General features: G+C 70.1%; 106 protein-coding genes and 3 pseudogenes (1 of these 109 running past the window's edge). 60 read left to right on the forward strand and 49 right to left on the reverse strand.

Features of this window, described 5'->3' with window-relative positions:
* Window positions 1-387 carry the 3' portion of a COG1361 S-layer family protein gene (locus tag HUG12_RS08135; protein WP_179268282.1) on the forward strand. Its footprint begins 1,134 nt before the window's first position, so the window shows 387 of its 1,521 coding nt (coding positions 1,135-1,521); its start codon lies beyond the left edge, outside the window; its stop codon occupies window positions 385-387.
* A gap of 3 nt (window positions 388-390) precedes the next feature.
* On the forward strand, window positions 391-2,925 hold the full coding sequence (locus HUG12_RS08140) for an efflux RND transporter permease subunit (protein WP_179268283.1): 2,535 nt from the start codon (window positions 391-393) through the stop codon (window positions 2,923-2,925).
* Between the two features lie 87 nt (window positions 2,926-3,012).
* Here the strand turns inward: HUG12_RS08140 and HUG12_RS08145 are convergent, their stop codons facing one another.
* On the reverse strand, window positions 3,013-3,330 hold the full coding sequence (locus HUG12_RS08145; RefSeq protein WP_179268284.1) for an acylphosphatase: 318 nt from the start codon (window positions 3,328-3,330) through the stop codon (window positions 3,013-3,015).
* A 268-nt stretch (window positions 3,331-3,598) separates the two neighbouring features.
* On the opposite strand from HUG12_RS08145, the gene HUG12_RS08150 reads away from it, so the two are divergent.
* The 5 genes from HUG12_RS08150 to HUG12_RS08170 all read left to right on the forward strand — a co-directional run bounded on the left by HUG12_RS08150 (window position 3,599) and on the right by HUG12_RS08170 (window position 10,388).
* Window positions 3,599-4,960 (forward strand): phosphopentomutase/phosphoglucosamine mutase, encoded by a 1,362-nt coding sequence (locus HUG12_RS08150; protein ID WP_179268285.1) that lies wholly within the window; start codon window positions 3,599-3,601, stop codon window positions 4,958-4,960.
* A gap of 52 nt (window positions 4,961-5,012) precedes the next feature.
* Entirely contained in the window at window positions 5,013-6,179 is a 1,167-nt protein-coding gene (locus HUG12_RS08155) for a BMP family lipoprotein (RefSeq protein ID WP_179268286.1), read from the forward strand.
* 207 nt (window positions 6,180-6,386) lie between these two features.
* Entirely contained in the window at window positions 6,387-7,991 is a 1,605-nt protein-coding gene (locus HUG12_RS08160) for an ABC transporter ATP-binding protein (protein ID WP_179268287.1), read from the forward strand.
* Window positions 7,984-9,255: an ABC transporter permease gene (locus HUG12_RS08165; RefSeq protein WP_394354278.1), complete on the forward strand. Its 1,272-nt coding sequence runs from the start codon at window positions 7,984-7,986 to the stop codon at window positions 9,253-9,255. Before HUG12_RS08160 ends, HUG12_RS08165 begins: the two co-directional genes overlap by 8 nt.
* Entirely contained in the window at window positions 9,252-10,388 is a 1,137-nt protein-coding gene (locus HUG12_RS08170; RefSeq protein ID WP_179268288.1) for an ABC transporter permease, read from the forward strand. The genes HUG12_RS08165 and HUG12_RS08170 overlap by 4 nt, the downstream gene beginning before the upstream one ends.
* A 145-nt stretch (window positions 10,389-10,533) precedes the next feature.
* Here HUG12_RS08170 and HUG12_RS08175 read toward each other — a convergent pair whose 3' ends face one another.
* Window positions 10,534-10,989, reverse strand: coding sequence for a DoxX family protein (locus tag HUG12_RS08175; RefSeq protein ID WP_179268289.1), 456 nt, complete (start codon window positions 10,987-10,989; stop codon window positions 10,534-10,536).
* A 133-nt stretch (window positions 10,990-11,122) separates the two neighbouring features.
* On the opposite strand from HUG12_RS08175, the gene HUG12_RS08180 reads away from it, so the two are divergent.
* Window positions 11,123-12,493: a geranylgeranyl reductase family protein gene (locus HUG12_RS08180; RefSeq protein WP_179268290.1), complete on the forward strand. Its 1,371-nt coding sequence runs from the start codon at window positions 11,123-11,125 to the stop codon at window positions 12,491-12,493.
* A gap of 285 nt (window positions 12,494-12,778) precedes the next feature.
* Here HUG12_RS08180 and HUG12_RS08185 read toward each other — a convergent pair whose 3' ends face one another.
* From HUG12_RS08185 to HUG12_RS08200, 4 genes are all read right to left on the reverse strand, one after another.
* Window positions 12,779-12,937 (reverse strand): hypothetical protein, encoded by a 159-nt coding sequence (locus HUG12_RS08185; RefSeq protein WP_179268291.1) that lies wholly within the window; start codon window positions 12,935-12,937, stop codon window positions 12,779-12,781.
* Window positions 12,938-13,104: 167 nt separating this feature from the next.
* Window positions 13,105-14,382: an amidohydrolase gene (locus HUG12_RS08190; protein ID WP_179268292.1), complete on the reverse strand. Its 1,278-nt coding sequence runs from the start codon at window positions 14,380-14,382 to the stop codon at window positions 13,105-13,107.
* A 93-nt stretch (window positions 14,383-14,475) separates the two neighbouring features.
* Window positions 14,476-14,913, reverse strand: coding sequence for a universal stress protein (locus HUG12_RS08195; protein WP_179268293.1), 438 nt, complete (start codon window positions 14,911-14,913; stop codon window positions 14,476-14,478).
* Window positions 14,914-14,991: 78 nt separating this feature from the next.
* Window positions 14,992-15,357, reverse strand: a complete 366-nt coding sequence (locus tag HUG12_RS08200; RefSeq protein WP_246308160.1) for a hypothetical protein — start codon at window positions 15,355-15,357, stop codon at window positions 14,992-14,994.
* Between the two features lie 233 nt (window positions 15,358-15,590).
* Here HUG12_RS08200 and pyrB point away from each other — a divergent pair, with 233 nt between their 5' ends.
* The 4 genes from pyrB to HUG12_RS08220 all read left to right on the forward strand — a co-directional run bounded on the left by pyrB (window position 15,591) and on the right by HUG12_RS08220 (window position 19,658).
* Window positions 15,591-16,514, forward strand: a complete 924-nt coding sequence (pyrB, locus tag HUG12_RS08205) for an aspartate carbamoyltransferase (RefSeq protein ID WP_179268294.1) — start codon at window positions 15,591-15,593, stop codon at window positions 16,512-16,514.
* The gene (pyrI, locus tag HUG12_RS08210; RefSeq protein ID WP_179268295.1) at window positions 16,511-16,972 is read left to right on the forward strand and encodes an aspartate carbamoyltransferase regulatory subunit; all 462 of its coding nucleotides are present in this window, start codon (window positions 16,511-16,513) and stop codon (window positions 16,970-16,972) included. The genes pyrB and pyrI overlap by 4 nt, the downstream gene beginning before the upstream one ends.
* A 116-nt stretch (window positions 16,973-17,088) precedes the next feature.
* Window positions 17,089-18,531 carry a phosphomethylpyrimidine synthase ThiC gene (gene thiC, locus HUG12_RS08215; RefSeq protein WP_179268296.1) on the forward strand — a complete coding sequence of 481 codons (1,443 nt, stop codon included), beginning with the start codon at window positions 17,089-17,091 and terminating at the stop codon, window positions 18,529-18,531.
* A 275-nt stretch (window positions 18,532-18,806) separates the two neighbouring features.
* Complete coding sequence (locus HUG12_RS08220) at window positions 18,807-19,658, forward strand: glycoside hydrolase family 10 protein (RefSeq protein WP_179268297.1); 852 nt, start codon at window positions 18,807-18,809, stop codon at window positions 19,656-19,658.
* 201 nt (window positions 19,659-19,859) lie between these two features.
* On the opposite strand, the gene HUG12_RS08225 is transcribed toward HUG12_RS08220, so the two are convergent.
* Window positions 19,860-21,188 carry an aminotransferase family protein gene (locus tag HUG12_RS08225; protein ID WP_179268298.1) on the reverse strand — a complete coding sequence of 443 codons (1,329 nt, stop codon included), beginning with the start codon at window positions 21,186-21,188 and terminating at the stop codon, window positions 19,860-19,862.
* A 185-nt stretch (window positions 21,189-21,373) separates the two neighbouring features.
* Between HUG12_RS08225 and HUG12_RS08230 the strand changes: the two genes are divergently transcribed.
* Window positions 21,374-22,636, forward strand: coding sequence for an HAD family hydrolase (locus HUG12_RS08230; protein ID WP_179268299.1), 1,263 nt, complete (start codon window positions 21,374-21,376; stop codon window positions 22,634-22,636).
* Window positions 22,637-23,183: 547 nt separating this feature from the next.
* On the opposite strand, the gene HUG12_RS08235 is transcribed toward HUG12_RS08230, so the two are convergent.
* Window positions 23,184-23,447: a glutathione S-transferase N-terminal domain-containing protein gene (locus HUG12_RS08235; protein ID WP_179268300.1), complete on the reverse strand. Its 264-nt coding sequence runs from the start codon at window positions 23,445-23,447 to the stop codon at window positions 23,184-23,186.
* Window positions 23,448-23,645: 198 nt separating this feature from the next.
* Here HUG12_RS08235 and HUG12_RS08240 point away from each other — a divergent pair, with 198 nt between their 5' ends.
* Window positions 23,646-24,593 (forward strand): malate dehydrogenase, encoded by a 948-nt coding sequence (locus HUG12_RS08240; RefSeq protein ID WP_179268301.1) that lies wholly within the window; start codon window positions 23,646-23,648, stop codon window positions 24,591-24,593.
* 15 nt (window positions 24,594-24,608) lie between these two features.
* Here the strand turns inward: HUG12_RS08240 and HUG12_RS08245 are convergent, their stop codons facing one another.
* Window positions 24,609-25,133: a gamma carbonic anhydrase family protein gene (locus HUG12_RS08245; protein WP_179268302.1), complete on the reverse strand. Its 525-nt coding sequence runs from the start codon at window positions 25,131-25,133 to the stop codon at window positions 24,609-24,611.
* A gap of 218 nt (window positions 25,134-25,351) precedes the next feature.
* On the opposite strand from HUG12_RS08245, the gene eno reads away from it, so the two are divergent.
* Window positions 25,352-26,635 (forward strand): phosphopyruvate hydratase, encoded by a 1,284-nt coding sequence (eno, locus tag HUG12_RS08250; protein ID WP_179268303.1) that lies wholly within the window; start codon window positions 25,352-25,354, stop codon window positions 26,633-26,635.
* A 9-nt stretch (window positions 26,636-26,644) separates the two neighbouring features.
* A complete protein-coding gene (locus HUG12_RS08255) occupies window positions 26,645-27,997 on the forward strand; it encodes a glycerate kinase type-2 family protein (RefSeq protein ID WP_179268304.1) in 1,353 nt (450 codons plus the stop codon).
* Window positions 27,998-28,081: 84 nt separating this feature from the next.
* Here HUG12_RS08255 and HUG12_RS08260 read toward each other — a convergent pair whose 3' ends face one another.
* From HUG12_RS08260 to HUG12_RS08280, 5 genes are all read right to left on the reverse strand, one after another.
* The gene (locus HUG12_RS08260) at window positions 28,082-28,441 is read right to left on the reverse strand and encodes an AtuA-related protein (protein WP_218836423.1); all 360 of its coding nucleotides are present in this window, start codon (window positions 28,439-28,441) and stop codon (window positions 28,082-28,084) included.
* Window positions 28,431-29,816 (reverse strand): acyclic terpene utilization AtuA family protein, encoded by a 1,386-nt coding sequence (locus tag HUG12_RS08265; RefSeq protein WP_179268305.1) that lies wholly within the window; start codon window positions 29,814-29,816, stop codon window positions 28,431-28,433. The genes HUG12_RS08260 and HUG12_RS08265 overlap by 11 nt, the downstream gene beginning before the upstream one ends.
* Window positions 29,817-29,962: 146 nt before the next feature.
* Window positions 29,963-31,135: an MFS transporter gene (locus HUG12_RS08270; protein WP_179268306.1), complete on the reverse strand. Its 1,173-nt coding sequence runs from the start codon at window positions 31,133-31,135 to the stop codon at window positions 29,963-29,965.
* Window positions 31,136-31,320: 185 nt separating this feature from the next.
* Window positions 31,321-31,539, reverse strand: coding sequence for a hypothetical protein (locus HUG12_RS08275; RefSeq protein ID WP_179268307.1), 219 nt, complete (start codon window positions 31,537-31,539; stop codon window positions 31,321-31,323).
* Between the two features lie 87 nt (window positions 31,540-31,626).
* Window positions 31,627-32,058 (reverse strand): universal stress protein, encoded by a 432-nt coding sequence (locus HUG12_RS08280; protein ID WP_179268308.1) that lies wholly within the window; start codon window positions 32,056-32,058, stop codon window positions 31,627-31,629.
* 137 nt (window positions 32,059-32,195) lie between these two features.
* On the opposite strand from HUG12_RS08280, the gene HUG12_RS08285 reads away from it, so the two are divergent.
* Window positions 32,196-32,996, forward strand: coding sequence for a redoxin domain-containing protein (locus HUG12_RS08285; RefSeq protein WP_179268309.1), 801 nt, complete (start codon window positions 32,196-32,198; stop codon window positions 32,994-32,996).
* A gap of 37 nt (window positions 32,997-33,033) precedes the next feature.
* On the opposite strand, the gene HUG12_RS08290 is transcribed toward HUG12_RS08285, so the two are convergent.
* Window positions 33,034-33,921 (reverse strand): DMT family transporter, encoded by an 888-nt coding sequence (locus HUG12_RS08290; RefSeq protein ID WP_179268310.1) that lies wholly within the window; start codon window positions 33,919-33,921, stop codon window positions 33,034-33,036.
* Window positions 33,922-34,103: 182 nt separating this feature from the next.
* Here HUG12_RS08290 and HUG12_RS08295 point away from each other — a divergent pair, with 182 nt between their 5' ends.
* On the forward strand, window positions 34,104-34,325 hold the full coding sequence (locus HUG12_RS08295) for a hypothetical protein (RefSeq protein ID WP_179268311.1): 222 nt from the start codon (window positions 34,104-34,106) through the stop codon (window positions 34,323-34,325).
* Window positions 34,322-35,161, forward strand: coding sequence for a BKACE family enzyme (locus tag HUG12_RS08300; protein WP_179268312.1), 840 nt, complete (start codon window positions 34,322-34,324; stop codon window positions 35,159-35,161). The genes HUG12_RS08295 and HUG12_RS08300 overlap by 4 nt, the downstream gene beginning before the upstream one ends.
* Window positions 35,162-35,242: 81 nt before the next feature.
* Here the strand turns inward: HUG12_RS08300 and HUG12_RS08305 are convergent, their stop codons facing one another.
* Window positions 35,243-36,016 carry an HpcH/HpaI aldolase family protein gene (locus HUG12_RS08305; RefSeq protein ID WP_179268313.1) on the reverse strand — a complete coding sequence of 258 codons (774 nt, stop codon included), beginning with the start codon at window positions 36,014-36,016 and terminating at the stop codon, window positions 35,243-35,245.
* Between the two features lie 440 nt (window positions 36,017-36,456).
* On the opposite strand from HUG12_RS08305, the gene HUG12_RS08310 reads away from it, so the two are divergent.
* Window positions 36,457-37,635 (forward strand): enolase C-terminal domain-like protein, encoded by a 1,179-nt coding sequence (locus HUG12_RS08310; protein ID WP_179268314.1) that lies wholly within the window; start codon window positions 36,457-36,459, stop codon window positions 37,633-37,635.
* Between the two features lie 219 nt (window positions 37,636-37,854).
* Here HUG12_RS08310 and HUG12_RS08315 read toward each other — a convergent pair whose 3' ends face one another.
* From HUG12_RS08315 to HUG12_RS08325, 3 genes are all read right to left on the reverse strand, one after another.
* Window positions 37,855-38,901: a TAXI family TRAP transporter solute-binding subunit gene (locus HUG12_RS08315; protein ID WP_179268315.1), complete on the reverse strand. Its 1,047-nt coding sequence runs from the start codon at window positions 38,899-38,901 to the stop codon at window positions 37,855-37,857.
* 232 nt (window positions 38,902-39,133) lie between these two features.
* A complete protein-coding gene (locus HUG12_RS08320) occupies window positions 39,134-39,376 on the reverse strand; it encodes a hypothetical protein (RefSeq protein ID WP_179268316.1) in 243 nt (80 codons plus the stop codon).
* A 99-nt stretch (window positions 39,377-39,475) separates the two neighbouring features.
* Window positions 39,476-41,470: a TRAP transporter permease gene (locus tag HUG12_RS08325; protein WP_179268317.1), complete on the reverse strand. Its 1,995-nt coding sequence runs from the start codon at window positions 41,468-41,470 to the stop codon at window positions 39,476-39,478.
* Between the two features lie 126 nt (window positions 41,471-41,596).
* Here HUG12_RS08325 and HUG12_RS08330 point away from each other — a divergent pair, with 126 nt between their 5' ends.
* The gene (locus HUG12_RS08330) at window positions 41,597-42,592 is read left to right on the forward strand and encodes a 3-hydroxyacyl-CoA dehydrogenase family protein (protein ID WP_179268318.1); all 996 of its coding nucleotides are present in this window, start codon (window positions 41,597-41,599) and stop codon (window positions 42,590-42,592) included.
* An 18-nt stretch (window positions 42,593-42,610) separates the two neighbouring features.
* Here the strand turns inward: HUG12_RS08330 and HUG12_RS08335 are convergent, their stop codons facing one another.
* On the reverse strand, window positions 42,611-43,390 hold the full coding sequence (locus HUG12_RS08335) for an SDR family NAD(P)-dependent oxidoreductase (protein ID WP_179268319.1): 780 nt from the start codon (window positions 43,388-43,390) through the stop codon (window positions 42,611-42,613).
* Between the two features lie 163 nt (window positions 43,391-43,553).
* Here HUG12_RS08335 and HUG12_RS08340 point away from each other — a divergent pair, with 163 nt between their 5' ends.
* Window positions 43,554-44,345, forward strand: coding sequence for an SDR family oxidoreductase (locus HUG12_RS08340; protein WP_179268320.1), 792 nt, complete (start codon window positions 43,554-43,556; stop codon window positions 44,343-44,345).
* Between the two features lie 69 nt (window positions 44,346-44,414).
* Window positions 44,415-45,359: a D-2-hydroxyacid dehydrogenase gene (locus HUG12_RS08345; RefSeq protein ID WP_179268321.1), complete on the forward strand. Its 945-nt coding sequence runs from the start codon at window positions 44,415-44,417 to the stop codon at window positions 45,357-45,359.
* Between the two features lie 89 nt (window positions 45,360-45,448).
* Here the strand turns inward: HUG12_RS08345 and HUG12_RS08350 are convergent, their stop codons facing one another.
* Window positions 45,449-46,789 (reverse strand): DUF362 domain-containing protein, encoded by a 1,341-nt coding sequence (locus HUG12_RS08350; RefSeq protein WP_179268322.1) that lies wholly within the window; start codon window positions 46,787-46,789, stop codon window positions 45,449-45,451.
* A 219-nt stretch (window positions 46,790-47,008) separates the two neighbouring features.
* On the opposite strand from HUG12_RS08350, the gene HUG12_RS08355 reads away from it, so the two are divergent.
* Together HUG12_RS08355 and HUG12_RS08360 are read left to right on the forward strand one after the other, a co-directional pair.
* Window positions 47,009-47,788: an enoyl-CoA hydratase/isomerase family protein gene (locus HUG12_RS08355; protein WP_179268323.1), complete on the forward strand. Its 780-nt coding sequence runs from the start codon at window positions 47,009-47,011 to the stop codon at window positions 47,786-47,788.
* 56 nt (window positions 47,789-47,844) lie between these two features.
* Window positions 47,845-48,831, forward strand: coding sequence for a cyclase family protein (locus tag HUG12_RS08360; protein WP_179268324.1), 987 nt, complete (start codon window positions 47,845-47,847; stop codon window positions 48,829-48,831).
* A 57-nt stretch (window positions 48,832-48,888) separates the two neighbouring features.
* Here HUG12_RS08360 and HUG12_RS08365 read toward each other — a convergent pair whose 3' ends face one another.
* Together HUG12_RS08365 and HUG12_RS08370 are read right to left on the reverse strand one after the other, a co-directional pair.
* A complete protein-coding gene (locus HUG12_RS08365) occupies window positions 48,889-49,089 on the reverse strand; it encodes a hypothetical protein (RefSeq protein ID WP_179268325.1) in 201 nt (66 codons plus the stop codon).
* An 84-nt stretch (window positions 49,090-49,173) separates the two neighbouring features.
* Window positions 49,174-50,226 carry a mannonate dehydratase gene (locus HUG12_RS08370; protein WP_179268326.1) on the reverse strand — a complete coding sequence of 351 codons (1,053 nt, stop codon included), beginning with the start codon at window positions 50,224-50,226 and terminating at the stop codon, window positions 49,174-49,176.
* 210 nt (window positions 50,227-50,436) lie between these two features.
* Between HUG12_RS08370 and HUG12_RS08375 the strand changes: the two genes are divergently transcribed.
* The gene (locus HUG12_RS08375; protein ID WP_179268327.1) at window positions 50,437-51,669 is read left to right on the forward strand and encodes a mandelate racemase/muconate lactonizing enzyme family protein; all 1,233 of its coding nucleotides are present in this window, start codon (window positions 50,437-50,439) and stop codon (window positions 51,667-51,669) included.
* Window positions 51,670-51,796: 127 nt separating this feature from the next.
* Here HUG12_RS08375 and HUG12_RS08380 read toward each other — a convergent pair whose 3' ends face one another.
* Window positions 51,797-53,437, reverse strand: coding sequence for a thiamine pyrophosphate-binding protein (locus HUG12_RS08380; RefSeq protein ID WP_179268328.1), 1,641 nt, complete (start codon window positions 53,435-53,437; stop codon window positions 51,797-51,799).
* Between the two features lie 292 nt (window positions 53,438-53,729).
* On the opposite strand from HUG12_RS08380, the gene HUG12_RS08385 reads away from it, so the two are divergent.
* The 4 genes from HUG12_RS08385 (at window position 53,730) to HUG12_RS08400 (ending at window position 57,937) form a co-directional block, all read left to right on the forward strand.
* Entirely contained in the window at window positions 53,730-54,671 is a 942-nt protein-coding gene (locus HUG12_RS08385; RefSeq protein ID WP_179268329.1) for a 3-hydroxyacyl-CoA dehydrogenase family protein, read from the forward strand.
* Window positions 54,672-54,839: 168 nt separating this feature from the next.
* Window positions 54,840-56,009: an enolase C-terminal domain-like protein gene (locus HUG12_RS08390; RefSeq protein WP_179268330.1), complete on the forward strand. Its 1,170-nt coding sequence runs from the start codon at window positions 54,840-54,842 to the stop codon at window positions 56,007-56,009.
* A gap of 62 nt (window positions 56,010-56,071) precedes the next feature.
* Window positions 56,072-57,013, forward strand: coding sequence for a dihydrodipicolinate synthase family protein (locus HUG12_RS08395; RefSeq protein WP_179268331.1), 942 nt, complete (start codon window positions 56,072-56,074; stop codon window positions 57,011-57,013).
* Between the two features lie 150 nt (window positions 57,014-57,163).
* Window positions 57,164-57,937, forward strand: coding sequence for an IclR family transcriptional regulator (locus HUG12_RS08400; protein WP_179268332.1), 774 nt, complete (start codon window positions 57,164-57,166; stop codon window positions 57,935-57,937).
* A gap of 411 nt (window positions 57,938-58,348) precedes the next feature.
* On the opposite strand, the gene HUG12_RS08405 is transcribed toward HUG12_RS08400, so the two are convergent.
* The gene (locus tag HUG12_RS08405; RefSeq protein WP_179268333.1) at window positions 58,349-59,287 is read right to left on the reverse strand and encodes a dihydrodipicolinate synthase family protein; all 939 of its coding nucleotides are present in this window, start codon (window positions 59,285-59,287) and stop codon (window positions 58,349-58,351) included.
* Window positions 59,288-59,337: 50 nt separating this feature from the next.
* Window positions 59,338-60,783: a 2,5-dioxovalerate dehydrogenase gene (gene xacF / locus HUG12_RS08410; RefSeq protein ID WP_179268334.1), complete on the reverse strand. Its 1,446-nt coding sequence runs from the start codon at window positions 60,781-60,783 to the stop codon at window positions 59,338-59,340.
* A gap of 193 nt (window positions 60,784-60,976) precedes the next feature.
* Between xacF and HUG12_RS08415 the strand changes: the two genes are divergently transcribed.
* Complete coding sequence (locus HUG12_RS08415; protein WP_179268335.1) at window positions 60,977-61,360, forward strand: VOC family protein; 384 nt, start codon at window positions 60,977-60,979, stop codon at window positions 61,358-61,360.
* A gap of 137 nt (window positions 61,361-61,497) precedes the next feature.
* Here the strand turns inward: HUG12_RS08415 and HUG12_RS08420 are convergent, their stop codons facing one another.
* Window positions 61,498-62,637, reverse strand: coding sequence for an acyl-CoA dehydrogenase family protein (locus HUG12_RS08420; protein WP_179268336.1), 1,140 nt, complete (start codon window positions 62,635-62,637; stop codon window positions 61,498-61,500).
* A 172-nt stretch (window positions 62,638-62,809) separates the two neighbouring features.
* On the opposite strand from HUG12_RS08420, the gene HUG12_RS08425 reads away from it, so the two are divergent.
* The 5 genes from HUG12_RS08425 (at window position 62,810) to HUG12_RS08445 (ending at window position 67,842) form a co-directional block, all read left to right on the forward strand.
* Entirely contained in the window at window positions 62,810-64,054 is a 1,245-nt protein-coding gene (locus HUG12_RS08425) for a mandelate racemase/muconate lactonizing enzyme family protein (RefSeq protein WP_179268337.1), read from the forward strand.
* Between the two features lie 457 nt (window positions 64,055-64,511).
* On the forward strand, window positions 64,512-64,697 hold the full coding sequence (locus HUG12_RS08430; protein ID WP_179268338.1) for a hypothetical protein: 186 nt from the start codon (window positions 64,512-64,514) through the stop codon (window positions 64,695-64,697).
* 311 nt (window positions 64,698-65,008) lie between these two features.
* A complete protein-coding gene (locus HUG12_RS08435) occupies window positions 65,009-66,247 on the forward strand; it encodes a mandelate racemase/muconate lactonizing enzyme family protein (protein ID WP_179268339.1) in 1,239 nt (412 codons plus the stop codon).
* Window positions 66,248-66,415: 168 nt separating this feature from the next.
* Window positions 66,416-66,772, forward strand: a complete 357-nt coding sequence (locus tag HUG12_RS08440) for a nuclear transport factor 2 family protein (RefSeq protein WP_179268340.1) — start codon at window positions 66,416-66,418, stop codon at window positions 66,770-66,772.
* Between the two features lie 95 nt (window positions 66,773-66,867).
* Window positions 66,868-67,842, forward strand: a complete 975-nt coding sequence (locus HUG12_RS08445; protein WP_179268341.1) for an acetamidase/formamidase family protein — start codon at window positions 66,868-66,870, stop codon at window positions 67,840-67,842.
* 41 nt (window positions 67,843-67,883) lie between these two features.
* Here HUG12_RS08445 and HUG12_RS08450 read toward each other — a convergent pair whose 3' ends face one another.
* The 3 genes from HUG12_RS08450 to HUG12_RS08460 all read right to left on the reverse strand — a co-directional run bounded on the left by HUG12_RS08450 (window position 67,884) and on the right by HUG12_RS08460 (window position 70,171).
* A complete protein-coding gene (locus HUG12_RS08450; RefSeq protein WP_179268342.1) occupies window positions 67,884-68,414 on the reverse strand; it encodes an MOSC domain-containing protein in 531 nt (176 codons plus the stop codon).
* A 194-nt stretch (window positions 68,415-68,608) separates the two neighbouring features.
* Complete coding sequence (locus HUG12_RS08455) at window positions 68,609-68,764, reverse strand: hypothetical protein (protein ID WP_179268343.1); 156 nt, start codon at window positions 68,762-68,764, stop codon at window positions 68,609-68,611.
* Window positions 68,765-68,914: 150 nt separating this feature from the next.
* The gene (locus HUG12_RS08460) at window positions 68,915-70,171 is read right to left on the reverse strand and encodes a Glu/Leu/Phe/Val family dehydrogenase (protein ID WP_179268344.1); all 1,257 of its coding nucleotides are present in this window, start codon (window positions 70,169-70,171) and stop codon (window positions 68,915-68,917) included.
* Between the two features lie 264 nt (window positions 70,172-70,435).
* On the opposite strand from HUG12_RS08460, the gene gdhB reads away from it, so the two are divergent.
* The gene (gene gdhB / locus HUG12_RS08465) at window positions 70,436-71,740 is read left to right on the forward strand and encodes a glutamate dehydrogenase GdhB (RefSeq protein ID WP_179268345.1); all 1,305 of its coding nucleotides are present in this window, start codon (window positions 70,436-70,438) and stop codon (window positions 71,738-71,740) included.
* A 19-nt stretch (window positions 71,741-71,759) separates the two neighbouring features.
* On the opposite strand, the gene HUG12_RS08470 is transcribed toward gdhB, so the two are convergent.
* Window positions 71,760-72,626 (reverse strand): HpcH/HpaI aldolase/citrate lyase family protein, encoded by an 867-nt coding sequence (locus HUG12_RS08470; RefSeq protein WP_179268346.1) that lies wholly within the window; start codon window positions 72,624-72,626, stop codon window positions 71,760-71,762.
* Window positions 72,627-73,218: 592 nt separating this feature from the next.
* The gene (locus HUG12_RS08475) at window positions 73,219-73,578 is read right to left on the reverse strand and encodes a UxaA family hydrolase (RefSeq protein WP_246308161.1); all 360 of its coding nucleotides are present in this window, start codon (window positions 73,576-73,578) and stop codon (window positions 73,219-73,221) included.
* Window positions 73,579-74,964: 1,386 nt separating this feature from the next.
* On the opposite strand from HUG12_RS08475, the pseudogene HUG12_RS08480 reads away from it, so the two are divergent.
* Window positions 74,965-76,139, forward strand: a pseudogene (locus HUG12_RS08480) (enolase C-terminal domain-like protein).
* Between the two features lie 574 nt (window positions 76,140-76,713).
* On the opposite strand, the gene HUG12_RS08485 reads toward HUG12_RS08480, so the two are convergent.
* Window positions 76,714-76,887 (reverse strand): hypothetical protein, encoded by a 174-nt coding sequence (locus HUG12_RS08485; RefSeq protein WP_179268348.1) that lies wholly within the window; start codon window positions 76,885-76,887, stop codon window positions 76,714-76,716.
* Window positions 76,888-76,991: 104 nt separating this feature from the next.
* Here HUG12_RS08485 and HUG12_RS08490 point away from each other — a divergent pair, with 104 nt between their 5' ends.
* Window positions 76,992-77,501, forward strand: coding sequence for a hypothetical protein (locus tag HUG12_RS08490; protein ID WP_179268349.1), 510 nt, complete (start codon window positions 76,992-76,994; stop codon window positions 77,499-77,501).
* A gap of 63 nt (window positions 77,502-77,564) precedes the next feature.
* On the opposite strand, the gene HUG12_RS08495 is transcribed toward HUG12_RS08490, so the two are convergent.
* The 7 genes from HUG12_RS08495 to HUG12_RS08520 form a co-directional block, all read right to left on the reverse strand.
* Window positions 77,565-77,795, reverse strand: a complete 231-nt coding sequence (locus tag HUG12_RS08495; protein WP_179268350.1) for a hypothetical protein — start codon at window positions 77,793-77,795, stop codon at window positions 77,565-77,567.
* A 142-nt stretch (window positions 77,796-77,937) separates the two neighbouring features.
* Window positions 77,938-79,206, reverse strand: coding sequence for an MFS transporter (locus tag HUG12_RS08500; protein WP_246308162.1), 1,269 nt, complete (start codon window positions 79,204-79,206; stop codon window positions 77,938-77,940).
* Between the two features lie 177 nt (window positions 79,207-79,383).
* Window positions 79,384-79,716, reverse strand: a complete 333-nt coding sequence (locus HUG12_RS08505; protein ID WP_345777008.1) for an NAD(P)-dependent oxidoreductase — start codon at window positions 79,714-79,716, stop codon at window positions 79,384-79,386.
* 213 nt (window positions 79,717-79,929) lie between these two features.
* Window positions 79,930-81,393, reverse strand: coding sequence for an amidase (locus HUG12_RS08510; protein WP_179268352.1), 1,464 nt, complete (start codon window positions 81,391-81,393; stop codon window positions 79,930-79,932).
* Between the two features lie 44 nt (window positions 81,394-81,437).
* Window positions 81,438-82,604, reverse strand: a complete 1,167-nt coding sequence (locus HUG12_RS08515) for an enolase C-terminal domain-like protein (protein ID WP_179268353.1) — start codon at window positions 82,602-82,604, stop codon at window positions 81,438-81,440.
* Between the two features lie 38 nt (window positions 82,605-82,642).
* Complete coding sequence (locus tag HUG12_RS21855) at window positions 82,643-82,771, reverse strand: hypothetical protein (RefSeq protein ID WP_281362336.1); 129 nt, start codon at window positions 82,769-82,771, stop codon at window positions 82,643-82,645.
* A 31-nt stretch (window positions 82,772-82,802) separates the two neighbouring features.
* Window positions 82,803-83,936 carry a mandelate racemase/muconate lactonizing enzyme family protein gene (locus tag HUG12_RS08520; RefSeq protein WP_179268354.1) on the reverse strand — a complete coding sequence of 378 codons (1,134 nt, stop codon included), beginning with the start codon at window positions 83,934-83,936 and terminating at the stop codon, window positions 82,803-82,805.
* Window positions 83,937-84,182: 246 nt separating this feature from the next.
* Between HUG12_RS08520 and HUG12_RS08525 the strand changes: the two genes are divergently transcribed.
* The 4 genes from HUG12_RS08525 (at window position 84,183) to HUG12_RS22030 (ending at window position 87,101) form a co-directional block, all read left to right on the forward strand.
* The gene (locus tag HUG12_RS08525) at window positions 84,183-84,668 is read left to right on the forward strand and encodes an aminotransferase class III-fold pyridoxal phosphate-dependent enzyme (protein ID WP_218836426.1); all 486 of its coding nucleotides are present in this window, start codon (window positions 84,183-84,185) and stop codon (window positions 84,666-84,668) included.
* A 135-nt stretch (window positions 84,669-84,803) separates the two neighbouring features.
* Window positions 84,804-85,898, forward strand: coding sequence for a mandelate racemase/muconate lactonizing enzyme family protein (locus HUG12_RS08530; protein WP_179268355.1), 1,095 nt, complete (start codon window positions 84,804-84,806; stop codon window positions 85,896-85,898).
* Window positions 85,899-85,954: 56 nt separating this feature from the next.
* On the forward strand, window positions 85,955-86,950 hold the full coding sequence (gene ilvC, locus HUG12_RS08535; RefSeq protein WP_179268356.1) for a ketol-acid reductoisomerase: 996 nt from the start codon (window positions 85,955-85,957) through the stop codon (window positions 86,948-86,950).
* 58 nt (window positions 86,951-87,008) lie between these two features.
* A complete protein-coding gene (locus tag HUG12_RS22030) occupies window positions 87,009-87,101 on the forward strand; it encodes a hypothetical protein (protein ID WP_179268357.1) in 93 nt (30 codons plus the stop codon).
* On the opposite strand, the gene HUG12_RS08545 is transcribed toward HUG12_RS22030, so the two are convergent.
* Both HUG12_RS08545 and HUG12_RS08550 read right to left on the reverse strand, forming a co-directional pair.
* Window positions 87,102-87,479, reverse strand: coding sequence for a cupin domain-containing protein (locus HUG12_RS08545; RefSeq protein WP_179268358.1), 378 nt, complete (start codon window positions 87,477-87,479; stop codon window positions 87,102-87,104).
* Window positions 87,480-87,540: 61 nt separating this feature from the next.
* On the reverse strand, window positions 87,541-87,681 hold the full coding sequence (locus tag HUG12_RS08550) for a hypothetical protein (protein WP_179268359.1): 141 nt from the start codon (window positions 87,679-87,681) through the stop codon (window positions 87,541-87,543).
* Window positions 87,682-87,752: 71 nt separating this feature from the next.
* On the opposite strand from HUG12_RS08550, the gene HUG12_RS08555 reads away from it, so the two are divergent.
* Both HUG12_RS08555 and HUG12_RS08560 read left to right on the forward strand, forming a co-directional pair.
* Window positions 87,753-87,944: a hypothetical protein gene (locus HUG12_RS08555; RefSeq protein WP_179268360.1), complete on the forward strand. Its 192-nt coding sequence runs from the start codon at window positions 87,753-87,755 to the stop codon at window positions 87,942-87,944.
* Window positions 87,945-87,993: 49 nt separating this feature from the next.
* Window positions 87,994-89,685 carry a TCP-1/cpn60 chaperonin family protein gene (locus tag HUG12_RS08560; protein ID WP_179268361.1) on the forward strand — a complete coding sequence of 564 codons (1,692 nt, stop codon included), beginning with the start codon at window positions 87,994-87,996 and terminating at the stop codon, window positions 89,683-89,685.
* A 6-nt stretch (window positions 89,686-89,691) separates the two neighbouring features.
* Here the strand turns inward: HUG12_RS08560 and HUG12_RS08565 are convergent, their stop codons facing one another.
* On the reverse strand, window positions 89,692-91,263 hold the full coding sequence (locus HUG12_RS08565) for a TCP-1/cpn60 chaperonin family protein (protein ID WP_179268362.1): 1,572 nt from the start codon (window positions 91,261-91,263) through the stop codon (window positions 89,692-89,694).
* 108 nt (window positions 91,264-91,371) lie between these two features.
* On the opposite strand from HUG12_RS08565, the gene HUG12_RS08570 reads away from it, so the two are divergent.
* From HUG12_RS08570 to HUG12_RS08605, 8 genes are all read left to right on the forward strand, one after another.
* Entirely contained in the window at window positions 91,372-92,316 is a 945-nt protein-coding gene (locus HUG12_RS08570) for a C-terminal binding protein (RefSeq protein WP_179268363.1), read from the forward strand.
* Complete coding sequence (gene dgoD / locus HUG12_RS08575) at window positions 92,313-93,491, forward strand: galactonate dehydratase (protein WP_179268364.1); 1,179 nt, start codon at window positions 92,313-92,315, stop codon at window positions 93,489-93,491. The genes HUG12_RS08570 and dgoD overlap by 4 nt, the downstream gene beginning before the upstream one ends.
* 42 nt (window positions 93,492-93,533) lie before the next feature.
* Window positions 93,534-94,430, forward strand: a complete 897-nt coding sequence (locus HUG12_RS08580) for a dihydrodipicolinate synthase family protein (RefSeq protein WP_179268365.1) — start codon at window positions 93,534-93,536, stop codon at window positions 94,428-94,430.
* Between the two features lie 83 nt (window positions 94,431-94,513).
* Window positions 94,514-95,779: a mandelate racemase/muconate lactonizing enzyme family protein gene (locus HUG12_RS08585; protein WP_179268366.1), complete on the forward strand. Its 1,266-nt coding sequence runs from the start codon at window positions 94,514-94,516 to the stop codon at window positions 95,777-95,779.
* A gap of 245 nt (window positions 95,780-96,024) precedes the next feature.
* The gene (locus tag HUG12_RS08590; protein ID WP_246308163.1) at window positions 96,025-97,566 is read left to right on the forward strand and encodes an ABC transporter substrate-binding protein; all 1,542 of its coding nucleotides are present in this window, start codon (window positions 96,025-96,027) and stop codon (window positions 97,564-97,566) included.
* Window positions 97,567-97,703: 137 nt separating this feature from the next.
* The gene (locus HUG12_RS08595) at window positions 97,704-98,651 is read left to right on the forward strand and encodes a carbohydrate ABC transporter permease (protein ID WP_246308164.1); all 948 of its coding nucleotides are present in this window, start codon (window positions 97,704-97,706) and stop codon (window positions 98,649-98,651) included.
* Window positions 98,652-98,653: 2 nt separating this feature from the next.
* Window positions 98,654-99,499, forward strand: a complete 846-nt coding sequence (locus tag HUG12_RS08600; RefSeq protein WP_179268367.1) for a carbohydrate ABC transporter permease — start codon at window positions 98,654-98,656, stop codon at window positions 99,497-99,499.
* A 135-nt stretch (window positions 99,500-99,634) separates the two neighbouring features.
* Window positions 99,635-100,822, forward strand: coding sequence for an ABC transporter ATP-binding protein (locus HUG12_RS08605; RefSeq protein WP_179268368.1), 1,188 nt, complete (start codon window positions 99,635-99,637; stop codon window positions 100,820-100,822).
* A gap of 87 nt (window positions 100,823-100,909) precedes the next feature.
* Here the strand turns inward: HUG12_RS08605 and HUG12_RS21680 are convergent, their stop codons facing one another.
* Window positions 100,910-101,092: a hypothetical protein gene (locus HUG12_RS21680; protein ID WP_246308165.1), complete on the reverse strand. Its 183-nt coding sequence runs from the start codon at window positions 101,090-101,092 to the stop codon at window positions 100,910-100,912.
* 46 nt (window positions 101,093-101,138) lie between these two features.
* On the opposite strand from HUG12_RS21680, the gene HUG12_RS21685 reads away from it, so the two are divergent.
* The 4 genes and pseudogenes from HUG12_RS21685 to HUG12_RS22185 all read left to right on the forward strand — a co-directional run bounded on the left by HUG12_RS21685 (window position 101,139) and on the right by HUG12_RS22185 (window position 104,054).
* Window positions 101,139-101,495 carry an NAD(P)-dependent oxidoreductase gene (locus HUG12_RS21685; RefSeq protein ID WP_246308166.1) on the forward strand — a complete coding sequence of 119 codons (357 nt, stop codon included), beginning with the start codon at window positions 101,139-101,141 and terminating at the stop codon, window positions 101,493-101,495.
* Between the two features lie 33 nt (window positions 101,496-101,528).
* Window positions 101,529-101,819 carry a hypothetical protein gene (locus HUG12_RS08615; protein ID WP_179268369.1) on the forward strand — a complete coding sequence of 97 codons (291 nt, stop codon included), beginning with the start codon at window positions 101,529-101,531 and terminating at the stop codon, window positions 101,817-101,819.
* A complete protein-coding gene (locus HUG12_RS21450) occupies window positions 101,816-102,856 on the forward strand; it encodes a hypothetical protein (RefSeq protein ID WP_218836427.1) in 1,041 nt (346 codons plus the stop codon). Before HUG12_RS08615 ends, HUG12_RS21450 begins: the two co-directional genes overlap by 4 nt.
* Before the next feature lie 70 nt (window positions 102,857-102,926).
* Window positions 102,927-104,054, forward strand: a pseudogene (locus HUG12_RS22185) (mandelate racemase/muconate lactonizing enzyme family protein).
* Here HUG12_RS22185 and HUG12_RS21465 read toward each other — a convergent pair.
* The 4 genes and pseudogenes from HUG12_RS21465 to HUG12_RS08635 form a co-directional block, all read right to left on the reverse strand.
* Window positions 103,989-104,255, reverse strand: a pseudogene (locus HUG12_RS21465) (enolase C-terminal domain-like protein); the annotation flags it as partial. The pseudogenes HUG12_RS22185 and HUG12_RS21465 overlap by 66 nt on opposite strands.
* Window positions 104,256-104,267: 12 nt before the next feature.
* Complete coding sequence (locus HUG12_RS08625; protein ID WP_179268370.1) at window positions 104,268-105,440, reverse strand: enolase C-terminal domain-like protein; 1,173 nt, start codon at window positions 105,438-105,440, stop codon at window positions 104,268-104,270.
* Between the two features lie 44 nt (window positions 105,441-105,484).
* The gene (locus tag HUG12_RS08630; protein ID WP_179268371.1) at window positions 105,485-106,573 is read right to left on the reverse strand and encodes a mandelate racemase/muconate lactonizing enzyme family protein; all 1,089 of its coding nucleotides are present in this window, start codon (window positions 106,571-106,573) and stop codon (window positions 105,485-105,487) included.
* A gap of 202 nt (window positions 106,574-106,775) precedes the next feature.
* Window positions 106,776-107,798, reverse strand: a complete 1,023-nt coding sequence (locus HUG12_RS08635; RefSeq protein WP_321169769.1) for an HpcH/HpaI aldolase family protein — start codon at window positions 107,796-107,798, stop codon at window positions 106,776-106,778.
* A gap of 573 nt (window positions 107,799-108,371) precedes the next feature.
* Between HUG12_RS08635 and HUG12_RS08640 the strand changes: the two genes are divergently transcribed.
* Window positions 108,372-108,521 carry a hypothetical protein gene (locus HUG12_RS08640; RefSeq protein WP_179268372.1) on the forward strand — a complete coding sequence of 50 codons (150 nt, stop codon included), beginning with the start codon at window positions 108,372-108,374 and terminating at the stop codon, window positions 108,519-108,521.
* Here the strand turns inward: HUG12_RS08640 and HUG12_RS08645 are convergent.
* Complete coding sequence (locus HUG12_RS08645) at window positions 108,490-109,257, reverse strand: SDR family oxidoreductase (RefSeq protein ID WP_179268373.1); 768 nt, start codon at window positions 109,255-109,257, stop codon at window positions 108,490-108,492. The genes HUG12_RS08640 and HUG12_RS08645 overlap by 32 nt on opposite strands.
* A 117-nt stretch (window positions 109,258-109,374) precedes the next feature.
* Here HUG12_RS08645 and HUG12_RS08650 point away from each other — a divergent pair, with 117 nt between their 5' ends.
* Window positions 109,375-110,289: a dihydrodipicolinate synthase family protein gene (locus tag HUG12_RS08650; protein WP_179268374.1), complete on the forward strand. Its 915-nt coding sequence runs from the start codon at window positions 109,375-109,377 to the stop codon at window positions 110,287-110,289.
* A gap of 167 nt (window positions 110,290-110,456) precedes the next feature.
* On the forward strand, window positions 110,457-111,239 hold the full coding sequence (locus tag HUG12_RS08655) for an SDR family NAD(P)-dependent oxidoreductase (RefSeq protein ID WP_179268375.1): 783 nt from the start codon (window positions 110,457-110,459) through the stop codon (window positions 111,237-111,239).
* Window positions 111,240-111,577 lie beyond the last annotated feature (338 nt).

Below are 111,577 nucleotides of genomic sequence, written 5' to 3' on the forward strand. Positions count from 1 at the left end.
TTCGAGGCCGGTTCCGGCGGACAACTCCGCCTGGAGGTGACGAACAACCGCGAGGCGCCCGTCTCGGACGTCTCCGCGAAGCTGTTCCCGGACGCGCCGCTCTCCTCGGGGGACGACGAGGCGTTCCACCCGAACCTCGACCCCGGCGAGACGGTCACGCTGACGTTCGACCTGCGGGTCGACGACGCCGCGCTCGAGAAGTCGTACCCGCTGAGCGTCGACTTCCGGTACGAGACGGCCGACGGCGACACGCGGCTCTCCGACGCCTACCAGGTCCCCGTGACCGTCTCCGGAGGGAACGGCGGCGACCTCCCGCTGTCGGTTCTCGGCGGGACGGCGACGCTGTTCGCCCTCCTCGTCGGGGGCGTCTACTACGTCAGGCGGTGACGGATGGCGGGGTTCGACCACGAGCGACTCGTCGAGCGCGCCAGCACCCTCGTCACCGAGCGACCCGAGCGGGTGGTCCTCGCGTTCCTGCTCGTCACCGCGGCGTTCGCGGTGGGGCTCGGGAACGTCTCCACGGAGGCGGGGACCTCCCAGTTCGCCTCCGGCATCCCCGCCGAGGAGGCGCTCTCGGACGTCCAGCGGGAGTTCGGCCCCCCCTTCGGGGCCGACGCCGGGACCACACAGCTCATCCAGCGGAACCGGAACGTGCTCTCGAAGCCCGCGATGCTGCGGATGCTCCGGACCCAGGAGCGGGTCGAGGAGCGCGAGGACCTCCGGGTGACGGGTACCTCCAGCGCCGCGAGCGTCGTGGCCCGGACCGTCGACCCGTCCGCCACGACCACCGAGGCGCAGATCCGCGCGCTGGAGGGGGCGACCCCCACCGAGGTCCGGAGGGCGGTCCGGGAGAACGTCGACAACCCGGCGTTCACGGGGTCCGTCTCCTCGGATTTCAACCGCGAGTCGGTGTCGGCCTCCGCGACCATCGCCGTCGTCACCCACGAACTCCCCGGCGGGCTCTCGTCGGGCGCCGCGGCCGGCCAGGGCGGCACCAGCCCGCTGACGCCGATCCAGCAGCGCGTCGAGCGCGTCGTCGCGAACGGCGACGCCGACGTCACCGTCTTCGGCTCCGGCGTCCTCGCCGCCGAGTTCTCGCAGGTCATCACCGACTCGCTGCTCGTCGTCACCCCGGCGGCCGTCGTCCTCATCGTCTCCTTCCTCGTGGTCGCCTACCGGGACCTGCTCGACCTGCTGCTCGGGACGGTCACGCTCCTGATGGCGGTCGTCTGGACGTTCGGCTTCCTCGGACTCGCGGGCATCCCGTTCAGCCAGATGATGATCGCGGTTCCGCCGCTGTTGCTCGCGGTCGGCATCGACTTCGGCATCCACGTCGTCAACCGGTACCGCGAGGACAGGGACGACCTGGGCGTCGACGGCGCGATGAACGCGGCGACCCGACAGCTGCTCGTCGCCTTCTTCATCGTCACCGGCACCACCGTCATCGGCTTCCTCTCGAACTTCGCCTCGGATCTCGGACCGATCCGGGACTTCGGCCTCGTGGCCGCCGTCGGCATCCTCTTCACGTTCCTCCTGTTCGGCGTGTTCCTGCCCGCGGCGAAGGTGTGGCTCGACCGCCGCCGGAACCGGATTCCGGTTCCGACGTACAGCCAGCGACCGCTCGGCGCGGAGGGGACCAGGCTCGCGCGCGCGCTCCGCGGTGGGGTGTCGATCGCACGCGTCGCTCCGCTGGCGTTCCTCGTGCTCGTGCTCGCGAGCGCCGTCGGGGCCGGGGCGTACGCGACCGGCGTCGACACCAGCTTCTCGGACGAGGACTTCCTCCCGCCGGAGGAGTCCCCGGCGTACCTCGAGGCGCTGCCGGAGCCGTTCGCCCCAGCGGACTACTCGGTCGTGGGGACGCTGAACTTCCTCGAGGACAACTTCGAGAGCACGAACGACGGCGAGGTGACGGTGTACGTGGAGGGGCGACTACAGCGCGACACGGCGCTGGAGGAACTCCACCGGATGGGCGAGGACCCCCCGGACTCGTTCGTGAGCGACGGGCGGCGGGCCGAGTCGACCAGCATCGTCACCGTGGTCCTGGACCAGGCGGAGCGGGACCCCGAGTTCCGTCGGCTCGTGGCACGCAACGACCGGGACGGGAACGGCATCCCCGACCGGAATCTGGGGGAGGTGTACGATTACCTGCTCGCCTCGTCGGCGAGCGGCGAGGTGAGCCAGCACCTCGCCGAGGACCGCCGATCCACACGGGTCGTCTACACGACGAAGGCGGACGCATCACAGGGAGCGATCACGGCGGACGCCCGCACGGTCGCCGACCGCCACCGCGCCGACGCGACGGCGACCGGGAACACGGTCGTCTTCAAGGCCGTCTCCGACCTGATCTTCGAGTCGGCGGTGACGAGCCTCGCGGTGGCGCTCGCGCTGACCGGGGCGTTCCTCCTCGTCGTCTACCGGTTACTGGAGGGGTACGCGTCGCTGGGCGTGGCAAACACGGTCCCCATCCTCGTCTCGGTCGCGGCGGTCGCGGCGACGATGCGGCTCGCCGGCATCTCCTTCAACGCCTTCACGGCGACCATCCTCGCGATCACCATCGGGCTCGGCATCGACTACTCCGTCCACGTGACGCACCGATTCGTCGACGAGCGACGCGAACACGGGCTGTTCGACGCGCTCGACCGGACGGTCCGCGGCACCGGCGGCGCGCTGACGGGGAGCATGCTCACGACGACGACCGGCATCGGCGTGCTGGTGTTCGCGGTCCTCAGCGTGCTCGGCCAGTTCGGGGTGCTCACCGCGCTCTCGATCCTCTACTCCTTCCTGGCGTCGATGCTCGTGCTTCCCTCGACGCTCGTCGTCTGGAACCGAGCGCTCGGCCTCGACCCGGAGCGGCCGCTGGGTGAGGACGCCCGGTCGACGGAGGACGACCGGACGCCGTCCGGGACGCCCTCGGCCACCGACTGACGGCGACGTCGACCGCGCCCCGAGTCGGCGGTGTCACCCGACGAAGCCTCCGTCGGAACGGTCCGCGGAGTTCCCGAGCAGCGGCTCTCAGCGACGGACGACGAACCCCGTCTCCCCCTCGGGATCGCCGTACTCGACGTCCACGTCCTCGACGACGGCGGCGTCGCTCCCGGTGTGACACCACTCGACCATCCCCTCCACGGCGTCGCGCGGTCCCTCGAAGACGGCCTCCACGCGGCCGTCGTCGAGGTTCCGAACCCAGCCGTCGACGCCGCGCTCCCTCGCGGCCTCGCGGGTGCTGTCTCGGTAGTAGACGCCCTGGACCCTGCCGGTCACGAACACGTGTGCGCGGACTCGTTCGTCGGTCGCTTCGTGGTCGGTCCCCTCGTCGCTCGGTCCGCTCATGGCCGAGCCTCGTCGCCCGACGCCTAAAGTCGGACGGCGGTACGCCCGCGAAACGGGCGGCGCTCTCGCTCGGCTGACAGGCGGCACGCTCGGCTCCCGCGTCGGCGTGCCGCGGGCCCGCGCCGACCGCCGTTCCGGCGCGAGCACACACCCGCTCCCCGCCGCGGGGCGACTCGTCACGTCATGGGCCGTCTGGTCCCGGTCCCGTACTTGAACCCTCGGGGCCGATTTCGGGAGAGTCTTTTAGTGTGGCGGCCGAGGACCGGGTATGAACCTGTTCGGTACCGCCGGCATCCGCGGCAGCGCCGAGAGGCGCGTCACGCCGGAACTCGCGCTCGACGTGGCGCGCGCGGTCGGGACCGCAGCGCGCGAGGCGGGCGACCGGGAGTTCGTCGTCGCCCGCGACGGCCGCGTCACCGGGCCGTCGCTCGCCGCCGCCGTCGAGGCGGGGTTGACCTCCGCGGGCGCGGACGTCACTCGGCTCGGTCAGCTTCCGACGCCCGGACTGGCGTTCGCCTCGCGGGGACGCCACGGCGTGATGCTCACGGCCTCGCACAACCCCCCGGCCGACAACGGCATCAAGGTGTTCCGCGACGGCGTCGAGTACGCACAGACCGCCGAGACCGACGTCGAGGAACGGGTCGCGGCCGGCGCCGCCCCGGCACGGTGGGACGAGTGGGGCGAGGCCGCCGAGGCAGACGTGCTCGCTTCGTACCGCGAGGCGGTGGCGACGTACGCGGCCCGGTTCGGCGCGGACCCCGCCGGCGTCCGTGTCGCGGTCGACTGCGGGAACGGGATGGCGGCGCTCGTGACGCCCCACGTGCTCCGCGAACTCGGCGCCGACGTCGTGACGCTGAACGCGAACGTCGACGGGCACTTCCCGGGCCGGGAGTCGAAGCCGACGCCGGAGTCGCTCGCGGACCTCCGCGCGTTCGTGCGCGACGACGGGGCGGACTTCGGCATCGGTCATGACGGGGACGCCGACCGCATCGTCGTCGTCGACGCCGACGGGGAGGTCGTCCACGAGGACACGGTGCTCGCGGTCCTCGCGGAACGGTACGTCCGGGAGAGCGACGCGGCCGACCCGGTCGTGGTGACGACGCCGAACGCCTCGGGCCGGATCGACGAGCGGGTGCGCGCGGCGGGCGGGCGCGTCGAGCGCGTCGCGCTTGGCTACCTTCACGACGGCATCGCGGCCGCCCGCGAGGCCGGGAGCGACGTCGTGTTCGCGGCCGAGCCCTGGAAGCACGTTCACACCGGGTTCGGCGGGTGGATCGACGGCGTGGCGAGCGCGGCCGTGCTAACCCGACTCGTCGCCGCCGAGGGGCTCGCGGGCCTGCGCGACCCGGTGACCGAGCGACCGTACCGGAAGGTGAGCGTCGACTGCGGGGACGACGCGAAGGTCGCGGTCATGGAGCGACTCGCCGTCACGTTGCCGGAGGCGTTCCCGGAGGCGTCCGTCTCGACGGAGTACGGGGTGCGGCTCGCCTTCCCCGACGACGCGTGGGCGCTGGTGCGGCCGAGCGGGACCGAGCCGTACGTCCGCGTGTACGCCGAGAGCGACGACGTGGACGAGCTGGTCGCGTCGGTGACCGACGTCGTGGAGGACGCCGTCGCGGATATCGGGTAGCTCTCGGCCCGGATACGACGATTTTAACACCCTCTGTTCCACCACTCAGGGTATGCCCCGGAACATCGACAGGCGGACGTTCGTGAAAGGTGCCGGCGCCGGCGGAATCGCGGGACTCGCCGGTCTCGCCGGGTGCACCGGCGGCCCGGAGGACGACGGTTCCTCGGGCGAGGACGGCACCGACTCCCCGGACGACACCGGAACGCCGTCGGGCGAGGACGGCAATGGGTCGGCCGACGGATCGGCCGAACTGAACGTCGGCATGGTGTACGCGACGGGCGGGCTCGGCGACGGGTCGTTCAACGACCAGGCCCAGACGGGTCTCCAGCAGGCCGCCGAGGAGTTCGACGTCGGCTACGACGAGTCCCAGCCCGACGAGGTCTCCCAGTTCGCGAACTACCAACAGCAGTACGCCCAGTCGACCGACCCGGACTACGGGCTCGTCTCCTGCATCGGGTTCCTGCAGGCGGACGCGCTGGGGGAGACGTCGGCCGACTTCCCGGACCAGGACTTCATGATCGTCGACGAGGTCGTCGAGAACGACAACGTCGCCTCCTACACGTTCGCGGAACACGAGGGCTCGTTCCTCGTCGGCCAGCTGGCCGGCCTGCTGACGACCCAGGAGTTCTCCGCGGGCGCCGGCTCCACCGACCCCGACTCGACGAGCGTGGGCTTCGTCGGCGGCGTCGAGAGCGCGCTCATCCAGAAGTTCGAGGCCGGGTTCCTCGCGGGCGCGGCACACGCGAACGCGGACGTCGACATCCAGACCACGTACGTCGGCGACTTCAACGCCCCGGGCGCCGGGCAGGAGGCGGCGCTCGCGATGTACAACAACGGCGCGGACGTCGTCTACCACGCCGCGGGCAACACCGGCACGGGCGTGTTCCAGGCGGCCCAGGAGGCCGGCCGGTTCGCCATCGGCGTCGACCAGGACCAGTCGCTGACCCGCCCGAACTACTCGGACGTCATCCTCGCCTCGATGGTGAAGCGGGTGGACACGGCCGTCTACAACTCCATCGAGGCCAAGCTGAACGGGGAGCTCCCCACCGGCGACCTCGTCGCGCTCGGCCTCGAACAGGAGGGCGTCGCGGCCGTCTACGGCGACGAACTCGGGAGCGAACTCCCCGAGGAGGTCACGAGCGCGGTCGAGAGCTCGCGGGAGGCCATCATCGGCGGCGAGCTCGAGGTCCCGCAGAGCCCGAGCGACGTCTCCGAGTGAGTTCGCGCGGGTCGCCGGGCGAATTCGGGTGACTCCCCCGGTGAGTCCGGGAAACTTCCCCGATGATCCGGCGGGTGTCCCGGAGTAGGTTCGACGGCGACCGCCCGTGACGGGATCCGGGATCTCCCCGCCCCCGACGCGCATCGTTTCGGCCCGTCCGGACCGAAACGGGCCGTTTATGCCGCCACCGTCGAAAGGACCGACAGGATGACGGAGGCCGTCCGCCTCGACGGAATCACGAAACGTTTCCCCGGCGTCGTCGCCAACGACGACGTGACGCTCTCCGTCGAGCGGGGGACGGTTCACGCCCTGCTCGGCGAGAACGGCGCCGGCAAGACGACGCTGATGAACGTCCTCTACGGGCTATACGAGCCGACCGAGGGAGAGGTGTACGTCGACGGCGACGGCCTGGAGGTCGACGAGGACGGCGAGTACGCCGCGCCGCCGCGCAGGTTCGACGCGCCGCGCGACGCCATCGACGCCGGCGTCGGGATGATCCACCAGCACTTCATGCTCGTCGACCCGATGACGGTCGCCGAGAACATCACGCTCGGCAACGAGCCCCGCAAGTGGGGCGGGCTGGCGATCGACCGCGACCGCGCGCGCGAGTCGGTGCTCGACCTCTCCGAGCGGTACGGCTTCGACGTCGAACCGGACGCGACCGTCGCGGACGTGAGCGTCGGCGTCCAGCAGCGCGTCGAGATCCTCAAGGCGCTGTACCGCGGCGCCGACGTGTTGATCCTGGACGAGCCGACGGCCGTGCTCACCCCACAGGAGGTGGAGGACCTCTTCGAGGTGCTGGACGAACTGACGGCGCAGGGGAAGACGGTCATCTTCATCACGCACAAGCTGGGCGAGGCGCTGGAGGCCGCCGACGAGGTGACCGTGCTCCGGGACGGCCGCAACGTCGGCAGCGTCCGGACCGACGAGACCTCCCGCGAGGAGCTCGCGGAGCTGATGGTCGGCCGCGAGGTCGTGCTCGAGACGGAGTCGACGCCGGCCGACCCCGGCGCCCCCGTGCTCGACGTGGACGGCGTCACGGCCACCGACGACCGCGACGTGGTGGCGGTCGACGACGTCTCCTTCACCGTCCGCGAAGGGGAGGTGTTCGGCGTCGCCGGCGTTGACGGCAACGGCCAGTCGGAACTGGTGGAGGTGATCACGGGCTTGCGCGACCCCGACGAGGGTGCCGTCGCGCTCGACGGACGCGACGTGACCGACGCCCCGCGGCGCGAGCGGACCCGAGCGGGGATGGCGTACATCCCCGAGGACAGGCAGGAGCGCGGGCTCGTCATGGAGTTCGACCTGACCGAGAACGGCGTGCTCGGCTCCCAGCACGACGCGCCGTTCGCCGCGGGCGGGCGCCTCGACTGGGGCCGCGCCGGCGAGCACGCGGAGGGCGTCATCTCGAAGTACGACGTGCGCCCCCCGGACGCGCGTGCGACCGCGAAGTCGCTCTCGGGCGGCAACCAGCAGAAGTTCATCGTCGGCCGGGAGTTCGCCCGCGAGCCGACCTGTCTGGTCGCCTCCCACCCGACCCGCGGGGTCGACATCGGCTCGACGGAGTTCATCCACGACCGGCTGCTGGACCTCCGGGACGACGGCCGCGGGGTGCTGCTCGTCTCCTCGAAGCTCGACGAGGTTCGCGGGCTCTCGGATCGGCTCGCGGTGATGTACCGCGGTCGGACCGTCGCGGTCGTCGACCCCGACGAGGTGACCGAGGAACAGCTCGGGCTGCTGATGGCCGGCGAGACGCCCGACTCGGTGCCGCGCGCCCCGACGAGGGAGGTCACGGGGGCGGCCCATGAGTGAGGACGGCTCCTCGCCCGGCGGGTCCGGCGCGCCCGACGGGGGCCCCGAGTCGGCGTTCCGGAACCGGGCGATGCGGATGCTGATCGGGCTCTCCCGCGCCTCCGGGACCGAGCGCCTGCTCATCTCCGGCTCGGCGCTGCTGCTGTCGGTCGCCATCGGCTTCCTGCTCGTCCTCGCGGCCGGGCGGATGACCTCCTGCGGGTCGGCGTCCTTCTCGCTTCTCGGCGTCGGCTTCTGTTACGACCCGTTCGTCGTGTTCGACCGGCTGTTCCTCGGCGCGTTCGGGGACCTCGCGGCGAACCCCCTGAACGGCCAGTTCGCGACGACGCTCGCGGAGACGACGGTGCTGCTTTTCACCGGGCTCGCCGTCGCGGTGGCGTTCAAGGCGGGCATCTTCAACATCGGCGGGCAGGGCCAGCTCGTCGTCGGCGCGCTGGCGACGGCGCTCGCGGTGCTCCCCGCCTCCTCGTTCGTCTCGGGGGTCGCGGGGACGCTCGTGCTCGTCCCGTTCGGCCTGCTCGTCGGCGCCGCGGCGGGCGGGCTGTTCGGCGCCATCCCGGGCGCGCTGAAGGCGTACGCGGACGCGAACGAGGTGATCACGACGATCATGCTCAACTTCGTCGCCACCTCGGTCGCGCTCTACCTGGTGCAGAACCACTTCAAGGACCCCGACAGCTTCGCGACCCAGACCGTCGCGCTCCCGGGTCACGCGACGTTCCCCAGCCTCGTGTTCCCGGCGCGGGCGGACGTCTCGCTCGTCGCGCTCGCGTTCGCGCTGACGCTCGCGGCCGCGATGGCGTACCTGCTCGCGCGCACGGCGTTCGGCTACGACCTCCGGACGAGCGGGCTCCAGCCCGAGGCGGCCGAGTACGGCGGCGTCGACGCCCGTCGGACGGTCGTCGCGAGCATGACGCTCTCGGGCGCGCTGGCCGGCATCGGAGGCGCCGTGTACGTGCTGATGATCCTCGGGAACTTCCAGGTCGGCGTCCCCGACTACGGTTTCGACGGCATCACCGTCTCCATCCTCGCCGGAAACAACCCGCTGGGGGTCATCCCCGCCGCGCTGCTGTTCGGGGTGCTGAAGTCCGGGAGCATCGTCGTCGACGTCGGCACCGACGTCCCGCCGGAGCTCGTGGGCGTGCTCCGCGGGCTCATCGTCCTGTTCGTCGCCATGCCGGAGTTCTTCCGGATGGCCGGCAGGTACGCCGGGCTGGACGAACCCGACGAGGGGGCTGTGGCGACCGACGGGGGTGAGTCCGGATGAGCGACGACGCCGTCGAGGCGGGCGCGGGGACGCTGGACCGGCTCACCTCGGTCGGCCTCCGGACGGGGATCGGGCTCGTGGCGCTGGCCGCCTTCGCGGTCGTCGTCGTCGTCGGCGCCCTCACGCCGGGGACCCCGCTCGGGCGGTTCGTGCGCGTGCTGTTCGCGAACTCCACCGTGTCGGCGGCGCTCCGGCTCTCGGTGCCCATCGCGTTCGCGGCGCTGGGCGGCATCTTCGCCGAGAAGTCGGGCGTCATCAACATCGGGCTGGAGGGGCTGCTCATCATCGCCGCGTTCGGCGGCGTCTACGTGGCCGACGTCACGGGGAGCGTCTGGTTCGGGCTGCTCGGCGGCGTGGTCACCTCCGTCCTGCTCGCGCTGCTGTTCGCGGTCGTCTGCATCGAGTTCCGCGCGGACCAGATCATCGCGGGGCTCGCGGTGTGGCTCATCGCGCTCGGGCTGGCTCCGTTCCTCTCGCAGGTCGTCTACGGGAGCACGAACACCGAGGGCGTGGGGACGTTCCGGACCGTCCCCCGGATGCTCGCCGAGAGCAGCCTCCCGGTGCTCTCGACGATGGTCGTCGACGGGCTGGCGTGGGCGGCGGACCTGCCGACCGTCGGCGCGCTCTTCTCCGCCACGCCGGTGGTGTATCTCATGTTCGTCGCGGTCGCGGCCTCGTGGTGGACGATGAACCGGACCTCGTTCGGCCGGCACGTCCGCGCGTCCGGGGAGAACCCGAAGGCGCTCGACACGGCCGGCGTGAACGTCTCGCTGGTCCGGTACAAGGCGGTGCTCCTGTCGGGCGTGCTCTCGGGCATCGGCGGCGCGGCGCTCGCGCTCTCCATCGGCCAGTTCTCCGGGAGCGGGCCGACGATGGTGAACGGCAAGGGGTTCATCGCCATCGTCGCGTACCTGTTCGGCAACTACAACCCGATCGGGGCGCTGCTTTCGACGCTGCTGTTCGCGGGCCTGGACGCGCTCCAGCTCACCCTGCAGGCGCGGAGCCTGTTCGCCATCCCCTCTGAACTGGTGCGGACGGTCCCCTACGTGACCGTCATCGTCGTGCTCGCGCTGTTCGGTCGGACCCGCATCCCCGAGGCCGCCGGCGACCACTACGAGTCGGGCGAGGAGTAGCGGCGGGCCGTCGCCTCCATTCGTGGCGCGTTAGCCGGTCGCATCGGGAGTCTCGTCCCCGCTCCCCGGGAACTTCGTCCCCGCTCCCCGGGAACTTCGTTCCCGCTACCCGGGACGCGTGGTGTCGAGTCGATCGGTCGCGGCGTCACGTCTCGGGACCGTCCCCCGCTCCCCGGGCCGTATCGCCGTTCAGCGCGACGCCGAACGCCAGGAACGTCAACCCGACGTCCCTGACCAGCACGTCCACGTACGGCTCCCCGACGGCGACGCCGACACAGAGGTTCACGACGACGCCCAGGAGCGAGAGCGCCGTCACGGACGCCACCGTCGGCGTGTGCCAGTCGGCGAGCAACAGGAGCCCGAACAGCACCTCGCTGACCCCGAACAGGACGAACGTCGGGGAGAGCGGGAGGAGCCCGGTCGGCCAGAGGGCCGCGAACGGCGGCGCCAGGTACGCGTGCCAGGCCGCCGGCGCGACGAGCTTGTGACCGCCGGCCAGCAGGATGGTGACGCCGAGTCCGCCCCGAAGGAGGACCCCCGCGAGCCGGTCGTAACGCGTCACGACTGCGTCGAACTGATCGAGGGCGTCCGCCGAGGGCATGTCACACACTCCACCCGCGGTCACTTCAAGGAATCCCGTCCTGCGGGTGCCGGCCGGACGCGGCCGGGGCGGGCCGGAATCGGGTCCGCGCAGGGAATAAAGAGTTTAGGCCCGGCGGAAGGGAGTTCGACCAATGACCACGTACGAGCCGGACGTCGCGGTGGTCGGCGCGGGCACCGCGGGCTGTTACGCGGCCGCCACGGCGGCCGACGCGGGCCTCGACGTCGTCGTCGTCGAGCGCAAGGACGAGGAGGAGGCGGGCCACATCGCCTGCGGGGACGCGCTGAAGGGCGCCGACGCCTTCCCCGAGGCGATCCCGAAGGAGACCATCGAGCCGGCGTTCACGAACACCGGCGTCACGCACGGACGCTTCGAGATTCCGAGCCACGACACGGTGCTCGAGATCCCGGTCCCCGGCGAACTCGCGGTGCTCGACCGCTGGGAGTACGGCCGGCGCATCATCCGGGGCGCGGCGGGTCGGGGCGTCGAGTTCCACTACGACACGGTCGTCCAGGACGTGACCCAGGACGACGACGGCACCGTGACCGGCGTCCGCGCCAAGCGAAAGGGCGACGTCGTCGAGTACGACGCGGAGATCGTCATCGACGCCGCCGGCTCGCTCTCCATCCTCCAGGACAAGGGCGACTTCGCCGACGCCACCTTCGACACGAACGTCTCCTACTCGCAGTTCTGCTCCGCCTACCGCGAGGTCGTCGAGGTTCCCGAACCCGTCGAGTGGACCGACGCGCTCGTGTTCAAGCCGACCAAGACCGCCGCGGGCTACCTCTGGTACTTCCCGCGCACGAGCACCGAGATCAACGCCGGCCTCGGCTTCCAGATGAACGAGGAGCCGATGAAGCTCGTCGAGGTCCTCAAGGAGGACCTCCGAAACCGCGCGGAGTTCGCCGGCGCGACGGTGAAGGACAAGCTCGGCGCCGCGCTCCCCACCCGCCGCCCGTACGACTCCGCGGTCGCGCCGGGCTTCGTCGCCGTCGGGGACGCGGCGGGCCACGTCAACCCCACCACCGGCGGCGGCATCGCGGGCGCCGCCTACGCGGGGAAGTACGCCGCCGAGCAGGCCGTGAGAGCCATCTCGGAGGGCGACGTGAGCGAGTCGGCGCTGTGGCGCTACAACGAGCGCGTGATGGACCACTTCGGCGCACGCTACGCGGGGCTGGACGTGTACAACATCCTCTCGACCGCGGTGGACGTCGACGACCTGATGGGGCTGATGGCGTCGCTGCCGGGCGAGAAGCTGGCGGAGGCGCTCTACTCCGGGAAGACGTCGATGGGGCTGGGGCTGAAGCTCCGCACCGCCGTCGACAGCTTCGGCTACTGGCGACAGATCCGGGACTTCTACCGGGTGAAGGGCCACGCGGAGGGACTGATCGAGCACTACGAGCGCTACCCCTCGCGGCCGGGGGCGTTCGAGGGCTGGCGGGCCCAGCGGGACGACCTGATGGAGGGCGTCTACGAGGCCACCGGGGCCGAGCCGAAGTACTAGGACGAACCTCTTTTGCGGGGGCATGTCCTCGCGCGTCGGCTCCGCCGACGCGCTGCGGCCAGACCCCCGCAAAACCCGTTCATGCCAAAAGGCCGCTTGACTCGGTCGGCCTGGCTTCGCCGGGCCTCCCTCGCTCGCGGTGGGTGGCCCGGTGTCCCGCCGAAGGCCGGGCTGTCGCGGCACACCGGTTGATCTGCGATCGCGGAAAAGCCGGCTCCGGTGATTCGCGCGTCGTATGCGATTCGGGGCGTCTCGATTCGCGGCTCGGAGGGTCTGGTCTATGGCTCAGGCGGCCGCGGCGGCCATGGCCGAGAGTTTGAGCTGATCGCCGTTCGCGTCGGCCGCCCACCCGGTCGAGGGCTGCCGTCGGCTGTAGGCGGCGGTCGTCCGGAAGCGCTTGGCGAGCGTCGACATCGTCCGTCGGCTGAGTGCTTTACTCGTCATCGTGTTAACTCGGATTCCCGGCCCGTTAAGGGCTCCGCGATACGGAATCACAAATCGTACCGTTTCCCGTCGGCGGCTCGGCCCCGTCCGGCGGTCGACCCGAGCGGCCGGCCTCGAAACGAGTTTCGGCGGGGGCGGGAGTCGGACGGTCGGGATCGATCGCGGAGCTACGGCCGGCGCTTCGCGATCTCCAGCACCGTCCCCGAGAGCAGTTCGACGCCGACGTCGAGCGACGCCTCGTCCACGTCGAACGTGCTCGTGTGGTGGCCGCCCGGGTGGTCGGTGCCGACGCCCACGTACGTCGCGTAGCCGCCGTCGTCCTGGACCGCCCGCATGAGGAACGTCGCGTCCTCGCTGCCGCCGAGTTCGTCGCGCTCGAGCACCGAGTCCACGCCGGAAACGCCGCCGGCGACGTCGGCGACGACGTCCACGAGTTCCTGGTCCGAGGTGGCGGAGGGCGCGCGGCCGAGCCGTTCGGTCTCGACCTCGACCTCGTGCATCTCGGCGGCCGAGCGGAGCACCGTCTCGGCCTTGTCGTCCATGTACTCCATCAGGTCGGTCGTCTCGCCGCGGACCTCACCCTCGACGTACGACTCCTCGGGGATGATGTTCGTCGCGGTGCCGCCGCCGACGAGGCCGGCGTTCACGCGGGTCGCGCCGTCGGCGTGCCGGGGGATGCCGTAGAGGTTCTGGACCGCCGCCGCCATCGCCTGCACCGTGTTCTTCCCTTGCTCGGGGTGGCCGCCGGCGTGGCTCGGGACGCCCGAGAACTCCGCGAGGAAGTGCGAGACGGCGAGGAAGCCGTCGACGCCCGCGACGACCTCGCCCGTCGGGTGGTCGAGGCCGACGTGGACGGCGACGAGGTACTCCACGTCCCCGATCAACTCGGACTCGGCCATCGGCTTCCCGCCGACGATCTGCTCCTCGCCGGGCTGGAAGAACACCTTCAGCGTGCCCTCGAAGTCGGACGCGAGCACCTCGTCGATGGCGCCGAGGCCGAACGTGGCGTGGGCGTCGTGGCCGCAGGCGTGCATCCAGCCCTCGTTCTCCGAGCGGAACCCGCCGTCCGCGGGCGCGTGCTCGGCGTCGGCCTCCTCGATAGGGAGCGCGTCGATGTCCACGCGCAGGCCGACGACCGGCCCGTCTCCCCGTCGAATCACGGCCACCGCGCCGGTGTAACCCCCCTCGAGTTCGGCGAGGATATCCTCCCGCGCGCCGGCCGCCTTCGCGCGGTCGAACCACTCGGCCAGTTCGTCGTCGTCGGGGACGTTCATCCGCTCGGCGCCGAGGACGTCGGGGCCGTAGTGGATCTCGTCGACGTCGCGGGTCTCCAGTTCCTCGACGATGCGCGCGGTCGTGTAGAATTCGCACCACGCGGGCTCGGGGTGTCGGTGGAGGTCCCTGCGGAACTGGACGAGGTCGTCGTGTGCGACTGCCAGGCTCATGGCCCGACATTCGTTGGGACCGGCATAAAGTGCGTCCTCGCGGCGAGCCACACGCGCTCGCCGGTCGGGGCTCTCCCCGACGGGTTCGGCCGCCTACTGCTCCTCCTCGGGCAGTCGGACGGTGAGCACCGGTTGGTCGGCGGTCCGGACGACGCGCTCGGTGACGCTCCCGAGCAGGTAGCGGTCGATCCCCCGCCGGCCGTGGGTTCCCATCACGACGAGGTCGATGTCGTGCTCGTCGGCGTACTCGAGGATGGAGCGGTAGGCGGTCCCGGAGACGACCGACTCGACGACGGGAATGTCGGCCGCCGCCGCCGCCTCGGCGATGCGGTCGACGGCGGCGTCCCCCTCCTCCTCGAGCGCCTCGGCGACCATCTGGCTGCCGGCCTCCAGCGAGGAGTAGGCCGTCGCGTCGATGACGTACAGCGCGTGGAGCGTCGCGCCGAACCGCTCTGCGATCGTGATGGCGTGCTCGACCGCCGCGTCCGCCGCCGGACTCCCGTCCGTCGGCACGAGGATCCTGTCGTACATACGGGAGGGTGTTGCCCCGACTGACACCTAAAACCCTCCCCCGGTCGGACGCGTCCGCGGGCCGGGTGCGTCGCCGCGTCAGCCGTCGCCGTCCGGTCCCTGGGCCGCGTCCGCCCCGTCGCGTTCGGCGTCGTCCACGTCGCCGGTATCGTCGCCCCTACTGGCACCGTCAGCCCCCTCCCCGGCGGCCCGAACCGCGTCCTCACAGGCCCGGAGCGCGTCGTACCGGTCGGTCCCCTCGTCGACGGCGACGGTCTCGGTGACCTCCCAGGCGCCGCCGAGGAAGCGGAGCCCCTTCACCCAGTCGTCGGTGGCGAGCAGCAGCGCCTCGGTGGCTCCGGACTCGTCCACGGCGACCGCCAGTTCGACCGAGTCCGCGCGGTTGAGCGACGCGATCTCGGCGTCAGAGAGCGGCCGGCCGGGGAGCGAGGCGACGAGCGACATGGTCGGCCGGTCGTCGTCCGCCGGAATGAGGGTGTCGGACGCGCCCGACGGCGCCGACGCGTCGGACCGAACCGCCGGGGCGCCGTCGCCGGGGCTCGACTCGACCGTCGAAGCGACGCTTCGAATCTCGAAACGCGCCGCGCGAGGACAAGCACGTGGATGCAAAACCGCACGGAGGCGACGGGACGACCGGTCCGAGCGATTGAAGGCGACGCCCGCCGGTGACACGAGTGATGCGCCACGACCACCTCCTCTCGGCCGGCCAGCTCACCCGAGGGGACATCGAGGCGGTGCTGGACCGCGCCGCCGAGCTGGCGGCCGACCCGGCGAGCGTCGCCGAGCGCCACGCCGACCGGCTGCTCGCGCTGTGCTTCTTCGAGCCGAGCACGCGCACCAAGATGTCCTTCGACGCGGCGATGAAACGACTCGGGGGGGACACCGTCGACATGGGCACCGTCGAGTCCTCGTCGGTGAAGAAGGGCGAGTCGCTCGCGGACACCGTCCGCGTCATCGAGGGGTACGCCGACGGCATCGTCCTCCGGCACCCGAGCGAGGGGGCCGCGAAGCTCGCCGCCGAGTTCGTCGACGTGCCGATCGTCAACGCGGGCGACGGCGCGGGCCAGCACCCGAGCCAGACGCTGCTCGACCTGTACACGATGCGCGAGAACGCCGGGCTCGACGACCTGACGGTCGGCATCATGGGCGACCTGAAGTACGGGCGGACGGTCCACTCGCTCGCGGAGGCGCTCACGAACTTCGACGCCCGGATGCACTTCGTCAGCCCGGAGTCCCTGAAGCTCCCCCGCGGGGTACAGTTCGACCTCCACGAGGGCGGCGCGAAGCTCCGGGAACACACCGACCTCGGGGACGTCCTCCCCGAACTCGACGTGCTCTACGTCACGCGCATCCAGCGCGAGCGCTTCCCCGACGAGAACGAGTACCAGACGGTGGCCGGCCAGTACCAGATCGACGCCGAGACGCTCGAGGCGGCGCCCGACGACCTCACCGTGATGCACCCGCTCCCGCGCGTCGACGAGATCGCGCCGGACGTCGACGCCACCGAGCACGCGCGGTACTTCCAGCAGGCCCACAACGGCATCCCGGTGCGGATGGCGCTGCTGGACGAACTGCTCTCCGTCGAGGGGGGTGACCGATGACCGAGCGCGAACTCCGCGTCTCGAAGATCCGCGACGGCACCGTCATCGACCACGTCACGGCCGGCCAGGCGCTGAACGTCCTCGCGGTGCTCGGCATCGACGGCGACGAGGGGTTCGGCGTCTCCATCGGGATGAACGTCCCGTCGGACACGCTGGGGAAGAAGGACATCGTGAAGGTCGAGGGTCGGGAGCTCTCGCAGGGGGAGGTGGACATCATCTCGCTGCTCGCCCCCGAGGCGACCGTCAACATCGTCCGGGAGTACGAGGTGATCGAGAAGAACCGCGTGGAGCGGCCCGAGCGCGTGGTCGGCCTCCTTCGCTGCCCGAACCACAACTGCATCACGAACGCCGACGAACCGGTCTCGTCGTCGTTCCGGGTGGTCGACGACGGCGTCCGCTGTGAGTACTGCGGGGAGATCATCCGGACGGACATCGGCGATCACCTGGCGGTGAACTGACCGCAGCGACCGACCGACCGACCTTCCCCCCTCCGCGCTTCTCGCGCAGCCGATCCGACTCCACGTCGCATCGCCACGGCCTAGTTTTATAACTGAGTAATATAACTAGGTTATCGATGCCGACACAGCTCGAACGCGCCCGGGACGGCGTGGTGACTTCGGCGATGGGACGGGTGGCCGAACGGGAGCGCCGCGATCCCGAGTTCGTCCGCGAACGGGTCGCGGACGGTCGTGCCGTGATCCCGAACAACCACGGACACGAGGGGCTCGACCCGATGGTGATCGGCGAGGCGTTCGCGACGAAGGTGAACGCCAACATCGGCAACAGCGAGGACACGAGCGACCCCGAGGCGGAACTGGAGAAGCTTCACGCCGCCGTCCACTTCGGCGCCGACACGGTGATGGACCTCTCGACGGGCCCGGACCTCGACCGCATCCGCGAGGCGAACGTCGCCCACTCCCCGGTGCCGGTCGGCACCGTGCCCATCTACGAGGCGGTCAAGCGCGCCGGTTCGCCCGCGGACGTCACACGCGACCTCCTCCGCGACGTGATCGAGAAGCAGGCCCGCCAGGGCGTCGATTACATGACCGTCCACGCGGGCGTGCTGATGGAGCACCTCCCGCTCACCGACGGCCGCACCACGGGCATCGTCTCGCGGGGCGGCTCCATCCTCGCGCGTTGGATGGAGGAGCACGGCGAGCAGAACCCGCTGTACGTCGACTTCCCGGAGCTCTGCGAGACGTTCCGCGAACACGACGTGACCGTGAGCCTCGGCGACGGCCTGCGACCCGGAAGCCTCGCGGACGCCTCCGACGAGGCCCAGTTCGCGGAACTCGACACGCTGGGGGAGCTGACCGGGGTCGCCCAGGAGCGCGGCGTGCAGGTCATGGTCGAGGGGCCGGGGCACGTTCCGATGGACGAGATCCGCGACAACGTCGACCGCCAGCGCGAGGCGTGCGACGGCGCGCCGTTCTACGTGCTCGGCCCGCTCGTCACCGACGTCGCGCCCGGCTACGACCACGTCACCTCGGCCATCGGCGCGACCGAGGCCGCCCGAGCGGGCGCCGCGATGCTCTGTTACGTCACCCCGAAGGAGCACCTCGGCCTCCCCGAACGCGAGGACGTGCGGGAGGGGATGGCGGCCTACCGCATCGCCGCCCACGCCGCCGACGTGGCGAACGGCCTGCCCGGCGCGCGCGACTGGGACGACGCGCTCTCGGAGGCGCGGTACGACTTCGACTGGCGCCGACAGTTCGACCTGGCGCTCGACCCCGAACGGGCCCGGGAGTTCCACGACCGGACGCTGCCCGGCGACAACTACAAGGAGGCCCGATTCTGCTCCATGTGCGGCGCCGAGTTCTGCTCGATGCGCATCGACCGGGACGCCCGCGAGGCCGGCGAGGGGATGACGGACCTCGACGACGAAACCGACCTCGACGCGTCGCCCGCCGCGGCCGTGAACCTGCCGCCCGTCGGCACCCACGACGCCGAGAGGCTCCCGGCGTGGCCGCCGGAGAGGGAGGGGCCGAACGATGCGTCCGGCGAGGCGGACGACTGACGGGCGGCGGGCAGAACTGGCGACGGCCGGAAACGATTAGTCGATATACGTTAACCCCCGGACATGTCCCGAACAGCGAAGCTCGTCGCGTTGCTCGCAGCCGTCGTCGTCCTCTACGTCGTCCTCGATACCGGGGGCGACCCGATCGAGGTGAACGTCGAGGAGTAGCGGCCGAACGCCCCCGCGGCCGGACCGGCGTCGACCGGCCGACCGCGCGTCGCTCGGCCCGATTCCTTCCGAGACACTTACCCGCGTACCCGGCTTACCGTCCCGCAATGACCAGGTACGGGGTCGTCACCCGGAACGCCGAGGAGGTGGCGTGGCCGGAGTTCGACCGCGGCTTCTACGAGGTGAAGGACGTCACCGGCCGCTCGGCCGAGCCCCTAGAGAACGCCGTCAACATGGTCTCCTGCTTCGGCGACAACGCGGCCGCCGAGTCCAACCCCGACCTCGTCCCCGTGAACGACGCCGGCGAGCCGGCGACCCGCGACCGGACGTACTTCGACTGGGCGTACGTCTGCCCGACCCACGGGGACTACCGGCGCGGCCTGCTCGAGATCGTCGAGGACTGCGCCGACGTGAACGGCGACGTCCGCCTCGACGACGTCGGGTTCCCCCGCCAGGGCTACTGTCGGTGTGACCGATGTCGGGAGCAGTTCGCCGCGAGCGACCACGACGAGTGGGCCGACTGGCGCGCCGAGGTGATCACCGACTTCGTCGCGGAGGCGACCGACCGGATCCCGGGCCGGACGTACCTCACGCTCTACCCAGACCCCTACCCGGGCCACCTGCACGAGCGCGCGGGGCTGGACCTCGACGCGCTGGCCGACCACGTCGACGAGTTCGTCGTCCCGCTGTACGACACCCACTACGGGACGACCTACTGGCTCGAGACCATCGCGAAGGGGTTCGAGAGCCGGCTCGACGGGCTGGACGTCGCCTTCTCCGTGGAACTGTACGCGGTGAACGTCGAAATCGACGACCTCATTCACGCCACGGAGGTCGCGGAGGCGTACGCCAACGAGGTGTTCTTCGGGTACGACGCGAGCCAGGCCGCCGCCGCGCTCCGGCGGCGGCGCGCGGACTCGCGGGAGGGCGTCACGTTCGGGGGGAGCGAGGGCGAGTGAGCCGGAGGCGAACGAGGCCTCGGAGAACGGTGACGAGGGCCGCGGGCGAGCCGCCCGTAACGGGTGCGAGGGTGAACGAACGGAGTAAGCGGCCCCGGGTTCGGCGGCGAGGTATCTAGGCCGAACCCGCCATGACAGGAACGGGGCGAGTGAGTCGGAGGCGAACGAGCCCCGGGAACGGGAGCGAACTCCCCGGGGTGACTACCCGAACGTCGCCTCGACGCCCGCCGCGAGCGCGTCGACCGCCTCGTCGATCTCCGACTCCGTCACGCAGAGCGGCGGGCTGACGATGACCTGATCGTCGGGGCGGCCGCCGCCGAACAGCGCGCCGCGCTCCTGGGCCGCCGAGCGGACCGCCGCGACCGGGTTCTCGCCCTCGTCGCCGGCGAAGGAGTCGTGGAACGGCTCGCCGGTCACCGGGTCCGCGAAGACGACGCTCCACAGTAGGCCCCGCCCGCGAACCGTCCGCACCTCCTCGTACCGGTCCTCCAGTTCGCGCAGCCGCGATTCGAGGTGCGGCCCGACGGCGTTCGCGTTCCCGATCAGGCCGTCCTCGTACTCCCCGATGGCGGCCAGCCCCGCCGCGCAGGCGACCGGGTGGCCGGCGAACGTCTGCCCGAGGTCGAACTCCTCGGCGCGGATCGTCTCGCCGATCCGGTCGTCGAGGACGACGCCCGCCAGGGGGACGTACGCGCTCGTGACCCCCTTCGCGAAGGTGAGCAGGTCGGGCCGGATCCCCTCGGTGTCGACGCCGAACCACTCGCCGCAGCGGCCGAAGCCGGTGATGACCTCGTCGGCGACGAGGAGCACGTCGTGCTCGTCGCAGATCTCGCGGAGCCGCTCGAAGTAGCCCGGCGGCGCGGGGTAGGCGCCGCTCGTCCCGCCCACCGGCTCCATCAGGACGGCCGCCACCGAGTCGGGCCCCTCGTTCCGGATCACGAACTCGACGTGGTCGGCGGCCTGCTCGGCCAGTTCCTCGGGGGAGTCGGCGTCGAAGCACTCCGGGAGCGGCGGGAGGAACTTCCCGGCCCCCGTCGTCGCGGCGTGGCGCTCCAGCGTCGCGCGCGTGTTCGGGTCGCCCGTGAGGCTGCCCGCGCCGTAGGTGCCGCCGTGGTAGGACTGCCAGCGGGTGAGCACCTTCGGGGCGTCCTGGACCCGCCGGGCGATCCCGCAGGCGAGCTCGTTCGCCTCGCTCCCGGAGACCGCGAAGAGGACGTCCGAGAGCGACCCCGGGGCGATCTCGCCGAGGCGGCGCGCGAGCGCCGACCGGGCGTCGTTGTGCTTGGCCGACGAGACGTACGGGATGCGCTCGGCCTGGCCCGTCATCGCCTCGACGATCACGTCGTTGCTGTGGCCCGCGTTACAGCAGTACAGTTGCGCCTGGAAGTCGAGGTACGCGGTCCCCTCGTCGTCGTACACCGTCGCGTCCTCCCCCTCGACGATGGTCGGCACGTCGCCGTCCGGGTCGTACCAGTGCGGGATGGCGGTCGAACCGGTCGCGATCGCCCGCTGGCTGCCCTCGTTTGCCATGAGTATCCGTGGCGCTGCCTCACCCATAAGTCCGCGTGTCGGGCGGGAGGTGAGAGCCGGAACCGGCCCCGTCCGCGTCCCGTGTCGGACCGGTCCACGCCCCGCGCCGATTCCGTCCGCGTCGCCCGTCCGGCGACGTTCGCCCGCCGAGTTGGTTTTATTCCGCGTGCCGCCCAACCCCGCCCGTGGACCTCTACGACCGGGTGTACGAACTGTACGCCGAGTTCGACACCGAGACGCTGCGGGCCTACCGCGAGTTCGTGGACCTGTTCCCGCCGCTGGACTCCCGGGTCGCGCTGGAGCGGTGGGACGAGGCGAACGCCGCGCTCGCCGAGCGTCGGGCCGGCATCGAGGCGGCGTTCGCCGACGGCGAGACGCTCGCGTCCATCGCGGAGCGGGCAGACCGACAGGCCGCCTTCACCGCGCTGGACCTCCGGGGAAAGTACGGCCGGGCGGTGAACGCGTTCGTGCTGGACGTGGACGAGACGCTCCGCTCGGCCGGGGACACGGACAACGAGATCCCCCGTGACACGCTCCACCTCCTCACGGAGTTCGCCGAGCACGGCGTCCCGCTGGTCGTCTGTACCGGGCAGACGCTGGAGAACGTGAAGGGGTTCCTCGTCCAGGGGCTCGGGAGCGAACTCGTCCACTCGGGGGACGTCTCGGTCGTCTACGAGGCGGGTGCGGGCGTGTTCACCCCCGGCAGCGGCGCCGACACGAAGCGGCTGCTCTACGAGGAACTCGACGACGACGTGCGTGCGGTAGTGGACGACGTGCGGACCCGCGTGCTACGCGAGGCGCCGGAGCCGGTCCGGCGCGGCTGTCACCTCCAGGGGAACGAGTTCAACGTCACGCTGAAGCCGAACTACGAGACCGGGAGCGACCGCGCGGACGAGGTGATCGACGAGGCGATGGCCCACCTGCTCGAACTCGTCGGGAAGGCGGTGGCGGAGCGACTCGGCGGGGGGAGCGGCGGGAGCGGCGAGGGGGACGGGATCGACGGCCCGGCCGCCGCGCGCGCGTTCTACGCCGACGCCGACCCGGAGATCGAGGCGGCGCTGGAGCGGGCAGGTGCCGACGTTCCTCCCGATACCGACCCCGAGGCGGCGCGGCTGTTCGAGCGCCTCGACGTCGCGCTCTACCGGGCGGACGCGGCGGAACTCGCGGCGCGCGACCTCGACAAGGCCGCGGGGGTGCGGGCGGCGCTGGACGCGCTCGGCGTGGCCGACCCGTTCGTCTGCGTGATGGGCGACAGCAAGTCCGACCTGCGCGCGATGGAGTGGGCCGAACGGGCCGACGCCGGCATCGCGGCCGCGCCGGCACACTCCTCCGAGTCGGTCCTGGAGCACGTCCGATCGACGGACGACCTCGTGTTCGCGCCGGGCGGGGCCGACGAGATGCTCCGGACCGTGTACGCGCTGAACCGGCTCGTCGAACTGGACGGGTAGCCGGCCGGGGACGGTCGCGAGTGGAGGAGTCGCTCGACACTACTAGAAAGGAATACATCGTCGAATCCATACGGATACGGATACGTACTCCGGACGGTGCCTGTTCGCGTTCTCTCGGGGAAGGATCACGAGACGAGTCTCCCACTACGTAGAGAAGTACGCCCGGGGGAGTGCCTCGAAATCGGGTTGACGGCCGATCGAGTGACCGTTCGGTCCCGTTCGTGTGCGGCCCTCGCGACGTCCCGTAGAACACGGGCCGTCGACGTCGAACCACGCGGTGAACGCCCCAACGTACCGCGTTCTCCCGCTCCCCGTCGCTCCCCGCGTCGACGTTCCACGAGCACTGGTTGTCGACGATCGGAGCACGGCGAGGACCGTCACGCCGGTTCGGGCGGCGCGAACCATCAGATGCGCGTGTATAACAAGCGGCCATCGAATAGTTCCGCGGGGCAGCCGCTTCCGACGTCCTCGAACGATCCAGGAGCGGCGAGCGCGCCGCTCAGGGCCCGGGTCGGTCCGGTCGAGGACGGAACTCAGCCCGCCCGACTCACTCGTAGTGCTTCTCGAGGTACGCGACGATGTCGTCGCTCTCGTAGAGCGCTTCGTCGCGCGCGTTGTCGACGAGGTACGGGATCTGGTTCTCCCCGCCCATCTCGATCATCTCGTCGTACGTCCGCTGGTTCGTGACGTCGCCGCCGCTCTTCCCGCCGAGACGGGGGTTGTGGACGACGTAGGACACGCCCAGATCCGAGAGCTTCTCGCGCACCTTCCCGCAGTACGGGCACGTCTCCGACTGGTAGAGTTCGAGCATTCCGTTGGTGCATTGCGGAATCACGCTTAAAATGATGTGGTTTCGGCGTCACGTGAGCCGAACGGGCGGTCCGGGTCGACGCGGTCGTGCGTACGACCCGGGAGGACGTCGCGTGGGAACTCGACCGTCGACCCGGACGACGGCGGCGGACGCGTCCCGTATCCGCATCCTTAAGCGGACGTGATCGGATGTTCGCCCATGGAAGTAGCCGTCATCGGCGGGGCCGGTACCATCGGCTCTACGGCCGCGTACACCCTCGCGATCGACCGCCCCGACGTCGACCTGACGCTCGTCGACGTCGACGTGGACGCTGCGACGGGCCACGCGACGGACGCCCGCCACGCGCGGACCCTCGGGCAACTGCCGCAGTTCGGCGGGGACGGCACCACGGCCCCGGTCGAGGGCGCCCCGTCGAGGGGCGGTTCGCTCGAGACGGCGGACGTCGCCGTCATCGCCGCGAGCGTCCCGCGACCGGAGGGGTCCGCACAGCGCGGCGGGCGGGCCCACTTCCTCGAGCGGAACCGGGAGCTCGCGTCGACCATCGCGGGGGCGTTGACAGAACGGGACCCGCTCCCGGTCGTCGTCGTCAGCAACCCCGTCGACCACATCACCCACCACCTCTGGCGGGAGACCGGCTGGGACCGCCGTCGCTTCGTCGGCTACTCGCTCTCCGAGACGGCGCGCACGGCCGACAGGATCGCGACGCTCCGTGACGTCCCCAGGGGGAGCGTCTACTGCCCGACGGTGGGGGAACACGGCGAGCACGTCGTGCCCCTGTTCTCCCGGTTGACGATCGACGGGGAGCGCGTGACGCTCACCGAGGCGGAGCGGCGCGAGGTCCGGGAGTACGTCCGGGACGTCCCGTACGACGTCATCGACCTGCGCGGCGCCGGGGAGTCCTCCCGCTGGGTGACGGGTCGGGGCGTCGCGCGGCTCGCGGGCGCGGTCCTCGACGGCGGGTTCGACGGCGAGCCGGTCTCCCTGTCGGTGCCCCTCGACGGGGAGTACGGCTTCGAGGACGTCTGTCTCAGCGTGCCGGTCCGGCTGGGACGCGACGGGGTGGAGCGGATCCTCGAGTGGGACCTCGCCGACGACGAACGGGAGCGACTGGACGCGGCCTACGACTCGATCACGTCGGCCCGGTGAACCGTCCCGTCGGGGTCACTCGAACCGTTCTGCCGCCCTGTACGAACGGGAGAGTTCGACGTAGTGCTCGTGCACCCGTTCGATCTCCGCGCGCTGCGCCTCGGTGAGCGGCTTCGTCCGCGCCGGCGTCCCGTAGGCGAGGTGCCCCTCGGGGACCGTCTGGTCCTGCAGGACGACCGAGCCGGCGGCGACGAGGCTGCCCGACTCGACCGTCGCCCCCCGGAGCACCGCGCTCTGCATCCCGACGAGCGAGTCGTCCTCGACGGTCGCGTAGTCGACGACGACGTTGTGGCCGACGGTCACGCCGTCGCCGAGGTCGGCGCCGTGGAGCATCGTGAACTCCTGGACGTTCGACTCGGCGCCGACGGTCACGGCCGCGTCCTCGCCGCGGGCGCAGACGAACGGCCAGACGCTTGCGCGCGGCCCGACGGCGACGTCGCCGACGAGGTACGAACGGTTCGAGACGAACGCCGTGTCCGCGACGTCCGGGCTATTCCCGAACAGCGGTTCGCGGTTCCCGGCGGAGGCTGGATCGGCCATCGCGAGACCATGCGGTGGGTGTCGGTTCAAGTCTTTCTGATGGGACAACGCCGATCCCGGCCTTCGGCCCGGTCGGGGGCGACCGAATCGCGTTCACGACGAAACTGCCGGGACGACCGGGTCCCTCGGACGGCGAAACGTCCTCCGGGAGTCTCTCGCCCGTCGCGGAGATACTACTAAGGGAGGCTGCCACGAGTGGGGAGACGAGTGCCTCTGCCGTGAACGACGCAGTCATCACCGACGTCAGCGCGAGGGAGATCCTCGACAACCGACTGGAACCGACGCTCCGGGTGACCGTGGAGACGGGGGCGGGGACGGGGCGTGCCGACGTTCCGTGCGGCCGCTCGCGCGGCGCGAACGAGGCGGTCGACCTACGGGACGGCGGCGACCGGTACCGCGGGCTCGGCGTCCGGACGGCCGTCGGGAACGTGGAGGAGCGGATCGCCCCGGAGCTGATCGGAACCGACGTCACGGACCAGCGAGCGATAGACGACCGGCTGGTATCGCTCGACGGAACGCCAGACAGGTCGAACCTCGGCGGGAACGCGTTGACCGGTGTCTCCGTCGCCGTGCTCGTGGCCGGCGCGGCCACGCTGGACGCGCCGCTCTATCGGTACCTCGGCGGCGTCGACGCGTCCGCCCTCCCGGTCCCCCTGTTCGACCTCATCGAGGGCGGCGAACTGGGCGCCAGCGGGCTGGACTTCCAGGAGCACCAGGTGGTGCCGACTGGCGCCGACTCGTTCTCCGAGGCGGTTCGCCGCTGCAGCGAGGTGTACCACGAACTCGGCGGGCTCATCGAATCGGAGTTCGGGCCGGCGTCGCTCGACGTCGGCGACGAGGGCGGCTACACCCCGACCGGCCTGACCGACCCGCGGGACGCGTTCGACCTGGAGCTTCGAGCCGTCGAGGAGTGCGGGTACGGCGGCGAGTTCTCCCTCGCCGTGGACGTCGCGGCCTCGGAGCTGTACGACCCGGACACGGGGACGTACGACGTCATGGACGAGCGGATGACGCGGGGCGAGCTCGTCGACCTGTACGGGGACCTCGTCGACGGCTACCCGCTCGTCTCCATCGAGGACCCGCTCCACGAGGAGGATTTCGACGGGTTCGCGCAGTTGACCGACGCGCTTGACGTCCAGATCGTCGGCGACGACCTGTTCGTCACGAGCCCGGATCGGGTGCAAACCGGCATCGAACGCGGCGCCGCGAACGCCCTGCTCCTGAAGGTCAATCAGGTGGGCACCGTGTCGGAGGCCCTGGCGGCGGCGTCGCGGTCGCGCCGAAACGGGTACGCGGTTCAGGTCTCGGAACGCTCCGGACAGACCGCGGACACCTGGCTGGCCGACCTCGCGGTCGGCCTGAACGCTGGGCAGATCAAGACCGGCGTCAGTCGAAGCGAACGGACCGAACAGTACAACAGGCTGCTCGAGATCGAGGCGGAGCTCGGTTCGGCCGCGACGTACGGGGTCGACGCCGGCCCGTGTCTCACCGACCGGGCGTGAGTGGTTCCGATGATCGAACGGACCGAATCGCTGACCGACCACGGGAACGAACGGGCCCGTCGCGACCTGCTCGCGATCGCGGAGCGATCGCTGGAACGAGTCCATCCCAGCAACACCGTCGCGGCGCACGTTCGACGGGACGGGGACCGACTCGTCGTCGACGGCGAGGAGTACGACCTGACGTCGATCGACGGCGTCTCCGTCATCGGGGCCGGGAAGGGGTCGGTCGCCGTCGTCGAGGCGCTGCAAGCGGCGCTCGACCGCGACGTTTCGGCGGGGATCGTGGCGGAGAAGGCGGGCCAGGAGCGACCGCTTCCGGGCGTCGACGTGGTCGGCTCGGGACACCCGATCCCGGACGAGACGGGCCTCGAGGCGGGCCGTCGTGCACGCGAGATCGCGGACCGGGCGGGGAGCGACGACCTCGTGTTCGTGTGCATCACCGGCGGCGCGTCGGCCCAACTCGTCTCGCCGCCGCCGGCGGTACCGCTGGTCGCGCTCGCCGAGACGACCGACCGACTGCTGCGGGCCGGCCTCCCGATAGACGAGATAAACGCGGTCAGGAAGCACCTCTCGCGGATCAAGGGGGGGCGGCTGGCGGAGCGGCTCGCCCCGGCGACGGCCGTCACCCTCGTCGTCGTCGACGAGGTGGCCGGCGAGCCGTGGGGGCCGACGGTCGCCGACGGGTCCACGGCCGCCGACGCCGTCGACGCGTTGAAACGCCGCGGCCTCTGGGCGGAGATCCCCGACCCCGTCCGAACGTACCTGCGGCGTCCGGAGGGGTCCGCGTCCGTGGCCCCGCCGTCGCCGGACCGGATCGGGGCGCTCCCGGCGCAGTACGTCGTCCTCGCGAACGCCGCGACGCTGTGTGAGGCCGCGGCCGAGGAGGCGGCCGCGCTCGGCTACGACGACCTGATCCTCTCGACGGGAGTGGAGGGGGAGAGCCGGGACGTCGGGACCGCGCTCGCGAGCGTCGCCGTCGAGGCGGCGACGTACGATCGGCCGGCCCCCACGCCGTGCGTGCTCGTCTCCGGGGGCGAGACGACGGTGACCGTCCCCGACGACGCGGGCGAGGGCGGCCCGAACCAGGAGTTCGCGCTGAGCGTCGCGCTGGAACTCGCCGACCGGGAGTCGGTCACGGCGCTCGCGCTCGGAACGGACGGGACGGACGGACCGACCGACGTCGCCGGCGGGCTCGTCGACGGGACGACCGTCCCCCGCCTCCGCGAGCGGGGAGTCGACCCCTTCACGCACCTCCGGCGACACGACTCGTCGGTTCCGCTCCGGCGCGCGAACGACGCGGTCTACACCGGCGAAACCGGCACGAACCTGATGGACCTGCGGCTGTTCCTGGTTACGGAGTGAGCGGCCGCCCTTCGCCCGTGACGCGGGGCCTCCGCCGTGCCCCCCGTTCGGCCGCGAGGACCGGTCCAGGTCCAGGCCCGGCGCCTACTCGTCGAGCGGGAGGCGGAGCATGTACGTGCTCAGCGCCTTCCCGCTCCTGTCGATCCTGTTCGACTGGGTCCAGCCCCCGTCCAAGGCTCCGTGCAGCACGAAGTTCATGCTGGAGACGCTCGGGACGCAGTACCGCTCGACCCCGCCCGTGACGATGCCCGCGAAGTGGTCCTTCACCCGCTCGGGGGTCAGGACCGCCACCAGGTCGTCGTACGCGTCGTCGTCGTACGGGATCACCGAGACGTTGCTGATGTCCTGCTTGTTGCCTGCCCGCGCGTGGGCGACGTCGTACAGCGTCTCCGCGTCGGCGACCGACGACGGCTCCCACTCGGACCGTTCGGTCTCAGTCGGCACGCTCGATCACCTCCTCGGTCGTCAGTTCGGCGTAATCGACGTTCCCCGTGATCGGCTCGCGCGGCACGTAGATCGGAACGATCTCCGCCTTCTCCGTGATGCCGCCCGCGTCGTACGGGATGGCGACGCCGGAGCCGGCGGGTCCGGGCAGGGTGGTGGAGACGGTTCGGAGCGCCGGATCGAGGAGCTCCCGCTCGGGCGCGTTGCCCGCGACCCTGAGGATCACCTCCTCGTGTTCGTCGATCGCCTCGCTGTAGTCGGGGCGACCGTCGTGTGCGTCGCCGTACAGCCCGTCCACGCCGAGGATCTCCATCCGCAGGTCAAGCCTCGACCGGTCGACGTCGAACACGTGCTCCAGGCGGTCGTCGACGATCCCCTTCGTCACCTCGGCGCGACCGACCGCGTTCGGTCCGCCGATGGGGATGAACTTCTCGAACTCGTACCCCTCGATGCTCCCGAGCAGGACCTTCAGGTCCGCCGGGCGCTCGCGGCCGCCCCCGCCGCCGATCTCGACCCGGTCCGGCCCGACCTCCGTGAGCTCGACCGTCGAGAAGTCCGCGACGACGTCCGGGGTGACGTACTCCGAGGGGTCGTGGACCTCGTAGAACAGCTGCTCGCGCACCGTGTGCCGGTCGAGGCGCCCGCCGCTGTCGTCGGGCTTCGCCAGGACGGCCGACCCGTCCTCGGCCACCTCGGCGTACGGGTAGCCGATCCGGTGGAGGTCGGGCACCGGCTTTCGCGGCGGATCGCTGAAGTAGCCGCCGGTGACCTGCGCGGAGCACTCGAGGAGGTGCCCGACGACGGTCGCCCTCCCGAGCCGGTCCCAGTCGTCGAGCGCCCAGCCGTACTCGTGGACGAGCGGCCCGACGACCAGCGACGGGTCCGCGATCCGCCCGCCGATCACGACGTGGGCGTCGTAGGCGTCGTCGCGACGTTCCAGGGCCCCGACCACCTCCTCGGCCCCGATGTACGCGTTCGCCGAGATGAGCTCCGAGACGTCGACGTCGAACTCGTCGGCGCGCGCCTCGACGAGGTCCAGACAGCCGTCCCCGGTGATGGCGATGACCTGGACGGAGAGTCCCCGGTCCCGCGCGACCCGTCGCGCCAGCCTGGCGGCGCCGGTCGGGTCGACGACCCCGCCGTTCGTGACGATCGTCGTCCCGTGTTCCGTCGCGGGCCCCAGTATCAGTTCGAGCCTGTCCTCGAGGTAGGGATGGTAGCCGACCTCGCCCTGGTGGGCCCGTTTCGCCGCGCGGCAGGTCGCGACGGTGCCGATGGTCTCGAGGATGACGTAGTCGAGCCCCTCGTCCATCAGCCGGCGGGACGGTTCGAGCCAGTCGAGCGCGCTCCCACAGCCGCCTCCTATGGTGACCATGTGCTAGATGATATCACGCGTCACCAGCGATGATAAACGTTGCGTGCAGCCGCGGCGGAAGGGACGGTCGGCCACGGCGGAAGGGGCGGTCGGCCACGGCGGAAGGGGCGGTCGACGCGTCCACACGAACCCGCCGCGGACCGGGCTCAGTAGCCGAGCCCCAGCGCCTGGTTCACGACCAGCGAACAGACGATGAGCGCGAGCAGCGCGACGAGGACCCAGAACGACGTCGCCCACCCGTACGTGTCCGCCAGGAACCCGACCGCGACCGAGCCAAGCGAGCTGACGAGGAGATACACCGTCCGGACGAGCCCGAAGCCGATCCCCTGTTCGGGCTCGGAGAGTTCGTCCATGAACCGCGGTTCGACCGTCACCGCCATGCCGAGGCCCGTCCCGACCAGGAGGACGGCGGCGACGATGGAGACGACCCCCGCGCCGACGATGAACAGGACCATCCCGAGCGCGCTGGTGATCACGCTGACCGCGATGGCGAGGTCCCGGTCGTAGCGGTCCGAGAGCACCCCCAGCCCCGGCTTCACGATCGCCTGGACGACGAAGTACGAGGAGAAGACGACGCCGGCGGCCGTCGAGGAGAGGCCCCGATGCTCGATGAGGAACGTCGGGAGGAAGGAGGCGGTCCCCTGCCAGACGAACGCGCCGACCGAGGCGATGACGGCGGTGAACACGATGGACGGCCGGCCGAGGAGTTCGAGCATCGGCCCTACGTGGAGCCGCTCCCTGATCGGCTGGTCGGGCCGCCGCGGCTCGGCCGACCGGACGCGGAGCGCGAACAGGACGAACACGGGGGCGGCGATCGCCGAGCCGATGGCGACCGCGGGCCGCCACCCGTAGCGGACGCCGATCCAGGCGGCCGCGACGGGGGCGATCAGCCCGCCCGCGGGGGCCCCGATGGTGTGGACGCCGATCGCCGTCCCGATGTCGTCGTGCGTGCGGGTGAGGAGGTTCGTCGCGGTGCTGTAGTGGAGGCCGGCGACGGCGCCGAGGACGACCACGCAGACGAGGAAGACGGGGAACGCGGGGGCGACCGCGATGAGGAAGCTCATGACCGCCGTCCCCCCGATCGCGAGGAGGACGACGAGCCGCTCACCGTACCGATCGCCGAGGACGCCGCTGGGGAACTGCGCGAACGCGTACGACATCCACATCCCGGTCAGCGCGAACCCGATCACGGTGTTGGAGATGTCGAAGTCGGCCGTGATGGACGGGACGACCGGGCTGATCGCCAGCCGTGCGACCATCGTCGCGAAGAACGCGAACGTACAGAGGGCGAGGACGGTGTGTCGGTAGTGCCAACGCATGTCAGTCGGTTCCGCGTCGCGGGGGACCCGGTTGACCACGACTCCACGCGACTGACGAATCAGTGTGGAGATTCCGGCAACCCTGTGCCGGACCGAGCCCGGAAGGGGGACGGCGGGGAATCGTGACGGTCCATTGCCGGACCCACGGGGGCGGTCCCGGGGTCGCGGCGGGCGGGGCCGGCCCGTTACTGTGCAGGGACGTGCTCGTCGGGGATCGCGTACGGCTGGCTGCAGCCGTGGATCTCCAGCGTACAGCTCGGGCAGATCGAGTGTTTCTCCCGGCGGTGGGCCACGGACTGTCGCTGCCGCGACGGGTCCTCCTCCAGCGGCACGCGCCGCTCGGCGGGCAGGTCGGCGAACGCGATCAGTTCCGTGTCACAGATCGGGCAGTCCTCGAGTTCCATGCGGGCCGTTCACACGCCCGGGGCTTAAAACCGACCCCGGCGAGCGTCGCCGTGGTGGTCCCGCTCGCCGGTCGACGGGCGGGTCCGTCAGTCGGTGTGGACGAACGTGACCGGTCGGTCGGCCTCCAGCAGGATGGACTGGGCGGTGCTCCCGAACAGCGCCTTCCCGACGGGGCTCCGTTTCTTCCCGCCGATGACGATCACAGCGGCGTCGTTCGCCCTCGCCTCCGCGAGCACCTCGTCCGACGGTTCCCCGTGCCGGCGAACGACGGACGCCGCGACGCCACGGTCGGCGAGGTACCCTCGCACCGCTTCGGCGGATTCGGGGACGTCGGTCTCGTCGTAGAGGTCCTCCGAGTCGACGTCGCCGCCCTCCGCGTCGGTCACGTCGAACTCCTCGAAGACGTTGACCACCGTCACCTCGACGGCGTCGGCCGCCCGGGGGAGCGATGCGACCGCCTCCCCGAGACGCGTCGGTTCGGCCATGTCCGCGTCTACCGCGACCACTGCGTGGTACATGGTCCCCGTCGTCCGTCCTCCTACTTCAAACTGTGCGTGGATTCGGAGGTGTGGATGGCCGTGCCGCCCGCTCGGCGGGGATCGCCCGGCCCGCCGCGGCGGCGACGTTTTTACGGTGGCCGCCCGAACGGCCGACCATGTCCACGACCGCGTCCGACGACGGGGAGGGTACGACCGTGACGCTGTACCGGCTCCACGGCTGTCCGTACTGTGAGCACATCGTCGAACTGCTGGATCGACACGGCGTCGAGTACGCGTCCCGGTTCGTCGCGGGCGAGCACAGCCGCCGGGACGGCGTCGCGCGGGTCGCGGGGACGCGCTCGGTGCCGCTGTTGGTCGACCACGAACGGGGCGTGACCATGGCCGAGAGCGCCCGGATCGGCGAGTACCTGGAGCGGACGTACGGGGGCGGGGACGCGGGGGCTACCCCCGAGTTCCGGCCGGTCACGTTCCCGCCGTCGGACCACCCCGTCGCGGGTGAGCGGGCGCCGGAGTTCACCCGCCCGCTCGTCACGCGTGAGGGCTGGGAGGACGTCCCGCTGTCGGCGCTCGCTTCCGAGGCCGGCTCCGTCCTGCTCGTGTTCTCCCCGCTGAACTGGGGCGGCAAGTCGATGTACTGGTGGAAGGAGATCGAACGGCGGGGCTGGGGCGACGACGACGTCGCGGTGGTGGGGCTCGGCGTCTCCCAGCCGTTCGACCACCAGCGCTTCCTCGAGCGGCGCGACATGCCCTACCCGCTGTACTCGGACCCCGCCAACGGCGTCGCGGAGGCGTACGACGTCGTGCACGACCTCGACGGGATGGCCGGCGTCGCGGAGCCCCGGCCGGCCGCGTTCCTCCTCGACGACGGGCTGACGGTGAGTTACGAGTGGGTCGCGGACGAGTGGCCGGAGACGCCCCCGTACGACGACGTGGAGTCGGCGATGGCGTCCCCGTGAGCGGGTTCCCCGTCCGGTCCCGGCTCGCCCGACCGGGTCACCCGGTCAGCGTGACGACGACCGCGCCGGCGACGACGGTCAGCGCGCCGACGACGAGCCGCGGGGTGACCCGCTCGACGCCCTTCAACAGCACCGCGGACGCGAGGATGACGAGCAGCGGGCTCGTCTGCATGATGGGGACGACGATGCCGACGCGGGAGACGGCCAGCCCCGCGTAGTACGCGAGCAGGAACCCGGTGCTCATCGTCCCGGCGAGCACGTACCAGCCGAGTTCGCGCCTGGGAACGTCCCCCGGTCGCGGGATGGAGTCCCGCCACGCGAGGTAGGCGACGATGACGACGAACGCGGCGAGCGTCTTGACGGTGAGGCCGACGAAGGCGCTCGTCCCCTCCCGGAGCCCCACCGTCGCGAAGATCGGCTCGAGCGCGAAGAAGAAGGCGGCCGCGAGCGGGAGCGACGCCCCGAGCCCGGACGCCCCGTCGACGTCCGTGTTCGCGTCCCGCCCCTGCCGGGAGACGAAGGCGATGCCGGCGACGACGAGCACGACGCCGACGAACTGCCCGCCCGTGACGACCTCGTCGAGGAACAGGAACGCGAGGATCGTCGCGTGGAGCGGCATGGACGCCTTGATCGGCTCCGCGCGGCTGGCGCCGATGCGCTTGATGCCGGCGTAGAACAGGCTCCGACCGACGAGCGTTCCCGTGAGCCCCGCGAGCACGAACGCGCCCAGGGATCGCCACGTCACGACGGGGTCCGGAACGACGAGCGCCGTGAGCGGGACGAGCACGACGACGTTCACGGCGATCACGACGAGGAGGACGTCCGCGGGCTTGCCGTGGCGCGTGGCGAGCCGGATCGTGAGCGCCTGCCCGGCGAGACAGCAGGCGGCCACTGCGGCGAGGCCGACCCCCAGACTCGACACCATACACCGTCGGTGACTGCTCGGCACTTCACCCTGTTCATTCGGGCACGGTGTTGCCCACCCGGCCAGTCCGACGGGACGAGATCGGTCCGGACGCGATCGACGGGGCCGCGTTCGGTCCGGACGTCCGGCGCGACCGCCCGTGTGACCCGAATGTACATATACGGAACGCGCAACGTTCCGGCATGGGCAACCAGTGTCGGTACCTCGAATACCGGGCGGAGGGGGACGGGAAGGAGTTCGACGTCGAGCGGGCCTACTGCACCGCAGCCCAGCGGTTCGTCCAGCCGATGCGCGCGGACGTCTGCAACCGTCGGTACGACCTCGAGCCCGAACGGGACTGCGAGTACTACGAGGCCGCCGAGTCGGCCGGGGCTGACGAAGGAGCCGGGGCGAGCGAGCCATGACGTACGACGACTACCTCGACGGGAAGCCGGTCATCGTCACGGCGGCGCTCACGGGCGGGGTGCAGGGGAAGGAGACCGTCCCGAACCTCCCCGAGTCGCCGGCGGAGATCGCGGAGGCGGCCCGCGAGTGTGAGGCCGCCGGGGCGAGCATCCTCCACCTGCACGCACGCAGGGAGAACGGCGAGCGCGCCTTCTCGACCGAGCGGTTCCAGGAGGTCACCGACGCCGTTCGGGGGGCGACCGACGACGTCATCGTCCAGCACTCGACGGGAGGGACCGCGGCGTCCGACGAGATCCGCGCGGAGCCGCTCCGGACCGACCCGGCCCCCGAGATGGCGTCGCTGGACATGGGTCCGCTCAACCGGTACGCGAAGCTCACGAGCGAGAACACGAGGGGGCTCGTCGACGACCTCCACGAGGAGATGCTCGAGCGGGGGATCAAGCCAGAACTGGAGGTGTTCAACGGCGGCCACCTGAACGAGTCGATGCGGATCTGGGACGAGCTCGAGGAGCCGCCGTACGTGAACCTCGTCTTCGGCGGCGGGACGACGACGATCCCGCACCCGCGAAACCTCGTCACGCTCGTCGACAACCTGCCGGACGGCGCCGAGTTCAACGTCCTCGGGTTCGGTCCCCACCAGCTGTCGATGACGACGACGGGGCTGCTTCTGGGCGGCCACGTCCGGGTCGGCCTGGAGGACAACAGCTACTACCGGCGGGGCGAACGGGCCGAGAGCAACGCGCAACTGGTCGAGCGGGCGGTGCGGATCGCCGGCGAACTCGAACGGCCGGTCGCGTCGCCCTCGGAGGCGCGGTCGATCCTCGGGATGGACTGAGCCGTCGCGCGGTCGGCCCTCCCGCCGCGGTCGACGGCAGCGGTTCCGAGCAGCCGACGGCGTCGACGGGCCGAACGTCCCCTAGCGGTCCGCAGCTTCGTCGTACAGCTCCAGCGCCCGCTCGTTCGCCTCCCGGAGGGCGGTCGTGTCCTTGCCGACGATCTGGAAGCCGAACCCCCGCTCGACCCGCTCGGGGGCGTCCTCGGGCCGGACGGTCAGCGTCCCGACGGGGACGTCCGCGGCCTCCCCGGCGGCGATCACGCGGTCCATCGCCTCCAGGAACGGCTCGGCGTCCCACTCGCCGAAGCAGCCGAGCGCGCCCGAGAGGTCGGCCGGGCCCGCGAACAGCGCGTCGACGCCGTCGACGGCCGCGATCGCCTCGGCGTTCTCCAGGCCCTCGAGCGTCTCGATCTGGGCGATGGTCACGAACGTCTCGCTCGCGCGCTCGACGTACGATCGGAAGTCGGAGCCGTACCCCGACGCGCGTCCCGACGCGATGCCGCGGGTGCCCTCCGGGGGGTACCGGAGCGAGTCGACGAGCGACTCCGCCTCCGCGGCGGTGTCGATCATCGGGACCATCACGCCGGAGACGCCGACGTCGAGGACGCGCTTGAGGTACACCGGGTCGTTCCACGGGACGCGGATGACGGTCCCCGCGTCCCCGCCCGCCGCCACGATCGCCCGGTGCATGTGCTCGACCGTCTCGAGCGTCGTCGTGGTGTGCTCGGTGTCGATGAGCACGAAGTCGAACGCGGAGGAGGCGCTCACCTCCGCGATCACAGGGCTGCCCGCCGAGACCCACGTCGCGGCGAGGTGGCGGCCGGACTCGAACGCCGCCTTCAACCGCTCGCTCATCGCTCCCCCGCGCCGTCGGGCCGCGAGCGTGGCCGGGTCGCGCGCGACTCCGCTCGCGCGGTCGCACCCGGGCGGTCGACGCTGCCGGCTGGTGTAACGTACATCGCTTCGGGGGTGAGTTCGTCCACTGTGATAAAGGTCTTTGCGTGGACACACCTCCGGGCCGGACCCGGCCGGCGCGAGCGTCGCGGCGGGAGTCGCCCGCCGTCGCCGGCCGCGACCGTCGGCCGGATGTGACTCCCTCCCAAAGGTTATGTGCGCGTCCGAACGACTCACGGTCGATTCCGGTCGGCGAGTCGCCCCGGCGGCCCTCCGGCCGCTGCGGGCGCCCGTCGACCGCGTCCGACCCCGACGGAACGGCCCGCTCGACTCGGCCCCCGACGCACCGGGGTCGGGGGAATCACCGGAGACGATCGACCGTCGCGACCGAGGAAACCAAGATGCAAATCAGCGAGATAGAGATCCACGAGTTCACCTACGAACTGGAGTCGGTGGGGACCGCCCACGGGCACCAGGTGTACGACCCGGACAGCACGCTCGAGACCCCCGCGTTCGTGCTCACGATCCGAACCGACGACGGCCTGGAGGGGCGGTATCGGAGCATCACGTTCGCGAAGTCGATGCTCGTCCAGATCGAGATGGCGGCCGCGGAGTTCCTCCTCGGCCGGGACCCGCTGGAGCGGGAGGGGATCTGGGAGGAGATCTGGCGCGGGTTCCGGCACACCGACCACATGGGGCTCGGACCCATCGACATCGCGCTCTGGGACCTCGCCGGGCGTCACTACGGCGACTCCGTCTCGAAGCTGCTCGGCGGCTACCGCGAGGAACTGCCGGCGTACGCGTCGACGTTCTTCATGGACGACGCCCCCGACGGGCTGAGCTCCCCGGCGGCGTTCGCCGAGTTCGCGGAGGAGTGTCTCGACGCCGGGTACCCCGCGTTCAAGATCCACGGCCACCCCGACGGGGACCCCGACGTGGACGTCGAGATCTGCCGCGCGGTCGCGGACGCGGTCGGCGACGAGATGGACCTGATGCTCGACCCCGCGAGCAACTACCGCACGTACCTGGACGCCAAGCGGGTCGGCCGCGTCCTGGACGAACTCGGCTTCTACTGGTACGAGGACCCGATGGCCGACACCGGTCAGAGCATCAACGCCGCGCGGAATCTGACGAGGGAACTGGACACGCCGCTGCTCGGGCTCGAACACGTACGCACGGGCCCGTTCGGACGCGCCGACCACATCGCGGGGGAGGCCGCGGAACTCGTCCGGGCCGACGTCCACCAGGACGGCGGCATCACGGGCGCGCTGAAGATCGCCCGCGTCGCCGAGGCGTTCGGGCTCGACGTGGAGCTCCACATCGGCGGCCCCGCGACCATGCACTGCATGAGCGCGATCCGAAACTCGAACTACTTCGAGCACTCGCTCGTCCACCCCAGCGGGGTCGACTGGATGAACCAGCTCGGGTTCGTGGGGTCGCCCGAGGCGCTCTCGGACGCGGGGACGGTCACCGTCCCCGAGGGACCGGGGCTCGGCGTCGAGATCGACTGGGAGTACGTGGAGGAACGGCTGACCGACCACAGCGTGATCGACAGCGCCGGCTCGGCGAACGTCGTGTGACGCGCCGGTTCGATCCCCACGACCTGACCGTCCGACGGTTTCCGGCCCGATGGTCTCCGAGCACCGCGCGGACGCCCGTCGTCCGTCGACGGGCGCAGGTCACGATCCAGTTCCGCCGGCTACGGATGCGGAACGGCGGTTCGTGGTCCGCACGGGGCGCTCGGGTCCCTCCCGGTCGACTCACGCCCGCGGTGAAAAACGGTCCGCGTCGACGTCGCGTTACTCGCCCCGTTCCAGGTCGTCCCGCCAGACGCCGACTTCCTCGTAGAAGTCCGCGGCGCCGGGGTGGACCGGCGGCAGCCCCTCGCCCTCGAGCGCGTTGACGAAGTACTCGGGGTTCTCCCCGTACGGGAAGAACGCGGGCTGGCCCTCCTGGACGCTCTCGTACTCGTCGTGGGCCACCTGCAGCATCTCGTAGACGGCCTCGTTCGGGACGTCCGGCGAGACGTAGTACTGGAAGAGGATCTGGTACCCCTGGATCTGCCCGCCGACGTCCTGATTGAAGCCGTACGAGTCCTTCTCGTAGTAGGGCACGAGCGGCGACGACTCGAAGACGTTCTTGAAGCTGTCGGACACCTCGACGGTGTGCAGGTCCGCGCGGGCGTCGACCTCGGCGAACCAGGAGGGGAGGTTGACCTCGTTGGCGCCGTAGCCCAGGATGGCGTCGATCCGGCCCTCCTCGACCGCCCCGGCGACGTCGCTCGTGTCGATGTTGACGACGTTCTCGGTCAGCTGCTCCTTGAGCTCGGGGTCCTCGTCCATGACCTCCATGAACATCGCCCTGGTCCCCCAGCCTGGCTGGAGCAGGTAGACGTTCTTGCCCAGCATGTCGTCGGTGGTCTCGATGCCGGAGCCGTCGACGGCGACGAAGAAGTCGTCGCGGACGAAGTAGCTGAAGCACTGGTACGGCACCTCCATCTCCTCCTGGAACGGGTCCTCCCCGTTCATCCCCTTTCGGACGATGTAGTTGGTGAGCCCGTACGCTTCGAGGTCGCCCTCGTCGTAGATCCGGATGCTCGGGGGGTCGCCGCCGGTGGTCTGGGTGTTCCATCGGACGCTGTCCGAGTGTTCGCGGAGGACGCGCTGGAAGGCCTGGGACGTCTGGAAGACGGTGGAGCCCTCGGTGGAGGAGCCGACGCGCATCTCGACGACGTCGTCGCCGTTGCCGCCGCCGTTCCCGCCGCCGTTCCCGTCGCCGTTGCCGCCGCCGTTCCCGTCGCCGTTGCCGCCGCCGTTCCCGTCACCGTTCCCGTCGCCCCCTCCCATACACCCGGCCATTCCGAGCACACCTAATCCAGCCGTTCCTTTTAGCATCCGCCGTCTCGTTCGAGATTCCTCTGGCATTGCGTATGTCACCATAGTTTAGGCGCTAATAAATGTGGGGGGGATTGTCACGGGCAACCGTGATTAGTAGCCGGAAGGCCGCGGATGCCGGCGGTTCAAGGGCGGGAGTCCCCGCTGCGGGCGGGGAAGACGCCGACGGAGGGCGGCGTGCCCGCTAGAACTCGAACAGCATGACGTCGAAGAGGAACGCGACGCTCCAGTAGGCGAAGATCACCGTGAGTACGGCCGCGAACGTGACCTTGACGCCCCGTCTCACCACGTCGAGGTTGTCCGGCCTGATTCCACTCGCCGCGGTCCTGAGCGAATCGCTGAAGCTATCGAGCCTACCTGCCAGGTCCTCCGGCCCTTCGGCGTCGGTTCGATCCGGGGCGTCGGCATCGGCGCTGTCGGACGTCATGGGCCGTGGTAGAAGCTCACACGGCTTAAACGTTCGTTTCCTCCGGGGCGGGCGTTCCGGGGCGCGAAACGACGGGCGGGAAAGTCGGCCAGAGACGGCTCAGAACCGACGGAGGATCGACGTGTGGACGCTCGTGACGTCCGTGTCGTTGACCGTCAGGAACTGCCACCCCATCAGGACCACGACCACGACGAACGTCCCCATCCGAATGAACTCGTTAGGCGATGCCATGATGACGATGCCGAGCACGGCGAACACGAAACTCAACGCGAGGTTGGCCGGTCGGCTCGTGAACGCCTTGCCGTAGTAGTTGAGCCCGTGGACGAGCGAGAAGGCGCCGAGCAGCAGCAGGGCCGAGGAGAGGAGTTTGTACGCGGTCAGCCCCTCGACGATTATTTCCGGGTTGTAGATGAACGCGAACGGAAGCACGAACAGGGGGGCGGCGATCTTGATCGCCTCGATCGCGGACTTCCAGAAGTTCGACCCCGCGATCCCGGTCGTCACGACGACGGCGATGGCGATCGGCGGCGTGATCCCGGACAGGATCGCCGCGTAGAAGACGAAGTAGTGGACGGGAAGCCGGGCCAGCTCGAACCCCTCGATGAGCGACGGCGCGACGAGCAGCGCGACGATGGTGTAGGCCGCGACCGTCGGCATGCCGAGCCCGAGAATCATACAGATGAGCATCGCGAGCAGGAGCGCGATGATGAGCACCCCCCCGGAGAGTTCCATCAGCGCGAGCGCGAGCTTCCCGGGCACGCCGGTCGTGACGAGGACGTCCACGATCGCGTTGATCGCCGCGACGATGACGGCGATCGGCGCGAAGATGAGCGCACCGTACTTGAGCCCGCTCAGCGTCTGTTCGAACACGTCGAGGACGGACGTCTCGTTCCACCCGAGGAGCCGCTCGAACATGGGGAACGTGATCCCCGTCAGGAACATCGTGACGGACGTGTACAGCGCCGCCGACATCACCGTCCACTGTGCGACGCCGAGCGTGTAGAGCAGGACCACGAAGGGGATCGCGAGTTTGACGGTCTCGGACAGGAACGCCGGACCCGACTTGCGTTCCCCCACGTCCGCGTCGTCCCCGATGGTGAGGCCGGTCTGGATGTCCTGGTTGATCGCGGCGTAGTGGACCGCGATGGCGACGGAGAGGTAGAAGACGAGCGCGGGCACGATCCCGGCGAGCACGACGTCGATGTACGTGATCCCCAGGATCGACGCCATGATGAACGCGGCCGCGCCCATGACCGGCGGCATGATCTGCCCGCCGGAGGACGCGACGGCCTCGACGCCCGCGGCCGTTTCCTTCTTCATGCCCGCGTCCTTCATCAGCGGGATGGTGACCGACCCGGTCATCGCGGCGTTCGCCACCTGGGCGCCGTTGATCGACCCGATGGCCAGGCTCGCGACGACCGCGGACTGTGCGATGCCCGACTCGACGAACTCGGACACCCTGAACGCGATCCGCATCACGTAATCGAACGCGCCGTACCCGTTCAACAGCCCGGCGTACAGCAGGAACAGCGCGACCCAGGCGGCCACGATGCCGCTGATGGAGCCGAAGAAGCCGCTGAAGTCCATGACGAACACGTTCAGGATCCGATCCATCGTCAGCCCGCCGTGTCCGATGATGCCGGGGAGGTGCGGCCCGAGCCAGGCGTACAGCCCGCCGCCGGCGATGACGGCCAGGAACGCCATCCCGAACGCCCGGTAGATCAGGTAGAACATGGCCAGCGTGAACATGAGCGCGAGGACGTACTCGTGGTGGTACGACGTGCCGCGCCGCATGAACAGGAGCTCATCGAAGTTGAGGATCAGGTACGTCGTCGTCACGACGACGATGCCCAGCGTGACGGTGAGCAGGTAGGTGTCGACCACCTTACGCTCCTCGATGGAGTCGACCATCTCGTTGAGCACGTACATCGAGAACGCGAGCCCGAACAGCCCGAGCGTGTACAGAATTCGTTCCCACTGTTGCGTGTACGCGTAGTAGATCGCGACCCCCCAGAGTACGATCGAGAGCACCGTCAGTAGCTTGTCGATCGCTACCGCAGGCCCAAAACTAGTTCCCGATTCGTGTTCGGCCATGGAGTCCATATGGATTATTCACCGAGATAAATGTTGTGTGGGAAACCGAATCGACGGCGCTCGGTTTTCCGGCGCCCGGACGCCCTCCGAGAAACGGTTATGCACGGGGGTTCCGAACGGACCCGCATGGTCGAGACGAACGGCGGGGCCGACGCCGACCCGGTCCGACGGGTCGCGGTCGTCGGCGCCGGCACGATGGGGCACGGGATCGCCGTCGCGTTCGCGGCCGGCGGCCGAACGGTGCGACTGTTCGACGCCGACGAGGCGGCGCTCGACGGGGCACGGTCCGCAGTCAAGAACGCGGTCTCGACGCTCGTCGGGCACGACGCCGCCGAAGCCGACGCGGCCGAGTCCGTGCTGGACGCGATCGAGTACGAGCCGTCGCTCCCCGACGCGGTCGCCGACGCCGACCTCGTCGTCGAGGCGGTGCCGGAGGACCTCGCGATCAAGACGGAGACGTTCCGGCGGGTCGAACGGGCCGCCCCGGCCGACGCCGTGCTGGCGTCGAACACCTCATCGCTGTCGATCACCGAGCTCGGCGACGCGGTCGACGACCCGCGTCGGCTGCTCGGGACGCACTGGTTCCACCCGCCCCACATCGTGCCCGTCGTCGAGGTCGTGAAGGGCGAGGGGACGGCCGACGGGCCCGTCCGCGTCGTGCGGGAGGCGCTGGAGGCGATCGGCAAATCGCCCGTCGTCCTCGAGAAGGAGGTGCCGGGGTTCATCGGGAACCGGATCCAGTCCGCGATGGCCCACGAGGCGTGGTCGCTCCTGCGGGAGGGCGTCGCGAGCGCGGAGGACATCGACACGGCGGTCAAGGGGACGTTCGGGTTCCGCCTGCCCGCGCTCGGCGTGTTCGAGAAGGGCGACCACTCCGGGCTCGACGTTCACGCCAAGGTGCTCTCGGGGCTCCTCGACGAGATCGATCGCGGGACGACCCCCGCCGAGTCGCTGACGCGGCTGGTCGAGGAGGGGCGCTACGGCGCCAAGACGGGGGCGGGCGTCTACGACTGGAGCGACGTCGACGTGGAGGCGGCGACCGACGAGCGGGACCGTCAGCTACTCTCGCTGCTCGAGGTCTACCGCCAGCGGGAACGGAAGGCGCCCCCGCTGGAGGAGTAGCCGCCCGACGGGGCCGTGTCAGTACGTGACCTTCCCGGCGGTCACGTTCACGCTCTGGCCGGTGATACGGTCCGCGGCGGTCGAACAGAGGAACGCCACCGTCCCGGCGACGTCCTCCGGCTCGACGAACTCCTCGCGCGGGCTGCGGGCCGCCTTCTCCGCCTCGACCTCCTCGAACGACCGGTCGGTGGCGGCCGCCTGCCGCTCGATCACCCGGTCGATCCGCGGGCCGGCGACCGAGCCCGGACAGATCGCGTTCGCGTTGACGTCGTGTGGCCCCCCTTCGACGGCCAGCGTCCGCGTGAGTCCGAACAGGCCGCTCTTCGAGGCCGTGTACGGCGCGCGGTACGGGACGGGCCGTTTGCCCGACGCCGAGGAGACGTTGACGATCCGCCCGTACCCCTGCTCCTTCATCGGGCCCATCAGCTCCCGACAGAGCAGGAACGGGCCGCGGAGGTTCACCGCCATCGTCGAGTCCCACTCCTCGGGGGTGACGTCCTCGACGGGGTCGGTGGGGCCGGCGATGCCCGCGTTGTTGACGAGCACGTCGATCGATCCGACCCGAGCGGTCGCCTCGGCCACCCCGTCCGCGACGTCCTCCCGATCCGTCACGTCCATGCGGACACACGTCGCCTCGCCTCCCCGCCGTTCGATATCGCGTTTCGTCTCGGCCGTGTCCTCGTCGTCGATGTCCGCGACGACGACGGCGAGTCCCCGGTCCGCCAGTTCCCTACAGATCGCCTCGCCGATGCCACGCCCGCCGCCCGTGACGAGCGCCGTCTCCCCGTGTAGTTCCATGCCCGAACTCTGCCGGCGGACGTGATATAGTTGTTTGGCCCGGGCCGTTCGACGGACCCGCGGCGGCGAGGTCACCCGTCGGAACGGCGGTCAGTCCGTGCCGCGGCACTGTGACCTGTTATCACGCTACAATATATATGCCGCCGGGAGGAACACTCCGCCCATGGATCTAGAGATCCAGGGTAACGCGGCAGTGGTAACGGCATCGAGCAGCGGGCTCGGCAAGGCATCGGCGATGGCGCTGGCGGAGGAGGGGGCGAACGTCGTCATCAACGGGCGGGACGAGGAACGGCTCGACCGGGCGGTTTCGGACGTCGACGCGGCCGGCTCCGGGACCGTGGTCGGCCAGCGGGGGGACATCACGGACGAGGACGACGTCTCCGCGCTGGTCGACCGCGCGCTCGACGAGTTCGGCGGCATCGACCACCTCGTCACGTCCGCCGGCGGCCCTCCGAGCGGCTCGTTCATGGACACGACCGACGAGGACTGGAACGACGCCCACGAGCTGCTCCTCATGAGCGTCGTCCGACTCATCCGCGAGAGCGCGGAGCCGCTTCGGGCGGACGGCGGCGGGACCATCGTCAACATCACCTCCCGCAGCGTCAAGGAGGCGATCGATCCCATCGTCCTATCGAACTCGGTCAGGATGGGGGTCGTCGGCCTCGAGAAGACGCTCTCGCGGGAGTTCGCCCCCGAGGTGCGTGCGAACGCCGTCCTCCCGGGCCCCCACGAGACCTCGCGCGTCGAGAACCTCGTCGAGGACGCAGTCGGGCGGGGCGAGTACGACTCCTACGAGGAGGGGATCGCCGACCGCGCCGAGAGCATCCCGGTCGGCCAGCTCGGCGACCCGACGGGGCTCGGCAGGACCGTCGCGTTCCTCAGCGCGCCGAGCTCGGCGTTCATCAACGGGACGACCGTGACGGTCGACGGCGGGCTCGGCCGGGCGACGCTGTGACCGCCGGTTGACCGACCGCGTCGACCCCGAGCGGCACCTCTTTAATGGGCGCACGCATCGTCTCCGTTCATGCCGACCGTCATCGTACGCCACGATCTGCCAATCGCGGACGCGCTCGCCGACCGGCGCGAGGACCTGACCGTGCAATCCGCCGGGACGACCGACGAGGCGAGGGAGCTCCTGGCCGACGCCGACGCGCTCGTCATCAACCCGTCGAGCTGGACGGACGAGCTCCTCGAGCCCCTCCGGGAGGGTGACTGGGTCCAGGCGACGAGCACCGGCTACTCGGCGTTCCCCGTCGAGGAGTTCGAGGCGGGGGGCGTCACCTTCACCAACGCCACCGGGAACTACGGGGCGCCCGTCGCCGACCACGTTTTCGCGCTCGCGCTCGGACTCTCCCGGGGCGTCGCCTCCTTCGCCCGCAGCCAGGGCCGCGGGGAGTGGGATCGCTCCGAGGGGAGCCGGCTGTTCGACCTCGAGGGTCGGACGATGACCGTCGTCGGGATGGGGGACATCGGGGAGAACGTCGCCAGGCGGGCGCTGGGATTCGGCATGGAGGTGTACGGCACGAAGGGAACCCCCGACGAGTACGACGGCCGTCTCCCGTCCGAGCGCGTGCTCGCCCCGGATGAACTCGACGCGGTCGTCGACCGGACCGACCTGCTGGCGCTCACCGTCCCGCTCACCGAGGCGACCCGCCACCTCGTCGACCGCGAGACGTTCGCGGCGCTGCCCGACCGGGCGCTGCTGGTCAACGTGGCGCGCGGCCCCGTCGTCGACCAGGAGGCGCTGATCGACGCGCTCGAGTCGGGCGAGATAGCGGGCGCGGGCCTGGACGTGTTCGACCCGGAGCCGCTTCCGACTTCGTCCCCGCTCTGGGGGATGGAGAACGTGATCGTCACCCCCCACGTCGGCGGCCGCTCGCGGGACTTCGTCGACCGGTTCGTCGACCTCTTCCTCCACAACTACGACCGCCGGCGGACCGACGACCCGCTCAGGAACCGGATCGCCTAGGGGGTCGGACCCCGGATCGACGAGTGCCGTCGTGAACCGGGTTCGGACGACGGCACGGCCCGAATGGCGGGGACGCGGCGGCCGAGCGGCTACTCGGGGGGGACGGGCGAGGGCGCAGCCAGGTCGCCGTCCTCGAACTCGACGGGCTCCGGTTCGGCGACGACGCGGAGGTCGTCGCGCTCGCGCGCCTCCTCGACGAGCGCTTCCGAGGCGTAGAGCCGCTCGAGGTGCATCGTGTCGGTCGCGCGGAGCATCCTGAGCTCCCCCGGTTCGCGGACGCCGACCGTCGAGATGCAGGCGACGATGCCGGCCCGGTCCGTCTCGACGGTCGCGGGAATGCGGGCGTTCTCGACGCTCCCGGCGGTCACCGTGTTGACGACCGTCTTCTCCACGTCGAGCGCCGACAGCAGGTCGCGGTGGATGAAGTCCGCCTGCCCCACGCCGGTCGCGTTGCCGTGGGAGGCGTCCGTGAGCGACCGGGTGTAGATCCGGCGGACGAACGGCGTCTCGGGCGAGGGTTCGTTGAACGGGAGGATGCGCCCGGTCACGTTCGTGTCCATCCCGGAGCCGCTCACCTCCTTGCCCTGCCGGTCGAAGACGACGACGTCGAGGTCGTCGAACGGGAGCTGGGGCATCATGTCGTAGGCGGCCTCGAGCAGCTGGGCCTCGCGATCCAGGAACCCGGACGGGGGGACGCCCTCGAGGAGGGTGGTGTCGTCCCGCTGGTTCTCGACGATCGCGATCCCGCCCGCGACGGGCAGCTCCGCGAGGAGGCGCTCGGTGATCTCGGGGATCATGTTCCGGAAGCTCCAGTCGAGCGCCCACTCGTGGGCCGTCTTCGCGCCGCGCTGCTTCCCCATCCCGATGACCAGCATCTTCGAGAGGCCGCTCTCGACGTCGCCCTCGAACATGGTGTGGGGTTTGATCCGGTTGATCGGCACGATCGCGTCGGCCTCGTGGGCGTTCGCATCGACGAACACCGGCACGTCGCGGTCCGGCGTGCGGCCGATCTCGACGACGTCCATCGTCGCCCGGATCTCGCAGTCCACGGCCGCCTCGGTGACGCCGAGCGCCTCGAGCACCTCCCGCTGTCCCGCCGGGGTGGCCCCGCCGTGGCTCCCCATGGCCGGGAAGAGGAACGGCTCGTAGCCGGCCTCGCGCACGCCCGCGACGGTCCCGCGGACGATCGCCGGGAGGTTCGCGAGCCCCCGGCTCCCCACGCCGATCGCGACCGTGCCGCCCTCGGGCACGTCGCCGAACGCGAGGTCGTCCACCGCCTCGCTCGCGGCCGACTCGATCCGCCCCTCGGGGATGGGCGCGGTGTCCCACACCTGCTCGATGACTCCCATGTCCGGGACCGCTCTGTCGCCACAGACGTTCCTGATCGTCTCCTCGGTGACGATTCGACGCTCGTCGTGCTGGGCTGCCATACGTTCACACGACCGCAGTCGGTCATAAAGGTACCCTCGCGTCGCGCCGGGGGCGACTGGAGACCGGCACGTCCCGGTCCGTGGGCGGGCCCGTCGCGGCCCCGCCGCTGGGCGCGCCCGCCGCGTCCCGACTCGCCGTCGCACGTATCCTGAAGTGGCTGCGGGACGGGTTCCGAACGTCCGTCGAGTTCGGTCCCGAACCGACCGACGCCAGCCAACATGTACGAGGACATCCGATACGAGACCGAGGACGGCATCGCGACCGTGACCATCGACCGGCCCGACGCGTACGACGCGTTCACCCATCGGACGATCCGGGAACTGAACGCGGCACTGGCCGAGAGCGAGGCCGACGACGGCGTCGACGCCCTGATCCTGACCGGCGCGGGCGACGGGTTCTGTGCCGGCGCGGACGTGACCGAGATGCCCGACTGGGGCGACATGGGCCGGGACGAGTACGCGCGGTTCCTCCGGGACGTGCAGTCGGTGGTCCGCCAGCTCCGGACGAACGCCGTCCCGAGCGTCGCCGCGGTCGGGGGCCCGGCCATCGGGGCCGGCTGCGACTTCGCGCTGGCCTGTGACGCCCGGGTGATCGCCCCCGACGCGTTCCTCCGTGAGGGGTTCGTCCGGGTGGGACTGGTCCCCGGGGACGGCGGGGCGTGGCTGCTCCCGCGGCTCATCGGGGAGTCGAAGGCGAAGGAGTACCTCCTCACCGGCGACGACATCACGGCCGAGGACGCCGTCGACCTCGGACTGGCCGTCGAGCGGTCCGCGACGCCGCTCGCGGCCGCGCGCGAGTTCGCCGGGCGGCTCCTGGACCGGCCGAGGGTCGCGGTCCGTCGGACGAAGGAGCTCGCCAACCACGACGGGCCGTTCGACGAGCACTGCGAGCTCGCCATCGAGCACCAGTGGGCGTGCGTGCGCGACCCGGAACACGAGGAGGCGGTCGCGGCGTTTCGGGAGGAACGGGACCCGCAGTTCGACCGGGAGTACCGCTGAGCGGGCGGCGAACTGTCCGCCGGAATCGTTTACTACGCCCCCTCGGTCTAGCGGCCATGGGATACGAGGACATCTCGAGCATCCTGGCGGACGCGCCGGACAACTGGGGGACGTGGGGCGAGGACGACGAACTGGGTGCGGTCAACTACCTGACCGAGTCGGCGGTGCTCCGCGGCGTCGCGGCCGTCGAGCACGGCACGACGTTCACGCTCGGGCTCCCGGTCGGCGGTGACGGGGGCGACCCCGTCTGGCCGAGCCGGGACGAGACGGGCCACTACATGCTCCGCGACAAGGGACACGTGGAGTCCGGGAAGGTGTCGCGGGAGGCGTTCGGCAACTGGGAGAACTCCGACGACGTGCTCCACATGTTCAACCACGGCACGACGCACGTGGACGCCCTCGGGCACGCCTGGTACGACGAGTCGCTCTACAACGGCTTCGACGCCAACTCGACGAAGGGCGGCCTGGACCGCTGTGGCGTCGAGCACATCGCCGACCACGGCGTCGTCGGGCGGGGCGTCCTGCTCGACGTGGCTCGCCACCGGGACGTGTCGCATCTGGCCCACGGCGAGCGGATCACTCTCGAGGAGCTGCGGGAGTGTGCGGACGCCCAGGGCGTCGACCTCGAGAAGCGGGACGTGCTCATCGTGCGTACGGGCGCGATGGAGCTGTTCTACCGGGAGGGCCGGGAGGCGTTCTACGGGGAGTACGGCGTCGTCGACGACGGCGACCGGGTGCTCGACGAGCCCGGCATCACGTACACCGAGGCGCTGGCCGAGTGGTTCCACGACATGGAGATCCCGTTCTTCGGCACCGACACGGTGACCGCCGAGCAGACGTTGTCGGAGGAGACGGGCACGCGGAACCCGCTTCACGCGGCGTTCCTGCGCGACCTGGGCGTCGCCATCAGCGAGATGAACAGGCTCGACGAGCTCGCGGACGCCTGCGCGGACGACGGCTCGTACGACTTCCTGTTCGTCGCGGCGCCGCTGCACGTCGTCGGCGGCTCCGGCGCCCCGGCCAACCCCGTCGCGATCAAGTAGCGCGGCCGGTCGCGCCCCGGCTGTCGGCGTCGCCGGTCGACGGGTCCGGGCTCGACCCTACGACTCCCAGCGCTCGGGCGCGACCCCGGCCGCGGCCACGACCCGCGGGTAGCCGAAGCCCACGACGAGTGCGACGATGACGCCCATCCACAGCGGCACCGAGGTTCCCGTCCGCTCGATCGTCTCGACGACCAACAGGATCAGCCCGATCAACAGCGTGTAGTGAAGGACGAGATACGAGGTGGCGCTCCGATCCATGACTCCCACTCCCGAACCGACCGGGAAAACGGTATCGTTCGCCTCGACGGCTGATCCGCGAACCGTGGGCGGTGCCGGTTCGGATTACGGCGCGCGAATGGCGCTCAACAACCCGCGGAGGTAGCCGGCCGTGAACCCGCGGGCGCGGTGGCCCCAGTCGGTGTCGTCGTGCATCTCCGGGACGTGATCGGGGATGACGATCCCGTCGAACCCCGCGTCGACGAGCGCCGACATCACCTCGTACTCGTCGTAGTTCCCGCAGTCGACGAACGTCTCGTTGAACGACTCCGCGGTCCCCTCCACGTCGCGGAAGTGGACGAAGACGACGTCGTCGGTCTCGCCGAACTCGCGGACCACGTCGGCCACGTCGACGCCCATCTCCGAGAAGCAGCCGAGACACAGCTTCAGCCCGTGGTTGTCGCTCGGGACCGTCTCCATCGCGCGCCGGAAGCTCTCGACGTTCCGGAACAGCCGCGGGATGCCGCCGAGCGACTCGATGGTCGGCGGGTCGATGGGGTGCAGGGCGAGCGTCACGCCGGCCCGTTCGGCGACCGGGAGGATCTCCTCGAGGAACGCCTCGTAGTTGTCCCACAGTTCGGCCTCCGAACACTCCCGGTCGAGGGCGGGGTCCGACGCGCCCTCGACGGCGTCGAGGTCGAAGTCGGTGCCGCGGGCGTCCCCGCGCAGCCGCGTGGTCCCGGTGCGCATCGGGACGACGCCCCGCGGGTTCCACTGGTAGCCGAGGACGGGGAGGCCGGCCTCGCCCATGTTCTCGATCAGCTCCGCGATCGCCGCCACCTGGTCGTCGCGTCCCTCCCGCCCGAACTTGACGTCGCCGTAGCTGTTGTACCCCAGCGTGTGGATCCCGGCGAGGCGGACGTCGTGGGCCTCACACGCCTCCCTGAGCGAGCGGAGGTACGCGACCGAGGGAACCTCGTCGGGGCCGAGCGGGAGGCGGCGGTCGGTGTCGGTCCGGTCGCTCTCGTCGTCGAACACGTCCCCGCCGGTGCCGCCGCCCGGCTCGACCGGGTTGACGAAGACGTCGCTGACGCCGAGCTGGCGGACGTAGCGGAGCCGTTCGTCGGAGAGCGTGTTCGTCCGGAAGCCTACGCGCGGCGGGAGCGACTCTCGGTCCATACCCCACGAGGGTCGAAAACACATATAGGCCTGGTGGTGCCTGCAGTTACCGGTCGAGGTCGCCGTAGACGAGCGGTCGTCGCCGGGTGGTCGTTGCCGCGGAGGAGCCGCCACTGGGTGGCCGTCGTCGCCGGGCGGGCGGAGGTCGGGACCCGCCGGGGCGATGGTTTTATGCGACCGGTTGACGGCGGTGTTCCTGTACCCGACATCATGTACGAGGACTTCGCGACCAAGCTGGCCACGACCATGTGGGGCGATTACGACCGGACGCCCGGGCGCGAGACCGACGCGCCCGAGATCACCGACCTCTCGACGGTCGTCGTCGACGGCAACTTCCCGTGGACGATCGTGACGATCGAGACCGACGCGGGCGTCACCGGCATCGGCGAGTCGTACCCCTCACCCGGCGTCCACGAGGTCATCACGGACTACCTCCGCCCCGTGCTGGTGGGCGAGAACCCGCTCGACGTCGAGCGGCTCTACCACCTCATGCGGGAGAGCCTCTCCGGCCGGGGCTCCCAGCAGGGCATCGGGACGATCGCCATCAGCGGCGTCGAACTCGCGCTGTGGGACGCCGCGGGCAAGTACCTCGACCAGCCGGTGTACCAACTGCTGGGCGGCAAGATGCGCGAGGAGGTCCGGATCTACGCCGACTGCCACGCGGGCGAGTCGATGGTGGATGCGGCCCTGGAGGGCCAGTCGGCCGAGACGTACCGCCCCGAAGCGTACGCCGAGGAGGCCCGTGACGCGGTCGACGAGGGGTTCGACCTCATCAAGTTCGACCTCGACGTGCCGTCGGGCGCGGAGATCCAGACCAAGTCGCGCCACCTCACCGAAGCCGAGGTCGAACACAAGCGGCGGCTCGTCGAGGCGGTCGCCGACGAGGTCGGCGACGAGGCCGAGTACGCGTTCGACCTCCACTGGAACTTCACGGTCGAGTCCGCAAAGCGGGTGTGTGACGCGATCCAGCGGTACGACCCGGCGTGGGTGGAGGATCCGCTGCCGCCGGAGAACACCGAGGCGATGGCGAACCTCGCCTCGAAGGTCGACGTGCCGCTGTTGACCGGCGAGAACCGGTACGGGCGACACGGCTTCCGGGACCTGCTCGAGCAGGGGGCGGTGGACTTCGTCGCGCCGGACGTGCCGAAGACGGGCGGGATCGCCGAGTCGAAGAAGATCGGCGATCTGGCGGACGCGTACTACTGCCCGCTGACGCCACACAACATCGGGAGCCCGGTGGCGACGATGGCGGGCGTCCACGTGGGCGCGTCGGTGCCGAACTTCCTCGCGTTGGAGTTCCACGCGCGCGACGTGCCGTGGTGGGAGGACCTGGTCCGGCGGTCCGAGCCGCTGATCCAGAACGGTCGCATCACCGTCCCCGACGCGCCGGGGCTGGGCATCGAACTCGACTGGGACGTCGTCGAGGAACACCGCAAGGAGTGATTCGACCCGGGGGCGCCGCGTTCCGACGCCTCCGCCGTCGCGGCGTCGTCCCGTTCTCTCGGCGCCGCCACACTGCGTAGCCGAGTTCGACACGCCCGAGCCGAGCCGATCCCGGCCGCTCGGCCCGTCAGCGCGTCATGAACTCGCCCGCCTGCGGCTCGTACGGGTCCGTCGGGATCTCGACGAGCGTGGGTCCGGCGTCGAGCGCCTCGCGGGCGGCCGCGACGATCTCGTCGGGCGTCTCCGCCCGGGCCGTGCGCATCCCCATCCCCTCGGCGATGGTCGTGCAGTCGAGCGGCGCCCGCGTCCAGCCGTACTCGCCCCTGTCGAGCGCGTACGAGCGCTCGGCCTCCTCGCTGATGATGGCGTAGTCGTCGTTGTTGAACACGAACACCGCGACGTCGAGGTCCTCCGAGACGATCGTGTGGAGCTCCTCGACGCACATCATGAGCCCGCCCTCCCCGGTGAACGCGACGACCGGCTGATCCGGGTTCGCCGCCTTCGCCCCGACGGCCGCGGGCACGCCGAGCCCCATCGACGCCCAGGAGCCGGGGTTGACGTAGTCCCGGGGCTCGTAGGCGGGGAACGCCATCAACGTCCAGATGCGCGACCCGCCCGCGTCCGCCGCGACGATCGTCTCCCGCGGCAGCGCGTCACGGAGCGCGGTCAGCGCGCTCACCGAGGTGAGCGGCGCCTCGGAGACGGCTCGGAGCTCGGCCATCCGCTCGGCCTCCGCGTCCCTGACGGCGCCCGCGCGCGCCGCCCCGTCGCCGCCGGCGAGCGAACGATCGCGCAGTTCCTCGTCGAGCGCGGCGAGCACCGGGCCCGCGTCGGCGACGATGGCGACACGCGGGTCGTAGCCCCGCCCGACGTCCGAGGGGGTCATCGTCACGTGCACGAGGTCCTCGGGGAGGTCGTAGGACCACTGCTTCGTCCAGACCGCGTCGAAGTCCGTCCCCACGCCGAGGACCGCGTCGGCGCTCTCGAGGCAGTCGACGAGTTCGGCGCTCGTCCCGCCACAGAGCACGCCCGCCGAGAGCGGGTGGTCCTCGGGGAACGTCGCCTTCCCCTTGTACGTCGTCGCGACCGGGGCCTCCAGCGTCTCGGCGAGCGTCAGGAGTTCCCCGCTCGCGTTCCCGGCGCGGACCCCGCCGCCGGCGACGATCACCGGGTCGCTCGCGGCGGCGAGCACGTCGCTCGCGTCCGCGATCTCGTCGCGCGGGAGCTCGGGGGCGGCGCCCGGTTCAGCCCGCTCTGCCGCCGCGAGGTCGACGTCCGTCGGGATGAAGTTCTTCGGGATGCCGACGCGCACCGGCCCCTTGGGCGCCTCCCGCGCGATGGCGATCGCCCGCTCCAGTTCGGCGATCGTGCTCTCGGGCGTCTCGACGGTGACGTTCTCCTTGACGACGTTGTCGTAGGTGTCCGGGGGCGTCTCGTGGATGCCGTCGCCGCCCCGCACCTCGGGTTCGGTCTCCACGGCGACGTGGAGTAGCGGCGTGCAGTCGTTGAGCGCGTTCTTCAGCCCGTTCATCGCGTTCATGTCGCCGGGGCCGGGGATCACCACCGTCGCGGCCATCTCCCCGCTCGTCTCGGCGTACCCCCACGCCTGATGTGACACGTTCGTCTCGTGTCTCACCATCACGAACCGGATGTCATCCCGTTCGCTGATGCTCTTGTTCAGCGGCAGCGTCTGCTTGCCCGGGATGCCGAAGATCGTCCCGATTCCGTTGGAAGTGAGACAGTCGATGATCGCATCACTCGTTCTCATAATCCTACCTCTGTCACCGTCGTTTGTCGTAATAATTGTTCGGTTGTTCACCCCCGCGTTCGGGGGATCCGCCGTCGTCTCGCGCCGCGGTCCGCCGTCGGTCGCCGTGGTCGACCGTCCCTCGTCGGTCCCGCGCCGCCGTGCTGCACCTGCTCGCCAAACTCGGTCGCCGCTCCGTCGCGTCGCCGTTCTCGACCGCCCTCCGCGCTTTGCCGGTCCTCGGCGTGGTGCCGCCGCTCCCTCCGTCGCACGGAAGATTATTGGTGGTACACGGGCTCGACCCAGCCACACCATGAGACGACGGGTATCGGTCATCGGCGCGGGCAACATGGGCCAGGGGTTCGCGGTCCACTTCGGACTCCACGACCAGGACGTGACGCTCGTCGACCACCGCGAATCGAACCTCGAACGGGCGACAGCGCGCATCCGCGACGCCGCCTCGGGACTCGCCGCGGAGGGGCTCACGGAACGATCGCCCGGCGACGTCCTCGAGGGGATCACGTTCACGACCGACCGGGACGCCGGCGTCTCCGGGGCGGACGTCGTCCTCGAGACGGTCCCCGAGGACCTGGAGCTGAAACGGGAGGTGTTCGCCGCGGTCGCGGCGGCCGCGCCCGACGACGCGATCCTCGCGTCCAACACGTCCGGCATCCCGATCACCGATCTCGCGAAGGCCGTCCCCTCGGCCGCGGGTCGGGTCGTCGGCTGCCACTGGTGGTTCCCGCCGTACCTGCTCGAGCCGGTCGAGGTCGTCCGCGGGGCCGGGACGACCGACCGGACGATGGAGCGGATCCGCGCGTTCGTCGAGGACGTCGACCGGCGGCCGATCGTCGTCGAGCGCGACGTCCCCGGGTTCGTCTGGAACCGGGTCCAGAACGCCGTCATCAGGGAGTGTCTCCACCTCGTCGAGGCGGGCGTCGCGTCGATCGAGGACGTCAACGCCGCGGTCCGGGACGGCTACGCCCGGCGGACGTCCGTCATCGGCCCGTTCGAGACGATGGACATCGCCGGCGTCGACCAGTTCGAGACCGTCGCGGCCCACCTCTACCCGCACCTGTGTGACGACGACGAGCCGAACGACGCGTTCGCCGAGCACCTGGAGGCGGGCCACCTCGGCGTCGAGACCGGCCGGGGGTTCTTCGAGTACGACGAGCCGGCCGAGGCGGTGATGCGGCGACGCGACGAGCGGCTGGCCGCGCTGGATCGCCGTTTCGACGCGATGCAGTCGGAGTGACCGGCGAGCGCCGGCCGGCGGGGAACCCGGTCCGACGGCGGGCGGAACCGAGCCCGAACGGGGACCGACCCGAACCCGCGTCCCGTCCGGCCGAGGCGGGCCCCGCCCGCGACGGTCGGGTTCGCCGTAATCAGTATCTTTTTTCGCGACGTTCGTGAGTGTACCCCCGTGTCACCAGAGATCACACGGATCGAGTCGACGGAGTTCTCCTACGACATCGAGGACGTCGGCTACAGCCCGAACGGCTTCAGCGTCGTGTACGAGCCGGGCGCGACCAACGAGCGGAAGCTGTTCGGGATCAAGGTCCACACGGACACCGGCATCACGGGCGAGTACGTCGGCGGCAACTCCCCCGCGGCCGCACAGATCAACATGTTCGCGGACTACCTGATCGGGAAGAACCCGCTGGCCCGCGAGAAACACTGGAGCAACATCAACCGGGCGCTGCGCAAGTACGACCTGATGGGCATCGGCCCGGTCGACATCGCGCTGTGGGACTTCGCGGGCAAGTACTACGACGCGCCCATCCACGAGCTGCTCGGGACGTACCGCGAGCGGTTCCCGGCGTACGCGTCGACCTACCAGGGCGACGAGAACGGCGGGCTCGACTCGCCGGAGGCGTTCGCCGACTTCGCCGAGGAGTGCCTCGAGATGGGGTACGGGGCGTACAAGATCCACGACTGGGGCGGCGACTGGACGGACGCGGACAGGACCGTCGACACCGTCCTCGAGGTGGGCGGGCGGGTCGGCGACGAGATGGACCTCATGCTCGACCCGGCCTGCGAGCCGCCGACGTTCGCCGACGCGGTGAAGATGGGCAAGGCGTGCGACGAGGCCGGGTTCCTCTGGTACGAGGACCCCTACCGCGACGGCGGCGTGTCCCAGCACGGCCACCGGAAGCTCCGACAGCTCATCGACACGCCGCTGCTCCAGACCGAGCACGTGCGCGGGCTCGAGGCCCACACCGACTTCATCGCGACCGAGTCGACCGACTTCGTCCGCGCGGACCCGGAGTACGACGCCGGCATCACGGGCGCGATGAAGATCGCCCGCGTCGCGGAGGGGTTCGGGCTCGACGTGGAGTTCCACGCGCCCGGGCCCGCCCAGCGGCAGTGTCTCGCGGCGATCCGGAACACGAACTACTACGAGATCGCGCTCGTCCACCCGGACTGCCGGAACAACCAGCCGCCGGTGTACGCCGACGGCTACTCGGACTTCCTGGACACGGTCGACGACGACGGCACGGTCGGGGTCCCCGAGGGGCCAGGGCTCGGCGTCGAGTACGACTGGGAGTTCGTCGAGGCGAACAAGACGGGCAGCGTCCACGTGTACGAATAGGCGCTCCCCTCCCCTCGCCGGCCCGCGAAGCTTTATCACGGGGTTGACCGATGCTACGGCCCATGGGCTTCGATCAGCTGAAGGCGAACCTCCGCGGCGTGGCGTTCACCAACCCGACCCCGTTCTCGGCGGACGGAGCGGACGTCCGACACGACGCGCTGGCGGAGAACACGCGCCACGTGGTCGACGCGGGCGGGCGGGTGCTCATCCCGTGCGGGAACACCGGCGAGTACTACTCGCTGACGGACGACGAGCGCGTCGCGGTCGTCTCGACGACCGCGACGGCGGCGGGCGAGGACGCGTCGATCGTCGCCGGCGCGGGCGGCAGCACGAAGGAGGCGATCGCGCTCGCCGACGCCTACGAGGACGCAGGGGCGGACGCGATCATGGTGATGCACCCGGTGCACACCTACCAGCACGAGGCCGGGCTCCGCGAGTACTATCGGGCGATCGTCGACGCGACTGACCTGCCGGTCGTCGTCTACAAGCGCGGGCCGGAGGTAACGGCGGACCTGATCCGCGAACTCGCCGCCCACGAACGGGTCGTGGGCGTCAAATACGCCGAAGACGACGTCGCGGCGTTCGCGAACCTCGTCGCCTCGGTCGACGCGGACGTGGTCTGGTCGAACGGCATCGCCGAGCGGTACGCGCCGTCGTTCGCGATCGAAGGCGCCGAGGGGTTCACCACCGGCATCGGGAACTTCCTGCCCGGGGAGGTGCTCGCGCTCATGGACGCCATCAGGCGCGAGGACTGGGCGCGCGCTCGCGAGTTGCGCGACCTGCTGGCGCCCTACGAGCGGCTCCGCCAGGGGACCGGGCCGGACAACGAAATCCGCGCCGCCAACAACGTCCCCGGCGTGAAACGCGGCATGGAGCTGGCCGGGCTGTACGGCGGGCCCGTCCGGGAGCCGCTGGCGTCCCTGTCGGCGGCCGACGCCGAGCGGGCCGAGCAGTATTACGAGGCGGCGAAGGCGGAGGCCGGAATCGACCGGTCGGTCGTCTGAGCGGCCCTCCACGCGGCGACGTCCGGCCCGTCCGATGGGTTCGGGTCTGGAGAACGGCCGATACCGAAAACCGCTCGCCGCCGGCTGACCGCCGACCGGTCCGTTTGGCTATGGGGAACACCTTTGTATCTCCGGATGTGAGGCTCTCGCATGACCGACACCCCACTCGAAGCGGACGTCCCCATCAGGGCGACCCAGCGGTCGATGGCGATCGTCGAGGAGATCATGCGACGCGAGCGCGCGGGCGTGACGGAGCTCGCGGAGTATTTCGGATTCTCGAAGAGCACGATCCACGACCACCTCACGACGCTCGTCCGGTTGAAGTACCTTCGCCGGGAGGGTGACGAGTACGCGGTCGGGTTGCGGTTCCTCAGCCTCGGCGGGCACGCGAGACAGCTCGAGGAGCTCTACGAGATCGCCAAGCCGGAGATCGACGACCTCGCGGCGGAGACGGGCGAGGCGGCGAAGCTCGTCGTCGAGGACGCCGGCCGCGGCATCTACCTCTACCAGGCACGCGGCGGGCAGGCGGTCCAGACCGACTCACACGTGGGGATGCGGGTGTACCTTCACTCATGTGCGACGGGCAAGGCGATGCTCGCGTACATCCCACGCGAGCGCGTCCGCGAGATCGTCGACGAGTACGGGCTGCCGGAGTGGACCGAGCACACGATCACCGACGAGGGGGAGCTGTACGAGGAACTGGACGCCATCAGGGACCGGAAGATCGCGATCGACGACGAGGAGCGGATCCGCGGGCTCCGCTGTGTCGCGACGCCGATCATCCGGGACGACGAGCTCCTCGGGGCGATCAGCATCTCCGGGCCGACGAAGCGGTTCGACAACGACGAGTACGTCGACGAGATCTCGGACCTCATCAGGAACACCGCGCGCGTGATCGAGATCAACGCGAAGTACACGACGTAGCGGGTTCCGCTATGGAGAACGCATCGTCCGGTCGGCCGTTCGTCGGAATCGGGGTCATGACCAGCGTCGAGTCCTGCGGTTCCGGAGCGATCGTCCGGCCGTCGCCGTGGCCGTCGCGACGACGACGCGTTCGTCGTCCGTCTCGGATGCCGTTCGAACGGCCCACGTACCTTACACTCGTACGATCGTCACGGAGACTGGGCCGTCCCCTCTCAGATTTCATTACAGTCGTATGGGTGTAATGTATCGCCGTAGTGGGTGGCGTACAACGGGCGTTCGGAAGCGGGCGAAGCAATCCGTTCCCTATAGCGGAACGGGATGTCGGACCCGATTCGTGCGGTCTCCCACGACGGTGCTCGCCAGTAGCGACCCACGCGCGACCGACGGAGAACCCGGACCGGCGCGACCGGCTCAGCCGACGAGCCGGTCGACGTCGTCCTCGAGCGCTGCGTACAGTTCCTCGGCCTCCCTGACTTGCTCCTCGGCGAGCGGGCGGATCGGCTCCCGGACGGAGCCGCCGTGCAGCCCCGCGAGGTCGAGCCCCTGCTTCACGGCCGGAACGCTGATCGCCCCCGGGATCTCGTTACCCTGGCCGGTTCCGTCGCGGAACCCCTGGTACGGCAGACAGGCGTTTCGGAGCGCCCGGGCGCGCTCCCAGTCGCCGTCGGTGAGCGCGTCGAACAGCGCGAGGCCGACCTCGGGGCGGAAGTTGCTGACGCCCGCGGAGAACCCCTCGGCGCCCTCGGCCCAGAAGGAGACCGCGAACGGCTCGGCGAGCCCGTTCACCCAGACGACGTCGTCGTCGCCCGCGGCGACGCCGGCGCCGAGTTTCACTCCGTCGGGGAGCGCGTACTTGATCCCGATCACGCCGTCGACGCGCGTGAGGTCGCCGAGGTAGGCGACCGACGGGTCGAACCCGCGGACGTACGGGACGAGCGGCCGGTCGGTGGCGGCCGCGAGTTCGCGGTAGTACCGGAGCAGCCCCGCCTCGTGGAGGTACGTGTGGTCCGGCGGCATGATCATCATCGCGTCGGCGCCGACGTCCTCGTAGCCGTCGATGAGTTCGCGCGCGTCGGCCGTGCTCCCGCCGACGCCGGCCAGGACGCACGCGTCCGCGGGGAGCGCGTCCACCGCCGTCTCGACGACGTCGACCCGCTCGGTCCGGGAGAGCGAGTGGTACTCGCTGATGTTCGCGGACGCCATGAACAGGCGGATCCCGCCCTCGTAGAGCGCGTCCGCGTTCTCGCGGAGCTTCCCGTGTTCGATCTCCCCGTCCGCGTCGAAGGGGGTGAGCAGTCCGACCGCGACGCCCCGCAGTCGGTCCCGTATCCGATCGGCTGACAGCGGCATGGTACGCCTCTGGTTCCGCGGACGCGATAAAACCACCGGCACCGCCGGGCTCAGTAGTCGACGTACACCGTCTTCGTCGTGGTGAAGAAGTCGAGTCCGGCGTCGCCCTGCTCGCGGTACGTGTTCGTCGAGGAGTCCTTGTACCCGCCGAAGGGGACGTGCAGTTCGACCCCCGTCGTCTTCTCGTTCACCTTGACCACGCCCGCCTCGGCCGCCTCGATGAACCGGTTCGCCTCGGAGAGGTCCCGCGTCACGATGCTCGCCGAGAGCCCGTAGTCGACGTCGTTGGCGACCTCGACGGCGTCCCCGAAGTCGCTCGCCTTCATGACCACGAGCACCGGGCCGAACACCTCCTCCTGAGCGATGCGCATCCGGCTCTCGACGTCGGAGAAGACCGTGGGTTCCACGAAGTGCCCGTCGTCGTACTCGTCGCCCTCGAGTTCGGCGCCGCCGGTCTCGAGCGTCGCGCCGTCCGCGCGGGCGACGTCGACGTACTCGAGCGTCGCGTCGAGCTCGCTTCGGCTGACGTGCGGGCCCATGTCCGGGTCCTCCAGCCCCGGGCCCACCGTGAGCGACTCGGCGTACTCGGCGATCGCGTCGACGAACTCGTCGTACACCGCCTCGTGGACGATGGCGCGCGAGCAGGCGGTACACGACTGGCCCGTGGTGCCGAACGCGCCGACGCCGACGATCTCGACCGCCCGGTCGAGGTCCGCGCTCGGCATCACCACGGTCGGGTTCTTGCCGCCCATCTCGCACTGCACCCGCTTCATGTCCGACGAGGCGGTGCGGGCGACTCGCGTCCCGACCGACGTGCTGCCGGTGAACGAGACGCCGTCGATGCGTTCGTCCTCGGCCAGCGCCGCGCCGACCTCGCTCCCCGAACCGGTGACGTAGTTCGCCACGCCGTCGGGGAGCCCGGCCCCGTCGAGACACTCGAAGACCTGCCGCGTCACGTTCGGTGCCGCCGTCGCCGGCTTGATGACGACGGTGTTTCCGGTCGCGAGCGCGGGCGCGAGCTTCCACGCCGGGATCGCGATGGGGTAGTTCCAGGGCGTGATGAGCCCGACGGTCCCGAGCGGCTCCCGCCGCGTCCGCAGCGTCGCGTTCCTCCCGCTCGGGGCCTTGGCCGTCCCGCCGAGGTCGCGCGCCTTCTCGCCGTAGTACGCGAAGACGTCCACCGCGCGCCCCACTTCGCCGGCGGCCTCGCTGCGGGTCTTGCCCTCCTCCCTGACGAGCGTCTCCGTGATCTCGTCCTCGCGGTCGGCGAGCGCCTCGCTCGTCGCCCTGAGCACTCGACCGCGTTCGGGCGCCGGCGTGCCGGCCCACTCGTCCTGCGCGTCGACGGCGGCGCCGATCGCCCGCTCGGCGTCGGCCCGCGTCGAGGCCTGGTACGTCCCGACGACCTCCGCGGTGTCCGCGGGGTTCCGGACGTCGAACGTCTCGCCGCTCTCGGATTCGATCCACTCGCCGCCGACGTAGTTCTCGTACATCATCGGTCGCGTGGTTCCGAGTTCGTCCTTCTCCTATACCAGCATTGTGGTCGATGCGAGCGAGTCACACGAAACTCGCACGCCCGGTCCGCGGGGTCGAGGTCTCGGAACGCCCTCGAACCGGCTGAGTTCCCCTCCGCCCCCGTCGACGTGCCGGTTGCAGAACGGATATATGACTGGGCGGGGACGGTCGCGCATGGACGTACTGCACGCGGCGCTGTGGGTCGACGACGTCGAGGCGATGGACGAGTTCTACACCGAGGGGCTCGGGCTGGAGTTCAGCCGCGAGTTCGAGGGATCCGACGGCGTGCGGAACTACTTCCTGACAGGCGAGAGCGACACGGAGATCCAGTTCAAGCACGACGAGGGGGTCGACCGGGAATCCGGCCCCTCCTCCGGGTTCGACCACGTGGCGATCGCCGTCGAGGACGTCGAGGACCGGGTCGACCGGCTCGTCGACGCGTTCGGATCCGAGGTGGTCCGCGGGCCGGACCTGCTCGCGGACAAGGGCATCGAGATCGCGTTCGTCACGGACCCGGAGGGGTACGTCGTGGAGCTCATCGAACGGCTGGAGGAGTGAGTTTCCGCGGCGGAGGTCGGCACGCGTGAGTTCGCGTGGTGGGCGCGAACTCCGGTTCGAGACGCCCGCCCGGCGCGCCGCCCCGTTCGAGGACAGCGCCGTCCCGTTCGAAGCACCCTCCCGCGTCCCCGCCGAAGCTATCGGTCCGAGACGGCGGGAACGCCGTCCTCCTTCAGCACCTTCGCGATGGTGTTCCGCTGGATCTCGTCGGTGCCCGCGGCGATCCGCCGCCCGCGCGTCAGCCGGTAGAGGTACTCGAGGGGATGTCCCTGCTGGTAGCCCCGGGCGCCGAACAGCTGCAACGCCTCGCTGATCACGCGCTCCGCGGTGGCCGAACAGTGCAGTTTCGCGACGGACGTCTGCAGCCGGTGGGGCGCGTCGCCGGTCCCCTCGGGGTCCGCGACCGCGCCGTACACGGTCGCGGCCGCCGTCTCGACCTGCCGGTACATCTCCGCGAGCTTCCACTCGACGCCCTGGAACTCCCCGATCGGCTGCCCGAACTGCTCGCGGTCTGCGGCGTGGTCCAGGGCGAGCTCCAGCCCGGCCGTCGCCCACGCCGTGGCGAGGATGGCGCTGCCCAGCCGCTCGTGGTTGAGCGAGACGAGCTGCTCCTTGAACGCCTGCTTGCCGCGCGTGAGGACGTGCGACTCGGGGACGACGACGTCGTCGATGGTGAAGTGGGTCTGGCTGTACCCCGCCATGTTCGTGTGCTCCGTCTCGACTTCGACGCCGGGATCGGTGAGATCGAGCACGATCGAGCCGAGCCCCTCGGGGAACCTCACCCAGGTGACGGCGACGTCGGAGAACGGGACGCCGCCGACCCAGGTCTTCTCGCCGGAACACCGCAGCTCCCCGTCCTCCTCGGTCACGCGGGTGGACATCGAGCCGACGTCGGAGCCGGCGTCCGGCTCGGAGATGGCGATCGCGACGTGCTCCTCGCCCGCAGTCACGCCCGGCAGGTACCGCTCCTTGACCGTCTCGGAGCCGAAGAGGTCGATCGCGCGCGGCCCGACCATGCCCTGGGTGTAGACGAACCACGCCGTGTCGGGGCACACCCGGCCGACCGCCTCCGTCAGCAGGAGCGACGCCAGGTCCCCCCTCCCTCCGCCGCCGTACGCGTCGGAGACGGACGGACAGAGGAGGTCGGCGTCGGCCAGCGCCCGCATGTTCCTCCACGGGAGATCTCCCTGCCAGGTGTACGCGTCCTCCGCGAACCCCGCCGCGACCGATTCGGCCCGCTCCGCGAACTCGCGCTGGTCCGGACTGAGCGTGTGCATACCACACCGACTGGCCCGACTCATATCAATCGAACGGGTGTGCGACGGGGCGCCCCGACGTGCCGACTCCGGGCGGTCGTGGCGCCGCTCGGGGTCGCCGATCCGCCCGTGCCCTGCCGCCCGAATCTACCGCAGCCGGTCGACTTATGTGGAAGCGACGTGGTGACCCCGTATGCGTATCACGGACGTCAGAGGGTTCGCCCTCTCATCGCCGATCGACCCGCCCCAGGACCGTCGCTTCCACGGGGGGACGCGCCGCCTGCTGAAACGGGACGTCGTGCTCGCCGTCGTGGACACCGCCGACGGCCAGCGCGGCGCCGCGACGGCCGGCGCGACGTCCTCCTCGATGCGGGAGTTCTTCGAGGACGACTCGCACGGCACGTTCGCCGACGTGCTCGAGAACGAGGTGGCCGACGCGCTCGAGGGCGAGGAGGTCGACGCGATGGCGGACGCCCACGGGTACATCGACGCGACCGATCTGCCCGCACGACTCAAGACGAAGGCAGTCTCGGCCGTCGACGTCGCACTCCACGACATCCGCGGCAAGGAACTCGGCGCACCGGTGTACGAGCTCCTCCTCGATGGGTACGAGGACCCGCCGGCGCCGACGAAGGACCTCCCGCTGTACGCCAGTTCGGGGATGTACATGGAGCCGGAGGGGTACGCCGAGCAGGCCGGCTACGTCGAGGAGGCCGGCTTCTTCGGCTACAAGTACCGCCCGGGGATCGGTCCCGAGCGCGACCGGCGGACGATCGACCTCGTGACCGAGGCCGTGACGGAGACCGAGGTGATGCTCGACGCGCACACCTGGTGGAAACTGGAGGACGCCTACGGCGCGGACGAGGTGGCGGAGATCGTCGCCTACGCCGACGAGCGGGGCGCCTACTGGGTCGAGGAGCCCGTCGCGCCCGACGACTACGACGGCTACCGCCGGCTGGCAGAGACCGGCGCAGCCCTCGCCGGCGGGGAGAGCGAGGCGGGCCCCGAGGGGCTGCTCGCGCTCGGCGAAACGGGCGCGGTCGACTTCCTCCAGGGGGACGTCCGCCACCACCGCGGCTTCACCGGCTGTCGGCGCGCCGTCGAGCTCTGCCGCGGCCGTCCCGTGGAGTTCGTCCCGCACAACTTCGGCACCTGGCTCGGGTTGCTGGCGAACGCGCACCTCGTGGCCGCCGCCCCGGAGGTCGAACTCGTCGAGTACCCGATCTTCGAGAACGACCCGCTCGTCGACGCGTCCGGCGACCCGGGGATGTACCCGTTCGACCTGGCGTTCGACCTCGTCGAGGGGCGACCCCCGGTCTCGGACGGCCGCCTCGCGGTGCCCGACGCACCGGGGCTCGGCATCGAGGTCGACCTCGACGTCGTCGACGAGTACCCCTTCACTGAGGGCGCCTGGACCGAGTTCCGCTACGACGAGTAGGGGCGACCGGGTCGAGGAGGGAGGTCGATTCACCCTCATATCCCCGTGCGCTGTGGCAGGGCTGTCTCGGTCGATCGACCGGCCCGACGACGTAGCCCGTGTGGAGGGTCACTCGGCCCGGGATGCCGACGGCGAGGGAGGCCACGTCCCTCAGAGGTCGACGCTGAAAAGACAGAAATACAGAATAGAAAAATACTTTTCATCTATCGACATGGACGTCTCGTTCCCCTCTCCATCCGCGTGTCGACTCGTGGAAGCACCCCGTCGTTCGACGGCAACGGCCTCGCGCGCGAGATCAACCCCGAAGCGTCGGACTGGCATCGACCGGAGCGACCGTTTCTGGCGTGTACGGTCACCGTCCCGAGCGCCCCCCGTGAACCGTCCCGGGCGGGTGTCACCCGAGTCGGCCGCGTGGACCGTGTTGGGCGCCGTACGGCGGGAGTTATACGATCGACCAGTGGCGCAGTTCGGAACCGGCGTCGTGGAACGGTCGGCGGACACTTCCTCGAGCGTCCGGCAGTTCGGCGAGTTCGTCCGGCGGAACGCCGGCGGACGAGAATCGGACGCTCCGGTCGGGGAGGACCTCGATCCCCTCCCCCGCGGACCCGATCGGTTCGACCTCGGGGCGATTCCCTCGACGTGAGGTCGAACCGTTCGAATCCACCGCCGGGACACGCACGTTCCGTTCGACTGATCACCGTGAATCCCATGGGCCTCTGGACGTACCGAGCATGCTCACCGCGACGAGAGAACTGGTTTACATATAATAAAAGTTACTAAAACTCAAAACAGACCGTTACGATATCATTGTGACTGGCCGAACGAGTTCGAGGATCGCGACCCCCCCACGTCCGCGCCGCGGCGACCATGTCGAACCCGGACGGTTCGCGCCGACCGGTCCGCCGTCGACTCCGAGTGCCGAAGGTTTACCTTCGATCGAGTAAACTCGACCCCATGGGCAGGAACTACGAGTCGCTCCACGATCCGAACGCGGAGTACACGATGCGGGAGCTCTCCGGGGAGACGATGGGCGTGCGGGCCAAGCGCGGCGGCGGCCGCGACATGGAGATCACGGACGTCCAGTGCACGATGGTGGACGGAAACTTCCCGTGGACGCTCGTGCGCGTCTACACGGACGCCGGCATCGTCGGAACCGGCGAGGCGTACTGGGGCGCCGGCGTCCCCGAGCTGATCGAACGCATGACGCCGTTCGTCGTCGGGGAGAACCCCCTCGACGTCGACCGGCTGTTCGAGTACCTGATACAGAAGATGTCGGGCGAGGGCTCCGTCGAGGGCGTCACCGTCACCGCGATCGCGGGCATCGAGATCGCGCTCCACGACCTGGCGGGCAAGATCCTCGAACTCCCCGCCTACCAGCTCCTCGGCGGCAAGTACCGCGACGAGGTACGCGTCTACTGCGACTGTCACACCGAGGAGGAAGCCGATCCCGGGGCGTGCGCCGACGAGGCCGAGCGCGTGGTCGAGGACCTCGGCTACGACGCGCTGAAGTTCGACCTCGACGTGCCCTCGGGCTTCGAGAAGGACCGCGCGAACCGGCACCTCCGGCCCGGCGAGATCCGCCACAAGGCAGAGATCGTCGAGCGGGTGACCGAGCGGGTGAAGGACCGCGCGGACGTCGCGTTCGACTGCCACTGGACGTTCTCGGCGAACTCGGCCCAGCGGCTCGCCGCGGCGATCGAGGAGTACGACGTCTGGTGGCTGGAGGACCCCGTCCCGCCCGAGAACCTCCAGGTGCAGGAGGAGGTCACCAAGTCCACCACGACGCCGATCACGGTCGGCGAGAACCGGTACCGCGTCACCGAGGAGCGCCGGCTGATCGAGAACGGCGCGGTGGACATCATCGCGCCCGACCTCCCGAAGGTCGGCGGGATGCGCGAGACGCGGAAGGTCGCCGACGTGGCGAACCAGTACTACGTCCCGGTGGCGATGCACAACGTCTCCTCGCCCGTGGCGACGATGGCCTCGGCGCAGGTCGGCGCGGCCATCCCCAACTCGCTGGCCGTCGAGTACCACAGCTACGAACTCGGCTGGTGGTCCGACCTCGTCGAGGAGACGGTCATCGAGGACGGTTCCATCGAGATCCCCGAGGAACCGGGACTGGGCGTGACGCTGGACCTCGATACGGTCGAGGAGCACATGATCGGCGGCGAGACCCTGTTCGACGAAGCGTAGCTCCGTCGGGTCGGTGACTTCTCGATCCGCCACCCTCGGCGGGTCGGGAACGGCGAGCGGATCGGAAGCGGCGAGCGTCCCGGTTCGCCCGCGAGGTCGCGAAACGGGGCCCCGCGATCGCCGACCGTGCCACCCTAGTTACTACGGCGAGCGCCACGTATCCCGACCATGGGTAGCTCCGAACCGGAATCGGTGGCCCGTCGGTACTACGACCTCGTCGACGCCGAGCGGTACGACGACCTGGTCTCGCTGTTCGCCGCGGACGTCCGATACGAACGGCCGGGACGGGACGCCATCGAGGGCCGAGACGGGCTTCGAGCGTTCTACGAGTCCGGCCGCCCGCTGGAGGACGGTCGCCACGAGATACACGACGTCGTCGTCGACGGCGCCACCGCGGCCGTTCGGGGGCGGTTCACCGGCCGACAGGGCGGCGAGGAGGTCGCGTTCGGCTTCGCCGACTTCCACGAGATCGAGGCCGGCGAGATCGCGCGCCGGTACACGTTCACCGACCGCGACGAGGTGTAGCGGCTGTCGGTGCGTCCGGTGCACCGTCGCGGTGTCCCCGCGCTCGGGGCGCCGTGCGGAGTCGATTTTATCCCGTTAGAATGGGTACAGGTACCATGGAACACGATCCCGGAGGGGAGCGATACACGGTCGACCACCGCCTCTCGGACGCGGACCACAACATCCACAGCAAGTGGGACGGCTCGCTCGACCCGGTCCTCACTGTCGAACCCGGCGAGATCGTGCGGTTCGAGTGTCGCGACGCCGTCGACCGCCAGGTGGACGTGGAGACGACCGCCGAGGAGGTGACGGACGTTTCGTTCGACCCGGTCCACCCGCTCACAGGGCCGGTGTACGTCGAGGGCGCCGAACCCGGCGACGTCCTCGAGGTGGAACTGCTCGACCTCCAGCACAAGGGCTGGGGGTACAACCTCTACTTCCCCGGCGAGATGGGGCTGGGCCTGCTCCCGGAGGACTTCGACGACCCGGGCATCCACGTCTGGGACCTCGAGGGCGACGTCGGGGCGTTCGTGAACGGCATCGAGGTGCCGCTCGACCCGTTCCCGGGCGTCATCGGCAACGCGCCCGGCGAGGCCGGAGAGCACGACACGCTCCCGCCGCGTGACGTCGGCGGCAACATGGACGTCAAGCACATGACCGCCGGCTCGACCGTCTACCTCCCGGTGGAGGTCGAGGGCGCGCTGTTCTCGACGGGCGACTGCCACGCGGCGCAGGGCGACGGCGAGGTGTGTGTCACCGGCGTCGAGGCGCCGATGTTCGTCACCGCGAGGTTCTCGGTCCGGAAGGAGATGGACGTCGAACAGCCCCAGCTCCACACGCAAGGGCCGTTCACCCCGACCGGCGTCGACGAGCCGACGTACGCCACGACCGGCATCGATCCGGACCTCATGGAGGCGACGAGGAAGGCGACCCGGCACATGATCGATCACCTCCACGGGAACCGGGGGCTGACGCGGGGCGAGGCGTACCTCCTCTGTTCGGCCGCGATGGATCTGAAGGTGAGCGAGGTCGTGGACGCGCCGAACTGGACCGTGACCGCCTACGTCGCGGACAGCCTCTTCCCCGAGTAGGGTCCGTCCCGCCATCCCGGATCGAGGTCGCGCCCGGCCAGCTAGCCGCCGCCGTCGCCCCGAAGCCGGTCCGCGATCCGCTTCCCGACGCTCCGGGCGTCCCCCTCCACGACCGCGAGTTCGTCGCCCACCGCGACGGTGCCCGGTTCGACCACGTCCGCACAGACGCCGCCGCGACGCTCCTTCAGCGCCCGGGCGACACCTTCCTCCCCCGCGACCTGCTCCACGTGCGCGCAGGGCGGGCGGGGACGGGTCCCCCGGAACGTCGCCCCGCCGACGCGGAACGTCGCGCCGAGCAGGTCGTGGAGTCCGTCCGTGCCGACGCCGCGGAGGACGACGTTCCGCCGGTGGCGCCCGTCCGTGAGGTCGATGCCGAACGACTCGCGGATCTCTTCGATCGCCTCGGCCGCGACGAAGGTGACCTGGCAGACGTCGAACGGGGAGTAGAAGCCGGTGCCCAGCAGGTAGCGGTCGCCCTTGATGCCGCCCTCGACGCACTCGATCCGGTCGTGGCTCTCCATCGGGGCCGAATCCTCGGGGGCGGTGAACAGCGCCTCGACGCGGACGTTCATGGCTACCGGTTGGGCACGAGCGTGGATAGCTCTTGGTGGGGGAGCCACGACGGCGGTCGGGATCGCCAGCTACGCCGACGGCGAAGCGGGGGCGCTTTGCCGACGGCTCCCGCCATCCGTTCCCGTCGTCCGCCTTCCGACGCGACCGCTTTCGAGGGAATCGCCCTCGGGGTCCGAATCGCGCTTCGGGGCGGTCAGAAGGAGCCGTGGAGGCCTGACTCGAACCGGTCGACGCAGTCACGGCAGAACTGCGGGTCGCGTGCGGGCCGTATCCCGTACAGTTCGGTCAACGACGTGGCCTCCGCCTCGTCGACCACGGCGTCACAGCCGGAACACTCCACGCTGGTCATGGTTCGGACGACTCGGCCCTCGATACTAAACCCTGGCCCGCATCCGGTCCCTGGCCCGCATCCGGTCCCTGGCCCGCATCCGGTCTCGGAACTACGGCCGCCGCCCCACGACCCGTCGGCCGGGAAGGGTCGGGTTCGGATGGACCCCGACTACGGCCAGTTCCCGCTGTCCTCGTAGGCGTCCATCACGCGGCGGATTCCCACGACGTACGCGGCGGTCCTGAAGTTCGGCAGGTCCATCGACTCGTACGCCTCCACCAGGTTCTCGAACGCGGGGACGATCACCGCCTCCAGTTCCTCGTTCACCCGCTCCTCGCTCCAGTAGAAGCGCTGGCGGTTCTGCACCCACTCGAAGTAGGAGACGGTGACGCCGCCCGCGTTCGCGAGGATGTCGGGGAGGACGTACACGTCCCGGCTCGCGAGCACCTCGTCGGCCTCCGGCGTGAGGGGGCCGTTCGCCGCCTCGACGACGACGTCCGCCCGGACCTCGCGCGCCAGGTCCCCGTCGATCGCGTTCTCCAGCGCGGCGGGGACGAGCAGATCGACGTCCAGCGTGAGCAGGTCCTCGTTCGAGAGCTTCTCCTCGGCGCGGGCGTAGCCCGACACCGATCCCGTCTCGTTCTTGTGCTCCTTGACGGCGCGGGTGTCCAGCCCGGACTCCCGGCGGATCGCTCCCGAGGAGTCGGAGACGGCGACGACGTCGGCGCCCAGATCCTCCAGCAGGTAGGCGGCGACGTGGCCCGCGTTCCCGTACCCCTGCACGGCGACGGTCGCCCCGGCCATCTCCTTCCCGAGGTAGTCGAACGCCTCGCGCGCCACGAGCATCGTGGAGCGGCCGGTCGCCTCGACGCGCCCCTCGCTCCCCCCGGAGTCGAGCGACTTGCCGGTGACGACGCCGGGCGCCGTCCCCCCGACCAGCGTCTCGTAGGTGTCCTTGATCCAGTTCATCTCCCGCTGGCCGGTGTTCACGTCCGGCGCGGGGACGTCCACGTCCTCGCCGATGAACGGCCGGAGCTCCGCCGCGAACGCGCGCGTGATGCGCTCGAGTTCGTCCGTCGAGTGTTCCGCGGGGTCGATGACGATGCCGCCCTTCGCGCCCCCGTAGGGAACGTCGACGACGGCGCACTTGTACGCCATCCACCCGGAGAGCGCCTTCACCTCGTCTCGGCTGACGCCGGGGTGGTAGCGGATCCCGCCCTTGTACGGCCCCCGGTCGCCGTTGAACTGGGAGCGAAACGCGGTGAAGCGCCCGATCGAACCGTCGTCGAGGTCGACCGAGAGGTTCAGTTCGACCACCCGCTGGGGGTGTTTGAGCCGTTCGAGGGCGTCGTCGTCGACCTCGAGGTACGACGCGGCGTCGTCCACCTGCGACTGCAGGCTCTCGAATGGGTTTGCCTCGCCTTCCATGGACGTGGATTCAGACCTATGGGGGTTAGCATTGTCGGCGGTCGCCAATTTCGACAGCATCGGTACCGCCCGAACCGGTTCCGTCCGCGTCGGCACGACCGCATCGGTCGACCGTCGCGCCGGGACGGGACCGGACGGAACTGGACGGAGAAAATAATAGTGTGTTTAATGACCTTAGTGAAGACTGTATCATCAATATTTTATTCCGGAACGGCGGATCACCGATAACGGGGCCGTACGGACCGCGCCCCCACGTACGTCACCATGTCAACCGGAACAGCGGACACGACGGAGACGCAGGCGGACCCGAGCGACGCGGAGGAACCGGAGAGCGCCCTCGAGACGGCGCGCCGCCAGCTCGAGCACGCGGCCGCGCATCTCGACGTCGACCCCGGCGTCATCGAGCGCCTCAAGCACCCGACGACGGTCCACCGCGTCGCGGTCCCGCTGGAGCACGACGACGGCTCGGTGAACGTGTACACCGGCTACCGGGCCCAGCACGACGACGTCCGCGGGCCGTACAAGGGCGGGCTCCGCTACCACCCCCACGTGAGCGAGGAGGAGTGTGTGGGCCTCTCGATGTGGATGACCTGGAAGTGCGCCGTGATGGACCTCCCGTTCGGCGGGGGGAAGGGCGGCGTCGTCGTCGACCCGCGCGAACTCTCCGACGGGGAGCGGGAACGGCTCACGCGCCGGTTCGCCGAGGAGCTGCGGAAGTTCGTCGGCCCGAAGAAGGACATCCCTGCGCCCGACATGGGCACCGACTCCCAGACGATGGCCTGGTTCATGGACGCCTATAGCATGCAGGAGGGCGAGACCATCCCCGGCGTCGTCACGGGCAAGCCGCCGGTGGTGGGCGGGTCGGAGGGGCGCGAGGAGGCGCCCGGTCGCAGCGTCGCGCTCATCACACGCGAGGCCGCCGACTACTACGACCGCGACCTCGACGGCCTCACGGTCGCCGTGCAGGGCTACGGCTCGGTCGGCGCGAACGCCGCCCGCCTGCTCGACGACTGGGGCGCGAACGTCGTCGCCGTCTCCGACACCGGCGGCGCCGTCCACGACCCGGCGGGGCTCGACACCCACGCCGTCCCCTCCTTCTCCGAGGAGCAGAACGCCGTCACGAACCACGACGCCCCCGAGACGCTCGAGGACGGGAACGACATCCTCGAACTCGACGTCGACGTGCTGATCCCCGCGGCCGTCGGCAACGTCATCACCACGGAGAACGCGGCCGACGTCGAGGCGGACCTGGTCGTCGAGGGGGCGAACGGGCCGACGACGTTCGCGGCCGACGCCATCCTGGCCGAGCGCGGCGTCGAGGTCATCCCCGACATCCTGGCCAACGCCGGCGGGGTGACCGTCAGCTACTTCGAGTGGCTCCAGGACATCAACCGCCGGACCTGGTCGCTCGAACGGGTGAACGACGAGCTCGAATCGGAGATGCTCTCCGCCTGGGACGACGTCCGCGCCGAGGTCGAGGAGCGCGACGTGACGTGGCGCGACGCCGCCTACATCGTCGCGCTCCGGCGCATCGCGGAGGCGAAGAGCGTCCGCGGGCTCTGGCCGTAGGCAGTCTCCGGCTCCCCGCTCAGTTCTCGTCCCCGCCGTCCCGCTCGACCGCGAGCCGGGCGTACTCGCGGATCCGCTCCGCGCGCGCGATCAGCGGTGCGTCGATCATCTCGCCGTCCACCTCGAAGACGCCGCGGTCCTCGGCGGCGGCCTCCTCGCGGGCGGACAGGACCGTCTCGGCCCACTCCCGCTCCGACTCGTCCGGGGTGAACGCCCCGTTGACGACCGGCACCTGCGCGGGGTGGATGGCCATCTTCCCGTCGTAGCCCAGCCCCCTCGCGAACCGGGTCTCCTCGCGGAGCCCCGCCGCGTCCTCGAACTCCGTGTACACCGTGTCGATCGCGTCGACGCCGGCGGCGGCGGCCGCGACGACGACCTTCTCGCGGGCGTACAGCACCTCGGTCCCCTCCCGGGTGCGCGTCGCGCCGAGGTCGGCCGAGAGGTCCTCCGCGCCGAACAGGAGGGCGTCGGTCGCCCCCGCGTCCGCGATCGCCGCGGCGTTCAGAACGCCCCGCGCGGTCTCCACCAGCGCGAGCACGGGAACGCGACAGTCGTGTTCCCGGAGCTGATTCTCGAGGTGGTCGACCCGGTCGGCGGACCCGGCCTTCGGGAGCATCACGGCGTCGAAGTTCCCCGGCCCCTCGTCGGCCAGCGCCTCCAGGTCACGGTACGTGTCGGCGCCGGTGACGCGGACGCACACCTCGGCGTCGGGGTCGAACGTCGGGTCCGCCAGGACGTCGCGGACGGCCGCCCGCGCCTCCGCCTTCCGGGCGGGAGCGACGGCGTCCTCGAGGTCGAAGACGATCGTGTCCGCGCCCGCGCCGGGTGCCTTCCGCATGAGCGCCGGGCGGTCGCCCGGCGAGAAGAGGACGCTGCGTCTGACCATGTTTCGGGTTCGCGCGGTCGGGGTTTCAATCCCATCGACTCCGGTCGCCCGAGTCGATCGCTGTCGATCCACGAGAAGTGCACGAGTCGCCTTCCGCATCGTACCCACGGGACGGGGTCCGTGCCGAGGTGATCCGATGGATCGAAAGATACGTTAGATGACTGTTAACCCGAAAGCACAGTAGAATGGAATAATCGGAACTGCGATGGGTCCCGGCGGTGTTCACTCGGGAATCACGTTTTCGGTGATGAAACGCCACGTTCTCGGATCGGAGCCTACGAGGTGCAGATCGGGGAACGGTTCGTCCGAAACGCTCGGAAACGCCCTGGTACTGCGGGATTTTCCCACGTATATCGCTGCTTCGAACTATTTTACGGGTCGCGGGACAAATACTGTGCAGTCCAGTTCGACACACCCGGCCGTCCGTCGGAATGTAAATGAGATAAACATATATGAATTACAGTTAGTATCGAGAACGAACGGTTTTTCGACAGACTCCGTCCCCCGGAGCCACCGAACAGGGATTCCAGTCGCCGTTCGGTTCCCGGTCGTGAACCCGACGCGAAATGTCGGCCGGAATGCAGGCCAGCCGTTACGTCGACGGCCCGACGCGAGTGATCGCGAAGTCGCTCAAGCCGTGGCGCTCCGCGCAGGACTGGCCGCCGCACGGGACCCGAACGACGTACTCGAGTAACTCCGACGCCGACGTGGCCGTCGCGTCGACGTCCATGTCGGTCTCGAGCGCCTCGTGGGTCGCCCCGTTGCCAGTGACCTTCACGACGGGTGCGACCGGGTGGCCCGTGGGAACGCCTTCGTCGGTGACGTGGACGATCACTTGAGCACCCGCTGCCGCGAGCGCGGTCGCCGCCTCGGCGAACTGTGAGTGGGCGTCGACCACCGCGAGTCCGGATTCGTGCGTCGCCGTTTCGCCGTACTCGACGACGTCCCGCACCGGCTGATCACCCCATGCTCGCGTCCCTTCCGCGAAGGAGCGTTCGCCGGCCATCCGGCGAACGCTCGTCTCCTTGGCCGGAACCCCCGTGGCGGGCTAGCAGGTCCTCGACCTTCCCCTGGCCTCGTCGCTCCCGGCAGCCACGCGCGTGTGACTGCCGGGATGCACGTTCAGACGTCCCGTTCCGGCGGCGACCTGCGACCCGCGTTCTGCGGGACGGAACCCGTGATGGAGGCCGGAGAGGACTGAGCCGCGGACGGATCGTCGGGATCGCTCCCCGTCGCAGACCCCGTTCGCGCAGACCGCCCGAATCCCTCGGGAGTCGGATCGCCGTGTCGAGGCTCGCGGTGCTGTGCTGAGAGGGCGGGTCAGCCGGCACGCGTCGCACTGCGCGCCGGCGTCGGTCGCCTGCTCGGGGCTGGGTTCCGGCCCCCTTCCTGATTCCGTGCGACGATCGCCGCCGACGGTCCCGACGAATCGGGATCCCCGGGGAACCGACGGCGTTCGGACGGCGGACCCCGGTCGCCGTCCCGAGGGGGGTTCGAAGACGGGGCCGTCGAACGGCGGTCGGATTTCGCCCCTCCCAGAGTGCGTGCGACGACGTCGCACGCGGCTTCCGATCCGTCTCCCCTGGCGCGTCCCGATCGTTGATGCGTACGCACGACCCGGAAAGGGGGACGACCGTCGAGGAAATCCCCGAGATCGGGACACGGTCCGCCCCCGGAAACCGTCGGACGACGGAACGGGTCGACGTGGTCCGACATGACGGAGCGTTCGAGAGGAGTGAACGCCCATTCAGCCGACGTGCGGTTCCCGAACCCCCGTTCTATTCGATTCACGAAAGTAAAGTTGATGATCACGAAAGGAAGGGCCGGATCGAGCCAACATCCGTCCGTGGAACCGTCACCACGAAACGACGGACGAGTAGTCGGTTAGACGACGTCTCTCGGCGACAGCGGGAAGGGATTCACGTCGAGACGGCCGTTTTCCTCCAAAATCCCCGGGACGGCGTCCGGACGCCGTCCCGGCGCAACGTCGGTAGAACGTCATTACAGACGCACCGGCGTAAGACGAGGGGTTCCTTTGCCGTCAGACGGGATCCCCCCGGCTTCGTGCGACGTTATCACACAGTCGTACGGCATAAAAGGAATCGTCGGCCGACCGGCCGACATCCCGCCTCGGACCGGCGCGGACGGACGGCGGGGGGCAGCGTCGGGTCGTCGGGGAGGGACGTCCCGAGGACACCCGTCGGACGAACCGGATCTCGTGGACCGTCCCGGTCCAACCGTTCGACGCCCGGCGGCCGAGTCCGTTCGGTGAGCCTCGCCACGGGCACGCACCCGGCGCGTACCAGCGTTTAATACGGCTCACCCTGACGGCGGAGTCATGGGATCTGCGATCGCCCCCATCGAGAGCACCGAGTTCCGGTACCCGATCGAGGACGTGGGGACGGACGGGAACGGGTTCAACCTGATGTACGATCCGGGGAGACGACCGAGCGGAAGTCGTTCGCGCTGAGGGTCCACACCGACGAGGGGGTGACGGGCGAGTACGTCGGCGGGAACTCCCCCGCGGCCGCCCAGATCAACACGGTCGCGAACTACCTCGTGGGTAGGGACCCGCTTCGCCGGGAGCGCCACTGGAGCAACATCAACCGGGCGCTGCGCAAGTACGACCGGATGGGCATCGGCCCGGTCGACATCGCGCTGTGGGACCTCGCGGGCAAGTACTACGACGCGCCCGTCCACGAGCTCCTGGGCACCTACCGGGATCGGCTCCCCGCCTACGCCTCGACGTACGGCGGCGACCGAAACGGCGGGCTGGACTCGCCGGACGCGTTCGCCGACTTCGCCGAGGACTGTCTCGACATGGGGTACCGGGGCTTCAAGATCCACGTCTGGGGCGGGAGCGACGGCGCAAGGGACGTGAACCGCGAGGCGGAGACCGTGCGGGCCGTCGGCGAGCGCGTCGGCGCCGAGATGGACCTGATGGTCGACCCCGCCTGCGAGCCGGAGACGTTCGCGGACGCGCTGAAGATCGGCCGCGCCTGCGACGAGTACGACTACCTCTGGCTCGAGGACCCGTATCGGGACGCCGGCATCTCCCAACACGGGCACGCGAAACTCCGCGAACTCGTCGACACTCCCCTGCTTCGGACGGAACACGTCCGGGGACTCGAACCGCACACTGACTTCGTGGCGAACGGCGCGACCGACTTCCTCCGCGCGGACCCGGAGTATGACGCCGGCATCACGGGCGCGCTGAAACGCGCCAAAGTGGCCGAGGGGTTCGGGCTGGACGTGGAGTTCCACGCTCCGGGTCCGGCCCAGCGGCAGTGCATCGCCGCCATCCGCAACACCAACTACTACGAAATGGCACTCGTCCACCCGGAGGCGCAGAACACCCAGCCGCCGGTGTACCGGGGCGACTACTCCGACATGTTCGACGCGATCGACACGGACGGGACGGTTCCAGTCCCGGACGGCCCCGGCCTCGGCGTCGAGTACGACTGGGACTACATCGGGACGAACGCCACTGGCAGCGTCCACGTCTACGAGTAACCGCCACCTCGTCCGGGAGGGTGCCGTCGTTCTCGCGCGAGTTCCGCGGTCGTGGCGTCGCCGCTCGAGCATCCACTGCCGGTCGTCGTCGCGGCCACCGGCCGTTCCCCGGAACTGAACGACGTCAGCGGCGTGAGAACGTCTCCCTCCGGGGCGCGTTCCCCGCCCGAAGACACGTCGAACCCGTTCACCCAGGTTTCGGCGTGATTCGACGTGCCCCATCGTCGAACGAAGCGACCTGCGTTCCTGCGTGGCCGATTCGGGGCCGATGGACCGTCGGGCGCGGGAATCGTGGTCGCGTCCCGTCGCCGGTCGACGAACCGACATCGTTACGAGCATATGATTGTAATCCCAGGCGGGACGTCCGTCCCGCGTCACCCTCGCACCGTCACCCGCTGTGATCCCGGGAATCGCCGGAGACGGTGTGCCATGATATCAAACCGCACAGGAATGAAGATTCGACAACTCAAACGCTGTGACACTTCACTACCGTGGAATAACCAGTGAAATACCGTAGCTTCGTATCGATTCCCTCTCTGCGGGCGAACGGGCGCCGCTTTTCGAACGTTCGTCACTACGGTACGACTGTCGCCGTTCCCCCGTCGAGCGCCGTTACGAGGCCACCCTCGACGGCGCGGCCGCCGCGCGTGAGATCGACGAACGGCGCCGTCTCCTTCACCCGGCCGAAGGCGTCCGCGTCGAACGTCCGTAATCGTGGACGTTCGCGGTCGTCCTCCGGTGGTTCCACCGTCGCGCCCCCGTCTCTCCAGCTTACGGCATCAGGCCACGTTCCAGCGCGAGGTCAGCACAGGCGTGTGGTCCGACACCTCGTCCTCGCCGTAGCGGGGGACGTTGGCGACGGCATTGCTCGCGGACGCCGAGCGTCCAGTCGCCCACGTCGGCGGGGGCGCACGGCGCTCGCCGGGCGGGGTCGAGGCGGTCCGCGGCCTCGGCGACGACCTCGATGCACCCGTGGCCGTCCCGTACAAGGGGAGGGCGTCTTCCCGAGGACGATCCCCGATTCCTGGGCGTCACGGGGTCACACTTCCCCCAGCTGGGAGGCGCGTCCTCGACCGGGCGGACGTCGTGCTCGCGCTCGGGACGTGCTTCGACGGGATCACGACGGCCGACTGGTCCCTCCCCATGGGCGACCGATTGATCCACGTCACGCTCGACCCCGAATCCGTCGACGTCGCCTACGAGGCCGACGACGCCGCCGTGCCTGACCTCGATCATCTCGCCTTCGAGCGTCTCGCGGAGCGGACGTTCGCGCTGGCCGGCGGCGTCACGAGGCCCCTCCGGATGGACGGCCACGGGAAGTCGCTCTCCTTCGTCGTCTTGGGTATCGGCCTCGACCCATAGCCGGTCGCTCGGTTCGTCCGGTCTCCGGCCTCGATGGTCGAGCGAGGTGGAACGTGCCGACGGTTAGCCGCGACCGAAGACGCGTTTCACCGCCTCGATGAGTCCTTCGTCCACGTCGGTTCGGCGGACGACCTCCCCCGGGAGCTTCCGGTACCCTCTCTCGCCGGGCCCGTTCTCGTATCGGGTGACGGCGCTGACGAGGTTCCCGAACGCCTCCTCCTCGACGTATCCGAAGCCAATGCACTCGGTGACCGGATCCTCGGCCGTCCAGAGCGGTTCCTCCAGGTCATACACCGGGGGTTCGAGGCGGTCGCCCGTTCCCGCAGTGCCTCCGCGTCCACCCTCGTGTATCGGGCGATGACCTACATGGGTGCCGGGGGAGCGTGCGCCGGGCGGGCGCCGGACCGGCGAGTACTCCAGGCGGTCGTCCCGTCGGTCAGTCCTCGGCGGGAACGCCGCCACGTGGCCGGGCCGACGGGTAACTCTCGACGAGGAAGTGCGCGACCAGCGCCGTGGCGGCGATCGCGAGCACGCTCCCCGAGGCGAACGCCGTCTCGTAACTGAACAGCGTCGCCAGGCTGCCGATGAGCGCGGGCCCGGCGGCGCCCCCGAGGCCGCGGGCCGTCGAGTGCAACCCCATCAGTTCCGACTCCCGTTCGTCGGGCGAGACGTCGCCGATGAACGCGTAGGTGCCCGTCGTCTCCGAGGAGAACGCCGCCGCCAGCACGAGGAACGAGGCGCCGATGAGGACCGCCCGGACCAGCACCGAGTCGGGGACGACGGCGGCGGCGACGATGAGCGCGTGGACGCCCGCGCCGGCCATCCCGTACACGACGAGTGGCTTCCGCCCGGAGGTGTCGGCGACGTGGCCGAACAGGTACATGAAGAACATCTGCGCCGCGGGGTTGATCGCCAGGAGGACCCCCATCACGAACTCCGAGACACCCACCTCGCTCACGAGGTAGATGGGCAGGAGACTGGACGTGCCGAGCACGGTCATGTTCCGCAGGAGGACGGCCGCGTAGAGCCACTTCAGGCCGTTTCGGTCCAGGTGTTGGCGGTCCCGCTTGGCCGGGAACAGTCGCGTCTTGACCTCGATGGCCAGCTCGGAGAGCGTCGGCGTCCCACCCGTGGCCGGCGTCGTGTCGCGGACGAACACGGCGGCGACGGCGACGCTCCCGCTGACCGCGGCGACGACCAGGTAGACCGCCCACGGCGCGACCAGGCCGAGGAGGACGCCGGCGAAGAACTGCGCCAGCGTGAACCCGATGGCCTGCGTGCTGTTGAAGAAGCCGAGCGACTGGCCGCGTCCCTCGCTGCCGCCCCGTTCGCTCACGATGGTGAGCATGACGGGCAGGAACCCGGCGGCGAAGACGGCGAACAGGCCGCGGAACGCGAGCGGCCCCCACACGCCGTCGACGACGGTCAACGGGACGACTGTGAGCGTCGAGAGCGTCGCCGTCCCGACGAGTACCGCCCGGCGGCGGCCGGTCACGTCGGCGATCGCCCCCGCGACGGGCGAGAAGACCATCAGCCCGAACCAGTAGACGGTGAACACGAGACTCACCGCGAAGGGCGACCCGACCTGCCCGATGTAGACGGACATCACCGTCCCCATCAGGACGACTCGTCCCTTGTTCGCCGCGGCGGCGATCCCGATGGCGAGGCGCTGGTACCGCTCCCGACGGCCGAGGGATTCGTTCACGTTGGCCGTGTCACCTGATAGTGGGCTAGTCCCGCAGCGAGTTATTAAGGCAACCGGTCGGGGAACTCAACGAACGCCGGTCGGGAATCCACGTTCGAGACCGTCGCCCGGATCGCTGACGGGGTCGCCGCGGGCGACGATCGGCGTTTCCCGGGGAAGTCGTCGCGATTCCGCTGCTCACACCACGCAGTTCGTCATCTCCCCACCCTCACGAATCCGGTCCACGTTCCCGCGGACGATGGCCGCGACCCCGCGCCAGTACTCCCTGTCCGAACCCACACGGTGCGGGGTGACGATCACCTCGTCCACGTCCCAGAGCGGCGAGTCCTCCGGGAGCGGTTCCGCCTCGAACACGTCGAGGCCGGCGCCGGAGATCTCGCCCGCGTCGAGCGCCTCGACCAGCGCCTCCTCGTCGACCGCCGCGCCACGGGCGACGTTGAGGAGGTGGGCGTCCCCACGCATCGCCTCGAACGCCGCGGCGTCGAACAGGTGGTGGGTCGCCTCGTTCAGCGGGCAGGCGAGCGCGACGAACCGCGCCTCGGTGAGGCGAGGTCCTCGTCGTCGTACCCCATCGCGCGGAACGTCGACCGGTGTGGCGCCCGCTCGGGACCCTCGGTTACGTCGTTGCTCCGGAGTCGGGCATCCTTCGACGGCCACGTCCCTTTCTGACCATGCGAGCGAATCACGACCGATCCTCATCGACCTTCGCGACGACCGCGAGGGTCAGAGCGTGTCGTACGCGTCGTTCCACGGGCGAGTCCGCTCGACGGCGGCGGTCGCGGCCAGTACCCGCTCGTCGGCAAAGCGTGGGCCGGCCACCTGCATGCCGACGGGCATCCCGGCCGCGGTCAGGCCCGCCGGGACGTTCGCCACCGGGTGGCCCGTCATGTTGAACGGGTACGTCAGACACCAGCCGATGAGCGGGTCGACGGGTTCGCCGTTCAACTCGCTCGGGCCGACGGTGTTCCCCTCGTCGTCGCCGGCGTTGTCGATCGATTCGACGGCGAGGGTCGGCGCGACGAGCAGGTCGTGCTCCTCGAACACGTCCTGGACGCCGAGGAAGACGTCGGTACGGACGTTGTCGGCGCGCTGGTAGTCGACGGCGCTCATCGCGGCCCCGGCGTCGGCCGCCTCCACGAACGTCCGCGTCGCGTCCGCCCGGTCCTCGCCGCGGTAGTCGACGCCGAGCGCCTTCCTGTCCTCCGCGAGCGCGCCGAAGTTGGTCCGGAAGCCGGCGAGCCACGCGTCCTCCATCTCCTCGCGCGTCCGGCCGTCGTAGTCGAGTTCGACGTCGACGACGTCCGCGCCCGCCCGCTCGAAGGCCGACAGCGCGTCGTCGACGATGTCGGTCACCGTCTCCTCGACCGGAAAGACGCCGAGGTTCGGACTGTACGCGACCGAGAGGCCCTCGATGCCGCGGGTCGTCGCCGCGAGGTAGTCGTCGTCCGACTCGGGCAGGACCATCGGGTCCTCCGGGTGCGGGCCGGCCATGACGTCCAACAGCAGGGCCGCGTCGCGCACCGTCCGAGCGTGGGGGCCGAGTTGCGAGAAGGGCGTGTGCGTGAACGCGTTCGGCCTCGCCGGGCGAGCGATGCGGCGGTAGGTGGGTTTGACGCCGAAGACGCCGCAGAACGCCGACGGGATGCGGATGGACCCGCCGCCGTCGGACCCCTGTGCGAGCGGCGCCAGCCCCGCGGCGACGGCGGCGGCGCTCCCGCCCGAGGACCCGCCAGCGTTCTTCGAGGCGTCGAACGGCGTCCCGGTAGGGCCGACGACGAGGTTGTCGGTCGTCCCCTTGTGGCCGTACTCGGGGGTGTTTGTCTTGCCCAGGACGATGGCGCCGGCGTCGAGCAACCGGTCGACGAACAGGTCGTTCTCCTCGGCGACGAAGTCCGTCATCGGCTTCGAGCCGAACGTCGTCGGAACGCCGGCGACGTTCTGGAGGTCCTTGACGGCGACGGGAACGCCGTGCAGGGGTCCCAGGTCGGCGCCAGATTCGACCGCGCGTTCGGCGTCCGCGGCCGCCCTGCGCGCCTGGTCGTCGAGCACCTCAACGTAGGCGTTCAGTTCCCCGTCGCGGTCGTCGATGCGGTCGAGGTGCGCCTCGACCACCTCGACGGGCGAGAGCGATCCGTCGCGGATGCGTCGCGCGAGCGACTCGGCCGACGAGAGACAGGGGTCCGCCATCGTACCCAACCATCCCGGAGGGGCACCATAACGTTAGGTACCGGCTACTCGTAGGTCCGCCGGCCAGTCTCGTTGTCCTCGATGTAGTCCCAGTCGTAGGTGACGCCGAGCCCCGGCCCGTCCGGGATCGAGACGTATCCCTCGTCGTCGATGGATTCCAGCTGGTCGTCGTAGCCGCCGGTGTACACCGGCGGCGTCGTGTTCGGGACCTCCGGGTGGACGAGCGCCATTTCGTAGTAGTTGGTGTTGCGGATGGCGGCGATGCACTGCCGCTGGGCCGGACCCGGAGCGTGGAACTCCACGTCCAGCCCGAACCCCTCGGCCACTTTGGCGCGTTTCAGCGCGCCCGTGATGCCGGCGTCATACTCCGGGTCCGCGCGGAGGAAGTCCGTCGACTCGGTGGCGGCGAAGTCGGTGAACGGCTCCAGTCCGCGGACGTGTTCGGTCTGGAGGATCGGCGTCGTCAGTTGCTGACGGAGTTTCCGGTGGGCGTGTTGCGAGATGCCGGCGTCCCGATAGGGGTCCTCGTACCAGAAGAACTCCTGTTCGTCGCAGGCTCTCCCCACCGTCAGCGCGTCGGCGAACGTCTCGAGCTGACAGGCCGGGTCGAGCATGAGGTCCATCTCGTCGCCGACCCGCTCGCCCACCGCGTGGATCACGTCGACGACCTCCTCGGTGTCACGCCACTCGCCACCCCAGACGTGGATCTTGAAGCCCCGGTACCCCATGTCGAGACAGTCCTCGGCGAAGTCGGCGTACGCCTCCGGGGAGTCCAGCCCGCCGTTTCGGTCGCCGCCGTACGTCGAGGCGTAGGCGGGGAGCCGATCCCGGTAGGTGCCCAGGAGCTCGTGGATGGGCGCGTCGTAGTACTTGCCCGCGAAGTCCCACAGCGCGATGTCGACCGGGCCGATGCCCATCCGGTCGTACTTCCGGAGCGCGCGCTTCAACTCGCTCCAGTGGCGCTCCCGGCGAAGCGGGTCCCTACCCACGAGGTAATCGGCGATCATGTTCAACTCCGCCATGCCGGGGGAGTTTCCCCCGACGTACTCGCCTGTCACCCCATCGTCGGTGTGGACGCGCACGCCGAAGAGGTGGCGGGTGGTCGTCTCGCCCGGGTGGTAGGCCATCCCGAAACCGCCGGGGTAGGGCCCGCGGTCCTCCAGTTCGTAACCGAACTCCGTTGATTCGATTCGGGTGATAGTCGGCGCCATACGTGGGTCGGGACCGCCGTGATAATAAGGTTCAGCGTTCAGGGGGTCGTCAGGAGGGCGCCGCTGCCGCCGACGATCAGTTCGAGTTCGTCGAACGACTGGGTTGCGTCGTTCAGCGACTCCTCGTTCGGGACGCCGTACAGGTCGACGTCGGTCACGCGGGTCACGTCGTCGGCTACGAGCGCCTCCCGTATCTAACTACGCGCGGTACCGGTCGAGCGCGTCCGCGTCGAGAGCCACGCCGAGCCCCGGTTCGCCCGGGATCGACACGCGGCCGTCCTCCGCGGCGAACGGTTCCGCGGCCAGTTCCTCGCGGAGCGGGTTCGACGAGCGGTCGAACTCCAGCCACGGCCGGCCCCGGAGCGTGGCGACGAGCTGGAGGCTCGCACCCAGACCGACGGGCGTCCCCCACACGTGCGGCACGAGCGAGACCCCGTGGTCGCGCGCCCGCCGCGCGATGCGGCGGGCCGGCGTCAGGCCGCCGACGATGCAGACGTCCGGCTGGGCGACGTCGACGGCGTGCGTCTCCAGCAGGCGGTCGAACTCGGCCGGCGCGTGACACTCCCCGCCGGCGACGGGGACCTCGAGCGCCTCGCGTAGCTCCGCGTACCCCTCGATGTCCTCCGGCGGGACCGGCTCCTCGAACCACTCCACGTCGAGCGATTCGAGTTCGCGGCCGACCCGGCGGGCGTCCCGCCGGTCGTAGGCGTAGTTGGCGTCGACCATCACCGTCGTCTCCGGGCCGACTGCCTCCCGGACGCGGCGGACGAGTTCGACGTCCTCCCGGGGGCCGTAGCCGAGCAGTTCGAGGCCGACCTTCAGTTTGATCGCGCCGAGTTCGTTCGCGTTCGTCCGCGCCTCCGCCACGATGCGGTCGTACTGTTCCTCGAGGTCGTCGACGGGCTTGAAGTAGTGGCCGGTGGCGTAGGGGCGGATCGACTCGCGCCGCCGGCCGCCGAGCAGCGTCGCCGTCGACACGCCCTGGAGTTTCCCCGCGAGGTCCCACAGCGCGACGTCGAGGCCGCTGATCGCCGGCAGGGGAACGATGGTCTGGTACGTCGCCCGCCCCACGTCGTAGAGGCGGTCGTAGAGGCGCTCGACCTCGAGCGGGTTCTCGTCGACGACGTGCGGGGCGAGCACGGACTCGACGACCTCGCCGGTCCCCTCGACGGGCCCCCAGCACTCGCCCCACCCGACGGTGCCGTCGCTCGCCTCGACGCGAACCAGCGTCGCGGTCCGCTCGTCGACCCACGCCTGCGCGTAGCCGAACGGCTCGTCGGTCGGCGCGCACACGCCGATCGCCTCCACCGAGTCCACGGTAACGTCGTTCATTCGAGCGGACGTCGGCGGGGGGACTAATAACCGTGTCCGATTCCATGGCAAGTGGTACCGGTGAACACTGTTTTGTGCTCGCTCGGCGAACTGGTCGCGCATGTCAGACCTCACGGAGGAGTACGAGCGGAGGACGCCGGAGTCGCGGCGGCTGTTCGAGGAGGCGGGCGCCGTCATGCCCGGCGGCGACACGCGCGAGGTGACGTACTTCGACCCGTACCCGACGTTCGTCGAGGAGGCGTCGGGGTGTACGCTGACGACGGCGAGGAGCTGCTCGACTTCCTCAACAACTACACGCAGGCGGTCCTCGGCCACGCGCCGCTCGCGGTCGTCGAGGCGGTCACTGAGCGGTTCGCCCGCGGCAACGGCTTCGCGGCACCGACGCGCGAGGCGACCCGACTCGCCGAACGGATCGTCGAGCGGACGCCCTCGGTCGAGTCGGTCCGGTTCGCCAACTCGGGTACGGAGGCGACGACGAACGCCGTCCGGGCCGCCATCGCCCACACCGGGAACGACCACGTCCTCAAACTCGACGGCGCGTTCCACGGCACCCACGACACGGTGCTCGTCGGCGTCACCGGCGACGGCCGGAAGAACTCCGGCATCCCCCGGAACGTCGAGGAGCGGGTCTCGACCGTCCCGTTCAACGACGCCGAGATCGACGCGCTCGTCGACGCGTTCGAGGCGGCTCTCAGGGACGTCTCCCCAGCCGTCGCGGCGGAGGTCGATTGAATCCTCACCGACCCCGGCTTCCCCACGCGAACGCCGTCCAGCCGCCGTCGGCAGTGGGCACCTCGCCGGTCACGAAGTTGTCTTCGCTCCCCTCGCGGGACGTAGATTTATCCCGAAGACGGTCCCACGCCGGGTATGGAGATCACCGGCGTCGAGACCTACACGCTCCACCAGCCGCTCGACCGGGTCGTCGGCGACTCGCGGCTCGAGATCACCGACATGTACACCGTCGTCGTGGAACTGGAGACCGAGGAGGGGCACACCGGGACGGGGTGGATGAACTCGCTCGGCTTCGCGCCCGACCTGCTGGAGCGCTTCGTCGACTCGCAGTTCCGCGACCTCGTCGTCGGCGCCGACCCCTTCGCCACGGAGGAACTTCGCCAGCGGCTCAGGGCGCAAACCGTCTACTACGGCGAACTCGGGCTGTCGGCGTGGCCCCGGGGCGCCATCGACGTCGCCTGCTGGGACATCAAGGCGAAGGCCGCCGGGCAGCCGCTCTACCGGCTCCTCGGCGGCGACGACGACCGCGTCCGGGCGTACGCCTCCAGCATGGACGCCCATCACGACCTCGGAGAACTCCGGGCGCTGCACGGGGGATTCGCCGACGAGGGCTTCACCGCGTTCAAGACGAAGGTCGGCGACAGGTCGACCGCCGAGGAGGCCCGCCGCGTCGCCGAGGTGCGCGAGGCGGTCGGCTCCGACGCCGACGTCTTCGTCGACGCCAACCAGGCGTGGACCGTGCCGGAGGCGATCGGGACGGTCGAGGCGATGGACGAACACGGCGTCGACTGGGTCGAGGAGCCCATCTCGGAGTTCGACCTCGAGGGCCACCGACGAGTGGCGGAGGCGACGGGGCCGCCGCTTGCGACGGGCGAGATGCTGAACCGCCCCGAGCAGTTCGTCCGCCTCCTGGAGCGCGGCGGCATGGAGGTCGCCCAGCCGGACCTGATCCGGGCGGGCGGCGTCTCCGGAGCGACGCGCGTCGCCGACCTCGCGGCGACGTACGGCGTGCCGCTGGCGACGCACTTCTACTACGTCGTCAGCGCGCACCTCGTCAGCGCCGCGCCGACCGGTTTCGTCGTCGAGTACATCCCGGAGTACGACGTGGGGCCGCTCCTGGACCCGTCCCCGGTCATCGAGGACGGCACCGTCCTCATCCCGGACCGTCCGGGCCACGGGTACCGCGTCGACCCGGACGCGAAGGAGGAACACCTCGTCGCGTTCGACTGAGTGGAAGCCGTCGACGACCAGTACAGTCTTGGTCCGTGCCAACGAACCGCTCGCCGATGTCAGAAACGAGGGTCTACTACGATGAGGACGCCGACCTGTCCGTCCTCGACGGTCGAACGGTGGCGGTGATTGGCTACGGCAACCAGGGCCGGTCGCAGGCGCTGAACCTCCGTGATTCCGGCGTCGAGGTGGTCGTGGGCAACCGTTCGGACGACTACCGCGAACGCGCCCGCGAGGACGGCTTCGACGCCCTCCCCATCGACGAGGCGGCCGCCGAGGGGGACGTCGTCTTCCTGCTCGTCCCCGACGAGGTCGCCCCGGAAGTGTACGAGGGAAAGATCGAACCGAACCTCGCGTCGGGCGACGTCCTCTACTTCTCGCACGGGTACAACGTCACCTTCGACCGCATCCGGCCCCCGGACGACGTCGACGTCGTGCTCGTCGCCCCGCGGATGGCCGGCACGTCGGTCCGCACGCTCTACGAGGCGGGCGAGGGCTTCCCGAGCATCCTCGCGGTGAACCAGGACGCGACCGGCGAGGCGACGGCGACCGCGCTCGCGCTGGCGAAGGGCATCGGGTCGACCGCCGCCGGCGTGGTCGAGGGGACCTTCGACATGGAGACGAAAGTGGACCTGCTCTCCGAGCAGGCGCTCGTGCCGATGCTGATGGGCGCGATGCGGGCGAAGTTCGAGGTGGAGGTGGCCAACGGCATCCCGCCCGAGATCGTGATGTCCGAACTCTACCTCTCGAAGGAGCTGGCCGAGATCTTCGAGCTGATGGCCGAGGAAGGGTTCCTCGGGCAGTTGCCGTACCACTCGACGACGAGCCAGTACGGCCAGCTCTCCCGCGCCGAGGAGTTCGACCACGAGCCGCTCAAGGCGTTCGTCGAGGAGCGCCTGCGGGAGATCGACGACGGCTCGTTCGCCCGCGAGTGGAGCGCCGAACGGCAGCGGGACGGCGCCACCCTCGACCGGCTATACGAGAAGCACCGCGAGTCGGAGTTCGTTCGGGCCGAGCAGGAGACGATGGCGAAGCTCTTCGGCCGCGACTGACGGGGAGAGCGACTTCGACGCCGTCTCGCCGGGCAACGAGCGCCTCCTCGCGGCGGCGTTGGCGACACTCGTCGCGTGGCGCACCGAGCGGGTCCTCCCGACGCCGAGCGTCGGGATGGCCGTCCTCTGGGGGCTGCGGTTCCTCGCGTAGTCAGGCGTCCCCGGAGGCGGGCCGGCCGTCGTCGGTGGCCGGCGGTGCGCCGACGATGAGCCAGACGTGCTCGCCGTCGGTGTCGTTGAGCACCTGTCGGTCGGTCTCGGGCGGGATGCGGACCGCCGTCCCCTCCTGGACGTCGAGCAGTTCCCCCGCGATCTTCATTCGGCCGGGCCCCCGAAGAACGTAGTAGAGTTCCTCCTGTTCGGTCTGTCGGTGGTAGCTCATCGCGTCGCCGGGCGAGAGGTACCACACCTTCGGTCGCATCTCCGTACAGCCGAGCCGTTCGACCAGGTCGACGTGGTCGGTCCCGGAACTCTTCGACGGCTTCGGTTCCACGTCGTCCACCCGGACCGTGCTGTGTTCGCCGGACATCGTCCGGCGTTCGCCGCCGTCGAGCAAAAAGATGGGCCGTCCGACCGCTCGCGGCGTAGGTTCATCCCGGACCCTCTCGTCGGTCGGCACGGGTCGAATCGAGGCTACCGAACTCGAATCGTTCGCGCGTTCGGTCGTCGAATCGTGGGACACCCCGCCGGACGTCGCGGCGTCGCTCGTCGGCGTCGACCTGATCGGCCACGGCTCCCACGGCGTGTGCCGCCTCGCCACGCTCTCCCCCGACACGGTCGCCGAGGGCGGCTGCTCGACGCGATGTCCCGGGTCGCCGAAGCCGGGGGGGAGGCGGGCACCGCGGTCGGATCGCTCGCCGTCTCCGCCGCGGACGTCGACCGCTGGATGGGCCTCGGCTTCGACTTCCTCATCGTCGGCACCGACAGGGGCTATCTCATCCGCGGCGGCACCGAACTGACGGGGGCGTTCGAGGACGCCGTGAGCGGCGAGTGACGCCGGCGCACGGGCAGGTTTATCAACGGTACCTCCATACCCCTGCGGCATGAACGGTGGACGCGAAGACGTCGACTACGCCCCCGTCGACGCCGGGTCGTGGACCCTCCGGGACGAGGAGGCGCGGACGTTCGTCTCCGCCGCGACGCGGACCGTCGCGTCGCTCGTCCGCTCGACGCTCGGCCCGAACGGGATGAGCGCGCAGATCGAAACCGTCGACAACGTCGAGGAACCCGAGACGGTGCTGACGTCCGACGCCGGCGAGATACTCGACGCCATCGAGCGCGGCGGCGGCTTCGGCCACCCCGTCGCCGCGCTGTTCGTGGACGCCGTCGACGGCATGCGGCGCGAACTCTCCGACGGTTCGACCACCGCCGTCCTCCTCGGGGAGGCCCTGGTCGACGAGGGCGTCGACCTCGTCGAGGCGGGCCTCCACCCGGGGAACGTCGTCGTCGGCTACTCGATGGCGGCCGCCCGCGCGGGCGCCGTCCTCGACGCGCTCGCGAGGGAGGTCGACCCGGAGGACGTCGACCTGCTCGAACGCGTCGCCGCCACCTCGATGACCGGCGACCTCGGCGCGAGCACGCGCGAGGCGTACGCCGCTCGCGTCGCGGAGACGATTCGCGTGCTCGCCGAGCGGGGCGACACCGACTGGGTCGACACCGACGACGCGAAGGTGCTCGCCGGCCCCGAGGCGCCCGGCGGCCGCTACCGCGGCGTCGTCGTCCGCCGGTACCCCGGGCCGCTCGACGAGTCGGAGGAGGCGGTTCGCGAGTTCGACTGGTCGACGCTCGACCCGATGACCGACGCGACGGTGGCGATCGTCGACGAGGAGATCGACGTCGAGAAGACGGCGACGTCGTTCGGCGGGGGGAGCGATTCCGGCGTCGAGATCGAGTCGTTCGAGGGGTGGACGGACTACACCGAGGGGCTGAATCGCCGCGTCGCGGCGCTCGCCGACCGCCTCGTCGGGATGGGCGTCGACGTGCTGGTCTCCCAGGAGCGGCTCGACGACCGGACGCGGACGGCCTTCGAGTCCCGCGGCGTCGCTGTCGTCGACGAGGTGAAGTATCCGCTCGTCGACGTCTACCGGCTGGCGCGGGCCTCCGGCGGGACCGTCGTCGACGACCTCTCGGAGCTGACGCCGGACCGGCTCGGGACGGTCGGATCGATAACCGAGCGCCGCGTCGGCGACGAGAAGTGGACCTTCTTCGACGACTGCGAGGGCGCCGTGTACACGCTCACCGTCGACGTGGAGACCGAGACGGCCAGCGCCGAACACGAGCGGATGCTGGAGGACGCCCTCGAGGTGACGGCGACGGCGGCCACCGACGGTCAGGTGCTTCCCGGGGCGGGTGCGCCCGCGATGGCCGTCGCCGCTGACCTCCGGGAGTACGCCACCTCCGTCCCGGACCTCGAACAGCTGGCCATCGAGGCGTTCGCCGACGCGCTCGAATCCGTGCCGGCGGCGCTGGCGGCGAACGCCGGCGCCGACCGCCTCGACGTGCTCACCGCCCTGCGGGCCGAACACGGGGGCGACGAGGGGCCGATAGCCGTGGGCGTCTCCGTCGACGGCGACCCGGTCGACGCGTGGGAGGCCGGCGTCGTGGAACCCCGTCGGCTGTTCTCGCAGGCCGTCGAGACGGCGAACTCGGTCGCCGAGCAGCTGCTCACCGTCGACGCGGTCATCCACCCCGGCGTCGACCTGGGGGAATTCCGTCCGGAACCCGAACGGGACTGACCGCCCTCAGGGGCGCTCTCCGAGCCTGTCCGCCGTCTCCTCGTCGCTCAGGTCGGACGCGGGGACCTCGGCGTCCACGCGGACGAGGTGGGTTGCGAGGTCGGTCGCCGCCGACCAGACGTCGCGCTTGAGCGCCGTCGGTTCGGCGATGGGGTCCTCCGCGAGGACGTCGCGGGTCTCGCCGAACAGGCAGTCGACGCCGACCGCGTCGTGCCCCTCGTGGTGGGCGACCCGGAGGCGGACGAGGCCGCGCCAGCCGTCGATGCCGGCGTTGACCGCCAGCGCCCGGGGGATGGTCGCCATCGCGTCGCCGAACGCCTCGATCGCGAGCTGTTCGGTCCCGGCGACCGACCGGGCGTGTTCGCGGACCGCGAGCGTCGCCCCCGTCTCCGCCGCGCCGCCGCCGGGGACGACGGTGCGGGTCCGATACGCGTGGTCGACGGCCGCCAGCGCGCTCCCGACGGACCGCTCGAACGCCTCAACCGAGCGGGAATCGGGTGCCCGACAGAACAGCGTGTAGACCGGTTCCCGCTCGGCGCCGACGGACTCGAAGGACGTCACGTCGCGGCCGGCCCGCCGGGTGACGCGGACGGCCGCGCGCCCGAGCGTCTCCGGGGCCACCTGTTCGAGCCCCGGGACGACCGTCGCACCCGTGGCACGGGCGACGCCCGGCAGGTCCTCCTCGTCGACGCGCTGGAGGGCGAGGACGCCGGCGTTCGCCATCATTCGCTCGACGCGCTCGTTGATGGCCATGCCCGTCACGACGACGCGGCAGCCGACGTCGACGGCGGCGTCGAGCTGCTCGCGGAAGCGCTCGCGCTCGCCGTCGCCGATCGCGGCCCGGTCCTCGAAGCGCTCGGGGCTGATCGAGAGCTTGACGTCCAGCCGGCCGGTACTGCCGCCGAGCTTCGGCACGTCGACCGTCGCCGAGAGCACCGCCACGCCGGCGTCCTCGAGCGTCCGCGGCATGTCGTCGGTCACGGGGTCCCGGTCGAGGACGACGCCCTCGACGAGTTCCGTCTCCGACTCGCTCCCGCCAAGCCGCGACAGGACCTTCACTCGATCGGCGTCGAAGCCGTCCTCGTCGGCGAGGCTCTCGGCGATGCGCGCCACGTACTCGCCCACTTGCGCGCGCGTGTTCGGGTTTCGCGTCGCCGTGAGCGCCGTGCGCGCGACGGCGTCGACGCCCACCTCGTCGAGGGGGCGGGCGCTCCGCTCCAATCGGTCGACCGCGACGCCGAGCGCCTCGCGGTACCCCCGTTCTATCGTCGTCGGGTGGAGCCCTAGCTCCGCGAGGCGGTCGGCCTCGGTCAGGAGCGCCCCCGTGAGCGCGACGACGGAACTCGCCCCATCGCCGTGGGCGTCCCTGAAGTCGCTCGCCGCGCCCTTCAACAGGTTCACCGCCGGGTTGTCGAGTTCGAGCGAGTCGAGAACGAGCGATCCCGACGCCGTCGTCGTCGCCGTCCCGTTCGTGCCGAGTACGAGTTTGTTCGCGCCGAACGGCCCGACCGTCGTCCGGACGAGGTCACAGACGGTGCGGGCATCGGCAGTGAGGTCGGCACGCGCGTTCTCGGCCATGCCTGTTCCATGGCGCACACGGAGTTATAGATGTATTGAACCACGGAACTATCGAACCGCGGGCACCCGTAACGTTATGCCGTCGCCGCGTGCCTGCATGTCCAGAGCATGCGTGACTATACCGTGGTCGCCACCGACCAGAACTACGGGGAGTTCGGGGTGGAGCGCGAGATCCTCGGCGACCTCGCCGAGATACGGTTGCTCGAGGAGGACGGCGTCTCGCTCGCCGACGCGGACGCCCTCATCAACCACGTCGACGTCGTCTCCGCCGCCGACGTCGCCGAACTCGAGGACTGCCGCGTCATCGCCCGCTACGGCGTCGGAGTGGACAACATCGGCGTCGGGGCGGCCACCGAGCGGGGCATCTACGTCGCCAACGTCCCCGACTACTGTCTGGAGGAGGTCCCGACCCACGCCGTCGCCCTGATCCTCGCGCTCGACCGCCGGCTCAAGCAGTACGACGCAGCGATCGCCGCCGGGGAGTGGAAGACCGACGGGGCCGCGGAGATCCACCGCTTCTCCGAGCAGACGGTGAGCGTCGTCGGGTTCGGGAAACTCGGCCGCGGAGTCGGCGACCGAACGGCGGCGCTCGGCGCGACGGTGTTGACGGCCGATCCGTACCTCGACCCCGAGGACCTCGCCGACCACGACGCCGAACTCGTCCCGTTCGAGGAGGCCGTCGAACGGGCCGACTACCTCTCGGTCCACTCGCCGCTGACGCCCGAGACGGAGGGGCTGATCGACGCCGGCGTCCTCGCGCGGATGAAGGAGACGTCGTCCCTGGTGAACGTCGCGCGCGGCCCCGTCGTCGACGAGACGGCGCTCGTCGAGGCGCTCGACGCCGGCGAGATAGCCGGAGCGGGCATCGACGTCTTCGAGGAGGAACCGCCGGCACCCGACAGCCGGCTCCGTGACCACCCGCGGGTCGTCACCACGCCGCACCAGGCGTGGTACTCCGAGGAGTCGGAACGGGAGTGCCGGGAGGGCGTCGCGCGCGCCATCCGACAGGCGCTCGAGGGGAAACGCCCCGAGACGGCGGTGAACGACCCGTGAAAATCGTCGACTGCGAGACGTTCGCCGTCCCACCCCGGTGGCTGTTCGTCCGCCTCGAAACCGCGGACGGCACCGTCGGGTGGGGCGAACACGTCACCGGCGGAGGCGGCCCGGCCCCCGTCGCGGCGGCCGTCGCGGCGCTCTTCGAGCAACGACTGCGCGGGGCGGACCCGCTGCGCATCGAGGACCACTGGACGACGATGTACCGCGGGGGCTTCTACCGGGGCGGCCCCGTGCTCATGAGCGCCATCGCGGGCATCGACCAGGCGCTGTGGGACGTCAAGGGCAAGCACCACGGCGCGCCCGTCCACGAACTGCTCGGCGGGAGAGCCCGCGATCGGATGCGGGTCTACCAGTGGATCGGCGGCGACCGTCCGGCCGACGTCGGCGAGGCGGCCGAACGGAAGGTCGACCAGGGATTCACCGCCATGAAGATGAACGCGACCGAGGAGTTCCGCCGCATCGAGTCGCCCGCCGCCGTCGAAGCCGCGGTCGCTCGCCTCCGCGAGGTCCGCGAGGCGGTCGGGCCGGACGTCGGCGTCGCCGTCGACTTCCACGGGCGGGTGGCCAAGTCGATGGCGAAGAAGTTGGCGGCGGCGCTGGAACCCCACGACCCGATGTTCGTCGAGGAACCCGTCCTCTCCGAGCACCTCGAGGCGTTCTCGGAGGTGGCGGCCCACACGGACTCGCCGATCGCGACCGGCGAGCGGCTGTTCACCCGCTGGGACTACAAGCCGCTCCTCGAGTCCGGCGCGGTCGACGTCGTCCAGCCGGACCTCTCGCACGCGGGCGGCATCACGGAGGTACGGAAGATCGCGGCGATGGCGGAGGCGTACGACGTCGCGCTGGCGCCCCACTGCCCGCTCGGCCCCGTCGCGCTCGCGGCGTGTCTCCAGGTCGACGCCGCCACGCCGAACGCCGTCATCCAGGAACAGAGCCTCGACGTCCACTACAACCGCGAGGCCGACCTGCTCGATTACCTCGACGACCCGTCGGTCCTCGAGTACGAGGACGGATACGTCGACATCCCGGACGACCCGGGGCTGGGGATCCCCATCGACGAATCGAAGGTCCGGGGGGCCGCCGAGGACCCCGCGGCCGTCGACTGGGGGGAGGCGCTCTCGTTCCACCGCGACGTCTGGCGACACGAGGACGGGAGCTTCGCCGAGTGGTGAGGCGGGGCACCTTTTTTAGGGCTCACCGAGAGGTAGGCACCGATGCAAATATCCGGCACGATTCCACCGATGGTGACGCCGACGCTCGCTCGCGACGGAGGCGTCGACGTCCCGACGCTCCGGTCGTTCACCGGGTCGCTCGTCGACGGCGGCGTTCACGCGCTATTCCCGAACGGCTCGGCCGGGGAGTTCTCCAGTCTCACGCGCGCCGAGCGACGGACGGTGGTCGAGACGGTGGTCGAGACAGCGGACGGGACGCCCGTCATCGCCGGCTGCGGCGGGACGAGCGTGGGCGACGTGCTGGCGGGCATCGACGACGCAGCGGAGGCGGGCGCGGACGCCGCCGTCGTAGTGACGCCCTACTACCTCTCGACGCGGCAGTCGGGGCTGCGGGAGTTCTACGAGACCGTGGCGACCCGCTCGCCGCTCCCGGTGGTGCTGTACAACATCCCCCAGTTGACCGGCGTCTCCCTCGACGTCGAGACGGTGACGGCGCTCTCCGACCACGACGACATCGTCGGCATCAAGGACTCCAGCGGGGGAGCGACCTACCACTTCAGGCTCGTCGAGAACACGCCCGAGGACTTCTCGGTCGTCCAGGGCATCACGACGCTCGCGACGGCGTCGCTCGACGCGGGTTCCGACGGCATCGTCACGGGAACGGCGAACGTCTTCCCGGGCGCGATGGTCGACCTGTACGACGCCCACGTCGCCGGCGACCGGGACCGGGCGGCCCGACTGCTCAAGGACGTCGTCATCCCCGTCAGCGCCGGCCACGACGGCATCCCGACGGCGGTAGCGATGAAGTACCTCGTCCGCCGCGGCGGCACGGACGTCGGCCCGCCGCTGTTGCCGCTGCCGGAACTGTCCGCCGAGGAGGAACGGCGGCTAGGGGACGCATACGACGCCGTCGTCGGGCGGCTCGAGGCGACGGGATGACTGTCGCACGGCGGCTGGACGAGCCACCGTGACTGACCGCTCCCGGAGCTTTATGTGAACTCGTGCGGTTTACCGACCGAGCTATGACCGAAGACGAAGCCGACTATCGGATACCGCCGGGTGGCGGCGTTCCGTGGCGCGACCTGAGCGTCGAGGAACGCCACCGGCCGCCGGAGCGCGACGTCGAGATCACGGGCATCGAGACGATGGCGGTCGCGGGGAACTTCACGTGGGGACTGGTCAAGGTCGAGACGAACGCCGAACACCACGGCATCGGCGAGACGTTCCGGGCCGAGGCGGCGCTCGACATGGCCGAGCGACTCGTCGTCGACCTGGCGGGCGAGAATCCGCTCGACGTCGAACGGCTGCTCGAACTGATGAACCAGCGCTACACGGGCAGCGGGCGCATCGGGCAGGCGGCGTTCACCGGCATCGAGACTGCGCTGTGGGACATCAAGGGGAAGGTGCTCGACGTCCCCGTCTACGAACTGCTCGGCGGGAAGTACCGCGACGAGATCCGGATCTACTGTGACACCCACGGCGGCGAGTCGCTGGGACAGGCCGCCTCGCGGGATCCGATGGACGTCTACACGCCGGAGTCGTACGCGCGGGCGGCCCGCGAGGTGGTCGACGAGGGATTCGAGGCGCTCAAGTTCGACCTCGACGTGCCGACACACCGCGACATCGACACGGCGGCGCGCCGCCTCGACAACGAGGCGATCGAACACAAGGTGTCGCTCGTGGAGGCGGTCCGCGACGAGATCGGGTACGACGTCGACCTCGGAATGGACCTCCACTGGAACTTCACCGTCGAGACGGCCCGTCGCGTCGGGCGGAAACTCGAACCGTACGACCTGGCGTGGCTGGAGGACCCCGTCCCGCCGGAGCAGCTGGAGGCACACGCCAGGCTCGCCGAGGAACTGCACCTCCCGATCCTGACGGGCGAGAACCTCGTGACCGCCGACGCGTTCAACGACTACGCGGGGGCCGGCGCGATGGACATCGCGGCGCCCGACGTCAACAAGTGCGGGGGGCTGTGGGAACTCCGGAAGATCGCGACCGTCTGTGACCTCAACGGCATCCCGCTGTCGCCGCACAACATCTCCAGTCCGGTCGGCACGGTCGCGGGCGCCCACGTCTGTGCCGCCATCCCGAACTTCCTCTCGCTCGAGTGGCACGCGCGTGACGTCCCGTGGTGGGGCGAGTTGGTGGACCGGACCGACGCCCCCGACGACCCCATCATCGAGGACGGCTTCATCGATCTGCCCGAGGGACCCGGACTCGGCGTCGAACTCGACGCCGACGTCGTCGAGGACCACCTCGTCGAGGGATCGACGTCGTTCCTCTGACCTCGCTGAGGGTGCGGACACTCCCGTTCGTTCTCGTGCTCGGGTTCGTTCGCCCTCCCGGACGGTCGGAGCGCACGCCCCTCCCGCTCGACCGGCCGATCGTGACGCGACGGGATCCCCAACGCGAACGGGGCTGACACGCAACTGCCGGTCATTTTCACCTAAAACATAACGTTTACCTATACTACATCCGGCCAATCATGCCCCGAACTTTTATTACATATACCGCTTAAGACGCAATCGGTATGTCAAAGGGTGACACGAATACTACCGAAGAACCGGTGGACTCCTCCCGACGTAACTTCCTGAAAGTCACCAGTGCTGCCGGGGCGGCCGGCGCACTCGGGGCGCTCGCCGGTTGTGCCGGCGGCGGAAACGGCGATGGGAACGGCGGCGGGAACGGCGGCGGAAACGGCGGCGGGAACGGCGGCGGAAACGGCGGTGGTTCCGAGGGCGCCAGTTTCCAGTATCTCTCGGCCGAAGCCGCCGAGAACTCGCTGACGAAGCCGCACTTCAACGAGTCCGTCAAGCGGTTCAACGAACAGACGGGCCACAACGCGACGCTGCAGACGGCCTCGTACTCCGACGTCAGACAGAAGATCTCCTCGACCGTCTCGGCGGGCAACCCGCCGGCGCTGGCGGAGTCCGGCGGCGCGGGTATCGAGTTCTGGGACGACGGAACCGTGCCCGACCACGGACAGTGGATCGAGGGGAGCGACTACCCGGATCGCTGGAGCACGGCGGCGGAGGCGACGGCCGACTTCCGCGGTAACTGGTGGAGCGCCGGCCCGCTCCGCCACACCCATAGCCACCTGGGCATCCGGCCCAAGATGTTCAGCCAGGCGGGGGTTTCCGACCCCTCGCAGCTGGAAACCTGGAGCGGTTTCTACGAGGCGCTCCAGATGGTCGACCAGGAGTTCTCGAACGCCATCGCCTACGAGGAGACCGGCGTCGGGCCGGACCTCGAATCCTACTGGGGGCAGGCTCGTACGGCGTACACCGACGGGGCCGACCCGTGGATTCGAGGCGAGGGCGCCAACCCCGAGGTCCTCATCGACGGCGACGGTGAGGAGGGCGACCGGACGGACGGGATGATCAAGAACACGGTCACGCTGGCCAACCAGTTCTCCAGCAACGAGTCGGCCAGCCGCGGCGACGAGGAGATCCCGTCGCTGATGCTGACCGACCGCGTCGCGTCCTTCACCTACATGACGGAGAACTTCACCCGCTGGAAGCAGGTGAAGGAAGACGTCACCTTCGGCTGGAACGGCGGCGACGGCGACGTGATGGCGCTCCCCGTCCCCAGGCTCGACGCCGACTACGGCGCGGCAATCGGAATCAGCGAACTCGAGGGCCTCGAAGGCCAACACGGCGGCCACGTGTGGTCGCTCGAGCAGGCGCACTCCGTCTACGACGTCGGCGACCAGGCGAAGATGGACGCGGCCTGGGAACTCAACACCTTCCTGCACCAGGACGACCAGCACGTCCTCACGCAATACGGCGAGACCTACCCCGCTTCCCCGGCTGACCTGCCCATGCAGCAGAAGCTGCTGGAGGAGTATCCCGACATGCCGCAGAACTTCACGAAGGTGCTGGAGGACGTCGAACAGTACGGAAGCCAGTACAACAACACGGGCGGCCCGTGGGACGTCTGGGGGACCGATCAGATCCGCTGGACGGACATCAACGAGACCATGAGCCAGGCCATCGCGGGACAGGTTCAGGTAGAAAACCTGCCCCAGCAGATCCGACAGAAGGTCGACACTACGCTGGAGGAGCGCAACTAGAGCACCTCGATTGGTCGCTTGGACAGCACATCAGAGGCTCAAACGCTACTCCACGGAAGACAGCACGAACATGACTCACGATGATTTTTATACCGGGTTAGTGAATCACCCAACGATGCTCCGAGGTGACTGTTAGCGTGGCACAAGAGGAACGATCCGCCGAGGCGATCCGCGAACGATACGGCGTCGGTGAGGAGACGCTCCTCGACAGGATGCGGGAGAACTACGCGGGATACCTGTTCATCCTGCCGACGTTCGTCATGTTCGTCCTCCTGTTCTACATCCCGATCGTTCAGGGGGTCTTCATCACGTTCACGAACGCGACGCTCGGCGGGACGAGCTACGAGTTCGTCGGACTGGACAACTACGTGTGGATGTTCTCGAACGACCTGTTCGTGTTCGCGCTCGGCTGGACCTTGGTGTTCGTCTTCAGCGTGACGGCCCTGCAGCTGCTGGTCGGCCTCATGGCCGCGCTGTTGCTGAACGAGATCCGGACCGGGCTGAAGGAGACGTTCAGCGCCATCATGATGTCGCCGTACTTCTCGGCCCCGCTGGCCGGCGGTGTCATCTGGTTCTGGTTCCTGGACAGCAACTACGGGCTCGCCGCGATGCTGGCGGCCGACCTCGGCACGACCGCGCCGGGGTTCCTCGCGGAGGGCTTCTGGCCGTACGTCTCGCTCATCGTCGCACAGACGTGGCACGACTACGCGTACGCGGCCATCATCTACCTCGCCGCGTTGGCGTCGGTTCCGCGGGATCAGTACGAGGCCGCCGCCCTCGACGGCGCCGGCCGACTCCGTCGGTTCCGGGACGTGACGCTCCCGCACCTGCTGATCCCGACGGTGATCATCCTCGCGCTCCGGACCGCGTGGAACGTCGCCGAGTTCGCACAGCCCTTCGAACTGACGGCCGGTGGCCCGGGGACTCGGACCATGCTCCTGTCAATCCTGACGTACCGCACCGCGTTCGTCAACCTCTCGTTCTCGCGTGCGTTCGCCATCGGCGTGGTGATGATCCTGCTCGCGATGTTCGCGGGGATCGTCTACATCAACGCGATCCGACAGGAGGAGGAGCTCTACGTCTGACCATGCTGAACGAAAACAAACGGTCGAAAACACTGCTGTGGGCCGGCATCGCCGTCTTCACCCTCTGGGCGCTGATTCCCTACCTGTGGGTCCTCAGAACGTCGGTGTTGACGAACTTCGCCGCCATCGATCCGGCAGCGCCGTACATCCCCACGGCTGACATCTTCACCATCGAACCGTTCATGCAGATCTGGGAACGCGCCGATTTCCCGCTGTTCTTCCGGAACAGCATCATCGTCGCGTTCTCCGCGATGGTGATCTCGGTGCTGTTCTCCATCCCGGGCGCGTACGCGTTCGCCCGGCTGGACTTCCCGGGACGGCAGATCCTGTTCTACACGGCCGTGTTCACCATCATGTTCCCCTGGATCGTCATCACCATCCCGGTGTACGAGATCTTCTTCCGGCTGGGACTGGTGAACACGCTCACGGGCGTCATCATCGCCATCGCGATCTTCACGCTGCCACAGAACATCTGGTTGCTCCAGGGGTTCTTCCGGCAGGGGATCCCGCCGAACATCGAGGAGGCGGCGCTGCTCGACGGCAACACGGAGATCACCGCGTTCCTCCGCATCGTGCTCCCGCTGAGCGCGCCCGCCATCGGCGCCGCGGCCCTGTTCTCGTTCCTCACGGGATGGAACAACTTCCTCTGGGTGTTCATCCTCACGAGCGACGAGAACGTCCGGACGGCGACCGTCGCGATCCACTACATCCTCGGGAGCGACGTGCTCCGCGAGTGGAACGTCCTGATGGCCGCCGTGGTGATCCTGGTCGCGCCGCCGGTCATCTTCTACGGCCTCTCCCAGCGCTACGTCGGCGAGGGGCTGGGCGGAACCGCCGGGGGTGGATGATCGTGACGGGCCTCGATTCCACCCCGGCGCCGTGCTCGTGTCGGCCGGCATCGAACCCCGGTACTGCTCGCGTCGCGACCGTTCCGGAAGTAACGTTAAATAACCGAAACCTGACACCCACGCAACAAGACAACTATGGCACGACTACAGATAGATAACCTCACGAAAGTGTTCGAGGCGGACTCCGGTCCCATCGTCGCGGTCGAAGAGCTGGACCTGGACATCAAGGACGGCGAGTTCGTCGTCGTCGTCGGCCCGTCGGGCTGTGGCAAGTCGACGACGCTGCGGACGGTCGCCGGCCTGGAGACCGCCACGGAGGGCGAGATCCGCATCGGCGACGAGGTCATCAACGACAAGGCGCCGAAGGACCGCGACATCGCCATGGTCTTCCAGAGCTACGCGCTCTACCCCCACAAGACGGTCAGGGGGAACATGGCATACGGCCTCCGGCTCTCGACCGACCTCACGGATGAGGAGATCGACAAACGGGTCGAGGAGGCCGCGGCGATGATGGGCATCGAGGATCTCCTGGAGAAGAAACCCGGCTCGCTGTCCGGCGGCCAGCAGCAGCGGGTCGCCACGGGTCGCGCGATCGTCCGCGAGCCGGCGGTGTTCCTGTTCGACGAGCCGCTGTCGAACCTCGACGCGAAGCTCAGAAAGCACATGCGGACCGAACTGGCCCGCCTCCACACGGAACTGGGCATCACGACGATGTACGTGACCCACGACCAGGAGGAGGCGATGACGATGGCAGACCGCATCGTCGTGCTCAACGACGGGCGACTCCAGCAGGTGGCCACGCCGAAGGAGGTCTACTACGAACCGGTGAACTACTTCGTCGCCGACTTCATCGGCTCGCCCAGCATGAACTTCTTCGAGGTCGAACTGGAGACCGCCGCCGACGGGGGCGGACGGCTGGTGAACGAGAGCTTCACCTACGAGGTGTCCGAGGACATCGTGAACAACGTCCAGGACCGAAAGAGCGATCTGATGACCATGGGAATCCGCCCCGAGAGCATCACCCCCGCGGACGAGACGACCCCGGAGGGCAAGACGGTCAACGCCCGCGTCGAGGTCGTCGAGGTCGTCGGCTCGGACAACTTCATCTACCTCGACGTGGACGGCAAGGAGTGCCGCGTGCGGACGCCGTCGACGATCGAACCCGACATCGACGCCGTCTTCGAGATCACCTTCGACGAGGAGAACGTCCACCTCTTCGACATCGAGACCGAGCAGGCGCTCACCCACGGCACGGAGAAATCCAGGGCGGTCCGGGACCGGGATCAGGAGGCCCCCATCGAGGGGGTAGGCGGCGCGGAGTAGCCCGCCGAACGGGTTCTCGCCTTCACCTCTCGCACGGCGGTACGCCAGGCGGGAACCGGCCTGTCGGTTCCGCCCCCGTCGTTCTGCCTACCCGTGTCCCGAGGGGCGGACCGATTCGTACGGCTCCTCCAGATGATCCATCTCGCTCCCGGACGGCGAGATATCGAGCGCCTCGACGCGTTCGGTCCGCACCTCACCGGCGTCCGGTACACGCCGGAGAAGGGAGGCCCGGCCGACGAGGTGCTCTGCTTCGACGAGGCGGACTTCCACGACGCGCTGGCGCGGACGATTATCTCGTGTTGGCCTGCCGCTGACCGTGACGACCCGCGGACTCGTCGGGCGGGCGGAGTTCGAGGCGCTCCCGCCGGAGGCCGTCCTCGTCAACGCCGGCCGTGGCCCCATCGTGGACACCGACGCGCTGACCGACGCGGTCAACGACGGCGACATCCGCGGGGCGGCCCTCGACGTGACGGACCCCGAACCGCTCCCATCTGACCACGACCTCTGGCGGATGGGCAACGTCCACGTCACGCCGCACAACTCCGGGTACACGCCCCAGTACCCCCCGCGTCGCCGACGTCCTCGCCCGCAACCTCGCGCGGGTCGAGGGGACCGGGTCCTACGAGGACATCGAGAACCGGATCATCTGAGCCGCCCGGCGACGGGTGCGTAGTACATTTATACCATCCGACGGACTACTTCGGGTATGACCTACGGTCTGGATGCCATCCACGAACTCATCGAGGATTCCGGGTGGAGCTATCCGGTGACGGTCAGCCGGCTCGAACGCGAACACGCCCTCGAGAACGTCAAACTCGACGAGGACGGCCAGCACATGATCATGGTGTCGGAGCTGTTCGTCGACAACGGCGTCGACCGCTTCGAGAGCCGCGAGGACCTCGAACGGAAGCTCGAACCGATAATCGAGTCGGAGATACGCTCGCGCCGAGTCGGCCTCTTCGTCCGTCTCAAACGGGCGCTCTTCGCCTGGCGATGACGAACTGGCTCCGCGTCGTCTCCGTTTCGTCCGCCACGTTCCTGTTCGCGCTGAGCGTCTGGGCAGCCGTCGCGTACGGCGGCCCGCTTCGGTTCCTGCCGGGCGTCGTCACCGCGATGACGATACTGCTGCTCCCGAAGGCGCTCGCGTACGCGAAGCTCTGGTCGCGCCGCGGGAGACGGTACCTCACGGCCCGCCGCCGCGGCGCCGCGGAACTCGACGCGACGTTCGTCTCGGACGAACCGGACCCGAACCCCGACGGCGCGCTGTCGTGCATCGCCGACGCCATCGGCGGCGGCATCGCCGACTCGGTCCGTCGGGAGTCGTTCCCCGAGGGCGAGGGGCTGATGGTCAGACACGGCGGCTTCCACAACTCGTTCGTCCGGCTCACGGGCGGCGGACAACTCGTCGTCACCGGCGCCTCCAAGCGGACGCGGGCGCTGGCGGAGCGGGTGGCCGACATCCGGGGCGTGTCGATGCGGAACCGCTCGAACAACCCGCTGGTCGGACCGATACCCGTCCGCGGCGCGCCGCGGTGGTTCCTCGCGCTCGGACTCGTGGCCATCCTCGTCGTCGGCGTCATGGGCGTCGTCAACGCGGCGTACGCGACCGACACCTACACCGCGCCCGAGAAGGCCGTGCTCGTCTCCTACGACGCCCGAGCCGACTTCGACCCCGGCACGTCACCGACCGACGCACGCCTCGGGAAGGCCGAGTTCCTGATCGGCGCGCTCTCGGAGGAGGCGGTCGAGGTGGCCTGGGAGCAGAACGAATCACGGTACATCGTCGAGGACGGCCGGCAGGCCATCGAGATGAGCCGGGACGTCAGGACGCACCTCCGGACGGCCCGCGAGGGGTCGCTCACGCCCGACCAGCGGGAACGGGCGGCGAGCATCGAGACCGACCTCCACGCGGCAGAGCGGGACGTCGCGGGTGCGCTGGGGGAGCGTCTCGAGACCGGCACCGCCGGGCCGTACGCCGGCGAGGTTCGGTTGCTGCGGGAGCGTCTGCTGCGTCTGGCGGAACAACCGGTCTGATGGCCACCGGCATGGGGGACGTTACCTCGTCAAGAGCGTTTTCCCTCGTATCGTTTCGACTCGCGTGGGCATGGAAATCACCGAAATCGAGGGTTTCGCGGCCTCGATCCTCCTCGAGGAGCCGGTATCGTTCGCCACCCGGACCGTCGAGGAGCGGGACCACGCGATCGTCTACGTCCGGACCGACGAGGGTCACGAGGGTCTCGGCTACTCGCTGGGGTACGGCGGCGCCAAACTCGTCGCCGCCGCCGTGCTCGCGCCGATGCTCGAGGGCGAGGACCCGCGGGACACGACGCGGCTCTGGCGGGAGATGTTCGACGGGACCGTCCGGATCGGCCGCAAGGGCGTCATGGTGCGCGCCATCCCCATTCTCGACATCGCGCTGTGGGACGTCGCCGGCAAGGTCCTCGACGTCCCCGTCTACCAGTTGTTCGGCGGCAAGCACCGCGACGAGGTACGCATCTACTGCGACTGCCATGCCGGCGAGGCGTTCGCGACGGACGCCGGCGAGTGGTAGCCGGCGTCCAACGACGCGTACTCGTTCGAGGCGTACGCCGAGGAGGCGGGCCGCGTCGCCGACATGGGCTTTTCCGCACCGAGGTTCGACCTCGACCAGCCGTTCGACAACCACCCGGACCCCCAAAACGGGCGGGTCTCGAACGCCGCCATCCGGCGGAAGGTCGACACCGTCGAGGCCATCCGCGAGGAGATCGGCTCCGAGATCGACCTCGCGTTCGACATCCACTGGGACTACTCGATGGACAGCGCGAAACGGCTCTGCCGAAAGCTCGAACCGTACGACCTGATGTGGCTCGAGGACCCCTTGCCGCCGGAGAACGTGGAGGCCCAGCGCGAGATAACCCGCGTCTCGCCGGTCCCCATCGCCACGGGAGAGAACCGGTTCCGAGTCCACGAGTTCGAGGACCTGCTGTACGACTTCGGCGTCGACATCACCACGCCGGACCTCCCGACGTGCGGCGGGCTCGCCGAGTCGAAGGCGATCGCCAACCGCGCCGAGGAGAACTACACCGCCTTCTCGCCGCACAACGCCCGTGGCCCCATCGGCACGATGGCCTGCGTCCACCTCGGGGCGTGCGTCCCCAACCTCGACGTGCTGGAGTACCACGCGCTCGAGGGCGAACGCGTTCGGGACGGTCGCCCAGACGTGGGCGCTCACGAGCGTCCCGACGGGGTTTGAGACGTTGTGCGGCGCGACGGGCACGTCGAAGGCGTCGGCGACGGTGGCGATCTTCCGGAACTCGCCGCGACGTTGGGAACCGTTGAAAGATTTCGGGTGAGGGAGGCGGAACGCCGGTTCTCGTGGGGCGGACGTCTTAGTGAGGCCGACACGCATGCGACGGTCGCCCGCGTTCCCCTCCGTCGCCCGTTCTACCGCCATCGCCCGCACGTTCTAGTCGAAGACGCGCCCGCCGAGCGCGTGTTCCTCGACGTACTCCCAGTCGTAGGTGACGCCGAGGCCCGGCCCGTCCTGGACCGACACGTGCCCGTCGTCGACGGCGTCCATCGCGTCCGTGTAGCCGTCGACGTAGACGGGTGGCTCGACGTGTGGCACACCGAAGTCCGGGCCGACGAGGCCGAGTTCGTAGTAGTTGGTGTTGCGCGTCGCCGCCAGCAGGTGTCGCTGGACGGGCCCGGCGAGGTGATGCTCCACGTCGAGGCCGAAGCCCTCGGCGGCGCGAGCGCGCTTTACCGCCCCCGTGATGCCGGCGTCCCACTCGGGGTCGGCCCGCGCGAAGTCCGTCGCCTCGGTCGCCAGGAAGTCCGTGTGCGGTTCCAGCCCCCGGACCAGTTCGGTCATCAGGAGCGGCGTCTCCAGTTGCTGGCGGAGCTTTCGGCTTGCGTGCCGTGAACGGGTGGCCCCCCGGAGCGGGTCCTCGTACCAGAGGAACCCCTGTTCGTCGCAGGCCCTCCCCACCGTCAGCGCGTCGGCGAACGTATGGTACTCGCCGACGGGGTCCAGCATCAGGTCCATCTCGTCGCCGACCCGCTCGCCGACGGCGTGGACCGCCGCGACCTCGCGGTCGACGTCCCGGTCGTCGAGTCCGCCGATGGGGTGGATCTTGAACGCCCGGAATCCCCGATCGAGACAGCCCTCGGCGAAGTCGGCGTACGCCTCCGGCGAGTCGAGGCCGCCCGCCTCGCTCCCGAAGTACGTGGAGACGTAGGCCGGGAACCGCTCGCGGTAGGTACCCAGTAACTCGTGGATGGGAGCGTCGTAGTGCTTCCCCGCGAGGTCCCAGAGGGCGATGTCGACCGGGCCGATGCCCATCCGGTCGTACTTGCGGAGCGCGCGCTTCAGCTCGCTCCAGTGTTTCTCCCGGCGGAGCGGGTTCCTGCCCACGAGGTAATCGGCGATCATGTTCACCTGCGCGAAGCCTGGCGGGTTCCCGCCGACGTACTCGCCCGTCACCCCCTCGTCGGTGTGGATCCTGATCCCGTACGTGATCCGCTCGCGTGTCCGTCCGGGTTCGTAGACGAAGTCGAACCCGTGGGGATTTCTCGTGACGTTCTCCAACGGGTAGGCGAACTCCGTCGTCTCGATGCGCGTGATCGTCGGTGCCATGAATCCGTCACTCCCGACTGGGGTAAGGGAGTTGTGGTGCCGGCTCAGCCGTCGAGTCGGTTCCGCTCGCGGGCGTCCGGGTCGAGCCGACAGCCGTGACCGGGTTCCTCGGGGAGGACGACGTGGCCGTCGCGGACGGTCGGCCCCGCGGCCAGGAGTGGCGAGGCGTCGTACTCCGGGATGTACTCCGCGTACAGGCCGTTGGGCGCGGCGCTGACGAGGTGCGCGCTGACGGCGTAGTGGACGTGCGGCGCGAACGGGACGCGCTGGCTCTCGGCCAGGTGGGCCGCGTTTAGGAGTCCCGTGACCCCGCCGCCGCGGACGAGGTCGGGTTGTGCGACGTCGACGGCACCCGCGCCGAGCAGGTGGCGCAGCCGCTCCGGGCGGTAGAACATCTCGCCCGTCGCGATGGGGACGCTCGCCCCCGCCGCGACCCGGCGGTAGGCGTCGACGTCGAACGCCGAGACGGGTTCCTCGACCCAGCCGACGTCCCGTTCGGCGAGGGCCGCGACCGCCCGCCGTGCCTCCGCGACGGTCCAGGCCTGGTTGGCGTCGACGAGCAGGTCGACGTCGTCCCCGAGCGCCGCCCGCAGGGCGTCGACCCGCTCGAGGTCGGCCGCCAGCGACCGCCCGCCGACCTTCGTCTTGAAGGCCTCGAACCCGCGGTCGCCCTGTGCTGTGTGCCGTTCGACGAGGGTCCCCGCGTCCTCGCCCGCGTCGAGGCGCGAGCAGTAGGCCGGCACCTCGCGGTCCGTGCCGCCGAGGAGGCGGTAGAGCGGCACTCCCGCCGTCCGGGCTTTGAGGTCCCAGCAGGCCACGTCGACGGCCGAACGGGGGTGTGCGGAGAACCCGAGTTCGCCCGGGTAGTAGAGCGTCCGCCCGCGCATCGCCTCGCTGAGGGTCGTCGTGGCGAAGGGGTCGGCGCCGACCAGCAGGTCCGAGAACTCCCTGGTGTAGCGCGCGAGCAGGTCGGGCACGCGCCACGTGCTCATCCACCCGGTGCCCGTCAACCCCGCGTCGGTGTCGAGTTCGACGACGACCCAGTAGCGCTCCGTGACCGACGCCCGCGCGTCGCCGAGTTCCGTCTCCAGCGGCACGCGGAGCGCGTCGACCCGGACGTCGGTGATCTCCATGATCTCAGTGATGTCCTCGAACGCCCGTCCTCGCGCTCACCTGGGGCAGGCGTCGGCCCACGGCCTGACGCGCTCGGGCGCCGCGCTCGCCGCGGGCACGTCGGCGTCGGTGTTTCGATGGCCGACCACCCGCATCCCGACGGGTCGACGGCTTCCACCACCTCGCGGACGAACCAGTCGCCTCACGTTGCGTGGACATCGCTCACCTGAGCGCCTCGAGGCGGTCGCCGAGCACCTCGCGGACCGACCCCACCTCGTCGCCGACGCGGAGGATGGAGTAGCCGTCCTCGAGCGCGGCGGCCGCCGCGTCGGTGTCGTGCTTGGGCGCACCGAAGGGCACGCCGGCGTCGAGACAGGCTGACTCGACGCGTTCGATCGCGTCGACCACCTCGGGGTGATCCGTCTCCCGGGGGTGGCCGAGCGAGATGGAGAGGTCGTTCGCGCCGATGAACGCGAAGCCGAGGTGCGGCACCGAGAGGATCTCCCCGACGTCCGCGACGGCCGCCGCGCTCTCGATCATCGCGCCCACGAGCACCTGCTCGTCCTCGCGGTCGGTGAAGCCCTTCGCGTCCGCGCCCCACCCCGTCGGCCGGCCGCCTCCCCACCCGCGGTCGCCGGGTTCGCCGTCGAACTCGAACCGGGCGGCCCTGACGGCGCGCTCCACCTGGGCTGCCGATTCGACCCGCGGGACCAGCAGCGTCGAGACGCCGGCGTCGAGCACCTTGTGGACGAGCGGCGGGTCCCCGTGGGGGACGCGAACCAGGAGTTCGACGTCGGCGCCCTCGGCCGCTCGAACGAGCGACTCGAGGGCCGTGCTGTCGTAGGGGCTCGCGCCCGCGTGCTCGAAGTCAAGCCACACGAAGTCGTAGCCCAACTGGCCGTACACCTCGATGAGGGTCGGTGACATCGTCTCGGCGCGCGCGCCGAGCGCGGCGCCGCCGGACTCCAGTCGTTCCCGTACCTTGTTCTCACGGCTCATACGATGTCGAGTCGCAAACCGGCGGCAAAACGCTTTGGGCCGCGACCACTCGGCGGCCGCGACCTCGTTCACCGCCGTCTCCGGAAGGCGCCCCTCGTGGACCGCCCGGCTGTTCTCGGCCGCGCCGCGGCTCATCCGCTCCATCGCTTCGACGCTGCTGAAGAGGTCGTCCACCGGCACGACGCGCGTCGCCCCCGGCGATCCCTCGCCGGCAGGGAGGTACGGGTCGGAGAAGCTGACTTCCATCCCGAACCCCTACGCGAGGGCGGCCATCTCGCCCCGATGTCACCGCTCCCGAACGGGCCCAGCGTGTCGTCGCGGACCTCGCTCGCCGCGTACTTCGTCCGGTTCCAGGTCCCCGCGCGGCCGTCGGCGTCCGCGACCCGTATCCGCTTTCGCGCCGCGAGCAGGAGCGTCATCGCGTGTTCGGCGACGGACGGTGCGTTCACGTCCGGCGTGTTGCAGACGACGTCGCCGACCCCGGCGCCGCCTCGATGTCGACGGCGTCGAACCCGCGCCGCATTTCGAGACGACCTTCAGCCGCTCGGCACGGTCGACGACGAAGGTCCGAATGACGACGGCGTCGAACCGGCCGATGTCGGCCCGCATCTCGTCGCGACCGTCGTACCACACGCAGTCCGCGACGTCGGCGATGTCCTCCGGTCCCACCTCGTCCATCGGTTCCGGGACGAGCACGCGCCAGCGGTCCTCGGCCATACGCTACCCTTCCGGGACGAGGGAAAAGCTAGCTCCCGCCGGGGGCGGACCCTCGCTCCCGGTCGAGGGCGGACTTCCGGGCCTGCGCCCGGAGTGCGAGGTATGCGCGACCTCGAGCATGCCGCGGTGGCGAGGCGGATCGTCGAACGACTGGGCGAACTGACGGCCGACGAGGAGGCACTCGTCGTCGCCGACCGCAGCGCCGCCGTCGGGAGGGGCGCTATCCGTCCGCGTTCCGGGTCCAGTTGCTGAACTTGTTCCGGCGGTAGAACCCGAGTTCGGCGACGGCGTTCGGCGCCTCCTGCCGCGCGGCGAAGGCGATGCACTCCGCGAACTCCTCCGGCGTCGCCGAGTCGATGTCGGCGAAGCGTTCATGGGCGGGCCGGCCGTCGTGGATGCCGATTTCCGTGTCGACCTCGCTCGGGCTGACGACGGTGACGCCCACGTCGTCGCGGCCGAGATAGCCCGCCAGCGACAGCGCGAACCCGCGGGTCCACCACTTGGAGGCGGCGTAGATCGGCTGGTCTGGACGGGGGTAGTGCCCCGCGAAACTCGCGACGAATATCAGGACGCCCGCCGTCTCCCGGAGCGCGGGGATCGCCGCCTGCGCGGTGAAGAAGGTGCCGTCGACGTTGACGTCCATCAGCGAGCGGTACCGCTCGGTCGAGATGTCCTCGACGCTCCCCTGCCGGTTGATGCCGGCGTTGGCGACGACGAGGTCGACTCCCCCGAGTTCGTCGGCCGTGCGCTCGACCATCTCCCGCACCTGCGTCTCGTCCGTCACGTCCGTCGGAACGGCGAGCACCCGTCGGCCGTGCTCCGCCTCGATCTCGTCGGCGAGTTCGCGGAGTCGCTCCTCGCGCCGCGCGGCGAGAGCCACGTCGGCCCCGTCGCGGGCAAGCAGTCCGGCGGCGGCGCGCCCGATCCCGGAACTCGCGCCGGTCACGAGCGCCGTCTTCCCGTCGAGAGGTGTGTCATCACGTGTCATGACGGCCGCGGAGACGCGGCGACGGCGTAAAGTCGTCCGGGTCGCGGTACGCACACACTTAACACGGTCCGGGTCGCACCTTCGGCCGACTCTGATGCTCACAACGAGGTGCTCACGATGACGGACGTCCACGGAGTCGTTCCACCGATCGTAACACCCTTCGACGAGGCGGGCGAGATCGACGCCGACGCGCTGCGGGAGGAGATTCGGTACCACCTCGATTCGGGCGTCAACGGCGTCTCCGTCGCCGGCAGCACCGGCGAGGGAAACGCCCTCTCGGTCGACGAACACGAACTAGTGTACGGCGTCGCCGTCGACGAGGTGGACGGGTCGGTACCCGTCGTCGCGGGCGTCATCGCCACCAGCGCCCGTGAAGCGGCCGCGAAGGCCGAACGTGCCCGCGACGTGGGCGCGGACGCCGTCATGGCGACGCCGCCGCACTACGAGCGGCCGACCGACGACGGCCTCGTCGACTACTTCGCCGCCGTCGGCGACGCCGGCGGCCTGCCCATCCTCATCTACGACGTCATCGAGAAAGTGGACGTGACGGCCGACCTGGCCGCCCGGATCGCCGACGAGGTGCCCGAACTGTACGGCATCAAACAGAGCGGGGGCGACATGCACGGCCTCGCGCACATGCTCAACACCGTCGGCGACGAGTTGACCGTCCTGACCGCGCTCGACGACCTGCTCTTCCCGTCGTACGTCCTCGGCGCGGAGGGGACCATCGGTGGCGTCACGTCCGTCTACCCCCGCGTGAGCGTCGACCTCTGGGAGGCCGTCCGGAACGGCGAAATCGACCGGGCGCGCGCCATCCACGAGGCCACGCTCCCGCTCGCGCGGGCGGCGGTGTGGGACCGCGACGGCAACTACCCCGGCGGCGTCAAGGCGGCCATCGAACTGCTCGGCCGGAACCCGGGCCACCCGCGGAACCCCATCGTCGACTCGTCGGGGGCGGACCGCGAGCGCATCGCCGACGCCGTCGCGGCCATGCGCGACCGCGGCGTCTACGAGAACCCGGCGAACGGATAGCCCACCGGTAGCGTCGTTCTCCCGTCCCGGGCGGGACCAGCATCGAGATCGCCGAGATGGAGGTGCTCCGGTCGCCCGCCGGGAACCGCCGCTCCGGAATTCGTGGGGCGTCCACCACCGCACCCGACGACCTAACAGCTATCATCCCCGCCGCTGCACCGGGGGCCATGGGACGTGCAAGCTACGACTACGAGGACGAGACGGTGCTCGTCACTGGCGGGAGTTCGGGCATCGGCCGCGAGATAGCCACCAGGTTCGCCGATTCCGGAGCGGCGGTCGTCGTCGCCGACGTCCGCGAGGAGCCGCGGGACCGGGGGGAGACGACGCCGACCCGCGAGGTCGTCCGGGAACGGGGCGGCGACGCGGCGTTCGTCGCGACGGACGTCAGCGACCCCGAGCAGGTCGAGGCGGCCGTCGAAGCCGCCCGCGAGTTCGGCGGCGTCGACGTGATGGTCAACAACGCGGGCGTCCACGTCGAGGAGTCGATCCGGTCGGTCGACCCCGAGACGTTCGATCGCGTCCACGCCGTCAACGTCAGGGGGACGTTCTTCGGCTGTCAGGCAGCCGCGAACGACATGATAGACCGCGGCGCGGGCGGGGTCGTCCTCAACATGGCCTCCATCAGTTCGACGGGGGCCAAGCCCCGGCAGGTCGCCTACGAATCGACGAAGGGCGCAGTGCGGATGATCACGCTGAGCGCCGCCGTCGAACTCGCCGAACACGACGTCCGGGTCAACGCGATCGCTCCGGGGCGGATCGCCACGGAGTTCGGCCTCCTCGACGCCGAGGAGACCGAAAGGAGCGGGGGGGAGGGTATCAAGCCGATCCCGGCCGGCCGGGCGGGCCGCCCCGAGGACGTCGCGGGGGCGGCGCTCTATCTGGCGTGTGAGGACGCCGACTACGTCACCGGCGAACTGCTGTACGTCGACGGCGGCTACAGCGCCATCTAGCGGGGACGACGTCGCTGGTGCGACCGACCCCTCTGACGCCCCCAGGGGCCACCCGTCCGACCACCCTCATGCGAAACCGCTCCGAAACGGGCCCGCGGAGTGACCGCGCCATAGTCGCGCCACCGTTCCGCCCATCGCCTCGGCGATACGGGACCGAACAGTCGACCCGTCGAGGCCGTGACGCCGTCCTGCCTCGAAGGCTCGCGTCGGCGTGTCGTCGTCCGGCGCCGAGACGAGCGCGGCGACGCCCCGGTCTTTGATGCGCCCGGAGCAAGCCGTCACAGCCCCCGGGTCGTCGATCGCCGAGCTGAGGTCAAGCGGACCACCCACTCCGAGGG

It is taken from the genome of Halorarum salinum, from assembly GCF_013402875.1.
Classification (GTDB): Archaea; Halobacteriota; Halobacteria; order Halobacteriales; family Haloferacaceae; genus Halorarum; species Halorarum salinum.

Excerpts from the sequence above, each read along its gene's own strand:
- HUG12_RS08240 (WP_179268301.1), top strand. The coding sequence starts at position 23,646 with ATGGAAGTAGCCGTCATCGGCGGGGCCGGTACCATCGGCTCTACGGCC.
- thiC (WP_179268296.1), top strand. The coding sequence starts at position 17,089 with ATGCCGACACAGCTCGAACGCGCCCGGGACGGCGTGGTGACTTCGGCG.
- ilvC (WP_179268356.1), top strand. The coding sequence starts at position 85,955 with ATGTCAGAAACGAGGGTCTACTACGATGAGGACGCCGACCTGTCCGTC.
- HUG12_RS08405 (WP_179268333.1), bottom strand. The coding sequence starts at position 59,287 with ATGCCGCTGTCAGCCGATCGGATACGGGACCGACTGCGGGGCGTCGCG.
- HUG12_RS08145 (WP_179268284.1), bottom strand. The coding sequence starts at position 3,330 with ATGAGCGGACCGAGCGACGAGGGGACCGACCACGAAGCGACCGACGAA.
- HUG12_RS08285 (WP_179268309.1), top strand. The coding sequence starts at position 32,196 with ATGTCCACGACCGCGTCCGACGACGGGGAGGGTACGACCGTGACGCTG.
- HUG12_RS08650 (WP_179268374.1), top strand. The coding sequence starts at position 109,375 with ATGACGGACGTCCACGGAGTCGTTCCACCGATCGTAACACCCTTCGAC.
- HUG12_RS08635 (WP_321169769.1), bottom strand. The coding sequence starts at position 107,798 with ATGGAAGTCAGCTTCTCCGACCCGTACCTCCCTGCCGGCGAGGGATCG.
- HUG12_RS08400 (WP_179268332.1), top strand. The coding sequence starts at position 57,164 with ATGACCGACACCCCACTCGAAGCGGACGTCCCCATCAGGGCGACCCAG.
- HUG12_RS08655 (WP_179268375.1), top strand. The coding sequence starts at position 110,457 with ATGGGACGTGCAAGCTACGACTACGAGGACGAGACGGTGCTCGTCACT.
- HUG12_RS08470 (WP_179268346.1), bottom strand. The coding sequence starts at position 72,626 with ATGGTCAGACGCAGCGTCCTCTTCTCGCCGGGCGACCGCCCGGCGCTC.
- HUG12_RS08450 (WP_179268342.1), bottom strand. The coding sequence starts at position 68,414 with ATGAACGTCCGCGTCGAGGCGCTGTTCACCGCCCCCGAGGATTCGGCC.
- HUG12_RS08395 (WP_179268331.1), top strand. The coding sequence starts at position 56,072 with ATGGGCTTCGATCAGCTGAAGGCGAACCTCCGCGGCGTGGCGTTCACC.
- HUG12_RS08370 (WP_179268326.1), bottom strand. The coding sequence starts at position 50,226 with ATGGACCGAGAGTCGCTCCCGCCGCGCGTAGGCTTCCGGACGAACACG.
- HUG12_RS08320 (WP_179268316.1), bottom strand. The coding sequence starts at position 39,376 with ATGACGTCCGACAGCGCCGATGCCGACGCCCCGGATCGAACCGACGCC.
- HUG12_RS08270 (WP_179268306.1), bottom strand. The coding sequence starts at position 31,135 with ATGCGTTGGCACTACCGACACACCGTCCTCGCCCTCTGTACGTTCGCG.
- HUG12_RS08180 (WP_179268290.1), top strand. The coding sequence starts at position 11,123 with ATGACCACGTACGAGCCGGACGTCGCGGTGGTCGGCGCGGGCACCGCG.
- HUG12_RS08225 (WP_179268298.1), bottom strand. The coding sequence starts at position 21,188 with ATGGCAAACGAGGGCAGCCAGCGGGCGATCGCGACCGGTTCGACCGCC.
- HUG12_RS08560 (WP_179268361.1), top strand. The coding sequence starts at position 87,994 with ATGAACGGTGGACGCGAAGACGTCGACTACGCCCCCGTCGACGCCGGG.
- HUG12_RS08445 (WP_179268341.1), top strand. The coding sequence starts at position 66,868 with ATGGAACACGATCCCGGAGGGGAGCGATACACGGTCGACCACCGCCTC.
- HUG12_RS08355 (WP_179268323.1), top strand. The coding sequence starts at position 47,009 with ATGTACGAGGACATCCGATACGAGACCGAGGACGGCATCGCGACCGTG.
- HUG12_RS08510 (WP_179268352.1), bottom strand. The coding sequence starts at position 81,393 with ATGGCGGACCCCTGTCTCTCGTCGGCCGAGTCGCTCGCGCGACGCATC.
- HUG12_RS08190 (WP_179268292.1), bottom strand. The coding sequence starts at position 14,382 with ATGAGCCTGGCAGTCGCACACGACGACCTCGTCCAGTTCCGCAGGGAC.
- HUG12_RS08305 (WP_179268313.1), bottom strand. The coding sequence starts at position 36,016 with ATGAGCGAGCGGTTGAAGGCGGCGTTCGAGTCCGGCCGCCACCTCGCC.
- HUG12_RS08280 (WP_179268308.1), bottom strand. The coding sequence starts at position 32,058 with ATGTACCACGCAGTGGTCGCGGTAGACGCGGACATGGCCGAACCGACG.
- HUG12_RS08220 (WP_179268297.1), top strand. The coding sequence starts at position 18,807 with ATGACCAGGTACGGGGTCGTCACCCGGAACGCCGAGGAGGTGGCGTGG.
- HUG12_RS08340 (WP_179268320.1), top strand. The coding sequence starts at position 43,554 with ATGGATCTAGAGATCCAGGGTAACGCGGCAGTGGTAACGGCATCGAGC.
- HUG12_RS08600 (WP_179268367.1), top strand. The coding sequence starts at position 98,654 with ATGCTGAACGAAAACAAACGGTCGAAAACACTGCTGTGGGCCGGCATC.
- HUG12_RS08325 (WP_179268317.1), bottom strand. The coding sequence starts at position 41,470 with ATGGCCGAACACGAATCGGGAACTAGTTTTGGGCCTGCGGTAGCGATC.
- HUG12_RS08645 (WP_179268373.1), bottom strand. The coding sequence starts at position 109,257 with ATGACACGTGATGACACACCTCTCGACGGGAAGACGGCGCTCGTGACC.
- HUG12_RS08565 (WP_179268362.1), bottom strand. The coding sequence starts at position 91,263 with ATGGCCGAGAACGCGCGTGCCGACCTCACTGCCGATGCCCGCACCGTC.
- HUG12_RS08160 (WP_179268287.1), top strand. The coding sequence starts at position 6,387 with ATGACGGAGGCCGTCCGCCTCGACGGAATCACGAAACGTTTCCCCGGC.
- HUG12_RS08415 (WP_179268335.1), top strand. The coding sequence starts at position 60,977 with ATGGACGTACTGCACGCGGCGCTGTGGGTCGACGACGTCGAGGCGATG.
- HUG12_RS08200 (WP_246308160.1), bottom strand. The coding sequence starts at position 15,357 with ATGTCGCTCGTCGCCTCGCTCCCCGGCCGGCCGCTCTCTGACGCCGAG.
- xacF (WP_179268334.1), bottom strand. The coding sequence starts at position 60,783 with ATGATGTACGAGAACTACGTCGGCGGCGAGTGGATCGAATCCGAGAGC.
- HUG12_RS08570 (WP_179268363.1), top strand. The coding sequence starts at position 91,372 with ATGCGTGACTATACCGTGGTCGCCACCGACCAGAACTACGGGGAGTTC.
- HUG12_RS08345 (WP_179268321.1), top strand. The coding sequence starts at position 44,415 with ATGCCGACCGTCATCGTACGCCACGATCTGCCAATCGCGGACGCGCTC.
- HUG12_RS08630 (WP_179268371.1), bottom strand. The coding sequence starts at position 106,573 with ATGGAGATCACCGACGTCCGGGTCGACGCGCTCCGCGTGCCGCTGGAG.
- HUG12_RS08585 (WP_179268366.1), top strand. The coding sequence starts at position 94,514 with ATGACCGAAGACGAAGCCGACTATCGGATACCGCCGGGTGGCGGCGTT.
- HUG12_RS08425 (WP_179268337.1), top strand. The coding sequence starts at position 62,810 with ATGCGTATCACGGACGTCAGAGGGTTCGCCCTCTCATCGCCGATCGAC.
- HUG12_RS08515 (WP_179268353.1), bottom strand. The coding sequence starts at position 82,604 with ATGGCGCCGACTATCACCCGAATCGAATCAACGGAGTTCGGTTACGAA.
- HUG12_RS08300 (WP_179268312.1), top strand. The coding sequence starts at position 34,322 with ATGACGTACGACGACTACCTCGACGGGAAGCCGGTCATCGTCACGGCG.
- HUG12_RS08385 (WP_179268329.1), top strand. The coding sequence starts at position 53,730 with ATGAGACGACGGGTATCGGTCATCGGCGCGGGCAACATGGGCCAGGGG.
- HUG12_RS08460 (WP_179268344.1), bottom strand. The coding sequence starts at position 70,171 with ATGGAAGGCGAGGCAAACCCATTCGAGAGCCTGCAGTCGCAGGTGGAC.
- pyrB (WP_179268294.1), top strand. The coding sequence starts at position 15,591 with ATGCGCCACGACCACCTCCTCTCGGCCGGCCAGCTCACCCGAGGGGAC.
- HUG12_RS08360 (WP_179268324.1), top strand. The coding sequence starts at position 47,845 with ATGGGATACGAGGACATCTCGAGCATCCTGGCGGACGCGCCGGACAAC.
- HUG12_RS08235 (WP_179268300.1), bottom strand. The coding sequence starts at position 23,447 with ATGCTCGAACTCTACCAGTCGGAGACGTGCCCGTACTGCGGGAAGGTG.
- HUG12_RS08315 (WP_179268315.1), bottom strand. The coding sequence starts at position 38,901 with ATGGGAGGGGGCGACGGGAACGGTGACGGGAACGGCGGCGGCAACGGC.
- HUG12_RS08155 (WP_179268286.1), top strand. The coding sequence starts at position 5,013 with ATGCCCCGGAACATCGACAGGCGGACGTTCGTGAAAGGTGCCGGCGCC.
- HUG12_RS08245 (WP_179268302.1), bottom strand. The coding sequence starts at position 25,133 with ATGGCCGATCCAGCCTCCGCCGGGAACCGCGAACCGCTGTTCGGGAAT.
- HUG12_RS08380 (WP_179268328.1), bottom strand. The coding sequence starts at position 53,437 with ATGAGAACGAGTGATGCGATCATCGACTGTCTCACTTCCAACGGAATC.
- HUG12_RS08185 (WP_179268291.1), bottom strand. The coding sequence starts at position 12,937 with ATGACGAGTAAAGCACTCAGCCGACGGACGATGTCGACGCTCGCCAAG.
- HUG12_RS08295 (WP_179268311.1), top strand. The coding sequence starts at position 34,104 with ATGGGCAACCAGTGTCGGTACCTCGAATACCGGGCGGAGGGGGACGGG.
- HUG12_RS08175 (WP_179268289.1), bottom strand. The coding sequence starts at position 10,989 with ATGCCCTCGGCGGACGCCCTCGATCAGTTCGACGCAGTCGTGACGCGT.
- HUG12_RS08330 (WP_179268318.1), top strand. The coding sequence starts at position 41,597 with ATGGTCGAGACGAACGGCGGGGCCGACGCCGACCCGGTCCGACGGGTC.
- HUG12_RS08615 (WP_179268369.1), top strand. The coding sequence starts at position 101,529 with ATGACCTACGGTCTGGATGCCATCCACGAACTCATCGAGGATTCCGGG.
- HUG12_RS08310 (WP_179268314.1), top strand. The coding sequence starts at position 36,457 with ATGCAAATCAGCGAGATAGAGATCCACGAGTTCACCTACGAACTGGAG.
- HUG12_RS08590 (WP_246308163.1), top strand. The coding sequence starts at position 96,025 with ATGTCAAAGGGTGACACGAATACTACCGAAGAACCGGTGGACTCCTCC.
- HUG12_RS08335 (WP_179268319.1), bottom strand. The coding sequence starts at position 43,390 with ATGGAACTACACGGGGAGACGGCGCTCGTCACGGGCGGCGGGCGTGGC.
- HUG12_RS08290 (WP_179268310.1), bottom strand. The coding sequence starts at position 33,921 with ATGGTGTCGAGTCTGGGGGTCGGCCTCGCCGCAGTGGCCGCCTGCTGT.
- HUG12_RS08170 (WP_179268288.1), top strand. The coding sequence starts at position 9,252 with ATGAGCGACGACGCCGTCGAGGCGGGCGCGGGGACGCTGGACCGGCTC.
- HUG12_RS08580 (WP_179268365.1), top strand. The coding sequence starts at position 93,534 with ATGCAAATATCCGGCACGATTCCACCGATGGTGACGCCGACGCTCGCT.
- HUG12_RS08255 (WP_179268304.1), top strand. The coding sequence starts at position 26,645 with ATGATCGAACGGACCGAATCGCTGACCGACCACGGGAACGAACGGGCC.
- HUG12_RS08625 (WP_179268370.1), bottom strand. The coding sequence starts at position 105,440 with ATGGCACCGACGATCACGCGCATCGAGACGACGGAGTTCGCCTACCCG.
- HUG12_RS08605 (WP_179268368.1), top strand. The coding sequence starts at position 99,635 with ATGGCACGACTACAGATAGATAACCTCACGAAAGTGTTCGAGGCGGAC.
- gdhB (WP_179268345.1), top strand. The coding sequence starts at position 70,436 with ATGTCAACCGGAACAGCGGACACGACGGAGACGCAGGCGGACCCGAGC.
- HUG12_RS08545 (WP_179268358.1), bottom strand. The coding sequence starts at position 87,479 with ATGTCCGGCGAACACAGCACGGTCCGGGTGGACGACGTGGAACCGAAG.
- HUG12_RS08420 (WP_179268336.1), bottom strand. The coding sequence starts at position 62,637 with ATGCACACGCTCAGTCCGGACCAGCGCGAGTTCGCGGAGCGGGCCGAA.
- HUG12_RS21450 (WP_218836427.1), top strand. The coding sequence starts at position 101,816 with ATGACGAACTGGCTCCGCGTCGTCTCCGTTTCGTCCGCCACGTTCCTG.
- HUG12_RS08555 (WP_179268360.1), top strand. The coding sequence starts at position 87,753 with ATGTCCCGGGTCGCCGAAGCCGGGGGGGAGGCGGGCACCGCGGTCGGA.
- HUG12_RS08150 (WP_179268285.1), top strand. The coding sequence starts at position 3,599 with ATGAACCTGTTCGGTACCGCCGGCATCCGCGGCAGCGCCGAGAGGCGC.
- HUG12_RS08265 (WP_179268305.1), bottom strand. The coding sequence starts at position 29,816 with ATGGTCACCATAGGAGGCGGCTGTGGGAGCGCGCTCGACTGGCTCGAA.
- HUG12_RS08375 (WP_179268327.1), top strand. The coding sequence starts at position 50,437 with ATGTACGAGGACTTCGCGACCAAGCTGGCCACGACCATGTGGGGCGAT.
- HUG12_RS08640 (WP_179268372.1), top strand. The coding sequence starts at position 108,372 with ATGCGCGACCTCGAGCATGCCGCGGTGGCGAGGCGGATCGTCGAACGA.
- HUG12_RS08165 (WP_394354278.1), top strand. The coding sequence starts at position 7,984 with ATGAGTGAGGACGGCTCCTCGCCCGGCGGGTCCGGCGCGCCCGACGGG.
- HUG12_RS08455 (WP_179268343.1), bottom strand. The coding sequence starts at position 68,764 with ATGACCAGCGTGGAGTGTTCCGGCTGTGACGCCGTGGTCGACGAGGCG.
- HUG12_RS08440 (WP_179268340.1), top strand. The coding sequence starts at position 66,416 with ATGGGTAGCTCCGAACCGGAATCGGTGGCCCGTCGGTACTACGACCTC.
- HUG12_RS08530 (WP_179268355.1), top strand. The coding sequence starts at position 84,804 with ATGGAGATCACCGGCGTCGAGACCTACACGCTCCACCAGCCGCTCGAC.
- HUG12_RS08435 (WP_179268339.1), top strand. The coding sequence starts at position 65,009 with ATGGGCAGGAACTACGAGTCGCTCCACGATCCGAACGCGGAGTACACG.
- HUG12_RS08140 (WP_179268283.1), top strand. The coding sequence starts at position 391 with ATGGCGGGGTTCGACCACGAGCGACTCGTCGAGCGCGCCAGCACCCTC.
- HUG12_RS08275 (WP_179268307.1), bottom strand. The coding sequence starts at position 31,539 with ATGGAACTCGAGGACTGCCCGATCTGTGACACGGAACTGATCGCGTTC.
- HUG12_RS08365 (WP_179268325.1), bottom strand. The coding sequence starts at position 49,089 with ATGGATCGGAGCGCCACCTCGTATCTCGTCCTTCACTACACGCTGTTG.
- pyrI (WP_179268295.1), top strand. The coding sequence starts at position 16,511 with ATGACCGAGCGCGAACTCCGCGTCTCGAAGATCCGCGACGGCACCGTC.
- HUG12_RS08195 (WP_179268293.1), bottom strand. The coding sequence starts at position 14,913 with ATGTACGACAGGATCCTCGTGCCGACGGACGGGAGTCCGGCGGCGGAC.
- HUG12_RS08350 (WP_179268322.1), bottom strand. The coding sequence starts at position 46,789 with ATGGCAGCCCAGCACGACGAGCGTCGAATCGTCACCGAGGAGACGATC.
- HUG12_RS08520 (WP_179268354.1), bottom strand. The coding sequence starts at position 83,936 with ATGAACGACGTTACCGTGGACTCGGTGGAGGCGATCGGCGTGTGCGCG.